Origin of the sequence: Duganella levis, assembly GCF_009857605.1 — a bacterium.
GTDB lineage: Bacteria > Pseudomonadota > Gammaproteobacteria > Burkholderiales > Burkholderiaceae_D > Rugamonas > Rugamonas levis.
The window spans coordinates 1-112,919 of record NZ_WWCT01000018.1; the positions used below are offsets into that span (position 1 = coordinate 1).

Genomic DNA, 112,919 nt, shown 5'->3' on the forward strand with positions numbered 1-112,919 from the left:
GCAACGGGCGCCGGTGCAGGCGCAGCAGCGGCGGCAGGCTTGGCAGGCGCGCTGGACTTGCCGGCGATGGCGTCGTTCAGCAGCTGTTCCAGATCGCCCGGCAGGGCCGGCAGGCTGCTCGGCTCGGCGCCGTCGTTCAGTTCGGCCAGTTGGTCGGCCACAAAGCCCGACGCTTGCAGCGCGGCTTCGATCGACAGCGGCGTCACCGGCGCGGCGCCGGTACGCAGGGCGTCAAACAGATTCTCGGTCAGGTGGCAGGCCGTCACCATGGCGGGCAGGCCCATGAAACCGGCGCCGCCCTTGATCGTATGGAACGAACGGAACACCGCGTTCAGCGTTTCCTTATTCTCGGGGTCACGTTCGAGGCGCAGCAGGTGCTCCTCCACGTTGACCGCCAGATCCATCGCCTCAACGACGAAATCCTTCAGCATATCGTCCATTAGAACCCCAGATCGGCAAGAAGATCGTCAACACTGTCCTGATTCAGCGCCACGGTCGGAGCGGACGGACCGGACATCAGGGACACTTCTTTCTGTGCAATCTTCTCCTTGACCGCCGGCGGCGCATTGTCGCGCAGCAGCGTGGCCAATTCACTCTCGACAGTTTTCGTGATAGTCACCACTTTCTTGATCAATTGACCGGTGATGTCCTGGAAGTCCTGGGCCATCATGATTTCCAGCAGGCGCGCCTTTTCAGCTTCGGTGGCGGCCGACACGGCAATCGCGAACTGCTGCGAATCGCCGGCCAGTTGCTTGAACTGTTCCAGGCTGAGCTTACCTGCGAACAGGTCGGCCCAGCGGGTTTCCATGTCTTTTGATTTTTTCGACAGCGTGTCCTGCTCCGGCATGCCCTCGTCCAGGGTGTTGAGCACCTTGTTGGCGGCTTGCTCGGTCAGCGTGGCGACGTATTCGAGGCGGTCCTGGGCATCGTTGATCTGGCTCGACGCTTCGGTCAGCGCCTTGTCGTAGCCCAGCTCGCGCAGCGAATCGTGCAGCAGACGCACGATGCCGCCCAGGCGTTCGAACATGGCCTTGTCTTCGACGGGTGCAGCCTCGGCTGCGGCTGCCGGGGCTGGCGCAGCAACGGCGGCGGGGGCTGCCTCGGCCGGACGGGCCGCTGCGACTTCTTCAAACAGGCTTTCCAGGTCGTCTTCTGCGCTGGCGGCCGGGGCTGGCGCAGGCGCTGGAGCGGGCGCTGCTGTCTTGCTCTGAGCGGACACTTCTTCAAATAAGGCGTCGAAATCGTCAGCGGCGTTAGTCATAATCCCTGCTTCTCCATATTGATAAATTTACTGCCTAAACTAGCTGTATTTGGAGATACTAACATTGGAAAGATCGCCGAGGTATGCCGCAGGACACAAAAGTAGTGCTTTAGTGCAAAAAAAACGTGTCAGACGCATAAAAGCCCACACCCTGCACCACAGGATAAAGCGATTTTATTTGATAAACATCAAGTCTTTCCATACTGTCAATAATGTAAATCGGGGCTACAATCATATTGTGAGTTGATGCATAAAAGGAGGTTTGTCATGTACCGCAAAATCCTGATCACCACCGACGGCTCGGCCGTATCCAGCAAGACCGCCTGCGCCGGCGTACAATTTGCCGAGCAGCTGGGCGCCGAAGTGCTGGCCTTGTTTGTCGCGCCGGAATACCAGTACCCGATCTACGTCGAAATCATTCCACCCAGCTACCCCAGCGAGGCCGAATACCGCGCCGCCATGGAGCGCGCCGGCGCCGACCACACCCAGGACGTGGCCGATTCCTGCGCCAGGCGCGGCGTCAACTGCGCAACGCTGACCGCCTTCCACGAGAGCGCCGCGCTGAAAATCGTCGACGTCGCGCAACAACATGGCTGCGACCTGATCTTCATGGGATCGCACGGCCGCAGCGGCTGGGGCCAGCTACTACTTGGAAGCGTTACCAACAAGGTGTTGCAGCATTCCAAAATTCCGGTGCTGGTGCACCGCCTCATCAAGGAACCCGGTACCAAATAAGCGCCCACCGGATGCTGTTTGTAGTAATATCATAAGCTTGATTCAAGAGTAACAACACTTACTATTAATCATTTTCTAGCGCCTTCCCATGATTCGTATAGTGATTGCCGACGACCACACCATCATGCGCGAGGGGCTGAAGCGCATTCTTGATGGCGCGCCGGATATCGACATCGTGGGCGAGGCCATCGACGGCTTCGAGGTGCTGGGCCATGTGCGCCAGGGCGGCTTCGACCTGCTGCTGCTGGACTTGTCGATGCCGGGCCGCAGCGGCGTCGACCTGATCCGTCAGGTCAAGGCCGAGGCGCCCAAGCTGGCCATCCTGATCCTGACCATGCACGAGGAAGAGCAGTACGCGGTGCGCGCCATCCGCGCCGGCGCCCAGGGTTATCTGACCAAGGAAAGCGCCGGCACCCAGCTGGTAGGCGCAATCCGCAAGGTGGCCTCCGGACGCCCGTACATCAGCACCGAAGTGGCCGAGCAACTGGCGCTCAACATCATGATGCCGCACGAGTCGCTGTTGCATAAACAACTGTCGGACCGCGAATTCGAGGTGTTCTCGCTGCTGGTGGCGGGCCGCTCCATCACCGAGATCGCCAACAGCCTGCACCTGAGCGTGAAGACCGTCAGCACCCACAAAACCCGCATCATGCAGAAAATGGGCATGAGCTCATTGGCGGAAATGGTGCAGTACGCCGTCGCGCACCGCCTGTTGTCCCCCTTCAAAACCTGACAGCCGAGCTCACCTGTAGGACGACTCCTACAAACTTTAGCCCGACTCCTACCAGTAGATTCAGCCATTGCTGATATCTATCCGACCTCTGTGTTGGCATACTGAAACCATACCGTTCAGATACCTGTCTACAGGAGACCACTATGCTGTCCACGCAAACGTCTGAAATTCGCCCGGCCACGACGGCGCTGCAATCGTCGTCGATGGAAGCCGGCCGCCAGCGGCAGGGGCGGCTCTGGTCGAACCTCAAAGAGGTCTGCGACTTGCTGCACATTCCCGCCGCCAATTCGATGGCCAACGAGGAATTGCTGTTCCAGCACGTGCAGTTTAAAACCGGCCAGCGCATCCACACCATCGGCCAACCGTTCGACACGCTGTACATCGTCAACTCGGGCTTCCTCAAAACCGTGCTCATCGACGAATACGGCAACGAGCAGGTGCTCAGCTTCCCGATGAAGGGCGACATGCTGGGGGTCGACGGCATCCACACCCGCCACTACTCGTCGGAAGCGGTGGCGCTGTCGGATTGCGACCTGATCCTGCTGCCATTCAAGAAACTGACCGCACTGGGCCGCATCCACCTGGAGCTGGAAAACATGATGTACGGCGTCATGAGCCGCGAACTGGTGCGCGAGCAGGCCATGATCGGCATGCTGGGCGCGCTCAGCGCCGAAGCCCGGGTGGCGCGCTTCCTAGTGGCGCTGGCGGAACGCTTTGCGCAGATGGGCTATTCCAGCAAGCTGTTCAACCTGCGCATGACGCGCCACGAAATCGGCAGCTACCTGGGCCTGACGCTGGAGACCGTCAGCCGCACCCTGTCCGCCTTCAACGAGATCGGCCTGATCAGCGTCGACCAGCGCACCATCGGCATCAAGGACCCTGAAGCCCTGAAAACCTTGCGCCGCCTGCCGCCCTCGCGCACGCGGGGCAAGCCCGCCACCAGCAAGGCAAAAGGTGGCGATACCGTACCGTCCGGCCAGTTGCTGGCGGCTTTGTAGTAACCCGCAGTGATTCATTGTAGTGATTCAAGTACTACCTCCCGCATTACCCAGCCTTGGGCCCGGTCGTTGACTGGGCCGTTTTTTTATCGTCTTGGTAACGAAAAGACTGGAAAAACGCTTGCATTCCGCCGCGTCTTCCTCAATAATGAATGCAAATACGAATCATTCTTATTAAGGAGAAGCGAAGATGATCACGACTACCCCTGCGATGGCCCCTGTTGTAGCCGCCCACCCTGTCGCCGTAGCTGCCGCCCAGGCGGTCAAGCCGGTCAAACGCGTCAGCAGCGCCGGCCTGATGGATGGCGGCCGCGAGATGGAAATCGAACACGGCGGCCGCGTCTACCGCCTGCGCATCACCCAGCTGAACAAGCTGATCCTGACCGCCTGATTTGTGCCGTACCGATTAACTGTGCGTTAAAGGGCGCCGCCGCGCCCAATCTCCCCCTTGAGTAGCCAGCCACCGCCAGCCACCCTCTCTTTCCACACCTGGAGCGTCTGATGGCCATCGAACATAGCAACCCGATTTTCCTCGCCTCATCGCATGGCGGCCACAATCCCGAACTGATGCTGTCCGCCGTGCTGCATCTGATGTCGCACTACACCGCCGGCAGCGACGACGCCGGTGGCTGCGTCAAGCTGGCCTCGGTGATCGAGCGCCATCTGAAAGCACTGGCCGGCCTGCCGGAACTGGCGCCGGTGCTGAGCGCGACCTGCGCCCAGTTGTCGGAACAGTGGGCAAGCGAGGTGGAGCGCAACATGCACGAACAGGAAAAGACCAACTTCCTGAGCCGCATCATGGCCCGCGCGCGCACTGCGCCGTCGGTCGCCTAAGCGGAGCCTCTGGTATATGTGCGAGAAACACGATCCACTGGCGGCCATCATCGCCGCCGCCATGCCACAGGTGGCCGGGCCGGTAGCCCAGCCGAGCCCGCGTCCGGCCGAGCAGAGCGCCCGGCAAGTCATCAAGCCGGTCATCAACAACGTCTTCAGCGTGCTGGGCAAGGAACCGGAAGCGCAGGCTTCGCGCCGCCGCCGGCTGTGGGAACTGGGCCATGCTTGCCACTGCCCGCTGGTCGGGGTCGGCTTCCCGCTGGGCGTGCTGCGCAAGCTGGTGGATAAAGTCACCAGCGGTAAAGTAGTGGCCGACGATTACGAAGTGCACGTCGGCGCGGTCACCGAATGCGCCAGCCGCAACCGCCTGTCGGAAGCGCTGCAAAAAGAGCTGGAACGTCGCTACGCCGCCGTGCTGCTGCGTTTCCGCAACGCCAAGACCACCGAACAGGTGGCCGAGCTGTGGCGCACCGCCGTCAACAACGGCGACGTCGCCGGCGCCTTCTGGGCCGGCCTGACGCATCCGCGCTGCAATTCCGAACTGGAAGAACAGATGTGCCGCGACCTGCACATGGTGCAGCACCAGGCCGGCGCGTGCGTGCGCGCCGACATCACCAAATTCAACGCCACGCTGGAAGAAAACAAGCGCCTGACGCACGACCTGGCCAAAGCCCAGCAACGCGCCACCGCGCTGATGGCCGAGAAAACCACCGACGCCGACAAGCACGCCTCGCAACTGATGCAGCTGCGCGCGCAGGTGGTGGGCAAGGACAGCATGATCGACTCGATCAGAGGCGAGCTGGAGCAATTGCGCGAATCGATTCCGGGCCTGGAATCGCGCGCCAAGCTGGCCGAACGGCTGGGCCAGGTGGAAGAACGCGAACGCGCCATGCGCAACCAGATCGCCGAACTGAAACTGGAACTGGCGCGCGCGAACGAAGCGTCAGTAGCCCCGGCGCCGGTACAGGAAGCGGCCCGCCAAGTGGTCGAACACGTCATGAAAATGCCGCTGAGCCTGCGTGAACGCGCGGTGTTGTGTGTAGGCGGCCGCAACGGCAACGTCGCCAGCTATCGCGAACTGATCGAGCGCGAAGGCGCGCAATTCAGCCATCACGACGGCGGCCTGGAAGACAACGCCAACCGCCTGGAAGCGAGCCTGGCGGCGGCCGACCTGGTGATTTGCCAGACCGGCTGCATCAGCCACAGCGCGTACTGGCGGGTGAAAGACTACTGCAAGCGCAACGGCAAGCGTTGCGTCTTCATCGACAACCCCTCCATCTCCAGCCTCGCCCGCGGCCTGGAACAAGCCAGCGCCGATTAAATCCGGGGTCAGGTCCGGCACTTGGACACGAACCCAACCGTAACGTTCGCTACGGTTGGGTTCGTGTCCAAGTGCCGGACCTGACCCCGGAGTTTTAGTAGACGTCGCGGCGGTAGCGGCCGGCGGCGGCTAGTGCATCCAGGCCGTCGCGGCCTAGCGCGGTTTCCAGTGCTGCGTCGACGCCGGCCGACATGCCATCCAGGCTGCCGCAGATGTAGATGGCGGCGCCTTCGGCGATCCAGTCACGCACCAATTCCGCCTGTTCTGCCAGACGGTCTTGCACATAGCGCCGTTCGGCCTGGTCGCGCGAAAACACCATGTCCAGTTTTTCCAGCATGCCGTCGCGCTGCCAGCCGTCCAGTTCGGCGCGGTAGTGGTAGTCGTAGGCGGCGTTGCGTTCGCCGAACAGCAGCCAGTTGCGTCCCTGCCCTGCCAGCGCGCGCGCTTTCAGGTGACCGCGCAGGCCGGCGATACCACTTCCGTTGCCGATCAAAATCAGTGGCCGCTCGGCGTTGCCTTCCAGGCGGAAGCGGCGATGCTGGCGCAGCCGCAATTGCACCGTCTCGCCCAGCGACGCCTGCTGCGTCAGCCAGCCGGACGCCACGCCATGGCTGCCGTCGTCATGCGCATGCAGACGCACCAGCAAATGGACGCGGCCATCGGCCGGAATCGAGGCAATTGAATATTCCCGCGCGCGCGATGGATCGGCCGGCGCGGCCACCTGCACCAGATCGCCCGATTGCCACGCCGGCAGCGCGCCATTCAGCGGTTCGAGCTCCAGGTGATACACGGGCGCGCCGGCGCTGCCGGCATTCAGCTGCACCCGCTCGCTCAGACGCCATTCGTCAAACGCCGGCGCACCCCAGTCCGGCGCGTCGCTGGTGCCGGCCAGATGGCTCAGTTGCTGCCGCCATTGCCCGATCGCCTCTTCCGAACTACGGTTCACTTCCACGCGCGGGAACAGGCTTTGCGCGCCCTGCGCCTGCAACCATTGATCCAGCGAACGGCCAAAGCCGCAAAACTGCGCATAAGCACTGTCGCCCAGCGCCAGCACCGCGTAATGCAGTTGCGGCAGCGGCAGCGAGGTGGTCATCAGACGGCCTGCAAAGCCAGCCGCCGCATCCGGCGCGTCGCCCTCGCCATAGGTGCTGACCAGGAACAGGATGCGCTCGGCATCCTGCAGGTCTTGCGCGTCCAGTTCGGACAATTCGCACAGCCGTGCCGGAATACCGGCCAGCTTCAGCGTCGCGGCAGTTTGCTGCGCCAGTTCATCGGCATTGCCGGTCTGGCTGGCGTAGGTGACGATCCAGCCGGGCGAGGCCGCCGCTTCCGCCTTGGCACGCGCGGCGGCCTGGCGCTTGCGGCGCGTGCGCAGGTACGGCGCCAGGCACACCAGCGCGTACCCCACGCTCATGCCTGCCACCATCATCAATCGGGAAGGGTCGTTGGTCCAAATCATTATTCGTCTAACATGCTGCGTAAATGGGTGCTCAGGTATTCGGCGAAACTGCCGTCCGGCTGACGCACGACAAAGCGCGCGGCCAGCCCTTGCAGTTCGGCCAGATGCAGGCCGTCGCGCCAGCCCAGCACGGTCAGCGCGGTGGACCAGGCATCGGCCGCCATGCACTGCGCGTGCACTACCGTGACGGAGGCCAGGTCGTTGGCGATCGGCATGCCACTGCGCGGATCGATGGTGTGGGAGTAGCGCTTGCCATCCAGTTCGAAATAACGGCGATAGTCGCCCGAGGTGGCGACCGCCAGCCCATGCAAGGCCAGCACCAGCTCGTCCGGCGCGGCTGCGCCCGGTGCAATGTCGGTGACCTGCTCCAGCATCACCCACCACGGCTGGCCGTCCGGCTTGACGCCGGCGCCGCGCAATTCGCCGCCCACCTCGACCAGGTGGTGCGCAAAGCCCTGTGTTTTCAGGTAGTAAGACAACCGGTCGACGCTGTAGCCCTTGGCCACAGCCGACAAGTCCAGTTGCACGCCGCCCGGCTGCCAAGCCTTGCGGCCATCGCGCTGCAAGCGCACCGGCCGCGCCGCCAACTGGCTGCGGGCGATGCTGATTTCATCGTTGGAAGGCGGCACAAAATCCGGCTGGTCGTAGCGTCCCCACGGGCCGAAGCCCCACAGGTTGACCAGCGTGCCGGCGGTCGGATCGTAGGCGCCGCCGGAAGCGCGCGCTACATCCATCGCGAAAGACAGTACGTCGAAAAAGGCCGGCGGCAACACGTGCCAGCTGTCGGCGGGGGCATGGTTGAAGCGGCCCAGGTCCGAATCGGTTTCCCAGTGGCTCATTTCAGCCACGATGGAATCGAGCTGCTGTTGCAGCCCGTCCTGCAAATTATCACAGGCAGCATCCGCCGCGGCCACCAGCCGCACCGACCAGCTGGTGCCCATGCTGCGGCCAGCGTAGTCGCGGATCACGCCGCCTGCTGGCGCCGGGTCATCGGAAACATCGTGTGGCAGAAGAACCCGGCGCATGCCTGCCTTATTCCGGCAGGATCTCGACCACGGCCGAGTAGCTGACGCGGCGCGGCGCCATCTGCGGCGGCTGGCCTTCGACGCGTTTGATTTCAGGCCAGCTGCTGCTGATCATGTATTGGCCGGCGGCCGGCAGCGTCAGCGTCAGTTCGCCCTTGTCGTTGGTGGTCTGGCGGATTTCGCCCAGCGTGCCGCGGAATTTGACGCCGCCCTGGAACAGGCTCACGCCCTGGTTGGCGGCCGGTTTGCCGTCCACCAGGAAGCGCCAGGTCACCTTGTCACCCGCGTGCAGCTCGGTTGGATTGGTGACTGGCACCATTTCCAGGCCCTTGCCGGTCGGCTTGAACACATTCATGTCCGGCTTGCCGGTGGAGACGAAGGTTTCCAAACGGGTTTCCTGACGCGAGATTTTCACCTCGGTGGCGTCGGCCGGCACTTCCTTCGACAGCGTTTCCTCGGTGGCGCGGAAGCGCTTCATATTGCCTTCCTTGTCCTTGTAGCTGCCCATCACGGCGGCGTTGACCAGCGCGACTTTGTAGGTACCCGGCTTCGGCAGATTCAGGTCGAACGTGCTGCGCAGCTTGCCATTGTTGACGTTCTGCGGCTGCAATGCGCTGCCGTCCGGCGCGGTAATGCTCAGGCCGTCCAGCTTCAGCGTGAAGTCGATGGTGAACAGGTTTTCGGCCACGGCGGCGTCAAACGTCACCCAGGCCGAACCATCACGCGCCGGTTCCACTTCCGTGGTCGAGGCCAGGATGTACGGCTTGTGCGCCTGCGCATTCAGCGAGACGACGGACAGGCCAGCCAGCGCCAGTGCGATCAACGACTTATTCATTTTCGACATATCCCCGTCCGTTCTTATGGTTTGACTTGCACAACTACCGCGCCGAGTTCTTCCTTGCCCTGGCCGTTCACGTTCTGTGCCGACTTCGGCGGCCACTGCAGCGGCACCTTGACCACTTCACGGCCACCGGCTTCGCGCGCCGCTTCCACCATCACGGTGTACTGGCCGGCTGGCAGCTTGTCCAGCGCGCCTTTCGGAGCATTCAGCGTGAATTCGCCTGGCGCCTTGGTCGCGCCCGACACGCCATCCAGCGGCATCGTCAGTTCACGGCCGGTCTTGCGCCACCACGAACGCATGTCCTTCAGCCACTTGGTGCCGGCGTTGTCCTTTTTCTTGGTGTCGTACAGCACGGCCAGGTTGGCCACCACTTGCTGGTCGGCGTTTTCCACCCACGCAGCGATGTAAGGACGATGGTATTCCGCCACGTTCAACTGCGGTACGTCGAGTTTGAGGGCCAGATCGGCGGCCATGGCCGAAGCACTGGCGAGTGGCAGACTAAGCGCGATGGAGTAGCGTAATTTCATGGAAGTCCTGTCGTGGATTAATGGATAAACAGCAGTGCAATTACTATGGGAATCAACACGCCCAGGCCTACCATCGGCCAGGTGAACGGACGATTCGCCGCATGGAACTTCAAAATCAATAAACCGGTGATGCAGAAAACCAGGCACAGCACGGCGAAGATGTCGATGAACCAGTTCCACGCCGGGCCGGTGTTGCGGCCCTTGTGGACATCGTTCAACCAGGAGATCCAGCCGCGGTCGGTGTTTTCGAATTCGGTCGCGCCGTCTTCCAGGCCGATGCGCACCCAAGCGTCGCCGCCGGCTTTCGGCATCGCCAGATAGACTTCGTCGGTGGCCCACTCGGCGTTGCGGCCGCCCGGCTGCACCTTGAAGGTATCCTTCAGCCATTGCTCAACCGGCGCCGGCAGCGGCTCCTTGGCGCCGTCGTGTTGCTCGGCATAGCTGCGCAGCTGGGTCGTCAGCGGCGCCGGCAGCTGCGCCTGCTGGCGGGTGATGGCCGGTTTGGCCTCGATCTGCGACGCGTGGTTCAGCGTGATGCCGGTGACCGAAAACAGGAACATGCAGAGCAGGCACATGGCCGAACTGATCCAATGCCACTGGTGCAACTGCTTCAGCCAGACGGCGCGGCTGGCATTGCGGGCGGAACTGGCGCCTTGTACGCTCACGTGAATTCCCTCGACGAAAAACATAAATGATAATGATTATCATTTGACTGGTCAAGCCGATTGTGTATCTGCTATGTAAAGTTGCGCACATTGTGCGGGCGGCAAGCGGGTTAAGGTGAAGGCAACGACACCTTTATCATGGAGGCGCATCATGCCGCTCTATTCGCAGGAACAAATCAACACCATCGCCGCCAAGATCAAGCATGTGAAGTTCGGCATGTTCACCACGGTGGATGGCGATAACGTGCTGAGCAGCCGTCCGCTGACCACGCAGCAGATCGATAACGAGGGCAATATGTGGTTCTTCACCTCGGACGAGGCGGCGTTCACGCACGATCTGGCGCAGCATCCGGAGGTGAATGTGAGTTTTTCCAATCCGGACGAGCAGTTATACCTGTCGGTGACCGGGCAGGCGTATCTGTTGAAGGACCGGGCCAAGGCGCGGGAATTGTGGAGCCCGCTGGTGCGGGCGTGGTTCCCCGGCGGTCTGGATGACCCGCATCTGGCCATGATACGGGTCCGCATCCAGACCGCCGAGTACTGGGACGCCAGCGCCAGCAAGATGAAGCAGCTGGTGCAGCTAGCCAAAGCGGCCGTCACCGGCCGCGCGGCGGTGGATATGGGCAAGCATTACACGATCTGTTTATAAGCACGCGCGGTTCGGCGGCACGCTATTTCGACCGGCTGCCGCCCCGCCCGCCCTTGCTGTTATCCTGTTCCACATCCTCCCCCTCCTCTTCCTCCTCATCGGGTTTGGCGCTGCCCTTGTTGCCCGGGTTCGCGCTCTGCTTGCTGCGTCCCGGATCATTTTTGTGACTCATCGCGCCGGCCTTGCGCGCCTCCTCCGATGTGAACTCATGCGCCGTGCCTTTTTCATGCGCGGCGCGACCGCCTTCGGCAGCGATTTCGCGCTGCTGTTCCGGGTCCATGGAAGCGAACCCGCGTTTGCTGGTGTTATCGCTCTGTTTGTTACCTTTGTCATTGGTTGCCATGATTATCTCCTGAGATAAAACTCCTGCATGCAGCACAGGAGCAGTCATCCTAGTTCACGGCCATATCACGCGATGTAGGACGCCGACAATTGCCGATGTAGGAGCGTTCCGCATCAAGGAATCGGCAACACCGCCTCGCCGCTGCTGACGTACATGCGCTCGTCCGGCTGCGCAATCACCGGATGGCCGCCGGTGAACGCGCCAAACGACGGCAACACCATGCGCTGCGGCCCCACCAGAAAACACGGCAGCAATAACGACTCCCAGCCCGAGCGCAGCCGGTACACCGGATGCACATGCCCCGCCAGCACATACGACGGCACCAGCACATCCGGGTGATGGCAAAACGCGAACGGCCCGATCACATGCGGTTCGTCCACCATCTCAATCTCCAGTTCCTCCGGCGGATCGCCCGCATGGGCATCGTGGTTGCCGCGTACCACCGTCAAGCGCAATTCGGGATGGCGCTGGCGCCAGGCCAGCATCGCCGCCAGCGTGGCCGGCGCGTGGGCCGCGCGCGCATGCAGGAAGTCGCCGAGGAACATGACGTGGCGCACGTCGTACTGCGCCAGCAGCGCATCCAGCCCCAGCAGATTGGCGCTGGTGGTGCCAGCCGGCACCGGCACGCCCAGCGCGCGGAACGAGGCCGCTTTGCCGAAGTGAATGTCGGCGATGATCAGCATGCCCTCGCGCGGCCAATAGGCGGCCTTTTGCGGTAACAGCAGCAGTCGTTCAGTGGCCAGGGTCAGCATCATGGTCCGGCAGCCTTTTCCAGTTCGCGCACCAGGCGGGCTACGCGGTCCGACAGTTTTTCTGTAGACAGTTTTTCACGGAAACGCTCGACCATCAAGGCGAACCCGAACGGTGTGGCGCGTTTGATCGCATGGAAACGCACTGCGCGCGCCTGCAATTCCAGCAGCGTGGCGCGCAGGCGGCCCAGTTCCAGTTCCTGCTCCAATACTTCGCGCTGGGCCTGTGTCAGCAACAGGTTGCCGGCGTCATGCTGGCTGAATACCGCAAAGAACAAGGACGACGACGCCTGCAACTGGCGCGCACTCTTGCCCTGCCCCGGATAGCCCTGGAACACCAGCCCGGCAATGCGGGCGATTTCGCGGAAGCGGCGTTGCGACATTTCGGTGGCGTTCAGGCTGGCCAGCACGTCTTCCAGCAGATGGTCGGTGCTAAATAGGCTGACATCGGCGCCGTGGACGGCGTCCAGCAGCGGCGCCCATTCCAGTTCCTGCGCAGACAGCAACTCGAAGCCGTAGTCGTTGACGGCAATCGAAAACGTCACCGGCGTCATGCGGCCGACGCGGTAAGCCAGCAACGACGCCAGCCCGACGTGCACCGAGCGCCCGGCAAACGGAAACATGAACAGATGACGGCCCTCGCGGCTGTGCATGGTTTCGATGACGGTGGCGTCCGGCGTCGGCAGCGACGACCAGCGCTGCTGGATCTCCAGCAAGGGCTTGAGCGCCTGCATTTCCGGCCCTTCGTAGCGGTCCAGCGTGGCGAGCCGCAATTGCTCCAGCGCCGCATGCGCCAGCTCGGACGACATCGGCATGCGGCCGCCCTGCCAGCGTGGCACCGCCCCCTTGGCGCCGGTGGCGCGGCGCACGTAGGCGGTCATTTCGTGCAGCCGGACAAATTCCAGGATGCGGCCGGCGAACAGGAAATGGTCGCCCTTGCGCAAGCGTGCAATGAACGATTCCTCCACGCTGCCCAACCGGCCGCCGCTGACGTATTTCACCTGCAACGACGAATCGGAAACGATGGTGCCGATGCTCATGCGATGCCGTCGGCCAATCGCGGCGTCGGGCACGCGGTAGACGCCCTGCTCATCCGGCAGCACGCGGCGGTATTCGGGGTACGCTATCAAGGTCTGGCCGCCGCGCGCGACGAAGTCCAGCGCCCATTGCCACTCGTCGTCGCTCAGGTGGCGAAATGACCAGGCGGTGCGTACTTCGGCCAGCAACTCGTCAGGGCGGAAGCCGCCGCCCAGCGCGATCGTCACCAGATGCTGCACCAGCACGTCCAGCGGCTTGTCCGGCACCGGCCGCGCTTCGATGTCGCGCGCGGCGACGGCGTGGATGGCGCCGGCCGCTTCCAGCAATTCCATGCTTTGCGTCGGCACCAGCGTCAGGCGCGAGATGCGGCCCGGCGCGTGGCCGCTGCGGCCGGCGCGCTGCAACAGCCGGGCGATACCTTTGGCGCTGCCGATTTGCAGCACGCGCTCCACCGGCAAAAAATCGACGCCGAGGTCAAGGCTGGAGGTGCACACCACGGCTTTCAGCTGGCCCTGTTTGAGCCCCTGCTCCACCCACTCGCGCACCTCCTTGTCCAGCGAACCGTGATGCAGCGCGATCAAGCCAGCCCAGTCGGGACGCGCGTCCAGCATGTGCTGATACCACAGCTCGGCATGCGAGCGGGTGTTGGTGAAAACCAGCGTGGTGGACGCCTGCTCGATTTCGCGTATCACAGGCCGCAACATCTGCACGCCCAGATGGCCACCCCAAGGGAAGCGCGACGGATTTTCAGGAATCAGCGTATCCACCAGCAGCTCTTTGCTGACATGGCCTTCGATGATGACGCCTTCCGGCATGAGCACATCGCGCGCGCGTTCCAGATTGCCCAGCGTGGCCGACAAGCCCCACACCAGCAGCGACGGATTCCACCGCCGCAAGCGCGCCAGTGCCAGCTGGGTCTGCACGCCACGCTTGTTGCCCATCAGCTCGTGCCATTCATCAATGATGATCATTTGCAGCTGCTTGAAGCGGTCGGCGGCGTCCGGGTGGCTGAGCAGCAGCGTCAGGCTTTCCGGCGTGGTGATCAGGGCGTCGGGCAGGCGCTTGTTCTGGCGCGCGCGTTGCGCGGAACTCGTGTCGCCGGTGCGGGCCTCCACTTGCCAGTCCGGCGCGGCCTCCTGCAACGCACGCAAGGTGTCGGCGGCCAGCGCCCGCATCGGCGTGATCCACAATACGCGCAAGCCGGTCTTTACCACGCTGCGCGCTGTGTCGCCGGCATCAGCAGGCATACGGCGCGTGCGGGAACGCAAGGCGTTGGAGCGGCCAAGCAAGCGCTCGCCATAACCGGCGCGCTGCAAGGCGGCGAACCAGACGGCATAGGTCTTGCCGGAGCCGGTGGTGGCGTGCAGCAGGCCAGAGCGGCCTTCGGCGGCTGCGTCCCACACGGCGCGCTGGAACGGGAACACCGTCCAGCCGCGCGCGGCGAACCAGGCCTCCGCCTTCATGACGCCACGAGCAGGCTTCTCAGCGAGTCCAGCGTGTCGGCCTCGTCCACCGTTTTATCCTGGCGCCGCCGCAGTATGCGTGGGAAGCGTACCGCAATGCCGGACTTGTGGCGCGGCGAACTAGCGATGCCTTCAAAGCCGATTTCAAACACCATGCTCGGCGTCACACTTCGCACTGGGCCGAATTTCTCGATGGTGGTCTTGCGGATCGCTTGATCTACCTGCGCGATCTCCACATCCGTCAAACCGGAATACGCTTTGGCAAACGGCACCAGGTTGCGCTCCTGATCCCACACGGCGAAGGTGTAGTCGGTGTATAGCGAGGCGCGGCGGCCGTGCCCTGCCTGCGCGTAGATCAGCACCGCATCCACGCTGTAGGGATCGATCTTCCACTTCCACCAAGTACCGACGCTCTTGGTGCGGCCGACGCCATAGCGCGCATCCACCGCCTTCAGCATCATGCCTTCCACGCCGCGCTCACGCGATTCGGTGCGGATGGCGGCCAGATGCGACCAGCTTTCCGCCATGATCAGCGGCGACAGGCGCAGTTGCGGCGCGCCTTGCAGACTGCCGATCAGTTGTTCCAGCAGCATGCGGCGCTCGGCTTGTGGCAGATCGCGCAGGTCGCGGCCGTCCAGCTCCAGCAGGTCGTAGGCCACCATCACCGCAGGCAACTCGCCGAGCAGGCGCGCCGAGACCTGTTTGCGGCCCATGCGTTTTTGCAGGTCGGCGAATGGCGCCGGCGCGGTGCCGCCGTGCCAGATCAGGATTTCGCCGTCCAGCACTACGCCGTCCGGCAGGCGCAGCGCCGCCAGTTCGGGGAAGCGCTCGGTGATCAGGTCTTCGCCGCGCGACCATAGCCAGTTCTTGCCTTCGCGCCGCACCAGTTGAGCACGCATGCCGTCGTATTTCCATTCGACTTGCCAGTCGGCCAGGTCGCCCAGCGTGGACGGTTCGCGTTCCAGCTGGTGCGCCAGAAAGAATGGGTATGGCTGGCCGCCGCGCTGCGCCAGTTCCTCCGGCGCATGGGCTGCCGTCAATTGTTTGAAGCCGACTGCGGTCGGGCTGACGCTGCCGTCGGTCCAGCCCATCAGGCGTTGCGCGATCAGTTTGCTGTCGAGGCCGGCGATGGCGCTGAGCGCGCGCGTGACCAGCAATCGCGAGACGCCGACGCGGAAGCCGCCGCCGATCAGCTTGGTCAGCAGGAAGCGTTCGCGGGTGTCGAGTTGGTCCCAGTAGGTGAACAGAGCTGCCCGCACGGTTTCCGGCGGTGCGCCGCGCAAGGGGGCGATGCCGAGTTCGATCCAGTCGGCCAGGCCGATTTCGCTTGGATGGGTGGGTGGCGGTAGCACCAGGGCGATGGTTTCGGCCAGGTCGCCGACCGAGTGGTAGCACTCGTCGAACAGCCATTCCTCAAGACCGGCGTATTCCATTGCGTACTGGCGCAGCAACTTCGTCGGCACGGCCTGACGCGGCTTGCCGCCGGCAAGGAAATACACGGCCCAGGCGGCGTCTTGCGGCGCGGCGGTGGTGAAATAGGTTTGCAGCGCCGCCAGCTTGCGGGTGGTGGACGTGGTCTCGTCCAGCTCGGCGTACAGGCGGGCGAAGTCACGCATGCTCGGCTCCTTCGACAGCCGGGAGCGCGGGAGCGCTTGCATCCTCGGCCTCATCGTCGCCGTATTCGGTATCGAAGCCGCTGGCTTGCAAGCCTTGCGCCTGTAGCCAACGCACCAGCACCGCAATCGAGCCGTGCGTCACGATCACGCGCTGCGCGCCGGTGGCGCTGATCGCTTCCAGCAAGCCAGGCCAGTCGGCGTGATCGGACAGCACAAAGCCACGATCGACGCCACGCCGGCGGCGCGCGCCGCGCAGCTGCATCCAGCCGCTGGCAAAGGCATCGCTGTAATCGCCAAAACGCTTGATCCACGGCGATCCCGCAGCCGATGGCGGCGCCAGCACGATCGACCTGCTGATCTCGCTCTTCGGCACATCGGCCACCATCACGGTGGACGGCAACCACACGCCCTCATCGCGATACACCTGATTCAAGGTCTGCACCGCGCCGTGGCAGATGATCGGACCATTGGCCGGATCCAGCCCGCTCAACAAACGCTGCGCCTTGCCGAAGCTATAGCCTAGCAGCACACTGGCGCGACCCTGCGCCGCATTGGCGGCCCACCATTCATTAACGTCATCAAAGATTTGTTGCTCCGGCTGCCAGCGGTAAATCGGCAGGCCGAACGTGGATTCGGTGATGAAGGTATCGCAGCGCACCGGCTCAAACGGCGTGCACGTGCGGTCCGCCTCCACCTTGTAGTCGCCCGACGCCACCCACACCTCGCCGCGGTACTCCATCCGCACCTGCGCCGATCCCAGCACATGGCCGGCCGGATGCAGCGACACGGTCACGCCGTTATGCACCACCTGCTCGCCATACGCCAGTCCGGTGATATTGATCGGTCCCAGCCGCGACTTCATCACATTCACGCCCGGCGCCGCCGTCAGGTAGTGCTGATGGCCGCCGCGTGCATGGTCGCCGTGCGCATGCGTGATGACGGCCCGCTCCACCGGCCGCCACGGGTCGATGTAAAACTGGCCGGGCACGCAATACAGCCCTTCCTTGCGGACGATCACCATATCTGCGGACATAAACGGCTTTCTTTACTGAGATAGCCGATTGTCACGCCCGGCGGCGCTCCCGTCTGTGAGAGAACGCACCGAGGCTAGAGGGTATCGATCACTTCCGTCATAAAGGCAATGTTATCGTCCTCTTCATACACGATATGCACGCGCTCCTCGCCGACCATCAGCAAGGCGTCGATATCGATAGTGGGAGGTGGTGGCGACTCAACTTGTTTTGGCTTGTTGTGACGCGGCGGCTCAGCGTTCTTTTTTCTGGTGGACATAATTTCCCCGCTTGGTGAGTAAAGCGCTGCCCACCAGAGTATCCTGCACACGGCCGTTCCGCTATCAGATACTGCCTACAAAAAGGGTAGGAAGTCTTCGTAATTTGGCCGGATCGGCTACCATAGAGGTCTCGGCGCGCCTGCGCTTATCTTCAGAACAACACATCATGACCTTCACCCTCAGCGACAACGCTTACGGCACCGACAGCGCCGACGCCAAAAATGCCATGTACAACGATCTGCGCCCGCAGCTGCAAGGCCTGCTGCACGGCGAGACCGATTTGATCGCCAACACCGCCAATTTCAGCTCGCTGGTGTTCAACACCATGCCGGGCCTGAACTGGGCCGGCTTCTACTTCCTCAAAGGCGATGAACTGGTCCTCGGCCCGTTCCAGGGCAAGCCAGCCTGCATCCGCATCAAGAAAGGCCGTGGCGTCTGCGGCACCACCGTGGTGGAAGGCAAAGCCATCGTCGTGCCGGACGTGCATGCCTTCCCAGGCCACATCGCCTGCGACGTCAATTCGCGTTCGGAACTGGTAGTGCCGGTGCGCGGCCCGGATGGCGCCATCGTCGGCGTGTTCGACCTCGATAGCCCGCTGCCGAACCGCTTCGACCAGGCCGACGCCGACGGCATCGAAGCGCTGGTCAAGCTGCTGGAAGCCACGCTGGCTTAATGCGCCTGGGCGCGCGCCAGCAGCAGCTGGCGTTCGCGCTCGTTCTGTGTCAGCGACGCCGCGCGGCTGAATTCCAGGCGCGCTTCGTCGTGACGTCCCAGCTTGGCCAGCAAGTCGCCACGCACGCTGGGCAACAAATGGTAGTGCTTCAACGCAGGCGCTTCCAGCAAACCATCCACCACCTCCAGTCCCGCCTGCGGACCGTACGCCATCGACAGCGCCACGGCGCGATTCAGTTCGACGATCGGTGATGGCGACAGCTGCGCCAAGGCGTCATACAGCGCGGCGATGCGCGGCCAGTCCGTGTCCTGCGCCTGCCGGGCGCGCGCATGACAGGCGGCGATGGCGGCTTGCAGGCCATACGGGCCGAGGCCACGGCCATTCTGCTCAGCGCGTGCCAGCGCCGCCAGTCCGCGCCGGATCAGCAGTTGATCCCAACGCGCGCGGTCCTGTTCCAGCAACAGGATCGGCTCCCCTGCCGGCCCCACACGGGCGCGGGCACGCGACGACTGGATTTCCATCAGCGCCACCAGCCCGTGCACTTCCGGCTCGTCCGGCTGCAAGCCGGCCAGCACGCGTCCCAGCCGCAGCGCTTCTTCGCACAGCGCGGGCCGCATCCAGTCGGCGCCGGCGCTGGCGGAATAGCCTTCGTTGTAGATCAGGTAGATCACTTGCAGCACCGACGCCAGCCGCTCCCGCAGCTCATGCGCGCGCGGCGCCTCGAACGGCACCTTGGCCTCGGCCAGCGTGCGTTTGGCGCGCACGATGCGCTGCGCCACAGTCTTCTCCGGCACCAGGAAGGCGCGGGCGATTTCCTCGGTGCTCAAGCCGCCCAGCATGCGCAAGGTCAGCGCGACGCGGCCATCGGTCGGCAGCACCGGATGGCAGGCCACAAACACCAGCCGCAGCACATCGTCGCCGATGTCGTTTTCCAGCGCATCGGCCACCGCGTGGTCCAGATTGGGGGCGGCGTCCTGCAGTTGCAAGTCGATTTCGTAACTCAGTTGCGGTTCTTTTTCCTGATGCAGCTGGCGGCGGCGCAGCGCATCCAGTGCGCGGTTCTTGGCGACGGTGGTCAGCCAGGCGGCCGGCTGTTCCGGCACGCCGCTGTCCGGCCAGCGCTCCAGCGCCAGCACCAGCGCGTCCTGCGCCAGCTCCTCGGCCTGGCCGACGTCGCGCAGCATGCGCGCCAGCACGGCGATGATTTTGGCGGACTCCATCCGCCAGACCGCTTCAACGATTTTGTGGACGTCAGCCGCCACGGGCCGCTTTACTGAATGCGTTGCGCAGCCCCGCTTCCAGCAGTTCGGCGCGCAGGCGTTCTTCGGCCTTGACCATCTCCGGCGTGAACTCCTGGCGGTCGATGCGTTCGCAGGCTTCGCGGATTTCCAGCGTGATCTCGCCCGGCTGCGGATAAGGATAAGTCTTGGCCCAGGCAATCGCTTCCTCGCGCGAGGCGGCCTGGATCATCCAGTAGCCGGCGATCAGCTCCTTCACTTCGGTGAACGGGCCGTCCACCACCGAGGTGCGCGAGTTGGCATAGTGGACGCGGGCGGCGGTGTCGGTGCCCTTCAGCCCCTCGCCGGCCAGCAGCACGCCTTGCTGCACGCCGCTTTCGTTAAAGGCGTTCATCACGTCGATGACTTCCGGCGGCGGTTCGGCGTTAGCTTCCGCATACACGTCCGAACGCAGGAAGATCACATAACGCTTCAACGCCTCATTGCGCTTTGGGATGGTGCCGGCCGCCGTGCCGCGTTCATCGAAGCCGATGCAGTTGCCGGGGCAGCCGGCGTCGCGAATTTCATACACTGCGCCGCTGTCGAACAGGGGCCACCAGCGCACCTGCTCGACGATATCCTCGCGCGAAGCCGCCTCCAGCAGCACGAAGCCGGCGATCAGCTCCTTCGGCGGAAACGGGCCTTTCAGCTCGGCCCATTCGCCGTCACGGCGCTGCAAGCGCACCGCCTCCACGCTGGGGCGCAGGAAAATTCCCGGCTCCAGCGCTGGCGGCTGTATCCCTCGTTCCGTGCTTTGATTGGCGCGGCGCAGTACCATGAATTCCATTACATCGAGCTCCAGATTGACTTAGGCATTAAGGTATCACAGGCGCGCCCGTAAAGCCTCCTCCTGGGCCACCACTTCCGGCGTGGCGGCTTCGCCAAAGTCGCTCATTTCATACACTTGACGGATTTCGATGTCCGACGGCACGTCGAATGGATTCGGGCAGCGCTTCATCCACTCAATCGCCTCTTCCTTCGATTTCACCTGGATCAGCCAGAAACCGGCGATCAGCTCCTTGGTTTCGGAGAACGGGCCGTCGGTCACGGTGCGGCTGGCGCCGTCGAAGTGGATGCGCGCGCCCTTGGCGGTCGGATGCAAGCCTTCGCCCGCCAGCAGCACGCCGGCGTTGACCAGCTCCTCGTTGAACTTGCCCATCGCGGTCATCAGCTCGGTGCTGGGCAGCTTGCCCGCTTCGGAGTCGGCGGTGGCTTTTACAATGATCATGAATCGCATGCGGCGCTCCTTATTGGCATTCGGACTGCTGTTTCATCGCTTCCATCATCTCGGCCGGCGTCATGTCCTTGATGTGGGTGGCGATGGACCAGTGATGGCCGAACGGATCGGTGACCTGGCCGTAGCGGTCGCCCCAGAACATATCGGCCGGCGCCATGCGCACCGAGGCGCCGGCGTCCACCGCCTGCTGGAACGAGGCGTCCACGTCCGGCACATACATATGCAGCGTGACCGGGCTGCCTTTCAGCGCCTTCGGCCCGAGGCCGCCGTATTCGGGGAAGTCATCGGCCAGCATGATGGTGGAGTCGCCGATGGTGAGGGCGGCATGCATGATGCGGCCGTTATCGCCGGGCATGCGCATCTGCTCGACGGCGTTGAAGGCTTTTTTGTAGAACTCAATGGCGTCGGCTGCGCCCTCGCATACCAGGTGTGGAATCACGGTGGTGGTCATGATGGTCTCCTTGGGTTAAAAAACTCACTCTACCCCTACGACGCACCAGCACCACATAAATCGACACGATTTTTTAACTATTTTTGGCTTTTTTGAACAACAGGAAAAACGTGGTGCTGGCGCCCGGTTGGCTATCCACGGAAATCTTTCCGTCATGTAAATTCATGATGGCGCGGACGATGGACAGGCCCAGTCCGGCCGAATGGGCCTGGTCGGAACGCGCCTGGTCGGCCCGGTAGTAGCGGTCGAAGATAAGCGGCAGATGCTCGGGCGCGATGCCGGGGCCGGTGTTGCTGACCGCCAGCTGCACGCCCTCTTCCACCGCGCACGCCGACAGGTGCACTTCGCCGCCGGCCGGCGTGTAGCGGATCGCATTCGACACCAGGTTGTTGACGGCGCGCTGCAACAGCACCGGGTCGATCTCGGCGCGCAGCGGTTCGGCCTCGACCGTCAGGCGCACGCCGCCGTCATCCGCGAGGATTTCAAAATACTCGTGGATGCGCTGCAATTCCACCTGCAAGTCCAGCGACTCGCGCCGCAGCGCCAGCTGAGCGTTGTCGACCCGCGCCAGGAACAGCGTGTTTTCAATCATGCGCGCCAGCCGCTCATACTCCTCCGAGTTGGACGCCAGCAGCGCCTGGTATTCCTCCGGCGTGCGCGGACGCGACAGCGCCACCTGGGTCTCCACCATCAGCGTGTTGACCGGCGTGCGCATGTCGTGCGCCAAGTCGGCGGCAAAGCCGGACAAGCGCTGCACGCCGTCCTCCAGCCGGTCCAGCATGGCGTTGAAGGCCTCGCCCATCTGTCGCAGCTCGGCCGGCGCATCGTCCACGGACAGGCGCGTATTCAGGCGGCTGGCGTTGATGTCGCCGGCTTTGGCGATCACCGAACGAAACTGCCGCATGCTGTAACGCACCACCGCATAGCCCAGCGCGGTCGCCAGCAAGGCGCCGCCGCACAGCGCCACCAGCAAGTCGGCGACATAGGCGCGCAGCAGCTGCAAGCGGTCCGACCGTTCCCGTGCCAGCGTGATCTGCACCGGTTCACCGGCATCGCCGGCGGCCGGATTGACGCCCACCAGCCCGGTGGCGCGCACCATGCGGCCGCGTCCCATAGCCGGCTGCCAGTCGTGCACGTCGTCCATGGTCAGCGCGCGCTGCGCCGGCACGCTGTCCACTGTCGGCAGCGGCCGCGAGGTGATCGAGGTCTGCACCAGCTGCTTGCCGTCGGCGCCGTTCACCTTCAGCATGAAGTCGTTGTGGCCATACAGCGTGTCGGTCAGCGGCCGGGCGTTCTGCACCATGGCCGACACCGACGGCAACTCGGCCAGCACGCGGCGGATCTGGCTGACTTTGGCGATCAGCTCGACGTCGTCGCGATAAGCCATCTGCCGCTGCAGGGTGTGATACAGGTAAGCACCCACTGCCAGAAAGGTGGCCACCGCCACCGCCGACAGCAGCAAGGCCACGCGCAGCGTCAGCGACAGCGGACGGCGCTTCACGAACGCGGTTCCAGCAGATAACCCATGCCGCGCACCGTCTGCACCAGCTTGAGCGGATACGGGTCGTCGATCTTGACGCGCAGGCGGCGGATCGCCACGTCCACCACATTGGTGTCGGAGTCGAAATTCATGTCCCACACCATGGAGGCGATCTGCGTGCGCGACAGCACCTCGCCCTGGCGCTTGGCCAGCAGGTGCAGCAGGCCGAATTCCTTGGCGGTCAGTTCGATGCGCTGGCCGCCGCGCGACACGCGCCGTCGCAGCACGTCGATTTCCAGGTCCGCCACGCGTATCACTTCCGCCTCGCGCACCGGGCCGCGCCGCATCAGCGTCTTGACGCGCGCCAAGAACTCGGCAAACGCAAACGGCTTGACCAGGTAATCGTCAGCGCCCAGCTCCAGCCCTTTGACGCGATCGGCCACGTCGTCGCGGGCGGTCAGGAACAGTACCGGCGTTTCCTTCCGCTCACGCAGCTTGGCCAGCACCTGCCAACCGTCCATCTGCGGCAGCATCACGTCCAGCACGATCAGGTCGTAATCGATCTCCAGCGCCAATGACAGGCCATCGACGCCGTTGCGCGCCAGGTCGGCCACGTAGCCGGATTCCTGCAGGCCCTTGACCAGATAGTCGCCCGCTTTGGGCTCGTCTTCAACAATAAGTATTTTCATGATGGCTGAATTGTCGGCTGTTTGCGCCGCCGTGGGGATTACAAATCTGTCATTTGAGCGTCATCTTCCTGTCAGTGCCCATTGCCTAGACTGGCTACATCTTCACTCCACCCCGAAAGGAAATATCATGTTTAACGCTCTGCGCACCACCATCATCGCCGCCGCCTTCCTCACCGGCGCCGCCCACGCTTCGGTCAATCCGCATCCACAATTCGGCATGGCCACCAGCAATGACAACGCCGACCGCCAGGTGACCATCAACGCCAATACCAAGTCGGTCAACGTCAACAACGGCGACACCGTGGCCTTCAACGTCAACGGCAAGACCTTCACCTGGCATTTTGACACGCTGCACGCCGAAGAAGCTTTCAGCCTGGCCAAAATCGCCCCGGCCGGTATCGATCTCGGCAACGTGACGGTCTACGTCGGCAGCAACCCGCTGTACCGAGGCTAAGCTGGTGCGCGCCGCCCTCATCGCCGGCCTGGCCGCCCTGTCGCTCACAGCGGCAGCGGCCAGCGCGCAGGAGCACCACCATCATGGCGAGGCCGCATCGACGCCCCCGGCGTCGGCAGCGCCGCCCGTCTTCGTCGCCAGCAGCGCCAAGCCGTTCAGCGCGCTGATGGACGATGCCATGGCCGTCATGGACGCCGGCATGCGCCAGGCGCCGATGAACGGCAATCCCGACCACGACTTCGTCACCATGATGATGCCCCATCACCAGGGCGCTGTCGACATGGCAAAAGCAGTGCTGCTGTCTACACAAGATCCAGAAATCCGCAACCTGGCGCTGGGCATCATCGCCGAGCAGCAAGTCGAAATCCAAGTCATGCAGGCCTGGCTACAACACCATCTCACCAAGGAGACCACCAAATGAAGCAACTCGCATTCGCCGCCGCCATCGGCATGGCCCTCAGCGTTCACGCCGAAGCCGCCATCTCGCCGCTGGACCGGGTCTATACGGCCGACCAGAATACCAATACTGTCTCCGTCTTCAGCCCGGCGAGCAACACCCTGCTCGGCCAGATCAAACTGGGCAACCAGCGGCCGGACGTGCTGTCGCCGCTGTACAAGGGCGAGATCAACGTGCACGGCCTGGGCTTCTCCCCCGACCATAAGACGCTGATTGCGATTTCCAACGGCTCCAACTCGGTCACCTTTATTGATACCGCCACCAACAAGGTCAAAGGCAAGACCTACGTCGGCCGCTCGCCGCATGAAGGTTTCTTCAGCGCCGATGGCAAGGAAGTCTGGGTAGTGGTGCGCGGTGAAGACTATATTTCGGTAATCGATCCGGTGACCTTCAAGGAAACCCACCGCATCCAGACCGAACTGGGACCGGGCATGGTGCAGTTCCATCCGGATGGCAAGCTGGCGTTCGCCGTTTCCAGCTTTACGCCAACCGTCGACATCATCGACGTGGCGACGCACACCATCATCAAGCGCGTCAGCGTAGTCAGCCCGTTCTCGCCGTTCCTGCAATTTACCCCGGACTACAGCGAAATCTGGATGACGCACAAGGATGTCGGCAAGGTCACGCGCATCAGCACCAAGACGCTGGAAGTGACTGGCGTGATCGACACTGGCTTCATTACCAACCACCTGGCGTTTGCCAAGGTCGGCGGCGAAGTGCGCGCCTATGTGACGATCGGCGGCGAAAATGTGGTCAAGGTGTACAGCACCGGCCCGCAAGCCAAGCTGCTGGCGACCATTCCGACCGGCGCGTTGCCGCACGGCGCCTGGACCTCGGACGACAACAGCCGCGTCTACATCGGCCTGGAAAACGGCGACGGCGTGCAGGTAATCGACACCGCCACCAATAAAGTGATCGCCACCATGGGCGGCGGACAAGCGCCGCAAGCGCTGGTCTATCTGTCGAATGTGGCGCCGTCGGCCACAGATGCTTCCAACCTGGTGCCGCGCGTGAACCAGGATTCGGTGAATATCCAGCTGAAGCCGGTCGGCGGCGAGGCCAAGGGCTTTGTGGTGGTGCGCAGCCTGGGCGTGGTGGAGTCGATCGAGGCCTTTCTGTACAAGCTGAAGCCGGATACGCAATATGACGTCTATGCCGGCACCGGCGCAGCGCCGGTCGGCAGCTTCCGCACCAACGCCATGGGCATGGCCAACGGCACCATGATCGGTCCCGGCCACGCCGATGGCGCCATCACGGTCAAGCAGACCGGTGGCGCCACCGTTCTGACCTCCCTATCCCATAAGTAAGAGGATTGTTGAGCCAGACTCAAATCTCTTTTTACCGTGCGGTGCTTGCCGCTTCCTACCGTGCCACTGAGACTGGGGCTCTACCCCATCTCAGGAGACACAATGCAAAACAAGCCAAGCTGGTATCCGTCGCGCTTTGGCGCGGAAGATGAAATCGGCGCCGCCAACCTTATCACGCCGGAACGGGTGCTGAAGGCGGCGGCGCTGATCAAGACCGGCCGCACCTATCCGCTGGCGGTGCCGGTCAGCAAAGACCTGCCGGCCTTCCGCCACCGCAGCTTCAAACTGTACAACATCCAGCCAGGCGAACAGGCCGGCAAAACCACGGGGCCGAACCAGTTCACCTTCAACGACGAACTGGCGGTGGCGTGGACCGGCGTCGGCACGCAGCTCAACGGCATAGGCCATATCGGCATCAATCATGTGTATTACAACGGTAATGACGCCAAGGACTTCGTCACTGTTGAGGGCGTGAAAAAGCTAGGTGTGGAGAAAGTGCCGCCGCTGGTGGCGCGCGGCGTGGTGCTGGATATGACGGTGCATTTCGGCGTTGATATCGTGCCGGGCGGCACTACGATCACGGTGGCGGACATTGAGGCCACGCTGGCGCGCCAAGGCATAACGATCGAAGCTGGCGATGTGGTGCTGTTCAATACCGGCTGGCTGGAACTGATCGGCAAGGACGACAAGCAATTCCTGGAAGTCGAGCCGGGCATCGACATTGAAGCCGCCAAGTGGCTGGCTGAGCGCGATATCGTCGCTTTCGGCGGCGACACCTGGGCCTCGGAGGTCTATCCGAACCCGACCGGCGAGGAATTCCCCGTCAACCAGTTCATGCTGGCCCAACGCGGCATCTACAACCTGGAACTGATCGACACCCGGGCGCTGCTGCGCGACGGCGTCTTTGAATTCCTGTTTGTGCTGGGCCAGCCGTTGTATGTCGGCTCGACCCAGGTCAACATCAATCCGGTCGCGATCGCCTGATTCTTACTTCGCTGCTTCCAGGATCAGATTAGCGATCTCGTCCGCATGCGAGATCATCGACAGGTGGCTCGACGCCAGCTCGATGGTCTTGGCGCCCATGCGCTTGGCCAGGAAACGTTCCAGGTCCGGCGAGGTGGTGCGGTCGTTGGTCGATACCGCATAATAGGTCGGCTTGACCTTCCAGGCCGCCTGCGTGGTGCGGGCGCTGAACAAGGTCTGCGAGATGCGGCCCTGGCCAGCGTACAGCACGCGGGCGCGCGCCGGGTCCAGGTCGCCGCCGAAGTCGCGCACAAACGCTTCCTCGCTCAGTTGCGCAAAACCGTCCGCCGACTTGACCAGACCGGCACTGGCCGGCGGCGCCGGGAACTTGGCCGCCAGCGCGCCGTAATCCTCACCGGCATCCGGCGCCCGCGCCGCCACATATACCAGCGCCTTGACCTTCGGATCGACGCCCGTCTCGCTGATCACCGTGCCGGCCCACGAATGGCCGACCAGCACCACCGGCCCATCCTGCAGCGCCAGCACGCGGCGGGTGGCGTCGGCGTCGTCCGTCAGCGAGGTCAGCGGGTTCTGTACGGAGGTGACATGCTTGCCGGCTTTCTGCAATTTGGCGATCACGTCATTCCAGCACGAGCCGTCGGCGTACGCGCCATGCACTAACACGATATTATTAACTTCTGCCGAAGCGGCGCCGGAGAACAGTGCGGCGAAGGCGCCGGCCAGTAACAGCTTTTTCATGATGGTTTCCTTCAGTGGTGAGAATGAAACCAGTATAAAAATCTCTCCCTGACGGCAAGGTGACAGCGAGATTACAAACAGATTACATTCCGGCGTGGAATACAGCTTATGTACCGATTGATACATGCCAGAAACAATTCTTAAGTCAACTATAACGATTAAGACGATAAAATTATTCACTAATGTAGCAATTGTTAGCATCCCTGCTGCATAAGCGCAGCATCATCAGCTTCACCTTGGCATTGATTAGCCTGGCTCATAAGGTCATGCGATTCCGCCGCATTATTCAAAATGCTGCACCGCGCTATATTGTCCGGTCAGTCTGTCCCTGGGGGTAATTTGTGTGTTAATTGAAATCGTCCGCGTGGCGCTCCGGCGTCCCTATACATTTGTGGTCATGGCCTTGCTGCTGCTGATCATCGGTCCGCTGGCAGCAATGCGCACGCCGACCGACATCTTCCCCGATATCCGGATTCCGGTGATCGCGGTGGCATGGCAGTACACCGGCCAGCCGCCCGACCAGATGGCAGGCCGCGTCTCGACCCTGTTCCAGCGCGCGCTGACCACCACGGTCAACGACATTGAACACATCGAGGCCAACACCTTCACCGGCGTTTCCATCGTCAAGATCTTCTTCCAGCCGGGCGTCAACGTGGCGGTGGCCAATGCCCAGGTGACGGCGATCTCGCAGGCGCTGCTGAAGCAGATGCCGGCCGGTATCACCCCGCCGCTGATCATTAACTACAATGCGGCCACTGTGCCGATTCTGCAAGTGGCGCTATCGGGCAAAGGCCTGACGGAACAGCAGCTGTCCGACCTGGGCACCAACACCGTCCGCACGCCGCTGGTCAGCGTGCCGGGCGCGGCGATTCCGCTGCCATACGGCGGCAAGCAGCGCCAGGTGCAGATTGACGTCGATCCGGCGCTGTTGCAAGCGCGCGGCCTGTCGGCGCAGGACATCGCCAATGCGCTGGCTGCACAAAACGTGCTGACCCCGGTCGGTACGCAGAAAATCGATTCGCTCGAATACACCATCCAGCTCAACAGCGCGCCAACGGCCATCGCCGACCTGGCCCGCCTGCCGGTGAAAGTGGTCAACGGCACCACCATCTACCTGGGCGACATCGCCAACGTCCACGACGGCAATGCGCCGCAGACCAACGTGGTGCACGTCGACGGCAGCCGCTCGGTGCTGATGTCGGTGCTGAAAAATGGCTCGACCTCGACGCTGGCAATTGTCGACGGCATCCGCAACAAGATCGACACGCTGAAATCCGGCTGGCCGGAAGCGCTGAAAGTCACGCCGATCAATGACCAGTCCGTGTTCGTGCGCGCTGCAATCAAAGGCGTGGCGTCGGAAGGCGTGATCGCCGCCGCGCTGACCAGCCTGATGATCCTGCTGTTCCTCGGCAGCTGGCGCTCGACCATTATTATTGCCGTGTCGATTCCGCTGTCGATTCTCGGCTCCATCATCGCCCTGTCGGCGATCGGCGAGTCGCTCAACCTGATGACCCTGGGCGGCCTGGCGCTGGCCGTGGGTATCCTGGTCGATGATGCGACCGTGACCATCGAAAACATCAACTGGCACCTGGAACAAGGCAAGCCGGTGGAAACCTCGATCATGGACGGCGCGGCGCAGATCGCCACGCCAGCCTTCGTCTCGCTGCTGTGTATCTGTATCGTGTTCGTGCCGATGTTCTTCCTGGACGGCGTGTCGCGCTTCCTGTTCGTGCCGATGGCCGAGGCAGTGATCTTCGCGATGATCTTCTCGTTCCTGCTGTCGCGTACCCTGGTACCGACCATGGCCAACTACCTGCTGAAACCGCACGACACCGGCGAAGGTCATGCCCACGGTCACCACGGCGCGGCCACGCTGCCGCCATCGCGCAATCCGCTGGTCAACTTCCAGCGCGCCTTCGAAGCCCGCTTCGAGCGCCTGCGCGCCGGTTACTACGGCATCCTGGAATCGGCGATCGGCAGCCGTCCGAAGTTCATCATCGGCTTCATGGTGGTGGTTCTGGCCTCGTTCGCGCTGGTGCCTTTCCTGGGCAGTAACTTCTTCCCATCGGTCGACTCCGGCCAGGTGCTGCTGCACGTGCGCGTGCCGGTCGGCACCCGGATCGAAGAAACTGCGGCCCGCTTCGCCCACATCGAGCAAGCCATCCGCCGCGTGATCCCGTCCAAGGAAATCGTCACCATGACCGATAACATCGGCATGCCGGCCAGCTCGATCAATATGGTGTACAACAACACCGGCATGATGGGCACCCAGGACGGCGACTTCCAGATCGCACTGGGCGAAGACCATGCGCCGACCGCCGAGTACGTGCGCAAGCTGCGCAAGGTACTGCCGGAAGAGTTCCCGGACACCACCTTCTCGTTCCCGCCAGCCGACATCGTCGGCCAGATTCTGAACTTCGGTTCGCCGGCGCCGATCGATATCCAGATCCGCGGCGCCAAGCTGGATGACAACTACGTCTACGCCGACAAGCTGCTGAAACGTATCCGCGCCATCAAAGGCGTGGCCGATGCCCGCATCCAGCAGTCGAACAAGGCGCCGGTGTTCAACGTCGACCTCGACCGTACCCAGGCGCAGCAACTGGGCCTGAACACGCGCGACATCACCAACAGCATGGTGGTCAACCTGGCCGGTTCGTCGCAGGTGGCGCCGACTTTCTGGCTGAATCCGGCCAACGGCGTCAGCTATCCGATCGTCATGCAGACCCCGCAACCGCAGCTCGATTCGCTGACGGCGCTGGCCAACCTGCCGGTTGGTAACGGCAGCACCACCGGCACCGCCACCCTGGGCGGCGTCGCCAAGTTCCAGCGCGGCACCGCGTCGGCGCTGGTCAGCCAGTACGACATCGCGCCAATGGTGCAGATCTACGCCACCACCCAGGACCGTGACCTCGGCGCCGTCGCCAAGGACATCAACAAGGTGCTGGAAGAAACCAAGGCCGAACTGCCTAAGGGTTCGTCGGCGCAAATGCTGGGCCAGGTGAAAACCATGGACCGCGCCTTCTCCGGCCTGCTGTTCGGCCTGCTGGGCGCCGTGGTGCTGATTTACTTCCTGATCGTGGTCAACTTCCAGTCGTGGCTGGACCCGGCCGTGATCGTCTCGGCGCTGCCGGCCGCCTTGGCCGGTATCGTCTGGATGCTGTTCGCCACCAATACCACGCTGTCGGTGCCGGCACTGACCGGCGCCATCATGTGTATGGGTGTGGCCACCGCCAACTCGGTGCTGGTGATCTCGTTTGCGCGTGAACGCCTGGAAGAACTGGGCGACGCCACCGCCGCTGCACTGGAAGCCGGCTCGGTCCGCTTCCGTCCGGTGCTGATGACGGCGCTGTCGATGATCATCGGCATGCTGCCGATGGCCCTCGGCCTGGGCGATGGCGGCGAGCAGAATGCGCCGCTGGGCCGCGCCGTGATCGGTGGCCTGATCTTCGCGACCACCGCAACGCTGCTGTTCGTGCCTGTGGTGTTCAGCCTGGTGCACAAAAAGCATGCGCCGAAATCCCAATCTAACGACCAACCTATTTCCGGAGCACCTGTCCATGCAAACTAAAACTACTCGTATGGGTCACAAGCCGCTGGCCCTGGGTCTGATCGTGCTAGCCGCCGCCCTGGTGGCAGCCGGCGTGATGAGCCGCCGCTCGGTCGCCGAGCAAGTCAACGAAGCCAGCGCGCCGCTGGTGCCGATGGTCAGCGTGCTGGCCGTCAAACCGATCACCGGCGCGCCGCTGGAACTGCCGGCTCGCATCGAAGCGTGGCAACGCGCGCCGATCTACGCCCGCGTCAGCGGCTACCTGAAAAGCTGGAGCGTCGACATCGGCGCGCCGGTCAAATCGGGCCAGCAGCTGGCCGATATCGAAACGCCTGACCTCGACCAGCAACTGCTGCAAGCCAAGGCCGAACTGGCCAGCGCGCGCAGCAACCTGACGCTGGCGGCCAGCACCGCCAAGCGCTGGCAGGGTCTGCTGACGGCGGACGCCGTCTCGCACCAGGAAGCCGATGAGAAAGCCGGCGACCTGGCCGCCAAACAGGCCGCCGTCAGCGCCATGCAGGCGAATGTCGACCGCGTGCAATCGCTGCAGCGCTACACCCGCCTGGTGGCGCCGTTCGACGGCGTGGTCACCACCCGCAACACCGATGTCGGCGCGCTGATCAGCGTCGGCGGTGCGCCGGGCACGGAACTGTTCGTGGTGTCCGACATCAGCCGCCTGCGCGTCTACGTCAACGTGCCGCAACGCCAGATCGCCGCCATCAAGGTCGGCGACAAGGCCGAGTTGAGCGTGCCGGAACGTCCGGGCAAGACCTTCATAGCCACCGTGCAGTCGCTGTCGCAGTCGATCAATGTCAGCTCCGGCGCCATGCTGGTCCAGCTGACCGTGCAGAACGACAGCCATGACCTGCTGCCGGGCGGTTACGCCTCGCTGCACTTCGACGCGCCGCTGACCAGCAACGCGCTGAGCATCCCGCCAAGCGCGCTGATCTTCAACAAGGCCGGCACCCAAGTGGCGACGCTGGGCAAGGATAACCACGTGGTAGTGAAAACCATCACCGTCGGCCGCGACCTCGGCAACGTGCTGGAAATCGCCTCCGGCCTGGATAGCAACGACCAGGTGATCGCCAATCCGCCGGACGGCGTCGCCACCGGCGATGTGGTCCGCGTTGCCGCTGCTGCCACCAACGCCAAGGCCAAGCTGTGAAGATCTTCAATCCCGCTCCCCTCACCCTGGCCGTGACGCTGGCGCTGGCCTTGAGTGCCTGCGCCGACGCCCCGGTCCAGGCGCCGCCGGCGGTGCCGCTGGCCGACGCCTTCCGCGACCTGCCGCCCGGCTGGGCCGACGCCAACGCCAAGGCGCCGCAACTGCCCGCGGACTGGTGGAAAATGTACGGCGACCAGCAACTCGACCAGCTGCAACAACAGCTTCTGGATAACAGCCCAGATCTGGCCAGCGCACTGGCGCGCTACCTGCAGGCGCAGGCCGCCACCAATACGCTGCGGGCAGCGCAATCGCCGACCCTGGGCGCTTCGCTCAACGGCCAGCGCGACCGCCAGTCCGACCTCAAGCCGCTGCGCGGCGCCACCTCGCCGGCGGAATACAACAGCGGCACGCTGCAGTTCGACCTCGGCTACGAAGTCGACCTGTGGGGCCGCATCAGCAAGCAGGTCAGCGCTGGCGTGGCGCAGGAACGCGCCGCCAACGCCGATCTGGCGGCGGCCCGCCTGTCGCTGCAAATCCAGCTGGCCGACACGCTGCTGGCCTTGCGCGGCGCCGATGCCGACCTCAAGCTGCTGCGCGAAACCGAAGTCGCCTACAAGCGTCAGGCCGACCTGATCAACCGCCGGCATGAAGGCGGCAGCGCCTCCGGCCTGGACCTGGCCCGTGCCGAGACCCAGCTGGAATCGACCCGCTCGCTGCTGCGCCAGCGCCAGGCCCAGCGCAATGTGCAGGAACACGCGATTGCCGCGCTGGTCGGCGCCAACGCCGCCAGCTTCACGCTGGCGCCGAATGACGTCAGCTTCGTGACGCCGGCGCTGCCGGTCGGCCTGCCGTCGCAATTGCTGCAACGCCGTCCGGACATCGCCGCCGCCGCGCTGCGCGTGGCTGCCGCCAGCGACCAGGTCGGCGTGGCGCGCACCGCGCTGTTCCCGTCGCTGACGCTGAACGCGTCGGGTGGTTTCCAGTCGAGCGACTTCGGCCGCTTTGCTCAGGCTTCCAACTTGTTCTGGGCAGTCGGTCCGTCGCTGGCCGTCAGCCTGCTGGATGGCGGCCGCCGCAAAGCGCAGATCGCCAACGCGGAAGCGCAGCTGGATGAAGCCGGCGCGCGCTACCGTTCGGTGGTGCTGACCGCCTTCCAGCAAGTCGAAGACCAGCTGTCGCTGCTGACCAACTACGACGAAGCGTCCAAGTCCGACCATCTGGCCGCGACCGCCGCCCAGCGCGCGCTGGACCTGGCGCAAAAACGCTACGACGAAGGCGCGGCCAGCTATCTGGAAGTAGTGACGGCGCAGACCGCCTACCTGCAATCGCGTCGCAGCGAGCTGGACCTGTCGACCCGCTACCGCCAGGCCGGCGTGCAGCTGGTCAAGGCCATCGGCGGCGGCTGGACGGCGGGCTAAGCTGGATCTAACAAGCTGGACAGGCAAAATCGGCGTCATGGCGCTACAATGGCAGAGTCAACCGACTCACCAAGGAGCAAAATGATGGGTGTTAAAGCGATCAAGATCGATATCGGTCTTACCGAAAAAAGCCGCGCGAAAATCGCGGCTGGCCTGTCCGGCCTGCTGGCCGACAGCTACACGCTGTACCTGATGACCCACAACTTCCACTGGAACGTCAAGGGTCCGATGTTCAACTCGCTGCACCAGATGTTCATGACGCAGTACAGCGAGCAATGGACCGCGCTGGACCAGATCGCCGAACGCATCCGCGCGCTGGGCTACCCGGCGCCGGGCACCTACGCCCAGTTCGCCAAGCTGGCCACCATCAAGGAAGTCGACGGCGTGCCAGTCGCGCTGGACATGGTGCGTCACCTGGTCGCCGCGCAGGAAGCCACTGCCCGCACCGCGCGCAAGCTGCTGCCGGTGGTCAACGAGTGCGACGACCAACCGACCGCCGACCTGCTGACCCAGCGTCTGGACGTGCACGAGAAAACCGCGTGGATGCTGCGCAGCCTGCTGGAAGAATAAATCTTCAGTACCTTAGCAAAAGGGGCCGCATGCGGCCCCTTTTTTTTCGTTTAGAACTCTTCCCACTCCTGGCTGTTATCAGCCGGCGCCTTGCGCGGCGCCGATGACGCCGCAGCGGCCGGCTTGGCCGCTGCCTTGGCTGCCGGCCTGGTCGCCAGCTTCAGCGCCGGCTTGCGTGGCGCCGCAGCGGCGGCTGTAGCGCGCGCCGCCGGCCGCGCAGTCGAGATCTTGCGGGCCGCGATATTGCCGCCTTCCACCTGGAACACCGCCACCATTTCGGCCAGCTTGACGGCCTGCTCCTGCATCGCCTGCGATGCCGCCGCCGCTTCTTCCACCAGCGCCGCATTCTGCTGCGTCACCGTATCCATCTCGGCCACCGCCGTGTTGATCTGCTCGATGCCGATTTCCTGCTCGCGGCCTGCCGAGCTGATCTCGCTGATGATGTCGGTCACGCGCTTGACGCTGGTGACGATCTCTTCCATCGTGGTGCCGGCCTCGTTGACCAGCGCGCTGCCGCTGCCGACCTTCTCCACCGAATCGGTAATCAGCGCCTTGATGTCCTTGGCGGCAGCGGCCGAGCGTTGCGCCAGATTGCGCACCTCGGTGGCGACCACTGCAAAGCCACGGCCCTGCTCGCCGGCACGGGCCGCTTCCACGGCCGCGTTCAGCGCCAGGATGTTGGTCTGGAAGGCGATGCCGTCGATCACGCCGATGATGTCGGCGATCTTGTCGGACGATTCGGTAATCGAACCCATGGTACCGATCACGCGGCTGACCAGCTCGCCGCCCTTGATGGCGATGTCCGACGCCGACGACGCCAGCGTATTGGCCTGGCGGGCGTTGTCGGAATTCTGGCGCACGGTCGAGGTCAGTTCTTCCAGCGACGAGGCCGTCTCTTCCAGGCTGGCGGCCTGCTGCTCGGTGCGGCGCGACAGGTCGAGATTACCGGCGGCGATTTCGCTGGACGCGGTGGCGATCGCATCGCTGCCCTCGCGCACGCTGCGCACGGTGTCGGCCAGCCGCTCCTGCATCGCGCCCAGGCCTTCCATCATCGCCCCCATCTCATCCTTGCGGCCATGCTCGATGCGGTTCGACAGATTGCCGTCGGCCATGGCGTGGAACAGCGTCAGCGCCTGGTTCAGCGGGCCCATCACAGCGCGCAGCAGCAGCGTGCCCGACACAGCGGCCAGCACGATGCCGATCACGACGGCGGCAATCGCCAGCGTCAGGTCGCGCTGGTAGGCGGACTGGCTGGCGTCATACTGGTCGGCGGTGGCTTTCAGCTGATAGTTGGACAGCTTTTCCGAACTGTCGGTGTACAGGCGGAACAGGCGGGTGACTTCGCTCAGCATCATGCGGTCGATCTCGGGCTTGTTCTTGTCATTGATGGCCTTGATCGCCACCAGCAAGCCGTCCTTGATCAGCGCGTCACGCTGCGCCGCCACCTGGTCGGCCAGCGCCTTTTCGCCTTCGCCGAACGGCAGCGAGTAGTAGCTCTTCCACAGCTTGTCGCTGTTCTCCATGAAGCCCTGGGTGCGCTTCAGTGTCTCCGGCACGTTGGCCGCGTCCGGCGCCATGGCGACGCGGTCGAGCGACAGACGCGCGCGGTCAATCTGGATTTGCGCCTCGTAAATGGCTTTCATCGACACCATGGAATTGCTGTACACATCCTTCAACACGTTGTTGGATGTATGCAACGACATGATGCCGCGCACGCCGATGAAAATGATGAGGAGCCCGAGCAAGGCCATGGTGCCGATCAGCCGGGTACGAATGGTCAGGTTAGCAAACATAATATTTTTCCAATCGAAAGAAAATCGATAGCTGCCCTATGAGGACATTGAGATCGCTAAAAGAGTTCGGACACGGCGGGGATGGGGCCGTAGTAATAATGACGCACGCCCGGCGGGAGTGGCATGGCGGCGGAGAATTGGGTGCAATCAGCTTAGCGGAATACTTTCCATATAACAAGTGATATCCATGACTATCCCCTAGGGCCGAGCCGGCGTGCCGCCTTGGCCTGGTACATGGCCTGGTCGGCCGCTTCCAGCAGCAGCGCCAGACTGTCGCCAGCGGCCGGATACAGCGCCACGCCGATGCTGGCGGCGGCGGTCAGCGCCAGGCCGTCGATCTGGTACGGTTGCGCCATGAGCCCACTCAGCTTGTCGACCACATGGGCGGTCTCGGCCGCGCCAACGTCGGCCAGCATCACCGCAAACTCATCGCCACCGAGGCGCGCCGCCATGTCGGCCTTGCGTAACTGCGAGCGCAGCCGCACCGAGGCCTCGATCAGCAACTGGTCGCCCGCTGCATGGCCGTGGGTGTCGTTGATGGCCTTGAAGTGATCAAGATCGAGGTATAGCACCGCCAGCGTGCCGTGGCTGCGCTGGCAGATCGCCAGCTGCTGGGCCAGCACCTCGTGGAACATGGCGCGGTTGGCGATGCCGGTCAGCACGTCGTGGTTGGCCTGGTGCTGGGCCCGCAACAACATGGCCGAGGCCTTGACCAGCGCATCGCCGACCTCGTCCGCTTCGCGCACGCCGTAGGAGACCGGCGCCACCGCCTCGCCGGCGCCCAGCGCCAGCGCCGGCGCGATCAGGCCATGCATGGCGCGGCGGATGCGGGTGCCGATGCGCCACGCGATCAGCAGCCCGGCGCCCAGCAAGCCGATGGTGGCCAGCACCAGCGACCACAGCTTGCGGCGCATCTCGCTCTTGAGGTTTTCCAGCGGAATGCCGATCGCCACCGTCCAGCCGGAATTGACGGCGCGCGACATCACCGCCAGGATCGGCGTGCCATCCAGCGTCCGGGTTTCAAATGCCCCCTCGGCCTGCTGCTGCATGCGTTCGCGCACCTGCGGCAGCGCCTGCGTGCCGACGAAGCGCTGCATGTCCGCCGTACGCGCCACGATACGGCCGCCACGGTCGATGATGCTGGTGATCCAATGGTCCGGATAATGTTGCTGGCGCAGGATGCCGCCGAAGCGTTCGACCGCAATGCTGGCCGTCAGCGCGCACCAGGCGCCTTCGCGCGAGTGCAGCGGAATGCCCACCGCCACCATCTGCCGCTGCGCCACCGGGCCGATGAACAGGCTGGAGATAAACGTGGCGTCGCGCTCGCGCATGAACTTCAGCGAGGCTGAGTCTGGCTCGCGCGGCAGCGGCACGCCGTACGGACGGAAGGTATTCATCAACTGCTGGCCGGAAGCGTCTTCCAGCACCACATTGAAAATATTCTGGCGCGCACCGAGCTGGCGCGCCTGCGCGTCGAAGGCTTGCAGATCGCGCAGCCGCAAATCGGGTGAAGTGGACAGGCCGACCAGCGCCGACTCCACGATCGCCAGTTCCTTGTCCACTTCCATGGCGTTGGCGCGCGCGGTGGCCATGGCGCTGCGGGTGAAGTTGTCGTAGGTGAGCTGGTAGTCGTAGTCAATCAGCAGCGCCGCCAGCAAGGCTGCGGGCAGGATACAGGCCAGTACCAGCAGCATGAGTTTGAAGCGTATCGATGCTGCGAATTCCAGTGTCAAGCGCGTCATGCCAAACCACCCTGTTCAGATAAATGCATTTTCAGTTGCAATTTTACAATATAACTTGGCGGCGATCTATGGTTGGCTGACACCATACGTGACTGAGAGCAATGAAATATACTGGGTGTCTAGTGTTGGCTGATCAAGGTACAGGGCATGGAAACAAAACGCGCGGCGCTGGAGCGGCCATGGCTGATCGTGGTGCTGCTGGCGCTGGGGCAGATGATTTCCTTTGTCGACCGCACCAGCCTGTCGTCGGCGCTGGCCGACCACGGCTTCATCAGCGAATTCGGACTGACCAGCGTTGAGCGCGGCTGGCTCAGTTCGGCCTTCTTCTGGTCGTATGGACTGGTGCAACTGCCGATGGGCTGGATCGTCGACCGCTACGGCGTCAAGTGGCCATACGCCATCTGCCTAGCCGTGTGGTGCATGACGGCGGCGGCCACCGGCCTGGTCGGCACGCTGTGGGCGCTGATCCTGATGCGGCTGCTGATCGGCGCGGCCGAAGGTGTGGTGGTGCCGGCCACCTACCGCTACCTCGCCAACCACTTTGCCGAACGCCAGCGCGGCACGGCGCTGGGCATCTTCTCGGTCGGCGGCAAGATGGGGCCGGCGCTGGGTGCACCAATCGCCGCCTGGCTGATTGTGAATCACTCGTGGCAGCTGATGTTCATCGCCACCGGCCTGACTGGACTGCTGTGGCTGTGGCCGTGGCTGACGCAGGTGAAGAATGATTTTCCGTCGCCGCAAGAGCTGGCGGTGCGGGTGGAGCAAGCGGCCTCGGTGCCGCTGCGCAATCTGCTGGTCAGCCCGGTGGTCTGGGGCGGCATGCTGAACAATTTCTGCTACGCCTACTTCTACATCTACTGCATGACGTGGATGCCGGCCTACCTGGTCGAGCAGCGCGGATTGACACTGCAAAAATCCGGGCTCTACACCTTCTTCAGCTTTGCCGGCATCGCCGTGGTGGCGGCGCTGGCCGGCTGGAGCGCCGACCGCCTGATCGCCCGTGGCCACGACGCCGTGCGGGTGCGCAAATGCTTCATCGTCGCCGGCTTCATCGGCGCCACCACCGTGCTGCTGGGGGCGTATGCGGACACGCTGCGCATGGCGCTGTTCTGGAATGTGGTGTCGCTGTCGTTGCTGGGACTGGTCACGGCCAACCACCTGGCGCTGAGCAAGCTGACGCTGATCCCGCTGCCGGCGGTCGGCCTCAACACCGGCCTGCTGCAAGTGGCGACCAGCCTGGCGGGCGGCGTCTCGGCCAGCCTGTCCGGCTGGCTGCTGCACACCAGCGGCAGCTACACGCTATCGATGAAAGCCATCTTCCTGTTCCTGCTGTTGGGCGCCACCAGCACGCTGGTGCTATTCCGCCGCCAGTGGGCGCCCAAGATCCGCTGATTAGTGACCTTCAGCCGCGTTGAACATGGTTTTGGCGTAGATCAGGCCCAGGCCGTAGCCGCCGCCGTGGGCGATCGAGGTCGCTACGGTCTCGTTGTAGGTCTCGCCGCGGGCCCAGTCGCGTTGCAGTTCCAGCAGATATTGCAGCGAGGTCATCGGACGGGCGCCGGCCTGGATCATGCGGGCCACGGCGCGTTCATGCGCTTCGTCGGAAACGTCGCCGCTGGCGTCGGTGATGACGTAGACTTCAAATCCCTGGTCAATTGCCGACAGCGCCGGGCCGACGATACAGACCGAGGTCCACAGACCGGCCAGCACGATTTTGTCCTTACCGATGGCATTCACGCGCTCGGCGATGCGCGGATCTTCCCAGGTATTCATGGTGGTGCGGTCGATCGCCACTTCGTCCGGGAACACGTCCTTGATTTCGTTGAAGATCGGGCCGGAGAACGATTTTTCCGCCACCGTGGTCAAGATGGTCGGCACCTTGAATTCCTTGGCCGCTTTCGACACCAGCGCCACGTTGTTACGCAGCAGGACCGGGTCGATCGACTTGGTAGCAAACGACATCTGCGACTGGTGATCGATCAGGATCAGGGCGTGGTTAGTTGGGCTCAGCAGGGTTTGACCTGGTTTGGCGATGGCGGTTGGCATAATGTATTCTCCTAAGATTCAAAAATTTCGATGTGGTGTTTAGCGCCGCGTCTTGCTGTGTGCCGCGCTGATGGAATGAATTATGCGGCAACCATCCACAATCAAAAAGCGGAAAAGTTACCACCCTATTATCGAAATTTTCGAAAGCCTTGCGAGCGCGGCCTTCCGGGCGACGGCGCTATACTGGCCTCCCTATTGCGCGGTGCAGGTCAGGAGCCACGATGCGGCCGCTTTCCAGCTTCTTCCTCAGCTTTAAGTTCAAGATCAGCGCGCTGATCATTGCACTGCTGCTGTTCGCCGGCATCGGCGCCGGCGGCATTTCGCTGTTGATTGCGGAATCCGAACTGCGCCAGGTCATCGCCCGCCAGGAACTGTCGCTGCTGACCGGCGCCGCCGCCTTCATTGACAACGACCTGCAAAACAAGCGCCAGCTGCTGAAAGCGCTGGGCGAAGAAATCAACGACCGCAGCCTACCGCTCGCCGATCTCCAGACCCTGCTGGAAGCGCACGAAACGCTGCGCGACACCTTCTTCAACGTCAACGCCTTCGACCTGTCCGGCAACCTGGTCGCCAGCCTGCGTGACCGCAACGCCAAGCGCATCAATATCGCCGAACGCAAATATTTCCAGGACACGCTGCGGCTGCAGGAGGGCGTGATCTCGACGCCGATCAAGAGCGCGCTGTCCGGCCAGCCGGTGGTGGTGATTACGCAGCCACTGCGCGACGCCGATGGCAAGCTGATCGGCATCGTACTGGGCGCCATCGACCTACTGCGGCCGTCGTTCTCAGCCCAGCTGGATGCGCTACGCTCGGGTGCCGACGGCTACCTGTTCATCGTCGCCGGCAACGGCGTCACGGTGCATCATCCGGACAAGGCGCGCATTCTGGAAAAAGGCGACGACGCTCCCGGCACGCTGCTGGACGCCGCACTGCGCACGCCGGAAGGCTGGGAAGACGGCCTGCTCGACGACGGCGTGCCGGTGCTGCTGGTGCACAAGCACTTGCGCGAAGTGGACTGGACCATCGCCCTGTCCTACCCGCTGCGCAGCGCGTTTGCCTCGATGCAAAGCGTGCGGCTACGGGCGCTGCTGGGCGCGGCCGTGCTGACCGCTTGCGCCGGCCTGTTCGGCTGGGCCATCACCAAGAAGTTGCTGCGTCCGCTGGCGAAGCTGCATGAACATGTGGAAAACATCAGCGCCGGCCGCGCCGATATCGTCGTGTTCGATGTTGCGCGGCGCGACGAGTTCGGCGACCTGAGCCGCGCCTTCTACGGCCTGTCGCAGCGCCGCGAGCAGGCGGAGCAGGAACTGCACCACCTCGCTACCACCGACGTCCTGACCGGTCTCAACAACCGCCGCATGTTCGACGCCTTCCTGCCGCAAGCACTGGCGCGCGCGGCCCGCTCCGGCCAGCCGGTGGCCTTGGCCATTCTGGACGTCGACCACTTCAAGGACATCAACGACACGCTGGGCCACGCCGCCGGCGATCAGGTATTGGTGGAATTTGCGCGCCGGCTGTCGGCAGCCGTGCGCGCCAGCGACACCGTGGCGCGACTGGCCGGCGATGAGTTCGTCATTGTCTTCGAGCAGCTGTCGTGCCCTGCCGAGATGCACGTGCTGGGCAAGCGCATACTGGAAGCCATGCACGCGCCGTTTGCGCTGGGCAGCGTGCAGCGCGTGGTACAGGCAAGCATCGGCATCGCCGTCACCCACAGCGCCGGCGTTGACGTCGAGGAACTGATGCGCGCCGCCGACCAGGCCTTGTACGGCGTCAAGACCGCCGGCCGCAACAGCTTCGCCATCAACACCGTCGGCGCCGAGCGGATGGTGCGGGTGCGCTAAGCAAGGGGATACCCATGCCCAACAAGCTTCCGTCAGCCACGCGACTGCTGCTCATCGCCGGTACCGGCCTGCACCTGGCAACGGCACTATTCCTCGGCAGCGGCGGCGCCGGCTTCCGCGCAGGGTTGTGCGTCTGGTCGCTGACGCCTTATGCAGTGCTGGCGGTGGCGATGCGGCGAGGTGCCGGCATCGGCTTGTTCACCGGTGCTCTACTCATCTTGCTGCTGGACGCAGCGACTTTCTGGTCGGTGTTTGTGGTGCCGAGCAATTCCACCGCTGCGCTGAACATGCTGGTGGCGCCGCTGTGGAATCTGCTGCTGGTAGCACCACTGGCCATAGCAGTTGACGCCTGGTACAGACGCCGCTAGTCGATGCAGAAGGCTTCCATCGCCTTGGTTGGTCGGCCGTCGGCGCCCCAAGCGCTCAGCTCGTAGTGGCTCCAGCTGCGCGCACCTTGTGGTTCCCAGTAGATCACGCCCAGCCCCTTGTGGTCCGGCACCGCTTTCACCTTGCGCTGCACCGCCACCAGCATGTCGTAGGTATTTTGCGGCTGCGTATCTTCGCCGCCGACTTCCACCACCATCACTTCCTTGCCGTAGCGCGCCGCCATGTCGTTCATATTGGCGGCCAGGTCGTTAATCGAGGCGGTGTAGTCGGGCCGGCCATCCAGCCAGTACGGGTAGTAGGACATGCCGATCACATCGTACTTCGCGCCGTTGGCCTTGGCGTTGTCGAACCAGGTGCGGAAGCGCTGGCTGTCGTTGCCGCGATCCAGATGCAGCACCACCTTGGACGTTGGACTGACCGCCTTGATGGCGTCGTAGCCCTGGTTGATCAGCTGCGCCAGTTGCGGCCAGTTGTCGGTGTGACCTTCGGGATAGATCATGCCGGTCGGCGTTTCATTGCCGACTTGTACCCACTCGGGCGTGACGCCGGCCTGCTTCAGCGCGCTCATCACCTCATGCGTGTAGCCGTAGACATCCTGCAGCAGTTGCGGGAAATCGTGACCGATCCACGCGGCCGGCTTGCGCTGCTGCTGCGGATCAGCCCAGCTGTCGCTGTAGTGGAAGTTGATCATCACGCGCATGCCCATCTTCTGCGCGCGCACCGCCATGGCGACGGTTTCGTCCTTGCTGTTGTGGCCGCTGGCGCGGTCGCTGGACGGGTTGACCCAGGTCCGCAGGCGGATGGTGTTGACGCCGTCCTCCTTCAAAATCTGCAACAGGTCTTCCTGCTTGCCCTGGCGGTTATAGAATTTGTAGCCGGTGGCTTCCATCTGCGGCAGCCAGCCGACATCGGCGCCTTTGACGAATGGTTCGGCGTGGGCGGCAAAGGTAGCCGCCATCAGGAGTGCGATCAGGATGTTTTTCATGCGCGTATGCTAGCCCAAAGGCAGAGCGCGCAGGCATGCGGAAAATGGCAGAATCCATGCCCTTTCGATATGGACGCTCCGCCGTGGCGTTTGCCGGTAAGATAGAAACACCATGACCACCCAAGACTCCGCCACCGTCCTCACCTCCGATCCCCACCAGCGCCTCGGCAAGCCCGCCGGCGGCTGGCGCGCCGCTTTGTACGCCATCATCTTCGAATCCGACACGCCGAAAGGCCGCGCTTTCGACCTGGCGCTGATCGGCGCCATCCTGCTCAGCGTGCTGGTGGTGGTACTCACCAGCGTCAAGCCGATCGCCGACCAGTATGGCGAATGGCTGCATGCCGGCGAATGGTTCTTCACCGTGCTGTTCACCATCGAGTATGTGGCGCGCTGCCTGTGCGTGCAGCGGCCGGTGCTGTACGCGCGCAGCTTCTTCGGCGTAATCGATGTGATGTCCATCCTGCCAGCCTACATCTCGCTGTTTGTGCCGGCCGCGCACGTGGTGTCGGGCGTGCGTATTTTGCGGCTGCTGCGCATCTTCCGCATCCTCAAGCTGACCTTGTACATCCAGGAATACAGCATGCTGGGCGATGCCCTGCTGGCCAGCCGCCGCAAGATCTTCGTGTTTTTGTCGGTGGTGTTCCTGATCGTGTTTTTGCTGGGCAGCGTGATGTACGTGGTGGAAGGTCCGGAAAACGGCTATACCAGCATTCCCACCGCCGTCTACTGGGCCATCTCGACCATGACCACGGTCGGATTCGGCGATTTGGTGCCGAAGACCGACATCGGCCGCACCATCGCCTCGTTCATGATGCTGCTGGGCTGGGGCATCCTGGCCGTGCCGACCGGTATCATCAGTTCCGAGATCACCCACCAGCGCGGCCAGCGGCTGCTGTCGCTGCGCGTCTGCCCCGGCTGCCACAGCACCGGCCATGAACCGGAAGCCCGTTACTGCAAGAACTGCGGCACGGCGCTGCCCTCCTAAGCCGTCAGGATCGCCTTGCGGCCGTCGGACGAGGTGTAGGCCATGGCCGCGTCGATCTGCTCGTAGCTGAACTCCTGCCCCTGCCAGGTGGCGAACATGGGATCGGCAATCAGCGCTTGCAGAGCCGTCAGCGCCGCCACCAGCCGCGCTGGCTGCTTGACCGTGGCGCTTTCGAAATTGCTGAAGCGGCGGATGGTGAGGTTTTTCATCATGAACAGCGTGGTGTGGATGGCGGCAGGCGCCGCGCCGCCCAGGAAGCCGTAGCAATAGACGGTGCTATTCGCCGGCAGGGCCGGCGCGATCTGGCCCAGCAGCTCACCGCCGACGCCGTCGAACACCGCAGTCGCCCGCAGTTCCGCAGCCAGTACAGCCAGTTGCTCGACATAGTCCTCGCTGGTGACGATGACGTGCTCGACGCCCAGCGCGCGCAACGTCTCGGCAGCAGCCTCGCTGCGCACCAGAAGAATCGCCGGCATTTGCCGGGCCCGCGCCAGCGCCGCCATGGCGTGGCCGGTAGCCGAATTACCGGCAGTGACGATCACGCCCTGGAGCCCGGCCTCGGCAACCTCCTCAAGAAAAGCATAAGCGGTGATGACGTTGACCAGCGAGCCGCAGTAATCCCTGGCCTTCACATGCTCCGGCAGGATCAGGCAGCTGGTGTAAGGGATAACTGCCGTCTCGCACCACAAGCCCACGCTGCCCGGGCTGCGCGTCAGCGAACGATAGATCGCCACCTGCTTGCCGGCGTATTCGGCTGGCACGCCATCGCCGAGCGCGACCACCCTGCCCGCGCCCGACGCGCCCCACACATCGTGGCGCGACGCCGGAATCTGCGGGCCGGCCGCCGCCGGCATTTTCAGGAAGGTCTTGTCGCCATGATTGATGGCCGAGGCTTCCATCGCCACCAGCACGTGGCCGGCCGCCGGTTGCTGCGGGGCCGGAAGATCGCGCACTTCAAGTTCGCGGTTGACAGTGACACAAATCGCTTTCATTGCTGCACTCCGTTTAATGATCCAGACCGCATCATAGGAAACCTGATCGATTGACGAAACGCCGGTCGACGACATACCATCGATTCCACTTTGGAATTGATTGGAGCAAAAAAGATGGATCGTCTGGATGCCATGCGCCTGTTTGTGCGGCTGGTGGAATGCGGCAGTTTTTCCGCCGTCGGCCGCGAGGAAGGCATCGGCCAGCCGGCGGTCAGCAAGCAGATCGCCGCGCTGGAAAGGCACCTCGGCGCGCAGCTGGTGTTACGCAACTCGCGCAATGTCGTCATCACCGATGCCGGCCAGGCCTTCTATGAATCGGCCAAGCAGCTGATCGATGACTTTGACGCAGTGGAATCGTCCGTAGGCGACCGCCAGCAATCGCCGCGCGGCCTGGTCAGGGTCAGCACCGCGCCGGGCCACGGGCGGCTGTGCGTGACGCCGCTGCTGGCCGAATTCTTCCGGCGCTATCCGCAGGTATCGGTGGAAATCTCCGTGTCCGAACGGCCGGTCGATCTGGTGGCGGAAGGCATCGACATCGCCATCCGCCATGGCCGCCTGCTGGACTCGTCGCTCACCGCGCAGCAATGGTCGGAGACCGATTTTGTGCTAGCGGCCAGCCCGGCCTATCTGGCGGCGCATGGCACGCCGTCGAATCTGTCCGACCTCGACCGTCACACCTGCATCGTCTTCGCGCGCGGCCGCGAGCGTTACCCATGGCGCTTCCACAGCGGCCAGCAAGCCGTGTCCTACGTGCCGCGCGGTTCGCTATTGACCGGCGACGCCGAACACGTGCGCGCCGCCGTGCTGTGCGGCCTGGGCGTGGCGCAGGCGCCGCGCTGGCTGCTGGAAGACGAGATTCGCAGCGGCCAGGTCAGCGTGCTGTTGCCGGCCTTGCAGCCGGAGCGCCTGCCGCTCAACATCGTCTATGCAGCCGGCCGCCGCGTGCCGATGCGGGTGCGCGTGCTGATCGACTATCTGCTGGCCCAATAAAAAAAGCCCCCAGCATTGCTGCCGAGGGCTTCTGATACGACAGACTGCTACAGCTTAGAACTTGTAGCTAGCCGACACGTAGCCAGTGGCGCCGTGTGCATCGTAGTAGGTTGGATCGTAGCCAGCCTGGAAGTAGTTACCCAGGCCGATGATCTCAGGTGGCTGACGGTTGAACAGGTTCTTCACGCCAACACGTACGGTCAGGTTTTTCACGCCGGTGTACGACACTTGCGAATCCCAGGTCGAGAACGCGCCAACACGTACTGGCGTCACCGATTTTTCCAGGTCTTCATCCGCGCGGGTTGCGTCGTGGTAGCCCGACTGGAAGTTCTGGGTCAGGTTGACGCCCCAGTTCTGGTATTTCCAGTCAAACGCCAGCTGATGCTTCCAGCGCAGGATGATGCCGCCGTTGGCGACCGCGTTCAGCGGCGAGCCGGTTTCATCAACGGTGCGCGCCACGCTCTGCTGCACGGTACCGTCCGGCAGGGTCATGTCGTACTTGGTGACGTAGGTGCCGTTCAGGCGGGTCGCGAAGGTGCCGTAGTTGGCGGTCTTGGCGATGGTCCAGCGTGCATCCAAATCGATACCGGCGGTTTTCAGGCCACCAGCGTTCAGGTTGGTGCTGGTGATCTGGGTGATGTTGCCAGCCGCGTCACGTTGCACCAGCGAACCGTAGGCTGGGATGCCTTCGTGGTCGACGATGAACTCAGGGCTCAGCGAGGTCACCAGGTTGTTGACGTTGATTTTCCAGTAGTCGATCGCGATCGAAGCGCCTGGAACCGGATCAATCACGAAGCCGACCGAAGTCTGTTCCGATTTCTCTGGTTTCAGGTTTGGATTGCCACCGGCCAGCACGTTGAACTGACCAAAGGTGTTGGTCTTCGGATCGGTGAAGCTGGCGCTGGTGCCCAAGGTTTGCGGGTTGTTCAGCTCAGGCAGCGCTGCTTCGCGGAAGCCACGGCCGTAGGAAGCGCGCACCAGTACTTGTTGCAGCGGCTGGTAGCGGAAGCTGACCTTCGGATTGGTCGCGGTCGCGTTTGGATAGCGGTCGGTACGCACGGCCAGATCGGCTTCCAGGTTTTTCAGGATCGGTGCGTTCAGCTCGGCGAAGATCGCCGACGAGTTACGCGACGCCGACAGCGGCAGCGTTTGGCCGCCGTAGCCCGAGATGTCGCCCGACTGGTAAGCAGCCGATGGGTTCAGGTCCAGCTTCTCGTCGGTCATCGACGCGCCCACTGCGAACTTGGCCATACCGGCTGGCAGCTGGTACAGGTCGCCCGAGATGCGCGCGTTCAGCGAGTCATTGCTCAGGGTCGAGTTGATCATATTGCCAACGTAGTTGGTGGCGTAGATCTGCTGGGCCAGTGCTGGCGACTGGGTCGCAGCGAACGGGTTGAAGGCGTTGTTGTTGCTCAGCAGTTTGACCAGCGCCAGCTGCGACTGGTAGCCGGAGATGGTGTCTTCGCTGACGTTGCTGGAGTTATGGGTGTAGGCCACATCGTAGTCGTAACCTTTGACGGTGCCGCGGAAGCCCATCACCAGATGGCTCATCTTGGCGTGGTCGTCGTGCGAGCGACCGCCGCCGTCAAACGCGCGGTAGCTGACGGTCACCGGCTGGCCATTGACGGTTGGGTAGTTGGCGGCCAGGTAGGACGCTGGATAGTACGGGCTGCTTGGCGACAGGATGATGGCCGGGTACACATTGGCGGTAGCGAATGCGTTGTCGGTCGACAGGAACGAGGCGCTGTACGGCGACGACTGTTCGCTGGTGGTGGTCTTCTGTTCCGAGTGGAAGCCTTCGATGAAGAATTCGTTCTGCTCGTTCAGCTTGAAGCGGAAGTTGGCCGAGACGTTGGCGCGGGTCACGTCCGGGAACAGCGGCACGGCGCCGGCCGAGTTGAAGCGGCACGAACCGGTGTTGGCGTCGAACTGGCTGCCGTTGGTGGTGCAATCGCCGCCATTCAGCGGGTTGCCCAGGCCGGAGCCCAGCGAGGCCAGCGAATTCGGGATCACGCCGTTGGCGTTTGGCTTGGTGGTCGGGTTGAAGGTGCTCAGGTTGCCGCTTGGGGTCGCCGAGGCGTCACGCAGACCGTTGTTGTTCCACGATTCGCGGGCGTAGCCGCGCTGGCTGCCGTAGATCGCTTGTTCCTTGGCGACGTCAGCCGACACGGTGAAGTTGTAGCGGTCTTCGTCGTAGTCGCCGAAGCCGGCCAGGATCGAGGCCTTGGTGTTGCGGCCGCCGCCGTCCTTGGTGCCGCTGCCGTAGCCGGTCACTTCCACGCCGTTGTAGTTGTTGCGCAGGATGAAGTTGATCACGCCGCCGATGGCGTCGGAACCGTACACGCCGGACGCGCCGTCTTTCAGGATTTCCACGTGGTCCACAGCGGCCAGCGGGATCGAGTTGATGTCGACCGAGGTACCGTCGGTGGCGAAGTTGGCCAGGCGGCGGCCGTTGACCAGCACCAGGGTTTTGTTCGAGCCGAGGCCACGCAGCGAGGCGGCAGCCAGACCGTAGGTCGAGGCGCCGGCGCCCTGGGCGCTCACGGTGCCGCCGACGGCGGTATTGGCGGTGATGCTGGCCAGCAGCGCTTCGGTGCTGGTGGCGCCGGTCTTGGCGATGTCTTCACGGGAGACGGTCTGTACCGGCAGCGCGCCTTCAACTTGCGCGCGTTTGATGGACGAACCGGTGATTTCCACGCGGGCGATAGGCGCTTCCGGCGCGGTTTGGGCATGTGCACCGGCGATCGCGCCAAAGGCCACGGTGCCGGAGAACATCAGGCGCAGCGAGCGCGAGATAACAGTTTCTTTGGTCATATTAATTCCCGATTTGTTGTGTGAGTCTTTGAGACTTCATGGGCGGGACCTTGAGGGGTAATCAAAGTCGGGTCACATGACAACACGCGGGAAAGATTTCACCAATGTCAGCGTGGACAAAATGCGTCACTTATCAGGCGCAAATGTAAAAACACCGCAGCATTAAGGCAATCTTAAGAATCGTGGGGAAGTAAAGTTTCTTAACGGCGATTTACCAGTTTTTTCACTAGTAAACTATTGAAAGACCAAATAAAGTCTGTTCATGCGGCAACGTGCCGGGCGGTGTACAGCGGCAGACTGTTGTCAGTCCGATAGTTTTGGGAACATCTTGTTACACTTGATACGAAACTCTCTTGGGAAGTTAGCATACTTTTCCTGCAACGAGCATGAAACTTGAATAAAGTTGGTTAGATACAACAGATTAATTGGGCAGCAGCCAGTGCACCGCATTGACCACGTAGCGGTGGATATCGGCCAGCGCGGCCGGATGGGTGTGCATGCCGTCGCCCGGCGCTTCGCTGACGAAGCCCGGACAGCCCTGTTGCGCGTCCCAGTTGTAATCGGCGAAATGGTGGAAGGTGCTGGCGGCAATCGCGCGGCCACGGCCGCCCTCGCCCTCGAAGGCCACGGCCAGGTTGAACATCTCGCCACTGACGATGCTGCGGCCCTGGGCGATGACGCGCGCGTCCTGCCCCGGCGGCGCGCTGACCGCGCCTTCATGCGGATGCGCCGGGAACCAGCGGATCGCGCCGGTTGGCGAGGCCGGATCGGCCATTACCGGATGTAGTGGCGCGCAAATGGTCACCGGCTGGTAGTCACCGTTGCGGCCGGAATGGTAATTCGGCCACAGGATAGCCGGCGTGCCGGTGTCGTCGTTGACGCGGCGGCGCGCATCCTGCTCCGGATTGTGCGTGTGGAAATGATGCGCGGCGCCGATATCGGCCAGGCCGCACACCGACGATCCCAGGTCCATGTGATCGCGCGCCACCAGCACGCCGCCGCCGCGCTGGCGGAAGCGTTCGATGGCCCGGCATTCCTCGGGGTGGAGGCCGTTGCCGACATCCACCGCCAGCAGCCACAGCACGTCGATATCGCTGCGATCCAGACCGGCCAGCACCGGATCGGGCTGGCCGCTGACTGCGCGGTCGCGCGCCAGCACCTCGAACAGCGGCGCACCGTCGGCGTCGCGCTGGTCGCGCAGCAGTTGCACTAGCAGCGAGAAGCGCTGGATCGACCAGTCTTCAACGGCCGTTTCAATAGTGGTCTGGATCAGGATTTTGCGCATGGGAGGTCAGGTAAATAATCAGGTTTCCACAAAAGTGGCAAGGTCACCAGATGCAAAGTCGGCAACAGGTTATGGAGAGCGTACCAGTTCTCCATTGGGAGCGCGATATCCTGATACGCCCCCAAATGGAGGATGGGAATCGTGGCGGTTTTGAGCGCCGGCCCGGAGCCTACAGCTAGATCCGCGCCTGCAGCACCTCGACCTTGCGCTCGGCCAGCAAAGCCAGCACGCGGCCCACCACCAGCGCCTGATAATGCGACGACTGCTTGTGGTCCTCCAGCGCCTGCGCATCGCGGTAATGCTCCAGCAACAGGAAGCTGCGTGGCTGCGCGGCGCTTTCGAACACTTCGTAGCCGAGACAGCCCGGTTCCGCCAGCGATAGTGGACGAAGCTCGTCTATGACAGCCCGCACCTGGTCATACGCGCCTTCGGCCGGCAGCCAACGGGCCACGATGGTGATTGGGGTAGTTGCGCTCATGCTCATTCTCCTTTCATTGCTTCAACGATGGCTTCTGCCAACGGGCCGGCCGAAGCCGGGTTCTGGCCGGTGAACAGGCGGCCGTCGATCACCACTTTCGGCTGCCAGACCGCAGTTTCCACATAGTCGGCGCCTTCGGCACGCAGCGCGTCTTCCAGCAGGAACGGCACGTCGGCCTGGGCGTAGCCGGCCTCCTCCGCGTTGGAGAACGAGGTCAGCTTGCGGTTTTCAATCAGGCGCGTGCCGTCGGACAGCGTCACGCCCAGGAATGCCGCCGGGCCGTGGCAGACGGCGGCGACGATCTTGCCGGCCTCCCAGGCACGCGCCACCACGCGCTTGACCTCGGGGTCGACGGCGATGTCCACCATCGGTCCCAGTCCGCCTGGGAAGAACACGGCGTCGTAGTCGAGCACATCGACTTCGGACAGTTTGCGGCTGCGGCCCATGCGGCGGATCGCCGCGCTATCGCGGAAGGCCGCCTGGACCGGATCGGCGCCGTCGTAGCCATCTTCCGGTGGCGTGCCGCCCAGCGGCGACGCGTATTCGATGGCGATGCCGGCCTGGTCAAATACGTCGTAAGGATGCGCCACCTCGGCGAAGAAGTACCCGGTAGGACGATGCTGGGGGCCGATTTCAGGGGTGTTGGTCAGGACAAACAAGACATGTTTAACGCTCATGATATTCTCCAAAAAGTGTGGTCAGGCGAAGCGCCCGGTTCAGAACTGCTCTGACGTCACTTTAGAGCGGCAAGCAACACTGAAGAAGGCGTGTTGTTATCCTATGACTACCAGTCACTGGCATGGCCTTTGGCCGGCGTGGCGCGCGGTTGAGCTACCTAAAGGGTGATACCATGTCACCTCATGACCTCCCGCTTACAGACAGATATCGCCTCCATTCAGAGCATAGGCTCAGTGCCGACCATTCTGAAAGCGGTCGCCGAACTCACCGGGCTAGGCTTCGTCTGCGTGGCCCGCGTCACGCAGGACAGCTGGCACTCATGCGCCGTGCTGGACCAGCTTGAATTCGGTCTCAACGTCGGCGACAGCCTCGACGTCACCACCACGATTTGCGAGGAAGTCCGCGACACCAACTCCGCAGTCATCATCGACCACGTGCGGGAGAGCGATAAATACCGCGACCACCACACGCCGCGGATATATGGCTTCCAAAGCTATTTCTCGATTCCTTTGTATCGGCCCGATGGCGAATATTTCGGCACCTTGTGCGGCCTCGATCCCAAGCCGGCGGCGCTGACCACGCCGTCGATTCAGAACACCCTGATGCTGTTTGCCGAACTCATTTCGCGTCAATTGGTCAACGAGGTCCGATTCAACGCCTCCGAGCTGGCGCTGAGCGACGCGCTGGAAACCTCGCAGCTGCGCGAACAATTCATCGCAGTTCTGGGGCATGACCTGCGCACGCCGCTCGGCGCGCTGCTGAACGGCACCGAATTGTTGCGCCACCACGCGACACCCGCCGCCGTTCCGGTGCTGAACCGCATGCGCCGCAGTATTGAACGCATCGCCGGCCTGATCGACGATGTGCTGGACTTCACCCGTGGCCGCATGGGCGGCGGCATCTCGCTCAATATGCGGCACGAGAAAGCCCTGCATCTGACTTTGGCACAGGTAGTGGAAGAACTGCGGGCCGCGCATGCGGATCGGCAAATCGTCGCCGTGCTGCCCGAGGATCTTTCGCTGCTATGCGATGCGGCGCGCATGGGACAGCTGCTGTCCAACTTGCTGAAAAATGCCCTGGTCCACGGCAGCCAGTCGGAACCGGTGCACGTCCGGGCCAGCCAGGTCAACGGCATCTTTGAACTCGCGGTATCGAACCAGGGCAGCCCGATCAGCAGGGAAGTCGTGGCGAAATTGTTCAAGCCGTTTTGGCGGGCACAGGGCCAAAGCCCGAGCGAAGGCCTGGGTCTGGGGCTGTTCATCGTCTCCGAAATCGCCAAGTCCCACGGCGGCACGCTAGATGTCGTTTCGTCCGACACCACCACATCGTTCATCTATCGCTACCGGACTGCATCGTTTGTCGAGCGACGCATCCTCGCGCGGGAGTGATGCACCCCATGGAGAATGAAGTGGCTCAAACTTTACATGCAGCGGTTGACCTTCCCTGGAGCGCCGACCAGGTGATTCACACCCACTTGCTTCAGCAGCGGCCGTCGAAAGCCCCCAACCATCAGGCGGAAAACGCTGCCATGATGGAGTTGATGGGCGAACTGGCCAACGATCCCGAGTCAGTGGCGCAGCGCCTGGTAGAAGTCGCACTGCGATTGACGGCTGCCGGGTCGGCCGGACTGAGTCTTGCCGAGACGGAAGACGGCAAGGAAATCTTCCGGTGGATCGCCACCGCTGGCGAATATGCTCGTTATCTCCACGGCACCATGCCGCGCGACTTCAGCCCTTGCGGCGAGGTCCTGCGCAGAGGCGAGCCGCTGCTGATGCGCGACGTGGTCCGCGCCTATCCCTACACCGCCAGCTTGCACGCGCCACCGACAGAGGTATTGCTGGTGCCATTTGCCAACAATGGCAAGCTGGTCGGCACCGTCTGGATCGTCGCGCACAGTCAGGATCACACCTTCGACAAGGAAGACTTGCGGGTGGTCGCCAGCCTGGCGGTGTTCGCGTCGGCCGTGTCCGCCACCGTGAGCGTAGTCCGTAATCTTGCTGCCCGTGAGTCGGAGCGGGACCAGAATGCCCAGGCCATTTCGCGCGAACTGCAGGACACCCGTTTATTGCGGGACGTCGCCTCGCGTCTGATCGGCACGGAAGGCAGCGACGCGTTGTTCGGCGAGATTCTTGATGCTGCGATCAATATTACGCAGGCCGATGCCGGCACGATTCAATTGCTCAACAAGGATAGCAATACCCTGACCTTTCTCGCCGCGCGCGGTTTCGCTGCGGACATGTTGACGCATTTTGCGCGCGTGGATGCATCATCCGGCTCACCCTGCGGGATTGCCCTGTCCACAGGCAAGCGCGCCATGGTCGAATTCCGGCGCGACGCCCCCGATCCGGACGGTTCGATCAAATTACATGCAGACGCGGGTTTCAGTTCCGCCCAGTCCACGCCGCTGATCAGCCGCACCGGCCAACCGATGGGCATGTTTTCCACGCACTGGCACGCACCTCGCGAACTGAGCGAGCGCGAACTCCGTTTCCTCGACCTGCTGGGCCGCCAGGCGGCCGATCTGATCGAACGGATCGAGGTGCAGGAAGCGCTGCGCAGTAGCGAAAAAGCGCTGCGCGAAGGCGCGCGCCGCAAGGATGAGTTTCTGGCGGTGCTGGCCCATGAGTTGCGCAATCCGCTGGCGCCGATCCGGACCGGCACCGACCTGCTCAAGCGGGCCATGCATGAGCCCATCGTCGCCAAAGTGCAGCCCATGATGGAGCGCCAGACGACCCATATGGTGCGTCTCATCGACGACCTGCTGGACGTCTCGCGCATTACCTCCGGCAAGGTCGTGCTGCAACACGAGACCGTCACCTTGGGCAGCCTGGTGGAAACCGCCGTGGAAGCCAACCGCAGCGCACTGGCCGCAGCGGGTCTCGAATTGACGGTGCAGATCGATGATCCCCAACGACGGCTGTGCGTGGATGCCACCCGGATGTCGCAGGTGCTCTCGAATATTTTGCATAACGCGGTGAAATTCACGCCTGCCGACGGCAAGATCATCCTCAGCACGCGCCTGGAGCCTGGTCCAAGTCCATCCCAGGTTGAGCAAGTGATCGCGATCACGGACACCGGCGTCGGCATCGCTGCGGACACATTGCCCACTATCTTTGAACTGTTCACCCAAGTCCGCCCAGACAGCGCCCTGCGTCATGGCGGCATGGGCATCGGCCTGGCCCTGGCGCGAAGCCTGGTCAGCCTGCACGGCGGAACGCTCAGTGCCGAAAGTCAAGGCCCCGGAACCGGCAGCACCTTTGTCATTCGTATTCCAGCACCCGCATTGGCGAGCCTGGAAGCGCCTCAATCCGCGCCATCCGCAGCAGCAAAACTGGCAGGCTTGCGGGTGCTGGTTGTCGACGACAACAAGGACGCTGCGGACGCGTTGGGACACTTGTTGTCACACCATGGCAGTGACGTGCGCATCAGCTATCTTGCTGAACCTGCGATCGACTTGCTCGACGAGTTCAACCCCGCAATCGTTTTGCTGGACATCGGCTTGCCCTTTATGGACGGGTATGAAGCGTGCAAACGCATGCGCGCGATGAAGGGGACCGGGGTTCGCATCGTCGCCCTGACTGGCTGGGGGCAGGACAGCGATCGTCATCGGGCAGCCGAGGCGGGTTTCGATGCCCACTTGACCAAGCCGGTGGAGTTCGAGCGGCTAGCGGCTGTCGCGTTCCCCGGTGACTAAGTCGGTTAATGTGTCGTAGCCAGCTTTTGCGCCTCGCCCAGCACGCGCAGGAAATTTCCGCCCCATAGTTTTGCGATGTCGCGCTCGGAGTATCCGCGCCGCAGCAGTTCGATGGTGACGTTTTGCGCTTCACCCTCATTGTCCCAGCCTTGCACGCCTCCGCCGTGATTGAAGTCCGACGCGATGCCGACGTGATCGACACCGATTCTCTTGACGGCATAATCAATCGCATCCACCAGTTGCGCCACGGTCGCCGGACCTGCTTTCACGCCTTCCGGCGCCTTGCGCAGATAGTTGCTGAACGCGACTACCTGTACCACGCCGCCATTCTGCTTGATCAGGTCCAGTTCCTCGTCGCTTAGATTGCGCGGCGCATCCACGATGGCTTTGAGGCCGGAGTGCGTCGCCACCACCGGAGCCCTGGTCAGCGCCAGCACCTGCTTGAGCGCCGGCGTTGTCAGCTGAGAGACATCGATCAGGACGCCGAGCTGATTCAGGCGAGCCACGCCCTGCTTGCCCAGCTCCGTCAGACCGCCGCTCTGGTCCGGCGTATCGTTAAGAGCCTTGCTCGGACGGGATGAGTCGGACCACTGATTATTTCCCGCATGGGTGTAGCCCAACACGCGCACGCCGCGCTGGTACCAAGCGTCGAGTTGATTCACATCGGTGCCCAGCGGATAGGCATTCAACACGCTGATCAAGACCGCAAACTTGCCCTGCCCTGCAATCCGCCGCACGTCTTCCGGCGTGTACGCCAGCGCCGCCTTGTCCGGGTTGTCCTCGGCGAAGGACTTGATCAGCTGGTATTTCTTCTCTGCCTCTTCGCTCGCTTTGGCGTATCCGTCGGCAGTTCGTGGACCTTGGGGGACGAATACCGCCAGCGCCGCCCCCTTCAACTGACCGCGCAAGACTTTGGGAAGGTCGATCTGCGTGGGGCCGTCCGCCGCCGCGCCTGGGTAATCGAACGGCAGGTCGACGTGGCTGTCGATGGCAATAATCCGCTGGTGGATTTGCCGCGCTTGCTCGACCAGCGTGGCGTCTGCCGCGCCGGCATTGCCGGCACCAAGGATCAAGCCGGCTATCAGGCAGTACAGTGTTCTGTTCATTGAATGCATCCCTTAAAGTAAACCAATCAAGCGGCCCGCAATAATTGTTGCCAGCCACGTCAGCGCGATCAGCGCGGCAACCGGCCGTGCCGGCGCGGCATCCTGTTTGGCGCTGCGCAGCAGCCATATCTGCGCCACCGTAATCACGATGAGCAGCACCAGTTTTGTTTTGAATACCGGGTTCGCCCAGAATTTCAATACATCGGCGACAAACAACCAGAAGCCGCTGAGCAAGGCGACGCTCAATCCGGCCAGTAAATAGGGCTGCACGTTTTGGGCGATACTCGCCGCCGAACTGGCCCGCAGGCCAATACCAACCAGGCGCAAATCGAGTATCAGGGAGGTGCCGAATGCCAGCGCGATGCCAAGCAAATGGATGCTCATGACGGCGGCGAAAATCCAGGGATCGGCTTCATTGAAAGTATGGGCGACCGAAGTTTGCGCCAGCCATTCGATGACCGCTGGATGCGTGTGGACAGACATCGTAGTTCCTCAGATATAAAAAGCGATCAGGCGGCCGGCGATCAGCGTGCCTGTCCATAACAGCAGCGAGGAAGCCCCGGCGAACCTGGCTTGCCACGGCAGCACCGGCGCGCTGCTCCATTGCGCATGGCGCGAAAAGTTATAGTGCCAATAGCCGATGTTCAGCGCGGCCAGTATCAGCAGCAACAGCTTGGCTTGCAGCAGCGGGTTGACCCATATCCTGGCCGCCTGCGGCAAGAACAGGCCGATGCCGCTGGGGAAAACGAGCACGGCGCCGAGTATGGTGATCGGCAGGACTTGCTTTTGCAGCGTCGCCAGCCCGACCTCCGGAAACGCAAAGCCGAGCAAACGCAAATCCACGACCGCAATGCTGCCCGCAAGCAGCAAGACGCCAACCACATGGATCACATCGAGCGCGGTGAACAGATTCAGTGATTCACCGATGAGTTGGCTGACAGGCAGCGCCGCCAACTCGTCAAAAAAAACGCCAACAGGCATTGCATCGCTCCTTAGAACTTGTAATTCAATGTGGCGGCATACTGCGTGCCGATGTCGGCGCCCAGCGGTCCGCTGGTGTCGAAGGCATACAGATACTGGCCCTTGGACGCGTTGGTGCGCGAGATGTCCGGCACGCGTCGCGCACGTTCGTTGAACAGGTTGAAGGCGGATACCTTGGCGTCAAACCCATGCCCCAGATTCCAGCCCAGCGTCAGGTCGGTGGTCCAGAGTTTGCCGGCGTTCCATTCTCCGGTGGTCGGCAGACCGGCAGCGGCGTTGTCGGCGTTGGTCCAGAAGCGGCGCACTTTACCAATCCGGGTTTCAATTACATTGACGGAGAAGGCGCCGCTTTTGTAATTGACGTTGAGGATTTGCTTGTCACGCGGTGCGAGGTATAGCGTGTTCTGCTGGTTAGTCAGCGACAAGGTAGTGATGTTGGGCAGTACCTGCAGTTTCGCCGGGATGCCGGAAATCCGCGTGAACGCGCTGGTGTTGATATTCGCGGCGAAGTTCCACTTCAACACACCATCGCCCAGCCGGTGTTTGCCATCGACGGTCAAGTCCAGGCCGCGACTGCGGACGTCGCCGACATCGGTGAAGTAATGCGCCGTCAGCCCATTGCCTTGCTGCGGAATGGCCAGCCCGGCCGTTGTAAAGTAGTTTTGCAGGATCGCCAGCTGCGCAGGTGTCAGCAGCGCGCCGGTGGCGTCGCGGAATTGCCCGTCCGCATTGGTGCGATCCAGACCGACGGAGGCGGAGGTGCCGAGCGTGTGCTGCACTTCCGTCTGATAAAAGTCCACCGCGTAGTTGAACTGCGATGCGACGTCGCCGGTAATGCCGAGGGTGTAGCCCTTGGCTTTTTCCGGCGCCAGCGGAACCGCGCCCAGCGCCAGGCCAGCCGCCGAGTCCGGCCTCACCAGCGAGGAAATCAGGCCATTCGGACGGCCGGACGTATTGCTGAATGAGACGGTTTGCAGCGCCGGCGCGTGGAAGCCATTGCTGGCGGTACCGCGTAGTGCAAACGCCGGACTGAAGTCATAGCGCGTCGACAGCTTGCCGATCGCCCCGCTGCTGCCGAAATCCGAGTAATGCTCGCCGCGCAGGCCGCCGTCAAGGAACCATTCCTTGGTGATGTTGGCGCCCGCGCCGAGATAGCCGGAATAACTATGGCGTTTGGTATCGGACGCATCGCGTGGCAGATAACCGGGCAGCGATTGCGCACCGCCGCTGCCACTACCACCGTCGCCGGGAATCACACCCAGATAGGCGTTGGGCTCGCCCGGCTTGAGCTGGCTATGTTCCTGGGAATATTCGAGACCGGCAGACAGGTTCAGCGGCTTGGCAGTCCAACCGGTTTCCACACTGCGGGTCAGGTCCAGCGTGTTCGACCACAGGGAATAAGCGTTCTGGCCGATATAGAAATCGGTTTGCCCGGCAGAAGCCGGCAGCGCGTAGTTGGCGGAATCCACAGTATAGACATCGACCTTGTCCTTGCCGTAGTTGGTACTCAAGTCCCAATTCCAGCCGCCAAGCACGCCACGGATACCGGCCACCAGTTGCGCTTCACGGTCGGAGGTGGATTCCTGCGGCGTAAAGCCGTCTGGATAAAACCCGTACCAGCCGTTGGTCCGCGCCAGGGTACTGCTGTAGATGGAGAACGGGCTGCGGAAGTTTTGCGCCGAATACGCGCGGCGGTCGGCATACGTGCCGAAGCTGTAGACGGTGAGGTCGCGGCCCAGGTCGTACTCGCCATTGAAGCCGACGCTGGCGTTCCTGACGTCCAGCTTTTGCCCGCTGTTTTTCCACGGCGCATTGTCGCGCGTGGCTTCCTTGGGATTCGGCTTGGCTCCGGCAGGTAGTGTGTTGTTGGCGCCGAGCGTGGTGGACAGCGTGCCGTCGGCTTTGATCGCAGGGTAATACAAATAGTTCGGATTCAGGGGCGAACTGCGGATTGCCGGTTTCTGCTTGCTCAACTGTCCGAACAGACTGACGAAACCACCCTCGCCCAGTGCCAGGCCCTTGTCCACGGCGACGCCGCCGTTCTCGCCGCCCCCTTTGAACGTGGAGCCGCCTTTGACGACGACGCTGCCGCTTTGCGCGTTGTGTTTCAGTATCACGTTGACGGTGCCGGCAATCGCCGACGAACCGTACAAGGCTGATGCGCCGTCGCGTAGTACCTCGACGTGGTCAATCGCGCTGGTCGGTATCAAACCCAGGTCCACCGCAGCCGAGCCGGCGAAGCCGCCTTCATTGACCACTGCCGTGGTGTTGCGGCGCTTACCGTTGATCAGTACCAGCGTGTACGCCGGCGACAGATTGCGCTGTTGTACGCCGAGCACAATACTGCCCAAATCTGGTTGCGGCGATTGTCCAGGCAGATTGAAGGACGGCACCAGCGCAACCAGCGCGCCGAGCAGATTGTCCGAACCGCTGTTGGCCAAATCTTCCTGCGTGAGGACGTCGATCGGCGAGGCGCTATTCTCGACAGTGCGTCCACTCACGCGCGAACCGGTGACCACCACCACACTCCCGTCCGCGCCCGGATCGGCCGCCTGCGCGGGCGTGATCAGGGCCAGGGAAACCGCCAGAGCCAGGGCAGTTAAAGGAACGTTGTGGTGATCTTTTTGATTTGAACTCATCTCGGCGCTTTCATCATGTAGTGAACGAAAGCCCGATTTTCCACGCGGCACACACTGCTGTCGAAGAATAAAACCTCACACCGATATGCGGCCCGGCAGCGTAAGCTAATTACAATCTTAATCAGGCACCAGCCGGCTTCGGCGCATCGGCAGGCTTGCTGTCGCCGGGGCCGCCATCGCCATCGGTGCCGCCATTGATCACGCGGCCGTCGGGCAAGGTCACGACGCGGCCATCAATCAATCGCACGCCGGCCTTCTTGACCAGGTAGCCGTCCACGATCAGCGTATCGCCAACTTTCACGTCGCCCTTTTTGAAACCGCGACGCGACAACGCGCCCGGCCCCGCACCTTCCACTGCCCAGCTGTTGGTGACGCCCTTGCTGTCGACCACGTCGACGTGGAAATAACTGTGGGGGTTGGTCCATTCAATTTTGGTGAGCGTGCCTTTCAGGCGTATCGGTTTATTAGCATCGAACAGCGCTGCAAACGAGTGGTGGGCAGAGGCCAGCGGGCCAACTGCCAAAGCCGCCAGAACCAGCACGGCGCGGGGGAAAATTTTCTTCAAGGTGGATCTCCAATAGCTGACGAGGTGCGTGCAGCTTACCTGCAAATATCCCCCCGACCAAACGCGTACTTAAGATATGGATATGCAATAAGCTTATTGGACGGGGTGCGTGCTTGCTGGCAAATTACGCTTTCCTTAAATCACCTCCCCAAGAGAATCCAATGCCTCTTCGAATCAATCCGCTGCATATGGCGGTTGGCTTGGCTCTATCCGCGGCAGCCTTGTCGGCCTCTGCGCAATACCGCGATGAAGCCAAGCCCGATAGCATCACCACCAAGTCCGAAGCCATCTGGCTCGGCACTGATTATGCAGGCAAGCCCGTCAGCACGCCGCGTGATGCCAAAGGCAAACCGCTTCTGAATGGCTATTGGAAGCTGCTGCACGAAGCCAACAAGCCCGACGGAAATCTTGGGAAGGATTTGCCGAATTTCCAGTTGCCCTACACGGCAGCCGGCAAGGCTGCGCTGGCCGCCAACGCCAAGATTGTCGATCCGGAAGCGCGCTGCATCGTCACCGGCATCCCGCGCGCGTTGACGGCCGTGCTGCCATTTGAGATTCAGCATAACGGCGTGCGCTTCGCCAGCTTTCATCAACTGGGGTGGCATCGCCTGGCCTGGCTGGACGACCGCAAGCCAGCAGCAGATCCCGATCCACGTTACAGCGGCAACGGCATCGGCAAGTGGGACGGCGATACGCTGGTGATTCGTTCGCATGCATTCAAGGATAGCGCCGAAGGCCGGGTCTGGGCCGATGACAATGCCAATCCCATCAGCACTGACGCCGTGCTGGTTGAGCGTTGGACGCGTCCAGACTATCACCACCTGAATCTGGAATTCACCCTGACCGATGCCAAGTATTACAGCAAGCCGATCAAGTATTCGCGCAAGTTCGTACTGGCGCCGGAAGGCGAAGCGCTGAAGGAGTTTTCCTGCGAGTGGAACACCCACTGGGTCACCACGCAACTTGAGCCGGGACCGGGAAAAATCGGCGCCGACGGCAATCGCTATTTCGGACCGGACAAGCAAATCGTGCCGGACTGGCCCTTGGGCGCGGTGGACGACGACGGTCGCGGAACAGGCTACTGGCTGTATCGCAAAAACAAACCGAAACCATCGGATTTGCCACCCAAGCCGGAGGCCAAGTGAACAGAATCAATACGGAGATCAAGTGCATGAGCTTGGCGAAGAGTGTCTTGTTGTTGAGTGTGCTGGCGGCCTTGAGCGGCAGCGCGCTGGCGCAAAAAAAACCGGCAGCAACGCGTCCAGCGCAGGCCGAGAGCGGCGATGCGGAAACCGAAATGTTCCGGCCATTCATCTACAACGGCCCGCCGATCGCGACGCCGCGCCTGGCGGATGGCAAGCCGGATTTGAGCGGATTCTGGCAAGGTGCGCGTGAAAAAGGCGTGCCTGGCGGGAATCACGGAAAAGACCAGCCCGGCTTTATTTTGCCGCTGAGCGAAAAGGGCAAGCGCGCAATGATCTACTCGCAAAATCATACGCCGGACCCGGAAGCCGTCTGCATCAACGGCGGCATTCCGCGCCACAACAGCAGCGGCCTGCCGTTTGAAATCTTGCAGACCACCGACCGCTTCAGCACGCTCTATCACTACACCACGCACCGTTCGGCGACTGTCGGCCCCAAACGCGACTTGCCACCGAAAGACCATGTCACCAAGACGTATTTCGGCACCAACGTGGCTTACTGGGATGGCGATACGCTGGTGATTGAAACCACCGGCCTGCGCGATTCTTCATTTGAAAAAATCTGGCTGGATGAAAACGGCAATCCCACCAGCGATCAAACCACCGTGGTAGAACGCTGGTCGCGTCCGGACTACCACCACCTGCAACTGGAAGAGACTGTGACGGACCTGAAGTATTACCGCGAGCCGTTCAAATTCACCCGCAAGTGGAATTACGGCGGCGACGGACGCGGCGTAGGTGAATACTCCTGCAACGAGAACAATGTCGAACGCGAGCATATCGGACCGGGAGCCGGCGTGATCGGTCCGGACGGCGGTCGCGGCTTTGGCTATAACGCACCCTTGCCTAAAACCCCACCTGGTCCGGACGCCTACGATTTATGATCATGCACACACCCCATCTTCGACGCCTGATCGGGCTGGCAGCGTTGGCGCTGCTGGCGGCATGCAAACCGCAACCGGAAACGCCCGCGCCCACGAAAGCGGCATTTGTCAACGTGCCGCCCTATGCGGCGCAGATCACCTTGCAGGACCTGATGAATCAAATCGTCGATCCGGAAGCCGACGTAATCTGGAACGCCACCGGTTCCATCGCCACCAAGAAAGGCATCGTCGAGAATTACCCGAGAACGGATGCAGATTGGGAAGCGCAGCGCCGGGCCGTATTGCGTCTGCTGGAAGCCAGCAACTTGCTGTTGATACCTGATCGCAAAGTGGCCGATACACCGTTTGAATCGGCCGGCCCCGGTGTCTACAGTTCGGCTGAAGTCCAGCATCAAATCGACACGCGCCGCGCCGTCTTCAACAGCATGGCCCTGAACCTGCGCGGCGCGGCGCAAGAACTGCTCAAAGCCACGGACACGCGCAATGTGAAGACCTTATTGGAATTGGGCGATGCCCTGGACAAGGCATGTGAAAGTTGCCACAAAACGTTTTGGTACCCAGATGAAAAAGTCCCGTACCCGCCGTTGAAGCCACCTTCGCCGTAAGGCCTTTACGCATTGGTTCTGTGAAGTCTTCCATCTTCGCTTTGCATCAACTCGGTCTACATTACAGCGTAGGACGCTCCGCAGAATTCTCTTTGAACGCCAACGTTCCGGATATAATCCTCTTCGCTGGGGAGACCGACGTTATGGTTGCTGATGAGCAGATCCAAAGAGTGGTGAGCGACTACATCTTCGATCACGATGCGGCACTTTACAGCATCGATCTGGGCATTGATCGAAGCGTTGCAATATCGCCGTAGCTTTGGGTGGCCTGTGCAAGGCGAGCATAAATTTCGGCCTTGGTTTTTCCGGCGAAATCACCTTCATTTCGGGCTTGGGGTATCTCATTTTCCAGCTGCCGCTGGCACAACGCGTCAAATACTTTAGGCGTCATGCAGCCACTTAATCTTATCCTACATTGTTAGCGGCGGCCCTCGCAGCATTCGACTCTACCCCTCGCGCTTCGTCCGTTCTAGCCCGTCCAAGCTGCTGCAAAGCTAGCTCCCCGACGTTAGACTTCACTTTGTTTTCTTTACTACGACGAATGGCACTTGCTCGGTGCGCTAGAAGTCGGTTCCGAAGCCACGATAGCTCTCTGGCCGCCGGATGGCGCGACCGGCATGTGAAATTGGAGTGAGCCAAACAACGGCAGGTCTCGGAATTATTTCCACCGACGAATGATGGTTGCAAACGTCCCGCATCATGTTGAGGATGCAGACAGCAAGGCTCGTCATTCCTAGTTGCAAGATATAATATAGAGCTTATAATGCGATTTTACTAATTTCATGTACTGCCGCGTCAGAAGTTCGCAGGCATACGAGGGCTCATCGTGACAATAACTCTGACCAATATCCAACGCATTGCCGAATTATTGAGATTTTCTACAAGTAAGCAGGTCGTGGAAAACTTTCTCCGTTCGAAGGACTTACCGACCTCATCCACTAGCTGGGACGATTTCATTGAAAGGCGCATCGTCGCACCGGTAGAAAACGAAGAAATTGGCGTTGAGGAGTTTGCGGAGCTACTCGCTTCAGTCGAGGAGTGCGGGAAGCAACACGTTTATCTGTATCAATGCGACGCCACCATAGCGCAACAATTGCTTGATGAGTCGAGGATAAAACGCGACGTACAACGCGCAGGACTGGATAACTTGCTCGGTGCCCCGCTCGCACTTGACACGCCCCCCACGCCTACGATAGTCGACGTCCGCTGGGAAATGGCGAAGGTGCCATTGAACCTGACTCTGAAGGAGGTCTACACGCATGAGGCCTACCGCCTGTTAGGGGCTCCAGTGATAGCGAACGACCAAATAACTAAGACTTGGCGTATCATTAGAACGCGAGCAGTGAACGTTGCAAAGCTGCATCGAGACGGTCTGCTAGAGATTAGAATTGACTCAGTTAGCGACGCGTCCTACCAAGTTCAGCGGGAGCGTTTTATACAAGCGCTTGGCGAAGTCATTCCCGTGCATAAATTTGGCCCAATTAATTTTGCAAAGGCGAAGGCCAAGCTCAGTACCGATAAGCAGGCACTTACCAAGATAATCCGGTTCGCCGATACTATTTTAAAAAATGAAAACGGCACTATATTTAAAGTATCAAGTGGATCAAGTGAGGATGACCTTGCAGAGGACGATGGCGCACTCGCAGGTGAGGACAGCTTCCTCAAACACAATGGTGCTTACGCAGAAGGGCAAAATTTTTCTTTCCGCGCGGTGCAGGGCTTACTTAGCAAAGAGATCAAGATACTTATGTCGGGCGATCCGAACGAGTATGGAGTGATTGCCCACTGTAGCGAAGACGATTACAACTATGTCCTCAGTGAACTTAGAAAACTTAATGTCTGAGTTCCCCGCTCAAAAGGGGGCGATAGCTGAACTAGTTTCCTATTTTGAAACAGCAGCTAAGGGTAGTGCTCGCCCCAAGCTTTATGACTTCAACCGAATCTCAGCGATTGCAAACTTGCCGCCAGACCGACATCTGGTGTTGTTACTGCATCGCCTTGTACAAAGCGGGCTTCTAGAGCAATTTATTCGTGTCGAATATAACTTCGCGGGAATTGGCGATTTCCCGACTATTGAAGACGTGCCGGATGAGATCTATGATGCGAGGTCGAATGCGACTGTAGTCATCACACCCGACAAACTGCGCTTGTACTACAGGCTGTACCCACGAGTAGCTCATGCAAGCTAAGCAGGTTGCTGAATCGCTCATTGCTGATTTGCGCGAAGTCAAAGAAGCACACCGCATGGATTACACGCGGCGAAAAATTGCGACCATTGAGGACGCTGATGAAAGAGCTCTTGCTACAGCAATTTTTTTAGCCACCCAACTCGCAGTAGGAATACCTGAAAAGCCACTACACTTAGTTATATTAATCCATGGAATCCGTACACGCGGTACCTGGCAAGATCGTGTTGCCTCATGGTTGAAAAAAAATGAGGGAGTGAAGCCTGTGATTGTTGGCTTCGATTATTTCGACATTTTCAGCTTTTGGTTCCCGCGCTTATTCCGTGAAGGCGCAATCGAGGAAGTTGAACGCAAAATTCGCGCCGCGCAGATGGATAATAAGGGCGCAATTATATCGGTGATTGCTCATAGTTTCGGTACCTATGTTTTATCCCAAATACTTTCCCGTCGTCCGGACCTTCAGCTTCACAGGGTGCTGCTATGCGGCGCCATCGTCTCAACGAAGTTCCCATGGGATAACTTAAGAAGCTACCCTACCGAAGGTGTATTGAATGATGTTGGCACTCGAGATGTCCTGCCTGCAGTAGCGCGTACCGTTAGCTGGGGCTATGGCAACAGCGGTACGTTCGGATTCCGCAGTCCAAAAGTAGAAGATCGCTATTTTAATTTTACGCATAGTGATTTCTTCACCGACGATCATATTCAGACCTATTGGGTTCCATATATCGTAGATGGCAAAATTGTAGAGTCTGCTTGGACAGTCGACCGACCAACACCGCCTTGGTGGCTTTCTGTTTTACATATTTTGCCGATGAAGTCCGTAATCATGCCCTCTATCATTTTAGGTATTGGATATGCAGCAATGAGCCTTTGGAAAATTTGCTCGTAGGCGATTAGTTCAGACTGCTGACAGCACTAAATCGTTTAGCGGGCGAGCGACTCGAGTCACTCTCTTAAGAGCTTGAGCTAAAGCCCTCCGCTCTTGTCATATGTGTGTAAAAAGTACATGCCAACCACGACGCTCTTCAGGTGCCCCCAAGATCGCTTCGGCGATTTCCTCAATGCAGCCGAACGAAGCTGGCAACGTGCGCAAAATTCGGTGCAGGTCGTGAGGCGACCAATGACTCACAGGCAACCGAGGGCGGATCTCCTGGTCCCTTGATTCGCTATACGGCTGAGATTTCCAGACCGTGGTTTGAATGACGTTCTGATCGATGCTGTCCGTCTTCTTCTGGATTAGGGAAAAGTGCCCCCGCCCGAAGGGCTCTTGCCGCTTGCGAATAAATTGCTTGGGGCCGCCGATTAAACGCACACGTTCATCAATCCCGTTTTCATTACGCGTATTTTCGTCTTGGACCTCGGTATCGGCCATCACCGGCCATCCATTCAGCAGTTACCTCGTCGCCCGTATGGCTACAATCTCAGCCCGCCCAAAAAAACTGGACATTCATAATTCCCACGTTGGCAGAGAATAGCTCTCATGAGCCTCATCGGTATTCTGGATCTCCTACTGTAACTACTCTTCGATACTCATTTAGATTGCCCCTGTTTACTTCAATGAGGAGGCAGCGCGATTTCACCAGTAGCGCGGCCGAAAGCGGTAGAATGACGGGTTACGCACGGGGGCGTTTGTGCTCCCGCAAAACCAGCCTTACCGCACTGCCGAAAAGAACCAATGACCACCGTCCCGAACGAAATCAACGCCGCCGCCGTCAAGAACAGTCCTACCGAAAAGCTCACGCCGATGATGCAGCAGTACATGGGCATCAAGAACCAGCATCCCGACATGCTGGTGTTTTATCGCATGGGCGATTTCTATGAACTGTTCCATGAAGACGCGGAAAAGGCGTCGCGCATTCTCGGCATTACGCTGACTGCGCGCGGTTCGTCGGGCGGCCAGCCGATCAAGATGTGCGGCGTGCCGTTCCACTCGCTGGAAGGCTATCTGGCCAAGCTGGTCAAGATCGGCGAATCGTGCGCCATCTGCGAACAGATCGGCGATCCGGCCACCAGCAAAGGCCCGGTCGAGCGCAAGGTGATGCGCGTGGTTACCCCAGGCACGCTGACCGATGCCGATCTGCTGCCGGAAAAATCGGAACGCCCGCTGCTGGCACTGTGCATCATCAGCCAGCGCAAGGTGGCAACCGCCGGCCTGGCGTGGCTGTCGCTGGCCAGCGGCGCGCTGCGCCTGATGGAGTTCTCGGGCGACGCGCATACGGTCAACACCCGCATCCAGCAGGAGCTGGAACGCATCGCCCCGGCCGAGCTGCTGCGCGGCGATAACGGCGAGCTGTTTGAAGAGTACACCGCCTGCCACGTCAACCGCGTACCCGAGTGGCACTTCGACGTCGTCAGCGGCCACAAGGCGCTGCTGGATCAACTGGCTGTCGCCACGCTGACCGGCTTCGGCGCCGATGGCCTGGGCGCAGCATTCGGCGCCGCCGGCGCGCTGCTGCGTTACGCGCAGTCGACGCAAGGCCGCGGCCTGCAACACGTGCGCACGCTGACCACCGAAACGGAAAATGAATTCATCGGCCTCGATGCCGCCACCCGCCGCAACCTGGAGCTGACCGAAACCATCCGTGGTCAGGAATCGCCGACACTGTTCTCGCTGCTGGACCACTGCCGCACGACCATGGGTTCGCGCCTGCTGCGCCACTGGCTGCACCACGCGCGCCGCGATCAGAACATGGCGCGCTCGCGTCACCAGGCCATCGCCGCGCTGGCGCAGGCCGACGCCACAGGTTCGCTGTCGCACACGCTGGCGCAGGTGCCGGATATCGAACGCATCACTACCCGCATCGCCCTGCTGTCGGCGCGTCCGCGCGACCTGGCCAGTTTGCGTGACGGCCTGATTCAGCTGCCGGCGCTGCGCCACGGCATGCAGCGCACGCTGACCGATACGCAAGGCCTGCTGGCCGCCATCCACGCCGACCTGGCCACGCCGGAGTCCTGCCTCGATCTGCTGCAACGCGCCGTGATGCCGGAACCGGCGGTGATGGTGCGCGACGGCGGCGTCATCGCGCGCGGCTTCGATGCGGAGCTGGACGAGCTGCGCGGCCTGTCGGAAAACGCCGGCCAGTACCTGGTCGACCTGGAGACGCGCGAACGCGCCCGCACCGGCATCACCAACCTGCGCGTGGAGTACAACAAGGTGCACGGCTTCTACATCGAAGTCACCAACGGCCAGGCCACCAAGGTGCCGGACGATTACCGCCGCCGCCAGACGCTGAAGAACTGTGAGCGTTACATCACGCCGGAGCTGAAGGCGTTTGAAGACAAGGCGCTGTCGGCGCAGGACCGCGCACTGGCGCGCGAGAAGATGCTGTACGACCAGCTGCTGGGCGACCTGGCGCCCTTCATCGGCGTGCTGCAAACCATCGCCCGAGCGCTGGCGCAGCTGGACACGCTGACCGCCCTCACCGACCACGCGCTGCGCCACAACTGGTGCGCACCGGAGCTGGTGGCCACGCCGTGCATCAACATCAAGGAAGGCCGCCATCCGGTGGTGGAGAACCAGATCGAACGCTTCATCGCCAACGATTGCCGCTTCGTCGACGAACGCCGCCTGCTGCTGATTACCGGTCCTAACATGGGCGGTAAATCGACCTTCATGCGCCAGGTGGCGCTGATTACGCTGCTGGCCTACATGGGCAGCTACGTGCCGGCGCAAAGTGCCGTGATCGGCCCGATCGACCGCATCTTCACCCGCATCGGCGCCACCGACGATCTGGCCGGCGGCCGTTCGACCTTCATGGTGGAGATGACCGAAGCCGCCGCGATTCTGAACGGCGCCACCGAGAACTCGCTGGTGCTGATGGATGAAATCGGCCGCGGCACCTCGACCTTCGACGGCCTGGCGCTGGCGTGGGCGATTGCGCGCCACCTGATCGAGACCAGCCGCAGTTTCTCGCTGTTCGCCACCCACTACTTCGAACTGACGCAGCTGCCGGACAGCCATCCAACCGCCAGCAACGTGCACCTGTCGGCGGTGGAGCACAAGGACACCATCGTGTTCCTGCACGCGGTGCAGGATGGCCCAGCCTCGCAGAGCTATGGTTTGCAAGTAGCGCAACTGGCCGGCGTGCCGCAGCCGGTGATCAAGGCCGCGCGCAAGCATCTGGCGCGACTGGAAGCACAGGCGCTGGACGCCACGCCGCAGCTGGACCTGTTTGCCGCGCCGTCGGTCGACGCCAATGACGAAGAAGTCGATGCGCCGGTCACGGCTGCCGCCAGCCCGGCGATGCGCGAACTGCTCGACGCGCTGGACGATCTGGACCCGGATGCGCTGACGCCGCGCGAAGCGCTGGATCGTCTGTACCAGCTGAAGCGCCTGACGGAGTCGGCGCAAGCATGACGCCGCGCATGCGCCGCCGCACGCTGCCAACCGCCTTGATGGCGCTGGCGGTGATGGCGGCGCATGTAACCTACGCCGCGCCGACATCGGCGCCGGCAGCGCCGCGCAACTTCGAATTCGGCGTCATCGGCCATCCCTTGCAGCACGGCCGCGACGAAGCGGCGCTCAAGCGCGCGATTGCCGAAGCGGCGCAAGCCAATCCGGCCTTCGTGGTCGCCACCGGCATCAAATCCATCACCGAGCCATGCAGCGACAAGCTGTACGCCCAGCGCCGCGACCTGCTGAACGAATCGTCGGCGCCGATGATCGTCTCGCTGGCCGGCAGCGACTGGAGCGCATGCCTCAATTCGGCCGGCCGCTCCAACGCCATCGAACGCCTGAACCGCCTGCGCGAAGTGTTTTATGTCGATGCCGAATCGCTCGGTGCGCGCCGCCTGCAGGTAACGCGCTTGTCGGCCACCGCCAAGTTCCGCAGCTATGCCGAGAACTCGCACTGGGAATACGGCAAGGTGCTATTCGCTACCATCAACCTGCCGGCCAATAACAACCACTATCGTCCAGAAGCGGGCCGCAACAGCGAGTTCGAAGACCGCCTGGTGGCCAACCGCGCGTGGCTGCATCGGCTGTTCACGCTGGCCGAACGCGAGAAGATGCATGGCCTGGTGCTGTTCTCGGATGGCGATGCCGGCGTCACGGCGGAAGAAGGTTTTTCGCTGCTGTCCAGTTTCCGGACCAAGCAGGATGGCTTTGCCGAAGCGCGCAAACAGATTCGCAGCATGGCGGAAAAATACAAGGGAACGGTATTGCTGATTGATGCCCAGCCGGTAGCTCCGGGGGCGCATCCTGAACCGGCCATTCAATGGCGCGGCAATGTGGGGCATGTGACCATGATTTTGGACTGGGCCGAAGTGCATGTAACGCCGGGCGCCGCCGCCCTGTTCTCCATCAAGGGCGGCGGCGCCGCGGCAAGCGACTAAGCTCTACAACCGATTAGTGAATCGGGTGGATGGCGACGTGGTCGCCGTCTTCGCCTTCGTCGTCCTCGTCACCGTGGTGGTGGCCGTGAGCGCCGTGCACGTGACCGTGGGCGATTTCTTCGTCGGTGGCTTCGCGCACGTCAGCGACGTTCAGCGAGAAGCGCAGCGCCATACCGGCCAGCGGGTGATTGCCGTCCAGGACCACTTTGTCGTCAGCGATATCGGTCACGGTGAAGATCATGGCCTCATCGTCGCTGTCGCCGTCTGGCATGCCTTCAAACTGCATACCCACTTCCAGCGGCTCCGGCAGGCGGTTACGCGCCTCGACCTTTACCAGCGCTGCGTCGTAATCGCCGAACGCATCTTCCGGTTCGATCTGGATAATCGACGAGTAGCCGACTTCCTTGCCATCCAGTTCTTCTTCGATTTTCGGCAGGGTGTTCTCGTAGCCACCGTGCAGGTAAACCATAGGCTGACGGCCGTCTTCGATCAGATTGTCCTGGGCATCGGACAGTTTATAGTTCACAGTCACGACTGTATTCTTGGCAATCTTCATGTTATGCATCCTTTCTGTAATTAGCCCCGGATTATACCTTGGATCGGCGCGGGGCCGCTTTGCCACGCTGGCCGCATAAGGATATGCCGAATCCGTTCTGGCCGCAGCACGCCACACGTTTTACAATCATGGCCATGCAAGCCGCCACCTCCGACAAACTCGCCCAATGGCTGTTGAACAGCATCGAGCTGGACGCCGCCGCGCTGCACGTGGGCCGCTATTGCGGGCCATGGCGCGCCTCCACGGCCGGCAAGGCGCTGGCCAGCTTCCATCTGGTGCTGGAGGGCGACTGCTATCTGCACATCGACGGCCAGCCGCTGCTGCACCTGCACGCGCGCGATGGCGTGTTCCTGATGAGCGACGTGCCGCACTTCCTCAGCCCTTCGGCCGATCCGGCCATCCCGCTAAAGCGCCCCGCCATGCGGCCGCTGGGCGGAGCGGCGGAACCGGATAGCGCCGGCCTGGCGTGCGGTTTCTTCCGCTTCAGCGGCGCTTTGAGCCCGCTGGTGGTGGCGTCCTTCCCCGATTACCTGGTCTGCCGCAGCGGCGACGCCGCGCTAGGCCACAACGCAGCGCTGTTCGACATGATCCTGGCCGAAACCGGCGGCGATCCTGACAAGCCCTCGCCGCTGATTGCGCGGCTGGTGGAGCTGCTGTTCTTCTATCTGATCCGTCACGCCAGCCAGCGCGAGGCCCTGGGCGCCGGTCTGCTGGCGTTGGCGCAGCGCGGCGAGTTCATGGCGCTGCTGGACCAGATGCTGCAAAGCCCCGGCGAAGAGTGGTCGATTGCGCGTATGGCGGCGGCCGCGCATATGTCGCGGGCGGCCTTCTGCAAGCACTTCACCGGCGCTGGCGGCGTGACGCCGGCGCAGTTCCTGCTGCACTTGCGCATGCGGCTGGCCACGCAGCGGCTGAACGCCGGCGACTCGGTCGAGCAGGCGGCCAGCCATGTGGGCTACCAGTCGCATGCCGCATTCACGCGCGCCTTCAAACGCATCGTCGGCGAACAACCCGGCGCTTACCGCCGCCAACTGCGCGCCGCCGCATAAAAAGACGTTTGAACACAAAAGCGCGACTTTCGGGCATGGTGGAAAATCGCAGCCACGCTGATAATATACCGTCACCGTCTATGAAAGCCCACCATGTCCCGTCTAACCCTGCACACCCTCGACACCGCGCCTGAAGACAGCCGTCCCTTCGTCGAAAAGGCCATCGCCAACAACGGCTACCTGCCTAACCTGATCGGCGTGCTGGCCAACGCGCCGGTGGCGCTAGAGACCTACCTGACCGTCTCCGGCATCAACGCGCGCGCCAGCCTGTCGCTGGCCGAACGCGAAGTGGTGCAGATCACCGCCGCCCGTATTCACGGCTGCGACTTCTGCGTCGCCGGCCATACCGCGATCTGGCTCAAGAAAGCCGGCCAATCCGCCGAAGCAGTGCGCGCGCTGCATGAAGGCGCGCCGACCGGCGACGCCAAGCTGGATGCCGTCGCTGCGTTTGCGACCGCCGTCATCGCGCGCCGTGGCGCCGTTGACGACGCAGACCTGCAAGCCTTCCTGGCCGCCGGCTACAACCAGCAGCAGGCGCTGGAAGTGGTACTGGGCATCAGTCTCGCGACGCTGTGCAACTTCGCCAACAGCCTGGCCGGCACGCCGGTCAATCCGCAGTTGCAGCCTTACCTGCCAGGCGCGGTCTAAGCATGGCGACCCTGCACGATTGGCTGGCGCAGAACGCCGACACGCTCGATCAATCGGAATCGCTCAGCGATGAAGTGATGCCGGCGCTGGCCGCGCATGGCAGCTTCCGTGCCGGCGTGCCGCTAGCGCTTGGCGGTGAGCCCGGTGAATATGGCGATGTGCGCGACGCCATCCTCGGCATCGCCGATGTGGCGCGCTATTCGGTGACGGCGGCCTTCGTGTACTGGGGCCAGCGCAGCTTTATCGAGTATCTGCTGCAAAGCTCCAACACGGCGCTGCGCGACCGCTTGCTGCCGTCATTGCTGGACGGTTCGCTGGCCGGCGCCACCGGCTTGTCCAATGCGATGAAATTCTTGTCTGGCATGGAGCCTTTGTCGGTACAGGGAACGGCCGATGGCGATGGCTGGCGGTTAAATGGCAAGCTGGCATGGATTACCAATCTGCGGCCGCAGCGTTTTGTTGCGGCGGCTGCCGTGGCACCGGTGGATGGTTCAACGCCGCTGGTGGCGATGTTCGCCAGCGGCGACGATGGCGTGCAGCGCAGCGACAACCTACAACTGATCGCCATGCGCGGCAGTCACACGGCTGCGGTACGGCTGGAGAATGTGGCGGCACCGGCCGACTACGTCATCGCAGAGCAGGCGCCGGAGTGGCTGGCGCGCGTGCGGCCGGCGTTCCTCGGCATGCAGTGCGGGATGTCGATCGGCCTCGCCGCAGCGTCGCTGGACAAGGCGTCGCAGGTGGCGGCAGCCGCGCGCGGTCAGCTTGGTGAGCAGATCGCTGCCGCGCAGCAGGCATTAAAAGCGCTGACGGCGCAACTGCTGGACGGCGTGGCCGATGGCCGCTTCGTCACAGCTGCGCCGTCGATGTTCAAGCTGCGCATCGCGCTGGCGGAGCTGGTGCAGCAGGCGGTCACGCTGGAGCTGCAAGCCAAAGGCGGTCACGCTTATCTGGTGCAGGAGGAAGACGGCTTTGCACGCCGTTGGCGCGAATCGGCGTTCATCCCGGTGATCACGCCGAGCATCACGCAACTGCAAGCAGCGCTGGCCAAGCACGCGGCGGCGACGCAATGAGCAGCGACGGCGGGCAAGTGACGAGCGACGCGGCACCGAGCGGCGAGGCAAGCGACGGCGGGCATGCGACACGCGACGCGGCAACAACCGGCTGGGCGCTGCGCGCTGACGGTCTGACGTTTGCCTACGCTGGTGGCAAGCCTACGTTTAAAGACATCTCGCTCGGCGTACGGCCGCGCGAAATTGTCGCACTACTGGGCGGCAGCGGCTGCGGCAAGTCCACGCTGCTGCGCGTGCTGGCCGGTTTGCAGCCGCCCAGCACCGGCAGCGTGCAGTTCCTAGGCGACGCTCTAACCGAACCAAGTCCGCGCAGCGCGCTGGTATTCCAGCAAGCCAGCCTGCTGCCCTGGCTGAACGTCACGTCCAACGTCGGCTTCGGCCTGGACTTCTCGCGCCAGCCAAAGATCGCCCGCACGGAGCACACAAAGCGCGTGCAGGATGCAATTGACGCCGTCGGCCTGTCCGGCAGCGAGAAACGCTATCCAGCCGCCCTCTCCGGCGGCATGGCGCAACGCGTTGCCCTCGCCCGCGCACTGGCGCGTCAGCCGGAACTGCTGTTCGCCGACGAACCCTTCTCCGCGCTGGACGCCATCACCCGCGCCGAAATGCAAACCCTGCTGGTGGACGTGGTCCACCGCTGGCATACCGCCGTGCTGCTGGTCACCCACGACATCGACGAAGCCATCCTGGTCGCCGACCGCATCGTGCTGATGGGCGGCCGTCCCGGCGCCATCGTCCGCGAATGGCAGGTCGACCTGCCCCGCCCGCGCTTTGCCGACGGCGCCGCCGTCGCCGCGCTGCGACTCGACATCCTGGCCGCGCTGCAAGGCCAACGCACCACCGCATCCACTACGACAGAAAGCACACTATGACCCAGTCCCCTCACATCTGCGTATCCTCCGACTGCGACTGCGGCATGACCCGCCGCGACTTCCTGCGCGTGTCCGCACTGGGCACCGCCAGCGTCGCCGCGCCGCTGCTGTTCGCCGGCGACGCCATGGCCCAGCAAGGCCCGAAAGGCGACGACCAGCCGGTCAAGATCGGCTACCTGCCGATCACTGACGCCACGCCGCTGCTGGTAGCGCATGGCCGCAAGCTGTTTGAAGCCGAAGGCCTGCAAGCTGAAACGCCACGCCTGTTCCGCAGCTGGGCACAGATTATCGAGGCCTTCGTCTCCGGCCAGGTCAACGTGATTCACCTGCTGTCGCCGGCCACCATGTCGGTGCGCTACGGCGCCAAGTTCCCGGCCAAGGTGGTGGCCTGGAACCACATCAACGGCTCGGCGCTGACGGTGGCCAAGGACATCAACAAAGTCACCGACCTCGGTGGCAAGACGGTGGCGATTCCATTCTGGTACTCGATCCACAACGTGCTGCTGCAGGAGATCCTGGCCAAGAACGGCCTGTCGGTGGTGAGCAAGGGCCGCGACGGTAGCATCGGACCGAAGGAAGTCAACCTGATCGTGCTGGCGCCGGCCGAGATGGTGTCGGCGCTGGCCAGCAAAGCGATCGCCGGCTTCATTGTCGCCGAGCCGTTCAACGCGCTGGCCGAAACCACCGGCGGCGGCAAAGTGCTGCGCTTCTCCGGCGACGTGTGGAAGAACCACGCCTGCTGCGTCACCTTCCTGTCGGAGCGCGACATCACTACCCGTCCGGAATGGGCGCAGCGCGTCACCAACGCCATCGTCAAGGCGCAGCTGTGGACCCGTTCCAACCAGCTCGATACCGCGCGCCTGCTGTCCAACAGCGACAGCCACAAATACACGCCGCACGCGCTGCAAGTGTTGTCCAAGGTGCTGACCGTGACCGATTACGCCGACTACGAAAAGAGCGGCATCATCGTGCACAAGGACTGGAACCAGCGTCGCATCGACTTCCAGCCGTTCCCATTCGCCTCTTACACCGAGCAGATGGTGCGCGCCTTGCAGAAGGTCCGTCTGGAAGGCGACACCGGCTTCCTGCAAAAACTCGATCCCGCCTTTGTCGCCAAGGATCTGGTGGACGACCGCTTCGTGCGCAAGGCGATTACCGCCGTCGGCGGCCCGCAAGCCTTTGGCCTGCCGGCCAACCTGATGCGCACTGAAACGCTGGCCATCTGATGTTGCTGAAACGATTGGGCCTGCCGCTGCTGGGCTTTGCGGTGGCGCTGGTGCTGTGGCAGGCCGGCGTGACGGCGCTGGAGAAGGACACGCCGATCGCCGCCGCCTTCGCGCCGCAGCAGGCCGCACTGGCATTGGCGCAGATGCTGCAAGGGCCGGATATCTGGCACGACATCGGTTTGAGTCTGCGCCGCGTCGGGTATGGCTTGCTGGCGGCGGTGCTGATCGGCGTGCCGCTGGGTGTCCTGGTGGGTAGTTCGAAGCGCTTCGCAGCGGCCACCATGCCGCTGTTTCAGCTGCTGCGCATGGTGTCGCCGCTGTCGTGGATGCCGCTGGCGGTGATGACCTTGGGCGTGGGCGACGCGCCGGTGTACTTCCTGCTGGCGTTTGCGGCGGTGTGGCCGATTTTGCTGAACACCGCCAGCGGCGTGGCGCGGCTCGATCCCAACTGGCTGCTGCTGGCGCGCAGTTTGTCGGCCACGCGCAGCGAAACGGTGTTCAAGGTGGTGCTGCCGGGGATTACGGCCGACATCCTGACCGGCGTGCGGCTGGCGATCGGCATCATCTGGATTGTGCTGGTGCCGGCGGAGATGCTGGGCGTGTCGGCGGGACTGGGCTACTTCATCCTGGATGCGCGCGACCGGCTGGCGTATAACGAATTGATGGCGGCGATTGTATTGATCGGCATCTTGGGGTACAGCTTGGACTTTTTGGCCCGCGCCGCTCACGCAAGGTGGTTACACACGCGCTAGCAGTACCCCGCACAACGCTCAGTGGCGGGGTCTGACCCCATGCGGGGTCAGCCCCTCTGTCGGTTGGGGGTTTATAATCGCGGTATGAAAAAATTACCTCTCCTCGGCGACATCACGCCAGCCCAATTCCTGCGCGACTACTGGCATAAAAAGCCACTGCTGATCCGCAACGCTATCCCTGGCTTCAAGCCGCTGCTGAGCTTTGACGCCCTGACCAAACTGGCGTCCACCAACCACGCCGAATCGCGCCTGGTCACCGGCTTCGACGGCGAATGGGCCATGCAGCACGGCCCGCTGGAAACCCTGCCTGCGCGCGACAAGCGCGAATGGACCATGCTGGTCCAGGGCGTCAACCTGTTCGACGCCAAAGCAGACGAACTGCTGCGCCAGTTCCGCTTCCTGCCGGACGCCCGCCTCGATGACCTGATGGTCAGCTTTGCCACCGACGGCGGCGGCGTCGGCCCGCACTTCGACTCCTACGACGTCTTCCTGCTGCAAGCGCAGGGCCAGCGCCGCTGGAGTATCGGTCCGCAGAAAGACCTGTCGCTGATCGACGGCCTGCCGCTGAAAATCCTCGCCAACTTCACGCCGAACGAAGAATTCGTCCTGAATCCGGGCGACATGCTGTACCTGCCGCCGCACTACGCGCACGACGGTATCGCCATCGGCGACTGCCAGACCTATTCGATCGGCTTCCGTTCGCCGTCGTACCAGGAGCTGGGCGAGAACTTCCTGCAATTCATGGCCGATTCGATCGACCTGCCGGGCCGCTACGCCGACCCGGAGCTGGAAGCCACCAGCAAGCCGGCCGAGATCCCGCGCCACATGCTGACCGCGCTGACCGAAGAACTGAACAAGGTCCGCTTCACCGAGGAAGACATCACCATCTTCTTCGGCGAGTATATGTCCGAGCCGAAGCACAATGTGTTCTTCACCGGCCCGGCCAAGCCGCTCACGGTCGGCAAGTTCGGCGACGCGGTGGCCAAGAAAGGCCTGGTCCTGTCGCGCAAGACGCAGATGCTGTATCGCGGCAAGAACGTCTTCATCAACGGCGAATCGTTCGGCGTGGGCAAGCAGGACAAGGCCACGCTGGAACTGCTGGCCAACAACCGCCGGCTGGAAGGCGCGGAATTCGCCGCCGCCTCGGACGACGTGCTGGAAGCGCTGTACACCTGGTACCAGGACGGCTGGGTCGAGTTAGGCTAATTGCGGAGACGGCAAGATGGACAGACAAGTCATTCCCTTCACCACGCGGGCGGAATTTCAGCAGCACCTGGCCACTTGCCTGTCTGGCGCCCAGCACACGCTGCAGATGTTCGATCCGGATTACAGCATCTGGCAACTGGGCAGCAGCGCCACCGAGACCGAGCTGCGCCGCTTCCTGCACGCCGGCGGCAAATTGCAGCTGGTGGCGCACGACGGCCGCCTGATCGAACGCGAAGCGCCGCGTTTCCTGCGCCTGCTGAAGGATTATGGTCACCTGATCGAATTGCGCCGTACCAGCCAACAATTACGCCAATTAACCGACTCGTTCTGCATTGCCGATCAGCGTGATATGGTGCGGCGTTTTCATGCCGATCATTTCCGCGGGGAAGCCGTATTTAACGGGCCGCAAGACCTGCAAAACAGCCTGGAACGTTTCCTTACAATTTGGATAGAATCTAGCCCCGGTTTGGTCGCAAACTTCACTGGATTATGAGCGACTTAGGAGTAAAATACCGCCAACACGGTAGTTAGCAGGACTTGGCAGCAATCAGGTCCAAAACGAAATGTTGCGATATCGCAAAATAGTTATGCGTTAGGTCTATAGAACTATTGCGATGCACTAAAAATCGCTATAATATTCGGCTAGGAAGTTTCCGTTGTCTAGTAGGCACCTTTTAGGTACGAAAGCCTTCGAAGACGACCTAATTGAGCGATAATTACCGGTAATTATTAATCGCAACACTGTGTTTAATTTTTGAATTAACTAAGGAAAATCCATGAAAAAATCCCTGCTGATCGCCTCCCTGCTGGCTGTTGCTCTGGCTGCTTGCTCGAAAAAAGAAGAACCAGCTCCAGCTGCACCAGCTCCAGTAGCTGCTCCAGAAGCTGCTGCTCCAGCACCAGCTCCAGCACCAGCTCCAGCTGACGCTGCTGCTCCAGCCGCTGCTGCTCCTGCAGCTTCGGACGCTGCTGCTGCTCCAGCCGCTGCTGCTCCAGCTGCTTCGAAGTAATATCAGCTTGAGAAAAAAACCGGCTTCGGCCGGTTTTTTTTTCGTCCCGAGTTTTATAAATAAAACCCGGGTATAAAAAAAGCCGGCTTGCGCCGGCTGTTTTTATTACTTCAACTGTTCGTGCAGCAGCGTCACGATCTTTTCGCCGACCGCACTGGTTTCCGGCTGGCCCGAATTGTTCAGCACCTTAACGATGCTGGTATTGCCTTCGTTAGCCTTGACCGAAATACGGTAGCGTTGCGCTTCTTTATCCGCCTCATCCGACGAACCCCAGCTAAACAGCTTGCTGAAGAAACCTTTGGTTTCGGTCGCGTCGTTGATATAACGCACGAAGTAAACACCTTGGGTACGGTCGCGGTCTTCCACGGTGAAGCCAGCGCGGTCCAGCGCCAGGCCTACGCGGCGCCAGGCGCGGTCGAAGCCCTCGTCCACCTGCACGGCACGGTCGGCGCCTGCGCCCACCAGGGAGGCGTGCTGAGGCTGCACAATCGCGCCCTCCACTGCCGTCTTGGCCGACGCCAGCTGTTCGCCGCCGTTGCCCAGTTTGTTCATCATGCGCGCCAGGAATTCGGCTTCCAGGCCAGGATCGTTCGGACGCGGCATCCACTTGGTGGTTTCCTTGTCGGAACCGGTGGCGACTTCCTGCACGCCGCGATGGCTGATGTAGATCTCGCTGGAACCGTCGGCGCGGCGCTCGATGCGGGTGCGGAACTTGTCGCGCTCGCCGCTCGAATACACCGAGTCAAACACCTTGCCGATGGTATTGCGGATGAAATCTTGCGGGATCTTGGCGCGGTTTTCGTTCCATTCGGTTTCCATGATGCCGGAAGCTGGCAGCTCTTCCGACAGGGTGAAGCCCGAATCTTCCCAGAACTGTTTCAGTTGCGGCCACAGTTGCTCCGGCGTCTGCTTGATGATCAGCCAACGCTGGTTGCCGTCGCGCTCAACCTTGATGTCGCTCAGGCTGGTCTGCGCCACGGTGCCGGCGGCCGGCTGGCCTGGCACGATGATGGCGGTCTGGTTCAGGGCGCCCGATTGCGCCGCTTTCGAGGCGTTGTAGCCGGAAGCGGTGGCCACGCCATTGCTCGAATCCGGCAGCGAATAGCGGTTATCTTTTTGCAACTGGGTCAGATCCGGCGGCACGTCCAGCGTACTGGCTTTCTTGGCGGACTTGTAGTCCACCTTGTCGTTGCCCACCACCGAGCTGATCATGCCGCAGCCGCTCAGGCTGGTCACGGTGGCTACCACGGCGCCCACTACCAGCGCGCGCTGCGAGGAAATAAAAGCTGTCTTGCGAATAGTCATGTCGTTACTGTTTTAAGAAGCTGAAGTGCAGCAAAATATGATCCGACCAGGTCGGGGCTCGTTGCTCGTTGCTACGGGTTTTACAGGATGCCGGCTTCGCGCAGGGCGTCGCGAACGGACTCATGATAACCGTCCGCCAGCGGTACCAGCGGCAGGCGGATACCGGCAGGCATCTTGCCCATTTCGGCCAGCGCCCATTTCACTGGCACCGGATTCGGCTCAATGAACAGTTTCTGGTGCAGCGGGAAGACTTTATTGTTCAGCTCCAGCGCCTTGGCGACGTCGCCGGCGATGGCGGCGCGGCACATATCGGCCATCGCGCGCGGCGCCACGTTGGCGGTCACCGAGATATTGCCGGCGCCACCGGCAAGCATCAGGGCCATGGCGGTCGGATCGTCGCCCGAGTAGACAGCGAACGATTTCGGCGCCAGGCGCAGCAGGTCGTAGCCGCGGCCGATATTGCCGGTCGCGTCTTTCACGCCGACGATGTTCGGGATGGCGGCCAGGCGCAGGATGGTTTCGTTGCTCATGTCGGCCACGGTGCGGCCTGGCACGTTGTACAGGATCACCGGCAGGTCCACCGCTTCGGCGATGGCCTTGAAGTGCTGGTACATGCCTTCCTGGGTAGGACGGTTGTAGTACGGCACCACTTGCAGCGTGGCGTCGGCACCGGCTTCCTTGGCGTAACGGGTCAGCTTAATCGCCTCGGCGGTCGAGTTGGCGCCGGCGCCGGCGATGATCGGGATGCGGCCCTTGGCGTGGGCAACCGTCGCCTTGATCAGCGCGCAATGCTCTTCCACGCTGACGGTAGCCGATTCACCGGTGGTGCCGGCGATGACGATGCTGTCCGTACCTTCGGCGATGTGCCAGTCGATCAGCTTGTTCAAACCCTCAAAGTCCAGACTGCCGTCTGCGTGCATCGGGGTGACGATTGCTACGATGCTGCCCTTAATCATAGGAAACCACTGCTAAAAGTATTAAAACAACGATTGTAGTCGATAGGTCGGGCCTGTGGTGCATTCGGCGGGACAAATCAACGCTCAAAATGGCGGTAATAGCGCCGCCTCTCGGGGAAATTCAGGCTTCACGGCGCATAGTCGTTGCACCATGGCAGCTTTTGGGCTGTCGATGACGCCGTCTTCGAACGCCACCACCCGCAAACCGTGCTCGGCAGCCAGCGCCAGCAGTTCGCCCGGCTGCAATAAAAACGCCGGATTCGACGGTTTGCCGAACTGCGCATTGCCGTCGGCGAAGGTTTCATAGATCAGCACGCCATTTTGCGCCAGACTGCTCAGCATGTCGGCAATTAGCGGCCGATGCAGGTAGTTTGTAACCACGATGCCGGCAAAACGTTGCGGACCGAAAGGCCAGACGGCGCCCTCTTCCTCCAGGTCGATGGCGCTGGTAGTAATGCCGGGGCCACAGGCAGCAGCCAGCGCCGCCGGGTCGCGGTCAACCGCCACCACTTCGTGGCCCAGCGCCGCCATATGCCGCGAGTGGCGGCCGCTGCCGCATGCCAGGTCCAGCACGGCGCCGCCGGGGACCAGGGGCGCATAACGCTGCACCCAGGGAGAGATATGATCGCTCATTTGATTTACCTGCTTTTACGTATAGACCAGGCCCATGGCCTCGCGCACATCGCGCATGGTTTCCTGCGCCATTTTGCGGGCCACGTCATTGCCGTCGGCAACGATGGCGCGCACCAGCGACGGGTCGTCCAGATAGGGCTGGGCGCGCTCGTGCATCGGCTCCTGTTCCTTGATGATGGCGTCGATTACCGGCTGTTTGCACTCAATACAGCCGATGCCGGCCGACTTGCAGCCCTTGACCACCCACTCCTTGGTGGCGCTGTCGGAATACACCTGGTGGAACTGCCACACCGGGCAACGCTCGGGATCGCCGGCGTCGGTGCGGCGCACGCGCGCCGGGTCGGTTGGCATGGTCTTGATTTTCTTGCTGACCGATTCCTTGTCCTCGCGCAGCGCGATGGCGTTGCCGTAGCTCTTGGACATCTTGCGCCCATCCAGCCCCGGCAACCGGGCCGCTTCGGTCAGGCGGGCCTGCGGCTCGACCAGGATCAGCTTGCGGCTGCCTTCCAGGTAGCCGAACAGGCGTTCGCGGTCGCCCATCGACAGGCTCTGGGCGTCGTCCAGCATGGCCTTGGCCTGTTCCAGCGCCTCGTCCTTGCCGTCCTGCTGGTATTCGGTGCGCAGCTCGTTATACAGCTTGGCGCGTTTGCTGCCCAGCTTTTTGACGGCATCCTGCGCCTTCTCCTCGAAACCTTTTTCTTTGCCGTACAAGTGATTAAAACGGCGCGCAATCTCGCGCATCATTTCAATGTGCGGCACCTGGTCTTCATCGACCGGCACCTGGCTGGCGCGGTAGATCAGCACGTCTGCTGCCTGTAGCAGCGGATAGCCGAGGAAGCCGTAGGTTGCGAGGTCTTTGGTGGCCAGATTCTCGATCTGATCCTTGTAGGTCGGCACCCGCTCCAGCCAGCCCAGCGGCGTGGCCATCGACAGCAGCAGATGCAGTTCGGCGTGCTCGGGCACGCGCGACTGGATGAACAGCGTCGATTGCGACGGATCGACGCCGGCCGCCAGCCAGTCGACCAGCATGTCCCAGGTGCTGCGCTCGATGACGGTGGGGTCGTCATAGTGCGTGGTCAGCGCGTGCCAGTCGGCCACGAAGAACAGGCACGGCAGCTCGGTCTGCATCCTGATCCAGTTCTTCAGGGCGCCGTGGTAGTGACCCAGATGCATGGCGCCGGTAGGACGCATGCCGGAGACAACGCGATCGGGATACATAGTCAACTCAACAGGATAAGGAGGGGTTTGACCAGAATACCGTAGATATATTGCATGATCGAGATGCCGCCGTTCATGTAGCCGCTCAGCATGCCGTAGTAGACCATCGCAATCAGGCCGATGAACACGATCAGGCTGTAGCGCTCAATCTTCGCGTACTGGCGCGCAATCGCCATCGGCAGCAGCCCGGTGACGATGCGGCCACCATCCAGCGGCGGCAGCGGAATCAGATTGAATACGCACATCGAGCAATTCACCAGCACGCCCATGCGCGCCATCTGCACGAAGAAATCGTGCATGTCGAAACTCAGTCCCTGCACCAGCACCACCCACAGCACCATCCAGCCGAAGCCCATGGCGAAGTTGGCGGCGGGGCCGGCGGCGGCGACGAACGCCATCTGTTTCTTCGGATTGCGCAGGCGGCCGTAATCCACCGGCACCGGCTTGGCATAGCCCAGCGGCGGCAGCGTTGCCAGCGCCAGCATCAGCGGCAGCAGCACGGTGCCGAACGGGTCGATGTGCTTGAGCGGGTTGGCGGTCAGCCGGCCCTCGTTGGCGGCGGTCGGATCGCCGAAATAGCGGGCGACGAAGCCGTGAGCGGCTTCATGCAGCGAGATGGCAAAAAGGATGGGGATCAAGGCCACCGCGATGGCCTGGACAATACTATCGATGTCGTTCATGGAGCGGGATTCTACCAGAGGCTGGATTGCCTACTTGCGGCGCCGTCAAAGGCCGGCGCCCTCGCCTAATATGGAATCAGAGTCCGAATGCGCTGGCGTCGCCCCGGCCCTGGCGCACCAGCACGGCTTCGGGTCCGGTCAGGTCGATAACGGTGGTCGGCTCCATGCAGCAGGCGCCGCCGTCGATGATCAGCTCCAGCTGCTTGCCGAGCCGGTCGCAGATGACGTCGGCGTCGTTCAGCGCCTCGGTCTCGCCCGGCATGATCAGGGTGCTGCCCAGCAGCGGCTGGTCGAGCTCGGCCAGCAGCGCGTTGACGATGTTATCTTCCGGCACCCGCAGGCCGATGGTCTTGCGCGAAGGATGGCTAAGACGGCGCGGCACCACCTTGGTGGCCTCAAGAATGAAGGTGAACGGCCCCGGCGTCGCCGCCTTCAGCAGGCGGAACTGGCGGTTGTCGACGCGGGCGTAGACGCCCAGCTCGCTCAAATCGCGGCACAGCAGGGTCAGATGGTGCTTTTCGTCAATGCCACGGATGCGGCGCAGGCGCTCGACGGCGCCCTTGTCGTCCAGATGGCAGACCAGCGCATAGCTGGAGTCCGTCGGCACGGCGACGATGCCGCCGTCATGGATGATCTGCGCCGCCTGCTTGATCAGGCGGGCTTGCGGATTGACGGGATGGACCTGGAAAAATTGGCTCATGCCTTATTGTACTGCACGCAGCGCGGCGATACGCTGCTCGAAAGGTGGATGGGTCGAGAACAGCGCGCCCCAGCCACCGCCACCGGTGATGCCCGAGGCCGCGAACGACTGCGGCAGCGCGCCCGGCTCGATGCCGTTCAGGCGCGCCAGCGCGTGCTGCATCGGCACGGTGCTACCCAGCAGCTTGGCCGAACCGGCATCGGCGCGGAATTCGCGTTGGCGCGAGAACCAGGCCACGATCAGCGAAGCCAGCAGGCCGAACACGATTTCGCAGACGAACACGGTGATCATGTAGCCAATGCCCGGGCCACGGCGCTCTTCGTTCTTGTTCAGCATGTTGTCGACAAAGAAACCGACGATACGGGCCAGGAACACGACGAAGGTATTGGTCACGCCCTGGATCAGGGTCATGGTCACCATGTCGCCGTTGGCGATGTGCGCCACCTCGTGGCCCAGCACGGCTTCGACTTCGTCGCGGTTCATGCTTTCCAGCAGGCCGGTGGAGACGGCGACCAGCGCCGAATTCTTGAAGGCGCCGGTGGCGAAAGCGTTCGGCTCGCCCTGGTACACGGCGACTTGCGGCATGCCGATGCCGGCGCGCTCGGACAGCGCCTTGACGGTATTCACCAGCCACAGTTCGGTGGAGTTGGACGGATTCTCGATCACGCGCGCACCGGTCGACCATTTGGCCATCGGCTTGGAGATCAGCAGCGAAAAGATGGCGCCGGTAAAGCCGACCACCAGCGAAAACGCCAGCAGGCTGCCCAGTTGCAGCGTGCTGCCCGAGCCCGGACGGCCAATGCCCAGCAGCGACAGGACGATGGACAACACCACCATCACAGCGAGGTTGGTAGCGATAAACAGGACAATGCGTTTCATATCAAGAATCTCCGGTACGGACAGTTTGCCGAAATAATAAGGTAAGACCGGGCGGGCGCAAAATCAAGAGCCCGGCGGCCAGATGCCACCGGTAATCTTGCAGCGATTTCACCGCGCGGGTTAGAACCAGTCGTGCCAGACCGGCGTGACGTTGGCGGGCAGCGGCGGCAAGGCGGCAAAATCGACGCGGGATTCGCCCGGCGCGTGGAAATCGGTGCCGCGCGAGGCCAGGAAGCCGTAATAGTTTGCTAATTGCGCATATTCCGGATACTGGTCCGGCGTATGGCTGCCGGTCACCACCTCGATGGCGGCGCCGCCCAATTGCTTGAATTCCTCGAACAACTGGTCCTGCGCCAGCTGCGTGAAGCGGTAGCGGCCCGGATGGGCGATCACGGCGATGCCGCCGGCGCCGCGAATCCAGTCGACCGACTGCTTCAGCGACGCCCAGCAATGCGGCACGTAGCCCGGCTTGCCTTCGGACAGATACTTTTTGAATACCTCGCCCGTGTTGGCGCAGGCGCCGATCTCGACCAGATAGCGCGCAAAGTGGGTGCGCGACATCAGGTCCGGATTGCCGACGTATTTCAGCGCGCCTTCGTAAGCGCCTTCGATGCCGATCAGTTCCAGTTGCTTGGCGATCTCGCGGCCACGGTTGTCGCGGCCGGAACGGGTGCAGGCCAGACCATCCACCAGCGCCTGGTTCTTTTCATCGATTTGCAGGCCGACGATGTGCACCGTCTCGTTGGCCCAGGTAATGGAGATTTCCACGCCGGTGACAAAGCGCATGCCCTGCGCGGTCGCAGCGGCGCGCGCAGCTGGAATGCCGCTCACCTCATCGTGGTCGGTCAGCGCCCAGACGTCGACGCCGGCCTTGCGCGCGGTTTCCGCCACGGCAGCCGGAGCCAGAACGCCATCGGAGACGTTGGAATGACAATGCAGATCAACTTTCATAACAGGCATTGTACAACGTTAGCCGGCGAGGAATTCCTCTATCATTTCCGCTAGCGCTTGAGGCTGATCATGGTGCAGCATATGACCCGCATCGTAGACCATCTTGCTGGTAACGTCGCGCAGATAGGCCAGGCGGCGTTCCAGTTCCACGCGTCCGGCCGGCTTGGCGCCCATCCAGTCCCACATATTGGTCTGGTCGGCTTCCACCCACAGCACCGGCGCGCTGATTGCCTGCCAGCACGCCATGACGTCATCCACATGATATGGCAGCGGACCGGCCTGCTTGTGCACCGGGTCGCCGAGAATTTCCCATTCGCCGGCATCGTTCTGCGCTGACCAGTGCTGCGCCAGGAAGGAGGCGCGCTCGTCGCTCAGGCGCGGGTTGGTCTTTTGCAGGCGCGCGGCGACGGCGGCCTGATTGGGATAGGTGCGCATCTCCGGCTGCTCTAGCAGGCTGTCCATCCACTTGGCGTAGCGGCCCGGTGTTTGCTCCGGCTTGGCGCTGCGCAGGCCCGCGCCTTCCAGGTTGATCAGCTTGCGGATGCGCTCCGGCCGCGCGCCCGCATACAGGCCGACGATATTGCCGCCCATGCTGTGGCCCAGCAGGTAAACCGCCTGGTCCGGCGAATAGTGGCGCAGGATGGCGTCCAGGTCGGCCAGGTAGTCGGGGAACCAGTAGGTGTCCAGGCCGTTGCGCTGCGACAGGCCGAAGCCGCGCCAGTCCGGCGCGATCACGTGCCAGTCGCCCTTCAGCTCGTCCACGACGAACTGGAACGAGGCGCCCACATCCATCCAGCCATGCATCATGAACAGCTTGGGTGCGCCTTCCCTGCCCCAGTGGCGCACGTGGCAGCGCAGGCCGCGGATGGTCAGGAATTCGGAACGGGATGGAGTGTGCATGCTCATTGCGTGGACCTTGAAATTAGGGACGGCAGCGCCATATCGGATGCTTACTGCCGCAAAGCAAAATAATAGCACGACCGTTCGCTACCTGCGCAAGCGTAAAATAGCGCCATCCCACCGCACTCAACCAGGTTCCAATGTCTATATATCAACTGGGCGATCACACGCCCGAGATAGCTGCATCGTCATTTGTTGCCGATTCTGCCACTGTGATTGGCAAGGTCAGCCTGCACGACAACACTTCGGTGTGGTTCGGTGCGACGCTGCGTGGCGACAACGAGCGTATCACCATCGGTGAAAACAGCAACGTCCAGGAAGGCACGGTGATGCACACCGACATGGGCTACCCGCTGAGTGTGGGCCGCAACGTGACCATCGGCCACCAGGCCATGCTGCACGGCTGCACCATTGGCGACGGTTCGCTGGTCGGCATCCAGGCCGTGATCCTGAATGGCGCGGTAATCGGCAAGGGCTGCCTGGTGGGCGCCGGCGCATTGGTCACGGAAGGCAAGACCTTCCCCGACTATTCGCTGATCATCGGCGCGCCGGCCAAGGTGGCGCGCCAGCTATCGCCGGAAGAAGTCGCCGCCCTGCAAGGCAGCGCCGACAGCTATGTAAAACGCGGTCAACTGTTCAAGACGCAACTCAAAAAGATCGGATAAATAATGAGCATTACCATCACTGGCCAGGACACCCTGCAAAAATTCATCTTCGATAACGCTGCCGTACGCGGCGAGCTGATCGACATTTCCGCCACATGGCGCGAAGTGCTGTCGCGTCACGAATACCCGGTCGCGGTCAAGAAGCTGCTGGGCCAGATGACGGCGGCGGCGGCGCTGCTGTCGGCCAACCTGAAGTTCAACGGTTCGATCATCATGCAGATTCATGGTGACGGTCCGGTGCGCCTGCTGGTGGTCGAATGCGATGCCGAGCTGCGCCTGCGCGCCACTGCCAAGCTGAACCCGGACCTGGCGATCGCCGACGACGCCAACCTGACCACGCTGCTGAACCCGCATGGCAACGGCCGCTTCATCATCACGCTCGATCCGCTCGACAAGATGCCGGGCCAGCAGCCTTACCAGGGCGTGGTGCCGCTGGATGGCGACGACGTGGCGACCGTGATTGAAAACTATATGCTGCGTTCCGAACAGCTGGATACCAAGCTGTGGCTGGCGGCGGACGATAATGTCTCGCGCGGCCTGCTGCTGCAAAAGCTGCCGCATCACGGCGGCAAGGCGGAAGCCACGCCGGTCAGCGAAGAAGATGCGCTGGAAACCTGGAACCGCGCGGTCATGCTGGGTTCCACGCTGAAAGAGCAAGAGCTGCTGGACACCGGCATCGAGGTGCTGATGCAGCGCCTGTTCTGGGAAGAGACCATCCGCGTGTTCGATCCGCAGCATCCGCAGTTCCATTGCAGCTGCACCCGTGAAAAGGTCGGCAATATGCTGAAGATGCTGGGCCGCGAGGAAGTGGAAAGCGTGATCGCCGAGCTGGGCCATGTCGGCGTCAACTGCGATTTCTGCGGCCAGCACTACGAGTACGACAAGGTCGATTGCGCGCAGCTGTTTGTCAGCAACGACCCGGTCGAAGCCTTGTTACCGGCCGGCGAAGTCAAGCACTAATCGACTTCCTTGGCGTAGCGCTGTGCCAGCACAGCGCACACCATCAGCTGCAACTGGTGGAACAGCATCAGCGGCAACACCACGGCGCCCAGCGCGCCGCCTGCGAACAGAACCTTGGCCATCGGCACGCCGCTGGCCAAGCTCTTTTTAGAACCGCAGAACACAATCGCAATCCGGTCCTCGCGATTGAAACCCAGCCGCCGCGCTGCCTGCGCGCTGATGAACATCACCAATCCCAGCAGCAACGCATTCACCACCATCAGCCCGGCCAGCGTGGCCCACGACACGTCGTGCCACAAGCCCTGCCCGACCGCTTCGCTGAACGCCGTGTACACCACCAGCAGAATCGAACCCTGATCCACCAGCCGCGTCAGCGCCTTGTTGCGCTCAACCCAGCCGCCGATCCAGCGCCGCGCGATTTGGCCGGCAATGAATGGCAGCAACAGCTGCAAGGCGATCTGCAAGGCCGAGTCCAGCGGCGAACCGCCCGCCATCTGCGCCGAGGTCAGCAAGCCGACCAGCACCGGCGTCAGGAAAATCCCGAACAGGTTCGACGCCGACGCGCTGCAAATCGCCGCCGGCACATTGCCGCGCGCCGCCGCCGTGAAGGCGATCGACGATTGCACCGTCGATGGCAGCATGCACAGGAACAGGATGCCGAGGTACAGGTCCGGCGTCACCAGCGGCGTCAGCACCGGTTTCAGCAGCAGCCCCAGCAAGGGGAACAGCGCGAAGGTGCACAGCATCACCAGCAGATGCAAGCGCCAGTGCGTAATGCCGGCCACCACCGCCTCGCGCGACAGCTTGGCGCCGTGCAGGAAGAACAGCAGCGACACCGCGATGTGAGTGATGTTATTGAAGATGACTTCACCCTGTCCATGGCAGGGGAAGAAACTGGCGGCGATCACGGTCGCGATCATGGCCAGCGTGAAGTTGTCTGGCAAAAAACGGGGACGCTTGATCATTTAGGGCACTTCACTTCCAGCACATCGATGGCGCCCACGGTTTTGGCGGACGAGGCGCTGCGCACCAGGTCGACGCGTTCCAGGCAATTTTTCTGCACCAGCCGCTCGTAGGTGCGGGTGCAGCTGATCACGGCGTCGGCGCCGCTGCCGGCGTTACAGTAGAAGCCTTCGGCCTGCATGCGCACCAGCGCCTGCTCCATCGGCATGCCGGGCTGCACGGTTTGGGTAACGAAATGACCGAGCCGCGACTGGTCGATTGAACAGGCTGCCAACACCAGTGGCACGGCCGCCAACAAAATTCTGCGCATGCGCATTGCTTCTCCTCAATCTCCTTATTTCCAGCCAGCAGTGTAACGCAATGTCAGCGTCATGATCCGGTCACACTTGCCACCTATGATGCGCTGCGTTATTCATCCCTTAATCTGGACAATTCATGAACAAGAAATTCTCCGTAGTTTGCTTCGCCGTGCTGAGCTTGCCTATGCTGGCGATGGCAGCCAACGTTGCTGCCGCCGTTGCCGATATGGCTGACACCCCTGCCGCCGTCGAAGCTGCTTCGGAGGCCGAGGCCGCCGCCGCTGGCCCGATCGCCACCGTGGAAGTGGCTACCCGCAAGACCCGTTCGTCGGTCGAGCTGGGCAAGAACGATATGCAGAAAATGCTGCCGGGCATTAACCCGCTGAAGGCGCTGCAAACCCTGCCGGGCGTCAGCTTCCAGACCGCCGACCCATGGGGCAATAACGAGCAGAATCTGTCGCTGTTCATCCACGGCTTCAGCGGCTCGCAGCTGGGCTACACGCTGGACGGCGTGCCGCTCGGCGACCAGCAATACGGCAACTACAACGGCCTGTCGCCACAGCGCGCCATCACCAGCGAAAACGTCGGCAGCGTGATCCTGTCGTCGGGCGCCGGCGACCTGTCGACCGCTTCCACCAGCAACCTGGGCGGCACCATCGAGACCTTCTCCAGCAACCCGCTGGCCAACCAGAACGTCGCCGTGCAGCAGACTGTCGGCAGCTACAAGACCTCGCGCACCTTCGTGCGCTACGATACCGGCAACTTCGGCGACGGCAACAGCGCCTACATCTCGGCCGTGCACCACGAGCAGAAAGCCTGGGACTTCAACGGCCGCCAGGGCGGCGACCAGGTCAACGCCAAGTTCATCAACAACGGCAACAACGGCAAGCTGACCCTGTACTTCGCGTACTCGGACAAGATCGAGCCGAACGAAGACAGCACCGTGCGCTCGGCTACCGAGAAGTACCAGCCGTACACCCGTCCGTTCATGTACCCGAACTTCCAGCAAGCGGTGAACTACCTGTCGGCCACCGGCGGCACCCCTGCGGCGGACGGCAACAACTACCGCAACTACTACAGCGATGCGCAGCGTACCGATTACCTGACCTACGCCAAGTACGACTGGAACATCAACGACACCACCACCTGGTCGAACCAGATCTACTACCATAACGACGACGGCGTCGGCGTGGTTGCCGGTCCTATCGGCGTGGCAGGCTTGCCGGCGCTGTTCGCGGTCTACTTCCCGGGCCAGAACCTGAAGCAGGTGTTCGGCAACTCCGGCTACGCCACCCGCACCACCGAATACACGATCAACCGCAACGGCTGGCTGTCGAATTTCAAGACCGAACTGGGCAACCACACCCTGCAAGCCGGCCTGTGGTTCGAGCACAATCGCTCGTCGGCTTACCGCCGCTGGTATGCGCTGGATGTGAACAATCCTAGCTCGCCATACGACCGTCCAAGCAATCCGCTGATCACCCAGTACGGCAGCGAAATCGACAACAAGGTCGCCCAGTTGAGCCTGCAAGACGAATGGCGCGTGCGTCCAGACATGACCTTGCTGGCCGGCTTCAAATCCAGCCTGCAATTTGCCGATGGTCAGTTCCCGGTGCAGCCGAAGAACGGCGCGATTGCCGGCTCGACCGCGCTGCCGGTGGGTAATATCGACACCAAGAAATGGTTCCTGCCGCAGATCGGCGGCCGCTGGGATATCACCGCGCAAGACCAGGCTTTCTTCAACGTGCAGAAAAACATGCGCCAGTTCGTCACCTACGGCGGCGGCGGCGCGTCGCCATGGAGCTTGTCGAGCCAGGCCGCGTTTGACCTGTTCAAACAGACCGCCAAGCCGGAAACCTCGATCACCTACGAAGCCGGCCTGCGCAGCAGCCACCAGCTGAACTGGGGCTCGCTGAGCGCGATCGATGGCCAGATCAACGTCTACCACGTCGACTTCAAGGACCGCCTGCTGCAGATCAGCCCGACCTCGGTGATCTCATCGATTATCGGCGGCAACCTGGCGGTGCTGACCAACGTCGGTAGTGTCAAGACCAACGGCATTGACCTGTCGGCCACCGCCCACTTCGGCCGCACCTTCTCGCTGTACAACGCGCTGTCGTACAACGACTCCAAGTACAGCGACAACTACCTGAACGGCACCGCCACCGTGCAAACCGCCGGCAAAAAAGTGCCAGGCAGCCCGGAGTGGATGAACAAGACCGTCGCCACCTTGACCGTGGCCGACACCGAGTTCCAGCTGATCGGCGACTACGTCGGCAAGCGTTACGCCACCTACACCAACGACCTGTCGGTGAACAGCTACTTCCTGATGAGCCTGGGCGTATCGGGCAAGCTGCCATTCCTGAACGGCGGCTGGCTCAAGAACGCGCGCTATCGCCTGAACATCACCAACCTGGCCAATCGCGAGGGTGACCTCAACGTGGTGGTCGGCGCGGCCAGCGGCACGTACAATACCTTCCCAATTGCACCTCGTCAGGGCTTCCTGACTTTGATGGCGGACTTCTGATGACCACACTTTATTTGCCTAAGCGCCTGTCCCGTCGCGGCTTCATCCAGACTGCGGCAGTGGCGACCGGCGCGGCCGGCGCCGCCCTGCTGCTGCCGGGCTTGGCCCACGCCGCCAGCATGCTGACGCCAGGCCCGTTCGCCACGCCGGACCTGTCCGGCATGCCGGGCGTCGGTCCGGTCGGCGTGGCGCAGCCGCGTCCGCTGATCTTCGGCCACCGCGGCGCCAGCGCGCTGCGTCCCGAACATACGCTGGCCTCGTACGCCAAGGCGATTGCCGACGGCGCCGACTATGTCGAGCCGGACCTGGTCAGCACCAAGGACGGTGTGCTGGTGGCGCGCCACGAAGCCTTCCTGAGCGAGACCACCGATGTCGGTAGCCGTTCGGAATTTGCCAGCCGCAAGACCCGCAAAACCATCGACGGCGAAACCCACGAAGGCTGGTTCGTCGACGACTTCACGTTGGCCGAACTGAAAACGCTGCGCGCGGTGGAGCGGATTCCGCAATACCGTCCGGGCAGCGCGCAGTACAACGGCATGTTCCAGGTGGCGACGTTTGAAGAAATCATCGACTTCGTCGCAGCCGAATCGGCGGCACGCGGCCGCATCGTCGGCATCGTGCCGGAGCTGAAGCACTCGACCTACTTCGCCAGCGTCGGCCTGCCGCTGGAAGACCGTTTCCTGGCGATCATTGCAGCGCACGACTACACGCGCCGCAATCCCATCGAGATCCAGTCGTTTGAAGTGGCCAACCTGAAATACCTGCGCGGCAAGCTGGGCCGCCGCGCCAACCTGCGCCTGATGCAGCTGGTGATCGGCGAGAATGTGCGTCCGATGGACGTGGCAGCCGCCGGCGGCACGCTGACCTTCGCACAGATGTGCACGCCAGCCGGCCTGCGCGACATCGCCCAGTACGCCGACGTGGTGGCGCCGCCAACGCGCAGCATTATCCCGTTGAAAAAAGACGGTTCGCTGGATGCGCCATCGTCGCTGGTGGAAGATGCGCACAAAGCCGGCCTGCGGGTGGAGCCATGGACCTTCCGTCCGGAGAACCACTTCCTGGCCGTCGACTTCCGCAACAGCGCCGGCGACGCCGTCCGCAACGAAGCCGGCTCCATCGCCGAAATCAAACGCTACATCGCCACCGGCATCGACGGCTTCTTCACCGACGACCCAGCCCTGGGCCGCGCCGCCCTCGCCTAAGCAACCCGGGGTCAGTTCTGACCCCGGTTTACCTCCCTCATCCGAAATGATTTGACAGATTCACAAATAACAAATTAACATTAAAATACATAAGCCCTTATGGATTATTCTTTTTTACGGAGACAATCTCGATAATGCGTAAACTTCTTCCCATCGCAGTCATGGTCCTCTGCGCCACCGCCTTCGCCAGCGCGCGAGCACAGGCGCCCGGGCCGGCTGCGGCGGCGCAACTGGCCCAGCCGTTGAGCGCCGCCGACAAGGCCGCAACCGTCGACCTGCTGGCCCAACGCCTCTCCGCCAAATACATTTACGCTGAGGCCGGCGACAAGATGGCTGCCGCCGTTCGCGACCACTTGCGCAAGGGTGACTACGAGAAGATTAAGACGGATGAGGAATTCGCAAAATTGCTGACGACCGATATCCAGGCTGCGAACCCGGACAAACACCTGAGCATCCGCTACGTCCCCAATGCACGACCTGATATGCCTCGCCCCACTGCCAAGCAAGGCATGCCGGATGACATGCGACAGCGTATGACCGAAGTGGGCAAACACATCAATTTCGGATTTGAAAAGGTGGAGCGTCTGCCGGGCAATATTATCTACCTCAAGTTCGACGCGTTCTTTGAAGCGAATCTCGGCAAGGCAGCCGCGACGGCCGCAATGAACCTGGCAGCCAATGGCGACGCGATGATCATCGACCTGCGCGAGAATGGTGGCGGCGACCCGAACATGGTGGCCCATGTGGCAAGCTACCTGCTGGGCGATCAGAAGATCCATCTGTCGGACATCTACTACCGCGCGGACAATGAAACCAATTCCTTCTGGAGCGATCCCGCCGTGCCGGGCGCGCGCTTCGGTGCGGACAAGCCGGTCTACGTGCTCACCAGCGGCAACACCTTCTCCGCAGCGGAAGATTTTACCTACAACCTGCAGGCCATCAAGCGCATCACGGTGGTGGGTGAAACCAGCGGCGGCGGTGCGCATCCGATCCAGCCGTTCCGTATCGATCCTAATCTGGTCGCCGTCATCCCGATCGGACGCTCCATCAACCCGATCACCAAAGCCGATTGGGAAGGCGCCGGCGTTAAACCCGACGTTGCCATCGCCGCCGATAAGGCGCTTGCCAAGGCAAACGCACTGGCGCTGCGTAAGATATTGCCAGCGATTAAAAATCCCCAGGAGCGGTCTACCCTGGAGAAAAAACTCGCCGAGTTGGAAGCAACTTTGTAGATGAAAAAGGCCGGAGTTTTTCCTCCGGCCTTCTACTTTAACGGTTGGCCTGACGAGTAGCATCCGCCTTTGGCAGGGCGGCGGTCATGTCGACCCAGCTTTGCGGCTGCGGTTTGTTGCGCTCACGGACGCCGAAGAAGCTGACTACCAGGTCGCCATTCTTGTCGAAGAATTCCACTGACGTCACGCCGGCACGCTTGATCACGTAGCCGCTGTGGAAGGCGCTGTCGCGCAGGTGCAGATTAAACTCCGGATCGAGCACGTTGAAGAAGCCGCCGGCTTCCTGCACCTTGACGATCTTGCCGCTGTAGATCTGGATCGTGGCGTCATTGCCGAGGAAGGCCATGATGTCCAGCTTCTGCTTGGCCGACTCTTCCAGCAGTTGACGCACTGCCTGCGGCGTGATCGGCTGCACCTTGTCCACTGGTCCCAGGCGCAGCGCCTGTTCGCGCGACATGCCGAACTCGGTCACCAGGCGGTTGAACTGGTGCACATCGTTCAGTTCATTCCACGCCAGTTGATATTCCTTGACGTCGATCGCGCTGTCCGGCTTGACGGCCGGCTTGAGCGGTGCTGCCGCCACTTTCAGGTCGGCGCTTTGCACCGGATTGCGGAAGTCGGCCACGATCTTGTCGAACACCGCCACGCCGGCATCGCTCTTGACGTACAGCTTGTGCGCGGCGTTGCCGCTCTGGTCGAAGAATTGCAGGCTGCGCGTGACGGCGCCGTCCTTGCCCGGCTGTACCACGGCAAACGCGTACTTCCAGTTTTTAAAGGTGAAGCGCAGATCGATCTCGCCGCCCAGATAGCCGCCGGCGATGTTGCGCAGGCGTGCTTCGCGTTCCTTTTCCTTGTCGGCGTCGAGGCCGGCGATTTCTTCCTGCGGCTTCAGGCGCGTGGCGACGCCGGTGCGTTCGATGACGCCGTTTTCATTGCGCGTCAGCGCCATCACGGTGCCGAGGTCGAGCGCGCGGCGCATGATTTCGCGCGGCACGTTGTCGCCTTCCTGCAAGCGCGTGACGGTCTTGCCGAGGCCGGTGGTGGCCAGCAGTTCGGCTTCCGAGACGTTCAGTCTGGCGGCGGCGTCGCGCAGCGCCAGCTTCGGCTGTTCGGCGCGCAGCGTGTCGTAGCGTTCGGCCAGACTGGCTGCAACCGCCGGCACGGACGAGATCAGCAAGGCGCCGGTCAGCGCCAGGGCAAATCGATGGTGGGGTTTCATGGCTAGCTCCTTAGTAAATCACTTTGAGGTCGAATGCATAGTTGCGACCTGGACGGGTCTGGCGTTCGATGTCGGCCAGCGTGGCGGCCGTGGTGCCGGCCGGCAGGCTGCGCGACGAGGCGTAGTCCCAGTATTTCTTGTCGCCCAGGTTGTAGACGCCACCGCTGAGGGTGACGTGCTTGTTGATGTTCCAGTACGCCGTCAGGTCCAGCACGCTGTAGCCGGGCACATCGAACAAGGTGGTGGTGCTGCCGGTCAGCACGTCGCCGACGGCACGCTTGCCGCGCGCGGTGCTGGCGGTCAGTGCCGCACCGCCGCGCAGGGCCGGATCGTCATAGGCGAAGGTGGCGTTGGCTTTGTATGGCTGCACCGATGGCAGGTCGGCTTTCTTGCCGGTGGCGGTGTTTTCCGAGGTGCCTTTGGAGGCGCCGGCCGCGACATTGACGCTATAGCCTTTCATCGCCGGCAGCCACTGGGCCAGCTGGAAGTTCGAGCTGAATTCCACGCCGTAGATGTTGGCCTTGCCGATGTTTTCCGGACGGTACAGGCCGAAGGTGATGGTCGGATAGTTGACCGGGTCCGGCGCCTGCGTGGCGTACTCGATGAAGTTGCTGTAGCGGGTATCGAATACGGAGGCGCTGAATTCCACGCCCGGCGTCGGCGCGCCTTTCAGGCCCACTTCAAAGGCGTTGCTGGTTTCCTTTTGCAGGTTGGGATTGCCCAGCACGGCGTAACCGTTGCCGGCGGCGGTGTAGCTGAACGAGTCGTAGGTGCCGGTGCGCTCGGCCGCCGACGGCAGGCGCGTGCCGCGCGAATATTGCGCAAAGGCGTTGAAGTTGGGCGCCACTTCCACCGACAGGTTCAGCGATGGCGTCAGGAAGGAGTCGGTTTCTTCCTTGATTTCCTTGGCCGCGCTCGGTACCGCGACGATGTAGCTTTGCAGGTTCTTTGGCGTCAGCTTGCGCTGCTCGCCGCGCAGGCCCGGCGTCAGCGTGGCTTGCTTGCCGCCCAGCGTGAAGCCGATCTCGTCGCGCACATAGGCGACGAATTTGTCGGTGTCCATGTCGACCATGCGGTTCTTCAGCGTGTACTGGTGCACGCCGGTCTTGACCACCACGCGGTCCTCGCTCCACGGACGGCGGGTTTCCTGCTGCTCGTAGCTGACGCCGTAGCTCAGCAGATTGCCGGGAGCCAGCTGCTTGGTGGCGTCGGCGGCGATGCCTTTGCTGTCGTTGAAGTAGCCGGTGTTGATGTCGCGCACGTACGGTTGCGCGCCGGTGATGTAGTCGGCGTGGGTCAGATCCACCACTTCGGCTTTTTGCGTGAACAGTTTGGTGTCCAGCGTATCGAACAGGGCGATGCCGACCGGCGTCCACTGATGCTCGACGCTGAAACGGTTGCGCTTGGTGTTGGAGTTCTGCGTCGCGCCATCCGGGTACGACGAGCCGACCTTGTTGTCGAATTCGCGGTTGTGCTCGTTCTTGTAGCTGTCGATGGTGAAGCCCAGTTTCTGACCTTTGGCGATGGTCCAGTTCAGCTTGGCCAACACGGCGGTCGAATCCCAGTCGTCCGGATTCGATGGCGCGGTGCTGTTGATCATCGATTGGTCGCCGGTGCGGTGCGCCACCACGAGCAGGGCTTTCAGGCTCGGGCTGATTTCAGCGGCGCCGGTGACCGCATGCAGGCGCATGCCATGGTCCGAGGTGTGGCCGAACTTGTATTCGCCGTAGACCTTGCGGGTGCCGTCCAGGTAGTCTTCCGGGTCCTTGGTAATGAAGGATACCGAACCGCCCAGGCCCGGCGTGCCGCCGGCGGTCGGACTGGCGCCGGAACCGACGCGCACTTCGCGGAAGGTTTCCGGATCGAAGTAATCACGGCCGATGCCGAACGAGCTGTTCGAGGTGCCGTCCGGACGCGAGGCGGCGTCCGGCAGCGAGATGCCGTCCACTTCCAGGCTGATGCGGTTGCCTTCGACGCCGCGGATGTTGATGCCGGTATTGCCGGCGCCATCCCAGATATTGCCGCCGCCGCTGGCTGCGGACGGCACCGCCACCAATGGCGAGTAGCGGGCGATGTTGGCCATGTCGATGGCGTTGTTCTGCTCCAGCTGGCGCGAGGTCAGCACGGTGGTGCTGCCGTTTTTGGTGGAATTAACGTCGTCGCGCTTGGCCTTGACCAGGATCTCCGACAATTCGGAAGCGGACTTGGCCGGCGCATCCTGCGCTACCGCCGGAAGGATGGCGGCGCCCAGCATCACCAGCAGGGCCGAGCGGACGTGAAGAGACAATGGCGCGGCCCGATGCCGAGCGCCCGTAGGGGTAGCAATCATAGTTTTCCAAGAGAGAAGTTGAACGGCTGGCTCTCGGAACGTGAACGATTGCTGGCAAAGGAGACATCCTAACAATAATGATTCTCATTTACAAGTGCTATTGCAATCAATCTTGGTAGATCCGCTACAATCCATGTATGGAACGTCTTTCTTTGACCACGCCCAATATGGCCGCCGCCAGCTACCCAGGCTGGGCGCCAGCTGCCTGCGCGGTGGCCGCGTTTGCCGGCGCGCTGATGGCCATGGCATTGACTGCCATCTGGCCGCTGGCCATCAGCCTGGGCGGCACGCTGGCGTGCGGCTGGCTGCTGCATACGCAGCCGCTGGAACGGGAAGTGGAATATTTTTCGGCCGATGAAGACGGCCTGCGCTACGTACACGTACCCGGCCAGGACGGCCGGGTGTCGCGCTACAAATGGACGGAGATCCTGGAAGTGCGCGCCGCCGAGGGTGGCCTCAGCATACAGACCGGCCGTGGCGCGCTGAAAGGCGCGGCGGTGTTTTTGCCGATGCACTCGGCTGCGGACAGCAAGGCCGCTAGCGCGGCAGCCAGCCAGTGGCTGGCGGAGTATCGGCTGTAATCAGCCGGCCAGATAGTTGTTCTTCACGCGCACATAGTGCTCGGCCGAATACTTCAGGTAGGCGATTTCTTCCGGCGTCAGCGCCCTCACCTTCACCGCCGGACGGCCGACGTACAAGTGGCCGCTCTCCAGCACCTTGCCCGGCGATACCAGGCTGCCGGCGCCAACCATCACCTGGTCCTGCACCACCACATCGTCCATGATGATGGCGGCCATGCCGATCAACACTTCATTGCCGATGGTACAGCCGTGCAACATGGCCTGGTGGCCGATGGTGACATAGTCGCCGATAATCAGCGGCGAGCCGTTCGGCTTCTTGTCATTCTTGTGCGACACGTGGCCCATGGCGAAATCCTGCACATTGGTGCAGTTGCCGATGACGATGCGGTTGACGTCGCCGCGCAGCACGGTGTTGCACCAGATCGAGCAATCCTTGCCGACGGTGACGTCGCCAATCACTTGCGCCGATGGATGCAGGTACAGGCCCTCGCCCAGCTGCGGCGTGGTGTTCAGGTAGGAAGTGACTGCCATGCGGTAAATCCTTATTTGCGGGAATATTTCGCCATCATACTGCTCAGCTCCTGCTGGTGGGTAGCCATCCAGGTCCAGACGGATTCCACCTGCTCGCGGTGCGCTGCATAGTAGGCTGGATTGGTGGCTAGCCAGATATTGCTGCTGAACAGCGGCACGCGCAGGCGCACCACTTCATTGCCGTAGCGTTCGGCGATCGACTGGTCCATATCGTTGACCGCCCCGACCGTCAGCGCCACGCCATCCACGCGCTTTAGCTTGAGTTTGCCGACATTGCTTTCCAGGTCGCGTCCGCCCTCGTCAACCTTGATGCCGGCGTCGCGCAGCGCGTCGGCATACGGTGCGCCGTAGGGCACGCCGATCACGCGGCCCTGAAAATAGCGCGGCGTAATGGTGTCGGCCGGCAGCTGGTCGGCGGCGCGCACCAGCACGATGATGCTGGTGTGGACCGCGCGGCTGCGGTCCAGCACGCCGTTTCGGTCACGCGGCAGCGTCACTTCGGTCGGCAGTTCGGCGCGTTCTTCGATCGGCAGATAGTCGATGGCGCCGGTTTGCAAGGCGATGCGCAGGCGGTTGGCCGGCAGGCGCACAAACTGCACCGGGCATGGAATCGCCGCAGCCGCAGCGGCGCGCAGGTAATCGACTGCCACACCGGCCGGCTCCGGCACCTCGGCGCCCTTGCCCAGCCAGTAAGGCGGCCGGTCCTGATCCATATAACCAATGCGTACCGGCGGACAGGCGGCTTGAACGCCGGTGGTGACCAGCAAGGCAAAGGCAAGCAAGAGGCGCGGCATAAACCAGGACAATTTTAGTGACGAAAACGTCATTATACGTGTGACAAGTCAGCCCTGGTAAGTGCTGTCGCCATGCGGCGCGGCGCGGAACTCCGGCAGCGCTTCGGCCTCACGCGAATACGCGGCCAAGGCCGGATAATCGGCGGCCGAGACCACGTCCGGCAGCATCTGCTGGACGAAGTGCCAGGTGATGGCTTGCATCACGCCGGGCGGCGGCATGGCGGCGCTGGTGGCGTCCAGCGGCTGCTGCTGCTGTTCCACTTCCAGCACGTCCAGCGCGGCGCGCAGTTGCAGGATGACGCGGTCGGCCCACGGCAGGTGCAGCTTCTCGGCCGGACGCAAATTGCGTTCGTAGACCAACTGCACCGCCTTGTCACAAGCCGCCAGCGCCAGGCCCAGCAGGCGCTGCGAGCGCATCAGCTCGGTCGGCATGGACGGCGTGCGGCGCGCCGATGGGCGGGCGATGGATTCGGCGTATTGCAGGATCAGCGTGGAGTCCATCAACGCGTTGCCTTCCTCATCCACCAGCGTCGGCGCCTTGACCACCGGATTAATCTGCCGAAACTGCTCGAACGTGCTGAACACCGACAGCGACTGGTGCTCGAACTTCAGCCCCAGCAACTGCAAAGACACCGCCACGCGGCGGACGTAAGGTGAATCCAGCATACCGATCAGTTTCATGTTGACTCCATAGTGGTGAGGCTTAAATGCAGAGTATAACGGCGACGGCCAGCCGCATGCGTTTCAAGCCTGATCGAGCGCCCACAAGGCGGCGCCATGGGCGTGGATCGCGGTGGTGTCAAACAGCGGCACGCTGGCGTCCTGCTGCGTCACCAGCAGCGAGATTTCCGTGCAGCCGAGAATGACCGCTTGCGCGCCCTGCGCCACCAGCGCGGCCATGATGCGGCGGTATTCATCGCGCGAGCCGTCGACGATGCGGCCGAGGCACAGTTCGTCGTAAATAATACGGTGGACGATCTCCCGGTCCGCCGGCGCGGGCACCACCACGTCAAGGCCGTGCAGTTGCTGCAAGCGCTCCTTGTAGAACGGCTGTTCCATGGTGAAGCGCGTGCCAAGCAGGCCAACCTTCTGCAGGCCGGCGTCCTTGATGGCCCGAGCAGTCGGGTCGGCGATGTGAAACAACGGTATGTCCACCGCTGCCTCAATGGCTGGTGCCACCTTGTGCATGGTGTTGGTGCACAACACGATGAAGTCCGCGCCTGCCGCCTGCACGCGACGCGCGGCATCGGCCATCATGGCGCCGGCCGCGTCCCAGTCGCCAGCATGCTGCAAGCGTTCGACCTCATGAAAGTCGACGCTGTACAGCACGACTTTGGCCGAATGCAGTCCACCCAGTTCGCGCTTGATGGTCTGGTTGACCTCGCGGTAGTACGGCACAGTGGATTCCCAGCTCATGCCGCCTATCAATCCTATGGTTTTCACATGCTCTCCTTTTACCAAGGAAAACAATATATCACCCGGCCTGCAGCAGCACGGCGGCGCCGCGCGCGACGGCGCGCACCACTTGCATCACGTCCCAGTTGGTGAGGCGGATGCAGCCGTGCGATTGGGTCTTGCCGATATTGCCCGGCTCGGGCGTGCCGTGGATGCCGTAGTGCTCTTTGCTGAGGTCGATCCAGGCCAGGCCGACCGGGTTGTTGGGGCCGGCCGCGATGCGGGCCTTGGTGTCGCCAGCCTTGGCGTCCCAGAACAGTTTGGGGTTGTAGCGGTATTCGGGATTGGTGGCCACGCCGCGCACCTGCCAGCGGCCTTCCGGCAGGGGATCGTGCTTGCTGCCGGTGCTGGCCGGGAATTGCGCGAACGGCATGCCGCCTGCGTCCAGCAAAGTCAGCGTGCCCTCTTTCGCATCGACCAGGATCGAGGCGGCTTTCGGCAGCGGCTTGATGATGGCGACGTTTGGCACCAGCAACTGCTCACCGGCCTTGTTCAGCTTCTTGCCGGGATTGAGGCGGCGCAGCAGTTCCGGGCTGCAATGGAAGCGCTCGCCCAGCGCTTCGGCCACGCTGGCGTAACCCAGCGCCGGCAGCTTGGCTTTGCCGGCCATGTCGGACGGCACCGGCACGTACGGACCGGCGACATCCTGCGCGGTCAGTGTGTAGACCTCCAGCACCGGCGCGTCATCGCGCTCCAGTTCCTGCCAGGTGGCGGCGTCGACGTTGCCGGTCAGCGGCAATTGATGCAGTTTCTGGAAACCGCGTATCGCCTGGTGCATATTGCTGCCGTAGGCCGCATCCATCTCGCCGGGAGAAAAATGCGCGCGGTCCAGCAACACCTGCGCGCGCAGCACATTCGGGCCGCTGGTATGGGGAACAACCGGCTTGGCGCGCTGCGCCAGGTTCAGGGTATCGGCGGCGGATAGCGCCGGCTCGGCGGCGTTTGCGCTGGACAGCGCCAGCATGGCGACAAAAAATAAGACTCTCAAACCAGACTCGGATCAAACCAGGGAGCTTATTCTATCCGACGGGATGAAGGATCAGCGTTCCAATTGCTGGCCGACTTCCCAGCTATGGCCGGCGGGGTCGGTAAAGTTGATAGTGCGCAGTCCCCATGGCCGATCCAGTGGGCCGTTGAGCGCAATACCACGCTGTTGCAGGCGCTCGCAGACCGCTTGCACATCCGCCACCCAGATGCTGAGCTGGAAGCGCGAACCGGCGTCGCGCGGGGCCACGGCGGCCGGCGCCACAATCTCCGGCGCATGGGCAATCTGCAACAGGTTGATCAGCACGTTGTCGAATTTGACGACGGTGCAGTTGTCGTCCTCGTACTCGACCGGCACGCCAAACACATCCAGATAAAACGCCTTGGCTGCCGGCAGGTCTTCCACAAACAAGCTGATCGCGCTGATGTGCTGCATGGCTTAGTCCTTCTTGTAGCGTTGCATGACGTAGCCGAGGCGGCCGCGGTTGGTGTCCAGCCAGGTCCACAGGGCTTCGGCCTGCTGCGGATGGGCGTGGTAGTAGCTGTCGTTGAAGGCCAGCCACAGGCGGATGTTGAGCAGCGGCTGCGGCAGTTGCACGATCTCGCCCTTGTACTTGGCCAGCGTCTGCTTCAGATGGGCCGGCGCCACGGCGGCCACCACCACGCCGTCCACCCGGCCCAGCCGCAGTTTTTCGATATTGCGGTCGAGGTCGCGGGCGCCGTCGTCCAGCGTCAGGCCGGATTCGCGCAGGCGGGGCGCGTAGCTGTTGCCCATCGGGATGCCGAGCGTCTTGCCCTTGAAGTATTGCATCGGGTTGGTGCTGGCCGGCAGCTTGTCGCTCTTACGCACCAGCACCAGCACCTGGTTGTGCAGGGCACGGTTCAAATCGATATTGCCAACCTTGTCGCGCGGGATGGCGATTTCGGCCGGATAGAAACTCATCTCGCCCAGCGGCGCCAGGTCGATATCGCCGGCGGCCAGCGCCACCTTGATGCGCGCCGCCGGCAGCCGCACCCACACCGGCGTGCAGCCGAAGCCGGCGCCCAGCACGGCGTCATGGATCAGGTCGACCGCCGCGCCGGGCGGATCGGGCACCTTGTCGCCATCGCCGAGCCAATAAGGCGGACGATTCTGGTCCATATAACCAACACGGATGGGAATGCAATCAGCCGCCCGCACCAAGGGCGCAGCGATGATAGCGGTAGCAGCCACAGCGGCAAGCAACATCAACGATATGCCAGCGCGCAGCGTCATAGGAGGTCAGGGAGTGGTGGGTTCAGCCGGCTTGGGGGCCAGCGGTGCAAGTGCCGCAGCCTGGCCCTTGCCGACGATCTGGATGAAGATCTCGTTCTGTTTGATCATGCTGAGCTCGTAGCGAGCTCGTTCTTCGACCGCGCCGGTGCCGTCCTTCAGGTCGCGCACTTCGGAGTCGAGCTTGGCGTTACGCGCCAGCAGTTCGGCATTCTTCTTGTGCGCCGCATCGACCTGCATCTCGAAATCCTTGACGCGCAGCCAGCCGCCCTTCCCCAGCCATAGCGGGTACTGGATCAACAACAGCAGGAAAGCCAGTCCGAGCGTAATCAGGCGCATGAGGTGAATGCGGCCGGATTTGCTCCGGCCGCGCTTGCTTAATTACTTCAGATTATAGAACGCATCGCGGCCTGGGTAGGAAGCGATATCGCCCAGATCTTCCTCAATGCGCAGCAGCTGGTTGTATTTCGCCATGCGGTCCGAACGCGACATCGAGCCGGTCTTGATTTGCAGGGCGTTCATGCCAACCGCGATATCGGCGATGGTCGAATCTTCGGTTTCGCCCGAACGGTGCGAGATCACGGCCGTGTAGCCGGCGCGCTTGGCCATTTCGATGGCGGCGAAGGTTTCGGTCAGGGTGCCGATCTGGTTGATCTTGATCAGGATCGAGTTGGCGATGCCTTTCGAGATGCCTTCTTTCAGGATCTTGGTGTTGGTGACGTACAGGTCGTCGCCCACCAGCTGGACTTTCTTGCCCAGTTCCTTGGTCAGGATCGCCCAGCCTTCCCAGTCGCCTTCGTGCATCGCGTCTTCGATCGAGATGATCGGGTACTTGTCGCACCAGGTCGCCAGCAGGTTGGTGAACTCGGTCGCGGTCAGCGACAGGCCTTCACCTTCCAGTTCGTATTTGCCGTCTTTGTAGAACTCCGACGCCGCGCAGTCCAGGCCGATGGCGATCTGGGTGCCTGGCTCGTAGCCGGCCTGCTCGATCGCTTCGATGATCAGCTTGATCGCTTCTTCGTGGTTGGCCAGCGAAGGAGCAAAGCCGCCTTCGTCGCCGACGTTGGTGTTCAGACCCTTCTTGTGCAGGATCTTTTTCAGCGTGTGGAACACTTCCGCGCCGTAACGCACGGCTTCCTTGAACGACGGGGCGCCGACTGGAATGATCATGAATTCCTGGATGTCCAGGTTGTTGTCGGCGTGTGCGCCGCCGTTGATCACGTTCATCATCGGCACTGGCAGTTGCATCGCGCCCGAACCGCCGAAATAGCGGTACAGCGGCAGGCCGGCTTCTTCAGCAGCAGCCTTGGCGACAGCCATCGACACCGCCAGCATCGCGTTGGCGCCCAGGCGTGCCTTGTTTTCCGTACCGTCCAGGTCGATCAGAGTGCGGTCCAGGAAGGCTTGTTCATTGGCGTCCAGGCCCATGATGGCTTCCGAGATTTCGGTGTTGATGTTTTCGCAGGCTTTCAGCACGCCCTTGCCGAAGTAACGCTTCGGATCGCCGTCACGCAGTTCGATCGCTTCGCGCGAACCGGTCGAGGCGCCGGACGGCACCGCTGCGCGGCCCATCACGCCCGATTCCAGCAGGACGTCGCATTCGACGGTTGGATTGCCGCGCGAATCGATTACTTCACGGCCGATAATATCAACGATAGCACTCATGTCATTCTCCAAAGTTAGGCGATACGAAGTCGCGCCGCGTCTTTACGCGCGTTGCGAGGTCAAGGATAACGGGAATTGTACCCGGTGCAGAGAACATTGTTAAAGTTTCCACACCGGGCAGGCTGCTTAGTTGAAGCTGTTCTCCAGGAAGCCAGCTTTTTTGGTAGCGCGGTCCAGTTCGATCAGAACGGACAGCAGGTCCTTCATGCGGCCCAGCGGTACGGCGTTGGGGCCGTCCGACAAGGCTTCTGCAGGGTTGGGATGGGTTTCCATGAACAGGCCATCGACGCCCACCGCCACGGCCGCGCGCGACAGCACCGGCACCATCTCGCGCATGCCGCCCGAGGAAGTGCCGTTGCCGCCTGGCAGTTGGACCGAGTGGGTCGCATCGAACACGATCGGCGCGCCGGTTTCGCGCATGATCGCCAGCGAGCGCATGTCGGACACCAGGTTGTTGTAGCCAAACGAGGCGCCGCGTTCGCAGGCCATGAAGTTGTCGTCAGGCAGACCGGCTTCCTTGGCGGCAGCGCGGGCCTTGTCGATCACGTTCTTCATGTCGTGCGGGGCCAGGAACTGGCCCTTCTTGATGTTGACCGGCAGGCCGGACTGCGCGCAGGCGACGATGAAGTCGGTCTGGCGGCACAGGAAGGCCGGGGTCTGCAACACGTCCACCACTTTCGAGGCCACTTCGATGTCTTCGATCGAGTGGACGTCGGTCAGCACCGGCACGCCCAGTTCGCGTTTGACGGCGGCCAGGATCTCCAGGCCCTGCTCGCGGCCTGGGCCGCGATAGGATTTGCCCGACGAGCGGTTGGCTTTGTCGAACGAGGCCTTGAAGATGAAAGGAATGCCCAGTTCGGTGGTGATGTCCTTCAGCGTGCCGGCGGTATCGAACGCCATCTGGCGCGATTCCACCACGCAGTTGCCGGAAATCAGGAAGAACGGCTTGTCCAGGCCGACGTCAAATCCGCACAGTTTCATGCTGCCTCTCCTGCTGCCTTGTGGGCCAGCGCTGCCTTGATGTAAGACGTGAACAGCGGATGGCCGTCACGCGGGGTCGATTTGAATTCAGGGTGGTACTGCACGCCCATATACCATGGGTGCGAATTGTCGCCGGTACGTGGCAGTTCCATGATTTCGCACAGGTCTTCGGTCGGCGTGCGGGCCGCCACCACCAGGCCGGCCGCTTCCACGCGCGGCAGGTAGTGGTTGTTGGCTTCGTAACGGTGACGGTGACGCTCAGTCACCACCGCGCCGTAGATTTCCGAGGCCAGCGTGCCTGGCTTGATGGCGCAGGTTTGCGCGCCGAGGCGCATGGTGCCGCCCAGATCGGAATTCTCGTCGCGTTTTTCAACCTTGCCGTCCTGGCCTTGCCATTCGTCGATCAGGGCGACGACAGGCTGGGCGGTGTCGAGGTCGAACTCGGTCGAGTTGGCTTCGGTCAGGCCGGCCTTGTGGCGCGCGTATTCGATCAGCGCCACTTGCATGCCGAGGCAGATGCCCAGGTACGGAATCTTGTTTTCACGGGCGAACTGGGCCGCCATGATCTTGCCTTCCACGCCGCGCTTGCCGAAGCCGCCCGGTACCAGGATGGCGTCGTACTTGGCCAGGTTGTCGCAACCGGTGGTTTCGATCTCTTCCGAGTCGATGTACTCGATGTTGACCTTGGACTCGTTGTGGATGCCGGCGTGACGCAGCGCTTCGGTCAGCGATTTGTACGACTCGGTCAGTTCCACGTACTTGCCGACCATGCCGATCGACACTTCGGTCTTCGGATGTTCCAGCGTGTAGATCAAACGGCTCCACACCGACAGGTCGGCCGGCGCCGGGTTGATGTCCAGCGCTTCGCAGATGATCGCGTCCAGGCCCTGGTCGTGCAGCATTTGCGGCACTTTGTAGATGGTGTCGACGTCCCATACCGAAATCACGGCCTGCTCTTCGATGTTGGAGAACAGCGAGATCTTGGCGCGTTCGTCGTCCGGGATCGGACGGTCGGCACGGCACAGCAGCGCGTTCGGCGAGATGCCGATTTCACGCAGTTTCTGTACCGAGTGCTGGGTCGGCTTGGTTTTCAGTTCGCCGGCGGAGGCGATGAACGGTACCAGCGTCAGGTGCACGAAAGCGGTGTTCTTGCGGCCAGCACGCAGGCTCAGCTGACGCGCGGCTTCCAGGAACGGCAGCGATTCGATATCGCCGACGGTGCCGCCGATTTCGCACAGCGCCACGTCGTAGCCTTCGGCGCCGCGACGGATGTAGTCCTGGATTTCATTGGTGATGTGCGGAATCACCTGCACGGTCTTGCCCAGGTACTCGCCGCGGCGTTCCTTGCGGATCACCGATTCGTAGATCTGGCCAGTGGTGAAGTTGTTCACCTTTTTCATGCGGGTGGAAATGAAACGCTCGTAGTGGCCCAGGTCCAGATCGGTTTCTGCGCCGTCATCGGTGACGAACACTTCGCCGTGTTGCATAGGCGACATGGTGCCCGGATCGACGTTGATGTACGGATCGAGCTTGAGCATGGTGACTTTGAGGCCGCGCGATTCGAGGATCGCGGCGAGGGAGGCGGCGGCAATCCCTTTACCAAGGGAGGACACAACGCCACCGGTGACGAAGACAAATTTGGTCATTGCGGATGGTGCCGAACGGCACATGCGGGAAATTGAAATTATACACCAAAACCCCCGATTCTTCATCTTCCATGTGCATCAGCGTACAGACTCGGCTTGTCAAAAAGAACAAAATGAATGCTCAATACTTAAAGGAGATTCATGATGAGCTACGAAGATCGTGATCAATATGGCATGTATGTGGACAACGGCCATAAGGGTCCTGGCCCGGAACTGATGGGCGCTGACACGCTGATCGGCGACCACGTCCACAACCTGCAAAACGAGCACCTGGGCGAGATCAAGGAAATCATGCTCGACATGCGCACCGGTAAAATCGCCTATGCGGTGATGTCGTCCGGCGGCGTCCTGACCATCGGCGAAAAACTGTTTGCCGTGCCATGGGAAGCGCTGACGCTGGACACCGTCAACAAACGCTTCACGCTCAACCTCGACAAGGAACGCATCGAGGCGGCGCCCGGCTTCGACAAGGACAGCTGGCCCGACATGGCCAACCAGACCTGGGCTAGCCAGGTGCACAACTACTACGGCATCGGCGGGGATACCCGTCCAGGGGTGCGTTAATGTTTGCCGCCATCCTGGTGCTGGCCGGCGTTGCCGGCGTGGCCGGTCATTGGCTGTATCGCAACTACCTGGGCCGCCCCAAGCGGCTGCGGGGCAGCAGTCCCGTCATGCTCAGCAGTTGGGATGACGGACAGGAATCCATGGTGGCGGTACATTTGCGGCGTAGAAACCGTTAATTAGCAAAAATCGCGGCTGGTGGTCGGCAGCCTGCCCAGCAGGTGGGACATGTCGACCAGCCGCTTGGCAACCAGGTGGCGCACCATGCCCTCCTGTTGCCACACTCCATACACTCCCAGCAGCGGCGCACTCAGCACTTCGCGCCGCTGCTGTTCCAACAGCGCCGGCCAGATGATGACGTTGACGCTGCCAGTTTCGTCTTCCAGAGTCATAAAAATCACGCCCTTGGCGGTGCCGGGACGTTGCCGCACCGTGACCATGCCGCAGGCGCGCGCCACCATGTTGTTGGTGTAGGTGTTCAGCGTTTCGGCCGGCATGAAGCGGTGCTTCAGCAGCGTTTCGCGCAGCAGCGCCACCGGATGGCGACGCAGCGTCAGGCCGTGCGAGCGGTAGTCACCGAGGATGTCTTCGCCTTCACTGGGCGCCGGCAGCGTCGGCGTTTCCTCGTCGGGCATGGTGGGACGCAGCAAGTCCTTGTCGGGCACCGCGCCGACCGCTTGCCACAAGGCCTGGCGCCGATGGCCGGATAGACGGCTCAGCGCATCGCCACCGGCCAGCACTTGCAGCGCATGACGGTCAAGGTCGGCACGCCGAGCCAAGTCGGCGACGCTGGCGAACGGTCCGGCGGCGCGCGCAGCTTCGATGCGCAGCGCGGTGTCTTCGCGCATGCCTTTCAGCATGTTGAGGCCGAGCCGCACCGCCGGCTGCCCACGCTGGCCGGCCGGCTCCTCCAACGATGTTTCCCAGCCGCTGATGGTCACATCGATTTCGCGCACCACCACGCCGTGGCGCTTGGCGTCCTGCACCAGTTGCGACGGGCTGTAGAAACCCATCGGCTGGCTGTTCAGCAGCGCGCACAGGAACGCCGCTGGCTCGTGGCATTTGATCCAGGAGCTGGCGTAGCTCAGCAGCGCAAAACTGGCCGAGTGCGATTCCGGGAAGCCGTATTCGCCGAAGCCCTGGATTTGCTTGCAGATGGCGTCCGCGAAATCATCGTCATAGCCGCGCTCGCGCATGCCGTCCTTGATGCGCTGCTCGTACTTGTCGACGCCGCCCTTGCGCTTCCAGGCCGCCATGGCGCGGCGCAGCTGGTCGGCCTCGCCTTCGGTGAAGCCGGCGGCAATCTGGGCGATCTGCATCACCTGTTCCTGGAAGATCGGCACGCCCAGCGTGCGGCCCAGTGCTTCTTCCAGCTTGGGCGGATACACCACCAGCTTCTTGTTCATGCGCCGCTGCAAATACGGATGCACCATGCCGCCCTGTATTGGCCCTGGCCGCACGATGGCCACCTCAATCACCAGATCGTAAAACGTCCTCGGCCGCAGGCGCGGCAGCATGCTCATCTGCGCGCGCGATTCGATCTGGAACACGCCGATGGTGTCGGCCTCGCAGATCATGTCGTAGGTGTCGCGGTCCTCGCTGGGAATATCCTGCATGCGGAACCGTTGGCCGCGCTGCACGCTCAGCAGATCCAGCGTGCGCCGCAGTGCCGACAACATGCCGAGCGCCAGCACATCCACCTTCATCAGGCCCAGTTCCTCCAGATCATCCTTGTCCCACTGGATGACGTAGCGGTTTTCCATGGTGGCTTTTTCGATCGGCACCAGCCGCGTCAGCTTCTCGTGCGAAATGACGAAGCCGCCAGGATGCTGCGACAGATGGCGCGGGAAACTCAGCAGCGTGAAGGCCAGCGCGGCCCACTGTTGCGCCAGTTGCGATTCCGGGTCCAGTCCGCACTCGGCCAGCCGTCCCACCAGATCGTGACGGCTGTCGAACCAGCGTTGCGACTTGCAGACCCTTTCGACAATCGCCAGGTCCACGCCCAGCGCCTTGCCGCTGTCACGCAACGCGCTCTTGGGACGATAGCTGATGACCACCGCCGCCAGCGCCGCCCGGTCGTGGCCGTATTTTTTGTAGATGTATTGAATGACTTCCTCGCGCCGTTGGTGCTCGAAATCGACATCGATGTCCGGTGGCTCATTGCGTTCGCGGGAAATAAAACGCCCTGTCAGCATCTTGCTGCGCTCGGGATCGACCTCGGTCACGCCGAGGCAATAGCACACCACCGAGTTGGCGGCCGAGCCCCGGCCCTGACACAGGATGTCCTGCGAACGGGCGAAGCGGACGATGTCAAAAACGGTCAGAAAATAAGGCTCGTATCGCAATTCCGCAATCAGCTCCAGCTCGTTCTCGATTTGCGCCTGCACCTTGACCGAAGCGCCGCCGGGCCAGCGCCGCAACGCGCCGGCCGCCACCTCCTGCCGCAGATAGCTGGCCGGCGTGTGGCCGGGAGGGATCAGTTCGTGCGGATATTCGTAGCGCAGTTCGTCGAGGCTGAAGGTGCACTGCTCGGCGATTTTCAGCGTTTCCGCCAAGGCCGATTGCGGATACAGATTGGCCAGCTGCACGCGGGCGCGCAGATGCTGCTCGGCGTTCTGCGCCAGCGCATAACCGCACTCGCCCACCGGCTTGCCGACGCGGATCGCCGTTAGCGTATCCTGCAACGGCTTGCGCGAACGCACGTGCATGCACACCTGCCCCACCGCCACCACCGCCATCTGATGCTGCGACGCCACCTCGGCAATGCTGAGCCGGTGCGCCTCATCAAACGAGCGCAGCAGCAGATTCAGCCCCATCCAGACGCGGCCGGGGAAAGTCGCTTCCATCCACGCCGCCTGCGCATGCAAACGGTCCACATCGCCGGGGCGGTGCGCCGGATATTCCGGCAGCAGGATCAGCAGGCAATCCGGCAACCCTTTCAGATGCGCAAACTCCGGCGGCGGCGCAGTCAGGTCCGACGGCGTCAGCAGATAACTACCCTTGGCCACGCGGTTGCGCGCTATCGTAATCAGCTCACACAGATTGCCATAGCCCTCCTTGTTTTTCGCCAACGCGATGAACGACAACGCCGGCGTGCCATCCGGATTCGTCAGCCGAAAATAGCTGCCAATAATCAGCGGAAATTTCGCCTCTTTGGCCTCGGCGTGAGCACGCACTACGCCCGCCAGCGAGCATTCATCAGTGATGGCCAGCGCCGCATAATCGAGCTGAACCGCGCGCGCAACCAGCTCTTCGGCATGCGAAGCGCCTTGCAGGAACGAAAAATTGGACAAACAGAACAACTCGGCATAGGCCGGCAGTCCCAAGGCGGGTAGCGTGCTCATAGTGAATACTGTGTTTTTATACAGTATTTTACACTACCCGCTATTGGGGAACTATTTCCGCTGCGCGGCCATCATTTGCTGGATGGCGTCGATGATGACCTGAGGCGAGGCGGTTTGCATCTGGTGGTCGGAATCCACCACCATGGTTTTGGCTTGCGGATACATGGCGCGGACGAAGGCGATGGTTTGCGGGTCGCTGTTGACGACGCCAAAATCGACCGGCACGGCGGTTGCGCCTTTGGGCTGGTTGACCAGGCGGATCATCGGCTTGCCGTCAATATTGCCTTGGGCTAGCACCTGCTCGCCCGTCTCGTAAATGCCGGCGATTTCCTTGCGTATGATGCTGGAGAAGAACAGCCATTCGCCGGCCCGCGTCACCAGCGGAAAATCTTCCGGCTTCTTGATCACGCGCGGATTGAGCGCATCGACCAGCACGATGCCGGCCACTTCGTCCGGATGGCGCTTGGCGAATAGCTGCATGTACAAGCCGCCCAGCGAGTGCCCGACCAGGATGTACGGCGGCGCCATGCCTTCGTGCTGGAGGTTGCGGCGCAGTTCTTCGACGATGGTCAGGCCGTCGCGCGGCATGTCGGTGGTCGCGCTGTCGCCGTAGCCGGGACGGTTGTAGGCAAACACCGAGGCCTGCGGTGCGATGCCGTCGATGACCTTATCCCATTTGTCGACCGTCGCGCGGGAGCCGTTTTCAAAGACCACCGTGGCCGAGGCTGCCGGATTTTTCACCGCCACCAGTTCCACTTTGCGGCCGTCGATCAGTTGAGTGGTGACGGTCGCCGCCAGCACTGGGCTAGTCAACAGCAAGCCCGCCAGGCACATCACGGCACGTTTTGTCATAATGCCCATCCCTAACGAAAATTGCATTTTTCCAGACTGCGCGCCCCCAAGCGCGG

Annotated in this window: 111 protein-coding genes; 48 read left to right on the forward strand and 63 right to left on the reverse strand. The window is 62.4% G+C overall.

Annotated features, from left to right (window positions below; all coding sequences use genetic code 11):
* On the reverse strand, positions 1-440 hold a 440-nt coding region (locus GTP69_RS20170), incomplete at its 3' end, for an Hpt domain-containing protein (protein WP_202424503.1).
* Positions 440-1,261 (reverse strand): protein phosphatase CheZ, encoded by an 822-nt coding sequence (locus tag GTP69_RS20175; RefSeq protein WP_161056530.1) that lies wholly within the window; start codon positions 1,259-1,261, stop codon positions 440-442. The genes GTP69_RS20175 and GTP69_RS20170, both read right to left, overlap by 1 nt.
* 267 nt (positions 1,262-1,528) lie before the next feature.
* Between GTP69_RS20175 and GTP69_RS20180 the strand changes: the two genes are divergently transcribed.
* From GTP69_RS20180 to GTP69_RS20205, 6 genes are all read left to right on the forward strand, one after another.
* Positions 1,529-1,996: a universal stress protein gene (locus GTP69_RS20180; protein WP_161056531.1), complete on the forward strand. Its 468-nt coding sequence runs from the start codon at positions 1,529-1,531 to the stop codon at positions 1,994-1,996.
* An 88-nt stretch (positions 1,997-2,084) separates the two neighbouring features.
* Positions 2,085-2,729 carry a response regulator gene (locus GTP69_RS20185; protein WP_110844552.1) on the forward strand — a complete coding sequence of 215 codons (645 nt, stop codon included), beginning with the start codon at positions 2,085-2,087 and terminating at the stop codon, positions 2,727-2,729.
* A gap of 203 nt (positions 2,730-2,932) precedes the next feature.
* A complete protein-coding gene (locus tag GTP69_RS20190; RefSeq protein ID WP_161056662.1) occupies positions 2,933-3,727 on the forward strand; it encodes a Crp/Fnr family transcriptional regulator in 795 nt (264 codons plus the stop codon).
* A gap of 190 nt (positions 3,728-3,917) precedes the next feature.
* The gene (gene hemP / locus GTP69_RS20195; protein ID WP_202424504.1) at positions 3,918-4,118 is read left to right on the forward strand and encodes a hemin uptake protein HemP; all 201 of its coding nucleotides are present in this window, start codon (positions 3,918-3,920) and stop codon (positions 4,116-4,118) included.
* A 110-nt stretch (positions 4,119-4,228) separates the two neighbouring features.
* Positions 4,229-4,561: a hypothetical protein gene (locus GTP69_RS20200; RefSeq protein ID WP_110844554.1), complete on the forward strand. Its 333-nt coding sequence runs from the start codon at positions 4,229-4,231 to the stop codon at positions 4,559-4,561.
* 16 nt (positions 4,562-4,577) lie between these two features.
* A complete protein-coding gene (locus GTP69_RS20205; RefSeq protein WP_161056532.1) occupies positions 4,578-5,882 on the forward strand; it encodes a DUF2325 domain-containing protein in 1,305 nt (434 codons plus the stop codon).
* A gap of 94 nt (positions 5,883-5,976) precedes the next feature.
* Here the strand turns inward: GTP69_RS20205 and GTP69_RS20210 are convergent, their stop codons facing one another.
* From GTP69_RS20210 to GTP69_RS20230, 5 genes are read right to left on the reverse strand one after another with little or no spacing between them, the layout of a single operon-like run.
* The gene (locus GTP69_RS20210; RefSeq protein WP_161056533.1) at positions 5,977-7,341 is read right to left on the reverse strand and encodes a sulfite reductase subunit alpha; all 1,365 of its coding nucleotides are present in this window, start codon (positions 7,339-7,341) and stop codon (positions 5,977-5,979) included.
* Positions 7,341-8,366 carry an FAD:protein FMN transferase gene (locus GTP69_RS20215; protein ID WP_161056534.1) on the reverse strand — a complete coding sequence of 342 codons (1,026 nt, stop codon included), beginning with the start codon at positions 8,364-8,366 and terminating at the stop codon, positions 7,341-7,343. Before GTP69_RS20215 ends, GTP69_RS20210 begins: the two co-directional genes overlap by 1 nt.
* Before the next feature lie 7 nt (positions 8,367-8,373).
* Positions 8,374-9,201: a DUF4198 domain-containing protein gene (locus tag GTP69_RS20220; RefSeq protein ID WP_308494444.1), complete on the reverse strand. Its 828-nt coding sequence runs from the start codon at positions 9,199-9,201 to the stop codon at positions 8,374-8,376.
* Positions 9,202-9,224: 23 nt separating this feature from the next.
* Positions 9,225-9,734, reverse strand: coding sequence for a DUF2271 domain-containing protein (locus GTP69_RS20225; protein ID WP_161056536.1), 510 nt, complete (start codon positions 9,732-9,734; stop codon positions 9,225-9,227).
* Positions 9,735-9,751: 17 nt separating this feature from the next.
* On the reverse strand, positions 9,752-10,399 hold the full coding sequence (locus tag GTP69_RS20230) for a PepSY-associated TM helix domain-containing protein (protein WP_161056537.1): 648 nt from the start codon (positions 10,397-10,399) through the stop codon (positions 9,752-9,754).
* Positions 10,400-10,550: 151 nt separating this feature from the next.
* Here GTP69_RS20230 and GTP69_RS20235 point away from each other — a divergent pair, with 151 nt between their 5' ends.
* Positions 10,551-11,048, forward strand: coding sequence for a pyridoxamine 5'-phosphate oxidase family protein (locus tag GTP69_RS20235; protein WP_161056538.1), 498 nt, complete (start codon positions 10,551-10,553; stop codon positions 11,046-11,048).
* A gap of 22 nt (positions 11,049-11,070) precedes the next feature.
* On the opposite strand, the gene GTP69_RS20240 is transcribed toward GTP69_RS20235, so the two are convergent.
* From GTP69_RS20240 to GTP69_RS20265, 6 genes are all read right to left on the reverse strand, one after another.
* Complete coding sequence (locus GTP69_RS20240; RefSeq protein ID WP_161056539.1) at positions 11,071-11,391, reverse strand: KGG domain-containing protein; 321 nt, start codon at positions 11,389-11,391, stop codon at positions 11,071-11,073.
* Between the two features lie 113 nt (positions 11,392-11,504).
* A complete protein-coding gene (gene pdeM, locus GTP69_RS20245) occupies positions 11,505-12,146 on the reverse strand; it encodes a ligase-associated DNA damage response endonuclease PdeM (RefSeq protein WP_161056540.1) in 642 nt (213 codons plus the stop codon).
* Complete coding sequence (locus GTP69_RS20250; protein ID WP_161056541.1) at positions 12,143-14,641, reverse strand: ligase-associated DNA damage response DEXH box helicase; 2,499 nt, start codon at positions 14,639-14,641, stop codon at positions 12,143-12,145. The genes pdeM and GTP69_RS20250 overlap by 4 nt, the downstream gene beginning before the upstream one ends.
* Positions 14,638-16,257, reverse strand: coding sequence for an ATP-dependent DNA ligase (locus tag GTP69_RS20255; protein ID WP_161056542.1), 1,620 nt, complete (start codon positions 16,255-16,257; stop codon positions 14,638-14,640). The genes GTP69_RS20250 and GTP69_RS20255 overlap by 4 nt, the downstream gene beginning before the upstream one ends.
* Positions 16,250-17,290: a ligase-associated DNA damage response exonuclease gene (locus GTP69_RS20260; protein WP_161056543.1), complete on the reverse strand. Its 1,041-nt coding sequence runs from the start codon at positions 17,288-17,290 to the stop codon at positions 16,250-16,252. The genes GTP69_RS20255 and GTP69_RS20260 overlap by 8 nt, the downstream gene beginning before the upstream one ends.
* Before the next feature lie 74 nt (positions 17,291-17,364).
* Entirely contained in the window at positions 17,365-17,547 is a 183-nt protein-coding gene (locus GTP69_RS20265) for a hypothetical protein (RefSeq protein WP_161056544.1), read from the reverse strand.
* Positions 17,548-17,714: 167 nt separating this feature from the next.
* Between GTP69_RS20265 and msrC the strand changes: the two genes are divergently transcribed.
* Positions 17,715-18,221: a free L-methionine (R)-S-oxide reductase MsrC gene (gene msrC / locus GTP69_RS20270; protein ID WP_161056545.1), complete on the forward strand. Its 507-nt coding sequence runs from the start codon at positions 17,715-17,717 to the stop codon at positions 18,219-18,221.
* Here msrC and GTP69_RS20275 read toward each other — a convergent pair.
* From GTP69_RS20275 to GTP69_RS20300, 6 genes are all read right to left on the reverse strand, one after another.
* Complete coding sequence (locus tag GTP69_RS20275) at positions 18,218-19,441, reverse strand: RNA polymerase sigma factor (protein WP_161056546.1); 1,224 nt, start codon at positions 19,439-19,441, stop codon at positions 18,218-18,220. The two genes, msrC and GTP69_RS20275, sit on opposite strands and share 4 nt — an antisense overlap.
* A 31-nt stretch (positions 19,442-19,472) precedes the next feature.
* Positions 19,473-20,285 (reverse strand): YciI family protein, encoded by an 813-nt coding sequence (locus tag GTP69_RS20280; RefSeq protein ID WP_161056547.1) that lies wholly within the window; start codon positions 20,283-20,285, stop codon positions 19,473-19,475.
* 36 nt (positions 20,286-20,321) lie between these two features.
* Complete coding sequence (locus GTP69_RS20285; protein ID WP_161056548.1) at positions 20,322-20,735, reverse strand: YciI family protein; 414 nt, start codon at positions 20,733-20,735, stop codon at positions 20,322-20,324.
* 10 nt (positions 20,736-20,745) lie between these two features.
* Positions 20,746-21,186 carry a VOC family protein gene (locus GTP69_RS20290; protein WP_161056549.1) on the reverse strand — a complete coding sequence of 147 codons (441 nt, stop codon included), beginning with the start codon at positions 21,184-21,186 and terminating at the stop codon, positions 20,746-20,748.
* Between the two features lie 73 nt (positions 21,187-21,259).
* Positions 21,260-22,687, reverse strand: coding sequence for a heavy metal sensor histidine kinase (locus GTP69_RS20295; RefSeq protein ID WP_161056550.1), 1,428 nt, complete (start codon positions 22,685-22,687; stop codon positions 21,260-21,262).
* A complete protein-coding gene (locus GTP69_RS20300; RefSeq protein ID WP_161056551.1) occupies positions 22,684-23,355 on the reverse strand; it encodes a heavy metal response regulator transcription factor in 672 nt (223 codons plus the stop codon). Before GTP69_RS20300 ends, GTP69_RS20295 begins: the two co-directional genes overlap by 4 nt.
* 127 nt (positions 23,356-23,482) lie before the next feature.
* On the opposite strand from GTP69_RS20300, the gene GTP69_RS20305 reads away from it, so the two are divergent.
* From GTP69_RS20305 to GTP69_RS20320, 4 genes are all read left to right on the forward strand, one after another.
* Complete coding sequence (locus tag GTP69_RS20305) at positions 23,483-23,809, forward strand: CzcE family metal-binding protein (protein WP_161056552.1); 327 nt, start codon at positions 23,483-23,485, stop codon at positions 23,807-23,809.
* 4 nt (positions 23,810-23,813) lie between these two features.
* Positions 23,814-24,230, forward strand: coding sequence for a DUF305 domain-containing protein (locus tag GTP69_RS20310; protein WP_371868036.1), 417 nt, complete (start codon positions 23,814-23,816; stop codon positions 24,228-24,230).
* The gene (locus GTP69_RS20315) at positions 24,227-25,573 is read left to right on the forward strand and encodes a YncE family protein (protein ID WP_161056553.1); all 1,347 of its coding nucleotides are present in this window, start codon (positions 24,227-24,229) and stop codon (positions 25,571-25,573) included. Before GTP69_RS20310 ends, GTP69_RS20315 begins: the two co-directional genes overlap by 4 nt.
* Before the next feature lie 102 nt (positions 25,574-25,675).
* On the forward strand, positions 25,676-26,557 hold the full coding sequence (locus tag GTP69_RS20320) for a cyclase family protein (RefSeq protein WP_161056554.1): 882 nt from the start codon (positions 25,676-25,678) through the stop codon (positions 26,555-26,557).
* Between the two features lie 3 nt (positions 26,558-26,560).
* Here GTP69_RS20320 and GTP69_RS20325 read toward each other — a convergent pair whose 3' ends face one another.
* On the reverse strand, positions 26,561-27,295 hold the full coding sequence (locus GTP69_RS20325) for an alpha/beta fold hydrolase (RefSeq protein ID WP_161056555.1): 735 nt from the start codon (positions 27,293-27,295) through the stop codon (positions 26,561-26,563).
* Positions 27,296-27,638: 343 nt separating this feature from the next.
* On the opposite strand from GTP69_RS20325, the gene GTP69_RS20330 reads away from it, so the two are divergent.
* The 4 genes from GTP69_RS20330 (at position 27,639) to GTP69_RS20345 (ending at position 33,995) form a co-directional block, all read left to right on the forward strand.
* Positions 27,639-30,863: an efflux RND transporter permease subunit gene (locus tag GTP69_RS20330; protein WP_161056556.1), complete on the forward strand. Its 3,225-nt coding sequence runs from the start codon at positions 27,639-27,641 to the stop codon at positions 30,861-30,863.
* Positions 30,853-32,007 (forward strand): efflux RND transporter periplasmic adaptor subunit, encoded by a 1,155-nt coding sequence (locus GTP69_RS20335; RefSeq protein WP_161056557.1) that lies wholly within the window; start codon positions 30,853-30,855, stop codon positions 32,005-32,007. Before GTP69_RS20330 ends, GTP69_RS20335 begins: the two co-directional genes overlap by 11 nt.
* Entirely contained in the window at positions 32,004-33,425 is a 1,422-nt protein-coding gene (locus tag GTP69_RS20340) for an efflux transporter outer membrane subunit (RefSeq protein ID WP_371868037.1), read from the forward strand. Before GTP69_RS20335 ends, GTP69_RS20340 begins: the two co-directional genes overlap by 4 nt.
* An 81-nt stretch (positions 33,426-33,506) precedes the next feature.
* Positions 33,507-33,995 (forward strand): Dps family protein, encoded by a 489-nt coding sequence (locus tag GTP69_RS20345; protein WP_371868038.1) that lies wholly within the window; start codon positions 33,507-33,509, stop codon positions 33,993-33,995.
* A 50-nt stretch (positions 33,996-34,045) separates the two neighbouring features.
* Here the strand turns inward: GTP69_RS20345 and GTP69_RS20350 are convergent, their stop codons facing one another.
* Complete coding sequence (locus GTP69_RS20350) at positions 34,046-35,788, reverse strand: methyl-accepting chemotaxis protein (RefSeq protein ID WP_161056558.1); 1,743 nt, start codon at positions 35,786-35,788, stop codon at positions 34,046-34,048.
* A gap of 191 nt (positions 35,789-35,979) precedes the next feature.
* Positions 35,980-37,530, reverse strand: coding sequence for a sensor domain-containing diguanylate cyclase (locus GTP69_RS20355; protein ID WP_161056559.1), 1,551 nt, complete (start codon positions 37,528-37,530; stop codon positions 35,980-35,982).
* 147 nt (positions 37,531-37,677) lie between these two features.
* Between GTP69_RS20355 and GTP69_RS20360 the strand changes: the two genes are divergently transcribed.
* Positions 37,678-38,922: an MFS transporter gene (locus tag GTP69_RS20360; RefSeq protein ID WP_161056560.1), complete on the forward strand. Its 1,245-nt coding sequence runs from the start codon at positions 37,678-37,680 to the stop codon at positions 38,920-38,922.
* Here the strand turns inward: GTP69_RS20360 and GTP69_RS20365 are convergent, their stop codons facing one another.
* Complete coding sequence (locus tag GTP69_RS20365; protein ID WP_161056561.1) at positions 38,923-39,576, reverse strand: hydrolase; 654 nt, start codon at positions 39,574-39,576, stop codon at positions 38,923-38,925.
* A 221-nt stretch (positions 39,577-39,797) separates the two neighbouring features.
* Here GTP69_RS20365 and GTP69_RS20370 point away from each other — a divergent pair, with 221 nt between their 5' ends.
* Positions 39,798-41,417: a diguanylate cyclase domain-containing protein gene (locus GTP69_RS20370; RefSeq protein ID WP_161056562.1), complete on the forward strand. Its 1,620-nt coding sequence runs from the start codon at positions 39,798-39,800 to the stop codon at positions 41,415-41,417.
* A gap of 14 nt (positions 41,418-41,431) precedes the next feature.
* Complete coding sequence (locus GTP69_RS20375) at positions 41,432-41,785, forward strand: hypothetical protein (protein ID WP_161056563.1); 354 nt, start codon at positions 41,432-41,434, stop codon at positions 41,783-41,785.
* Here GTP69_RS20375 and GTP69_RS20380 read toward each other — a convergent pair.
* Positions 41,782-42,789 carry a glycoside hydrolase family 53 protein gene (locus tag GTP69_RS20380; protein ID WP_161056564.1) on the reverse strand — a complete coding sequence of 336 codons (1,008 nt, stop codon included), beginning with the start codon at positions 42,787-42,789 and terminating at the stop codon, positions 41,782-41,784. The genes GTP69_RS20375 and GTP69_RS20380 overlap by 4 nt on opposite strands.
* Positions 42,790-42,901: 112 nt before the next feature.
* On the opposite strand from GTP69_RS20380, the gene GTP69_RS20385 reads away from it, so the two are divergent.
* A complete protein-coding gene (locus GTP69_RS20385; protein ID WP_161056565.1) occupies positions 42,902-43,774 on the forward strand; it encodes an ion transporter in 873 nt (290 codons plus the stop codon).
* Here the strand turns inward: GTP69_RS20385 and GTP69_RS20390 are convergent.
* Positions 43,771-44,766 (reverse strand): zinc-binding dehydrogenase, encoded by a 996-nt coding sequence (locus GTP69_RS20390; RefSeq protein ID WP_161056566.1) that lies wholly within the window; start codon positions 44,764-44,766, stop codon positions 43,771-43,773. The genes GTP69_RS20385 and GTP69_RS20390 overlap by 4 nt on opposite strands.
* A gap of 114 nt (positions 44,767-44,880) precedes the next feature.
* Between GTP69_RS20390 and GTP69_RS20395 the strand changes: the two genes are divergently transcribed.
* The gene (locus GTP69_RS20395) at positions 44,881-45,756 is read left to right on the forward strand and encodes a LysR family transcriptional regulator (protein WP_161056567.1); all 876 of its coding nucleotides are present in this window, start codon (positions 44,881-44,883) and stop codon (positions 45,754-45,756) included.
* Positions 45,757-45,810: 54 nt separating this feature from the next.
* Here the strand turns inward: GTP69_RS20395 and GTP69_RS20400 are convergent, their stop codons facing one another.
* The 4 genes from GTP69_RS20400 to GTP69_RS20415 form a co-directional block, all read right to left on the reverse strand.
* A complete protein-coding gene (locus GTP69_RS20400) occupies positions 45,811-48,570 on the reverse strand; it encodes a TonB-dependent receptor (protein ID WP_161056568.1) in 2,760 nt (919 codons plus the stop codon).
* 421 nt (positions 48,571-48,991) lie between these two features.
* Positions 48,992-49,855 (reverse strand): hypothetical protein, encoded by an 864-nt coding sequence (locus GTP69_RS20405; RefSeq protein WP_161056569.1) that lies wholly within the window; start codon positions 49,853-49,855, stop codon positions 48,992-48,994.
* A 175-nt stretch (positions 49,856-50,030) separates the two neighbouring features.
* Positions 50,031-50,333, reverse strand: coding sequence for a putative quinol monooxygenase (locus GTP69_RS20410; protein WP_161056570.1), 303 nt, complete (start codon positions 50,331-50,333; stop codon positions 50,031-50,033).
* A gap of 2 nt (positions 50,334-50,335) precedes the next feature.
* Entirely contained in the window at positions 50,336-51,010 is a 675-nt protein-coding gene (locus tag GTP69_RS20415) for a type 1 glutamine amidotransferase domain-containing protein (RefSeq protein WP_161056571.1), read from the reverse strand.
* A 234-nt stretch (positions 51,011-51,244) separates the two neighbouring features.
* On the opposite strand from GTP69_RS20415, the gene GTP69_RS20420 reads away from it, so the two are divergent.
* Both GTP69_RS20420 and GTP69_RS20425 read left to right on the forward strand, forming a co-directional pair.
* A complete protein-coding gene (locus tag GTP69_RS20420) occupies positions 51,245-52,399 on the forward strand; it encodes a GAF domain-containing sensor histidine kinase (RefSeq protein WP_371868040.1) in 1,155 nt (384 codons plus the stop codon).
* An 8-nt stretch (positions 52,400-52,407) separates the two neighbouring features.
* Positions 52,408-54,705 (forward strand): GAF domain-containing protein, encoded by a 2,298-nt coding sequence (locus GTP69_RS20425; RefSeq protein ID WP_161056573.1) that lies wholly within the window; start codon positions 52,408-52,410, stop codon positions 54,703-54,705.
* Between the two features lie 5 nt (positions 54,706-54,710).
* On the opposite strand, the gene GTP69_RS20430 is transcribed toward GTP69_RS20425, so the two are convergent.
* From GTP69_RS20430 to GTP69_RS20450, 5 genes are all read right to left on the reverse strand, one after another.
* Entirely contained in the window at positions 54,711-55,811 is a 1,101-nt protein-coding gene (locus GTP69_RS20430; RefSeq protein ID WP_161056574.1) for a dipeptidase, read from the reverse strand.
* 12 nt (positions 55,812-55,823) lie between these two features.
* Entirely contained in the window at positions 55,824-56,294 is a 471-nt protein-coding gene (locus GTP69_RS20435) for a DUF6644 family protein (RefSeq protein ID WP_161056575.1), read from the reverse strand.
* 9 nt (positions 56,295-56,303) lie between these two features.
* On the reverse strand, positions 56,304-56,765 hold the full coding sequence (locus GTP69_RS20440) for a DUF6644 family protein (protein ID WP_161056576.1): 462 nt from the start codon (positions 56,763-56,765) through the stop codon (positions 56,304-56,306).
* Between the two features lie 38 nt (positions 56,766-56,803).
* Positions 56,804-59,431 (reverse strand): TonB-dependent receptor plug domain-containing protein, encoded by a 2,628-nt coding sequence (locus GTP69_RS20445; RefSeq protein ID WP_161056577.1) that lies wholly within the window; start codon positions 59,429-59,431, stop codon positions 56,804-56,806.
* Between the two features lie 121 nt (positions 59,432-59,552).
* Positions 59,553-59,996 carry a DUF6152 family protein gene (locus GTP69_RS20450; RefSeq protein ID WP_161056578.1) on the reverse strand — a complete coding sequence of 148 codons (444 nt, stop codon included), beginning with the start codon at positions 59,994-59,996 and terminating at the stop codon, positions 59,553-59,555.
* Positions 59,997-60,196: 200 nt separating this feature from the next.
* Here GTP69_RS20450 and GTP69_RS20455 point away from each other — a divergent pair, with 200 nt between their 5' ends.
* Genes GTP69_RS20455 through GTP69_RS20465 form a run of 3 tightly spaced genes read left to right on the forward strand, consistent with a single transcriptional unit; the run spans position 60,197 to position 62,687 of the window.
* Positions 60,197-61,141 carry a hypothetical protein gene (locus GTP69_RS20455; RefSeq protein ID WP_161056579.1) on the forward strand — a complete coding sequence of 315 codons (945 nt, stop codon included), beginning with the start codon at positions 60,197-60,199 and terminating at the stop codon, positions 61,139-61,141.
* Positions 61,142-61,167: 26 nt separating this feature from the next.
* Positions 61,168-62,082, forward strand: a complete 915-nt coding sequence (locus tag GTP69_RS20460) for a hypothetical protein (RefSeq protein WP_161056580.1) — start codon at positions 61,168-61,170, stop codon at positions 62,080-62,082.
* 2 nt (positions 62,083-62,084) lie between these two features.
* Positions 62,085-62,687, forward strand: a complete 603-nt coding sequence (locus GTP69_RS20465; protein ID WP_161056581.1) for a cytochrome c — start codon at positions 62,085-62,087, stop codon at positions 62,685-62,687.
* A 208-nt stretch (positions 62,688-62,895) separates the two neighbouring features.
* Here the strand turns inward: GTP69_RS20465 and GTP69_RS20470 are convergent, their stop codons facing one another.
* The gene (locus GTP69_RS20470) at positions 62,896-63,078 is read right to left on the reverse strand and encodes a hypothetical protein (RefSeq protein ID WP_161056582.1); all 183 of its coding nucleotides are present in this window, start codon (positions 63,076-63,078) and stop codon (positions 62,896-62,898) included.
* A 435-nt stretch (positions 63,079-63,513) separates the two neighbouring features.
* Here GTP69_RS20470 and GTP69_RS20475 point away from each other — a divergent pair, with 435 nt between their 5' ends.
* From GTP69_RS20475 to GTP69_RS20485, 3 genes are read left to right on the forward strand one after another with little or no spacing between them, the layout of a single operon-like run.
* A complete protein-coding gene (locus GTP69_RS20475; protein ID WP_161056583.1) occupies positions 63,514-64,530 on the forward strand; it encodes a hypothetical protein in 1,017 nt (338 codons plus the stop codon).
* Entirely contained in the window at positions 64,523-64,876 is a 354-nt protein-coding gene (locus GTP69_RS20480; protein ID WP_161056584.1) for a hypothetical protein, read from the forward strand. Before GTP69_RS20475 ends, GTP69_RS20480 begins: the two co-directional genes overlap by 8 nt.
* A complete protein-coding gene (locus GTP69_RS20485) occupies positions 64,866-65,762 on the forward strand; it encodes an alpha/beta hydrolase family protein (protein ID WP_161056585.1) in 897 nt (298 codons plus the stop codon). The genes GTP69_RS20480 and GTP69_RS20485 overlap by 11 nt, the downstream gene beginning before the upstream one ends.
* Positions 65,763-65,858: 96 nt before the next feature.
* Here the strand turns inward: GTP69_RS20485 and GTP69_RS20490 are convergent, their stop codons facing one another.
* Entirely contained in the window at positions 65,859-66,245 is a 387-nt protein-coding gene (locus GTP69_RS20490; RefSeq protein WP_161056586.1) for a hypothetical protein, read from the reverse strand.
* Positions 66,246-66,548: 303 nt separating this feature from the next.
* Here GTP69_RS20490 and mutS point away from each other — a divergent pair, with 303 nt between their 5' ends.
* Together mutS and GTP69_RS20500 are read left to right on the forward strand one after the other, a co-directional pair.
* Positions 66,549-69,230 carry a DNA mismatch repair protein MutS gene (mutS, locus tag GTP69_RS20495; RefSeq protein WP_161056587.1) on the forward strand — a complete coding sequence of 894 codons (2,682 nt, stop codon included), beginning with the start codon at positions 66,549-66,551 and terminating at the stop codon, positions 69,228-69,230.
* On the forward strand, positions 69,227-70,207 hold the full coding sequence (locus GTP69_RS20500; RefSeq protein WP_229261064.1) for a hypothetical protein: 981 nt from the start codon (positions 69,227-69,229) through the stop codon (positions 70,205-70,207). The genes mutS and GTP69_RS20500 overlap by 4 nt, the downstream gene beginning before the upstream one ends.
* A gap of 13 nt (positions 70,208-70,220) precedes the next feature.
* Here the strand turns inward: GTP69_RS20500 and GTP69_RS20505 are convergent, their stop codons facing one another.
* Positions 70,221-70,763, reverse strand: coding sequence for an FKBP-type peptidyl-prolyl cis-trans isomerase (locus tag GTP69_RS20505; protein WP_161056588.1), 543 nt, complete (start codon positions 70,761-70,763; stop codon positions 70,221-70,223).
* Positions 70,764-70,846: 83 nt separating this feature from the next.
* On the opposite strand from GTP69_RS20505, the gene GTP69_RS20510 reads away from it, so the two are divergent.
* The 9 genes from GTP69_RS20510 to GTP69_RS31865 all read left to right on the forward strand — a co-directional run bounded on the left by GTP69_RS20510 (position 70,847) and on the right by GTP69_RS31865 (position 78,599).
* Positions 70,847-71,812 (forward strand): AraC family transcriptional regulator, encoded by a 966-nt coding sequence (locus tag GTP69_RS20510; RefSeq protein WP_229261065.1) that lies wholly within the window; start codon positions 70,847-70,849, stop codon positions 71,810-71,812.
* Positions 71,813-71,905: 93 nt separating this feature from the next.
* Positions 71,906-72,460, forward strand: coding sequence for a carboxymuconolactone decarboxylase family protein (locus GTP69_RS20515; protein ID WP_110844601.1), 555 nt, complete (start codon positions 71,906-71,908; stop codon positions 72,458-72,460).
* Positions 72,461-72,462: 2 nt separating this feature from the next.
* Positions 72,463-73,533, forward strand: coding sequence for an acyl-CoA dehydrogenase family protein (locus tag GTP69_RS20520; protein WP_161056589.1), 1,071 nt, complete (start codon positions 72,463-72,465; stop codon positions 73,531-73,533).
* Entirely contained in the window at positions 73,530-74,405 is an 876-nt protein-coding gene (locus tag GTP69_RS20525; RefSeq protein WP_161056590.1) for an ABC transporter ATP-binding protein, read from the forward strand. Before GTP69_RS20520 ends, GTP69_RS20525 begins: the two co-directional genes overlap by 4 nt.
* On the forward strand, positions 74,402-75,631 hold the full coding sequence (locus GTP69_RS20530) for an ABC transporter substrate-binding protein (RefSeq protein ID WP_161056591.1): 1,230 nt from the start codon (positions 74,402-74,404) through the stop codon (positions 75,629-75,631). Before GTP69_RS20525 ends, GTP69_RS20530 begins: the two co-directional genes overlap by 4 nt.
* Complete coding sequence (locus GTP69_RS20535) at positions 75,631-76,383, forward strand: ABC transporter permease (RefSeq protein WP_202424507.1); 753 nt, start codon at positions 75,631-75,633, stop codon at positions 76,381-76,383. The genes GTP69_RS20530 and GTP69_RS20535 overlap by 1 nt, the downstream gene beginning before the upstream one ends.
* An 84-nt stretch (positions 76,384-76,467) precedes the next feature.
* Positions 76,468-77,589: a cupin domain-containing protein gene (locus GTP69_RS20540; protein ID WP_110844605.1), complete on the forward strand. Its 1,122-nt coding sequence runs from the start codon at positions 76,468-76,470 to the stop codon at positions 77,587-77,589.
* A gap of 16 nt (positions 77,590-77,605) precedes the next feature.
* Entirely contained in the window at positions 77,606-78,082 is a 477-nt protein-coding gene (locus tag GTP69_RS20545; protein ID WP_161056592.1) for a DUF7931 domain-containing protein, read from the forward strand.
* A gap of 283 nt (positions 78,083-78,365) precedes the next feature.
* Positions 78,366-78,599, forward strand: coding sequence for a hypothetical protein (locus GTP69_RS31865; RefSeq protein ID WP_161056593.1), 234 nt, complete (start codon positions 78,366-78,368; stop codon positions 78,597-78,599).
* A gap of 105 nt (positions 78,600-78,704) precedes the next feature.
* On the opposite strand, the gene bamC is transcribed toward GTP69_RS31865, so the two are convergent.
* The 9 genes from bamC to GTP69_RS20595 all read right to left on the reverse strand — a co-directional run bounded on the left by bamC (position 78,705) and on the right by GTP69_RS20595 (position 86,821).
* Positions 78,705-79,904 (reverse strand): NlpB/DapX family lipoprotein, encoded by a 1,200-nt coding sequence (gene bamC, locus GTP69_RS20555; RefSeq protein WP_202424509.1) that lies wholly within the window; start codon positions 79,902-79,904, stop codon positions 78,705-78,707.
* A gap of 80 nt (positions 79,905-79,984) precedes the next feature.
* The gene (gene dapA, locus GTP69_RS20560; protein ID WP_161056594.1) at positions 79,985-80,860 is read right to left on the reverse strand and encodes a 4-hydroxy-tetrahydrodipicolinate synthase; all 876 of its coding nucleotides are present in this window, start codon (positions 80,858-80,860) and stop codon (positions 79,985-79,987) included.
* Positions 80,861-80,944: 84 nt separating this feature from the next.
* Entirely contained in the window at positions 80,945-81,493 is a 549-nt protein-coding gene (locus GTP69_RS20565) for a class I SAM-dependent methyltransferase (RefSeq protein WP_161056595.1), read from the reverse strand.
* Positions 81,494-81,508: 15 nt separating this feature from the next.
* The gene (locus tag GTP69_RS20570; protein WP_161056596.1) at positions 81,509-82,711 is read right to left on the reverse strand and encodes a tryptophan--tRNA ligase; all 1,203 of its coding nucleotides are present in this window, start codon (positions 82,709-82,711) and stop codon (positions 81,509-81,511) included.
* A gap of 2 nt (positions 82,712-82,713) precedes the next feature.
* Positions 82,714-83,391: a site-2 protease family protein gene (locus tag GTP69_RS20575; protein WP_161056597.1), complete on the reverse strand. Its 678-nt coding sequence runs from the start codon at positions 83,389-83,391 to the stop codon at positions 82,714-82,716.
* A 76-nt stretch (positions 83,392-83,467) separates the two neighbouring features.
* Positions 83,468-84,091, reverse strand: coding sequence for an L-threonylcarbamoyladenylate synthase (locus GTP69_RS20580; protein WP_110844612.1), 624 nt, complete (start codon positions 84,089-84,091; stop codon positions 83,468-83,470).
* A 3-nt stretch (positions 84,092-84,094) separates the two neighbouring features.
* Entirely contained in the window at positions 84,095-84,970 is an 876-nt protein-coding gene (gene htpX / locus GTP69_RS20585) for a protease HtpX (RefSeq protein WP_161056598.1), read from the reverse strand.
* A gap of 120 nt (positions 84,971-85,090) precedes the next feature.
* Positions 85,091-85,930, reverse strand: coding sequence for a 3',5'-nucleoside bisphosphate phosphatase (locus GTP69_RS20590; RefSeq protein ID WP_161056599.1), 840 nt, complete (start codon positions 85,928-85,930; stop codon positions 85,091-85,093).
* A gap of 9 nt (positions 85,931-85,939) precedes the next feature.
* Entirely contained in the window at positions 85,940-86,821 is an 882-nt protein-coding gene (locus GTP69_RS20595; RefSeq protein WP_371868044.1) for an alpha/beta fold hydrolase, read from the reverse strand.
* Positions 86,822-86,961: 140 nt separating this feature from the next.
* Here GTP69_RS20595 and GTP69_RS20600 point away from each other — a divergent pair, with 140 nt between their 5' ends.
* Both GTP69_RS20600 and hslO read left to right on the forward strand, forming a co-directional pair.
* On the forward strand, positions 86,962-87,486 hold the full coding sequence (locus tag GTP69_RS20600) for a gamma carbonic anhydrase family protein (protein WP_161056601.1): 525 nt from the start codon (positions 86,962-86,964) through the stop codon (positions 87,484-87,486).
* 3 nt (positions 87,487-87,489) lie between these two features.
* Positions 87,490-88,446, forward strand: coding sequence for an Hsp33 family molecular chaperone HslO (hslO, locus tag GTP69_RS20605; RefSeq protein WP_161056602.1), 957 nt, complete (start codon positions 87,490-87,492; stop codon positions 88,444-88,446).
* On the opposite strand, the gene GTP69_RS20610 is transcribed toward hslO, so the two are convergent.
* Positions 88,443-89,408, reverse strand: coding sequence for a bile acid:sodium symporter family protein (locus GTP69_RS20610; RefSeq protein WP_161056671.1), 966 nt, complete (start codon positions 89,406-89,408; stop codon positions 88,443-88,445). The genes hslO and GTP69_RS20610 overlap by 4 nt on opposite strands.
* Positions 89,408-89,719 carry a hypothetical protein gene (locus GTP69_RS20615; RefSeq protein WP_161056603.1) on the reverse strand — a complete coding sequence of 104 codons (312 nt, stop codon included), beginning with the start codon at positions 89,717-89,719 and terminating at the stop codon, positions 89,408-89,410. Before GTP69_RS20615 ends, GTP69_RS20610 begins: the two co-directional genes overlap by 1 nt.
* A gap of 125 nt (positions 89,720-89,844) precedes the next feature.
* Here GTP69_RS20615 and GTP69_RS20620 point away from each other — a divergent pair, with 125 nt between their 5' ends.
* The 3 genes from GTP69_RS20620 to GTP69_RS20630 all read left to right on the forward strand — a co-directional run bounded on the left by GTP69_RS20620 (position 89,845) and on the right by GTP69_RS20630 (position 94,669).
* Positions 89,845-92,235 (forward strand): TonB-dependent receptor, encoded by a 2,391-nt coding sequence (locus GTP69_RS20620; protein WP_161056604.1) that lies wholly within the window; start codon positions 89,845-89,847, stop codon positions 92,233-92,235.
* Positions 92,235-93,437, forward strand: coding sequence for a glycerophosphodiester phosphodiesterase (locus GTP69_RS20625; RefSeq protein ID WP_161056605.1), 1,203 nt, complete (start codon positions 92,235-92,237; stop codon positions 93,435-93,437). Before GTP69_RS20620 ends, GTP69_RS20625 begins: the two co-directional genes overlap by 1 nt.
* Before the next feature lie 134 nt (positions 93,438-93,571).
* Complete coding sequence (locus GTP69_RS20630) at positions 93,572-94,669, forward strand: S41 family peptidase (protein ID WP_161056606.1); 1,098 nt, start codon at positions 93,572-93,574, stop codon at positions 94,667-94,669.
* A 37-nt stretch (positions 94,670-94,706) separates the two neighbouring features.
* On the opposite strand, the gene GTP69_RS20635 is transcribed toward GTP69_RS20630, so the two are convergent.
* Positions 94,707-95,888, reverse strand: a complete 1,182-nt coding sequence (locus tag GTP69_RS20635; RefSeq protein WP_161056607.1) for a hemin-degrading factor — start codon at positions 95,886-95,888, stop codon at positions 94,707-94,709.
* A gap of 10 nt (positions 95,889-95,898) precedes the next feature.
* Positions 95,899-98,175: a TonB-dependent hemoglobin/transferrin/lactoferrin family receptor gene (locus GTP69_RS20640; RefSeq protein ID WP_229261066.1), complete on the reverse strand. Its 2,277-nt coding sequence runs from the start codon at positions 98,173-98,175 to the stop codon at positions 95,899-95,901.
* 179 nt (positions 98,176-98,354) lie between these two features.
* Here GTP69_RS20640 and GTP69_RS20645 point away from each other — a divergent pair, with 179 nt between their 5' ends.
* Positions 98,355-98,798 carry a hypothetical protein gene (locus tag GTP69_RS20645; protein WP_161056609.1) on the forward strand — a complete coding sequence of 148 codons (444 nt, stop codon included), beginning with the start codon at positions 98,355-98,357 and terminating at the stop codon, positions 98,796-98,798.
* Here GTP69_RS20645 and GTP69_RS20650 read toward each other — a convergent pair whose 3' ends face one another.
* From GTP69_RS20650 to pyrG, 11 genes are all read right to left on the reverse strand, one after another.
* Entirely contained in the window at positions 98,799-99,329 is a 531-nt protein-coding gene (locus GTP69_RS20650) for a gamma carbonic anhydrase family protein (RefSeq protein WP_161056610.1), read from the reverse strand.
* 11 nt (positions 99,330-99,340) lie between these two features.
* Positions 99,341-100,123 (reverse strand): transporter substrate-binding domain-containing protein, encoded by a 783-nt coding sequence (locus tag GTP69_RS20655; protein WP_161056611.1) that lies wholly within the window; start codon positions 100,121-100,123, stop codon positions 99,341-99,343.
* A 48-nt stretch (positions 100,124-100,171) separates the two neighbouring features.
* The gene (locus tag GTP69_RS20660; RefSeq protein ID WP_161056612.1) at positions 100,172-100,804 is read right to left on the reverse strand and encodes a glutathione S-transferase; all 633 of its coding nucleotides are present in this window, start codon (positions 100,802-100,804) and stop codon (positions 100,172-100,174) included.
* Between the two features lie 63 nt (positions 100,805-100,867).
* A complete protein-coding gene (locus tag GTP69_RS20665; protein ID WP_161056613.1) occupies positions 100,868-101,566 on the reverse strand; it encodes an aspartate/glutamate racemase family protein in 699 nt (232 codons plus the stop codon).
* Positions 101,567-101,597: 31 nt separating this feature from the next.
* Positions 101,598-102,566 carry a L,D-transpeptidase family protein gene (locus tag GTP69_RS20670; RefSeq protein WP_229261067.1) on the reverse strand — a complete coding sequence of 323 codons (969 nt, stop codon included), beginning with the start codon at positions 102,564-102,566 and terminating at the stop codon, positions 101,598-101,600.
* A 51-nt stretch (positions 102,567-102,617) separates the two neighbouring features.
* Positions 102,618-102,998 (reverse strand): VOC family protein, encoded by a 381-nt coding sequence (locus GTP69_RS20675; protein WP_161056614.1) that lies wholly within the window; start codon positions 102,996-102,998, stop codon positions 102,618-102,620.
* Between the two features lie 3 nt (positions 102,999-103,001).
* Complete coding sequence (locus GTP69_RS20680) at positions 103,002-103,703, reverse strand: transporter substrate-binding domain-containing protein (protein ID WP_161056615.1); 702 nt, start codon at positions 103,701-103,703, stop codon at positions 103,002-103,004.
* Between the two features lie 120 nt (positions 103,704-103,823).
* On the reverse strand, positions 103,824-104,153 hold the full coding sequence (ftsB, locus tag GTP69_RS20685) for a cell division protein FtsB (RefSeq protein ID WP_161056616.1): 330 nt from the start codon (positions 104,151-104,153) through the stop codon (positions 103,824-103,826).
* A 42-nt stretch (positions 104,154-104,195) separates the two neighbouring features.
* Positions 104,196-105,479, reverse strand: coding sequence for a phosphopyruvate hydratase (gene eno, locus GTP69_RS20690; RefSeq protein ID WP_161056617.1), 1,284 nt, complete (start codon positions 105,477-105,479; stop codon positions 104,196-104,198).
* A gap of 126 nt (positions 105,480-105,605) precedes the next feature.
* Positions 105,606-106,460 carry a 3-deoxy-8-phosphooctulonate synthase gene (kdsA, locus tag GTP69_RS20695; RefSeq protein WP_161056618.1) on the reverse strand — a complete coding sequence of 285 codons (855 nt, stop codon included), beginning with the start codon at positions 106,458-106,460 and terminating at the stop codon, positions 105,606-105,608.
* On the reverse strand, positions 106,457-108,106 hold the full coding sequence (pyrG, locus tag GTP69_RS20700; protein ID WP_110844634.1) for a CTP synthase: 1,650 nt from the start codon (positions 108,104-108,106) through the stop codon (positions 106,457-106,459). Before pyrG ends, kdsA begins: the two co-directional genes overlap by 4 nt.
* A 144-nt stretch (positions 108,107-108,250) precedes the next feature.
* On the opposite strand from pyrG, the gene GTP69_RS20705 reads away from it, so the two are divergent.
* Both GTP69_RS20705 and GTP69_RS20710 read left to right on the forward strand, forming a co-directional pair.
* A complete protein-coding gene (locus GTP69_RS20705; RefSeq protein WP_110844635.1) occupies positions 108,251-108,670 on the forward strand; it encodes a PRC-barrel domain-containing protein in 420 nt (139 codons plus the stop codon).
* On the forward strand, positions 108,670-108,846 hold the full coding sequence (locus tag GTP69_RS20710) for a hypothetical protein (RefSeq protein ID WP_161056619.1): 177 nt from the start codon (positions 108,670-108,672) through the stop codon (positions 108,844-108,846). The genes GTP69_RS20705 and GTP69_RS20710 overlap by 1 nt, the downstream gene beginning before the upstream one ends.
* Here the strand turns inward: GTP69_RS20710 and GTP69_RS20715 are convergent, their stop codons facing one another.
* Positions 108,847-112,011, reverse strand: coding sequence for an error-prone DNA polymerase (locus GTP69_RS20715; RefSeq protein ID WP_161056620.1), 3,165 nt, complete (start codon positions 112,009-112,011; stop codon positions 108,847-108,849). It abuts the gene before it with no gap.
* Between the two features lie 51 nt (positions 112,012-112,062).
* A complete protein-coding gene (locus GTP69_RS20720) occupies positions 112,063-112,863 on the reverse strand; it encodes an alpha/beta fold hydrolase (protein WP_161056621.1) in 801 nt (266 codons plus the stop codon).
* Between the last annotated feature and the right edge of the window lie 56 nt (positions 112,864-112,919).

What these genes read in the sequence shown, in the direction of transcription:
- GTP69_RS20175 (WP_161056530.1), bottom strand. Translation starts at nt 1,261, where the DNA reads ATGACTAACGCCGCTGACGATTTCGACGCCTTATTTGAAGAAGTGTCC.
- GTP69_RS20180 (WP_161056531.1), top strand. Translation starts at nt 1,529, where the DNA reads ATGTACCGCAAAATCCTGATCACCACCGACGGCTCGGCCGTATCCAGC.
- GTP69_RS20185 (WP_110844552.1), top strand. Translation starts at nt 2,085, where the DNA reads ATGATTCGTATAGTGATTGCCGACGACCACACCATCATGCGCGAGGGG.
- GTP69_RS20190 (WP_161056662.1), top strand. Translation starts at nt 2,933, where the DNA reads ATGGAAGCCGGCCGCCAGCGGCAGGGGCGGCTCTGGTCGAACCTCAAA.
- hemP (WP_202424504.1), top strand. Translation starts at nt 3,918, where the DNA reads ATGATCACGACTACCCCTGCGATGGCCCCTGTTGTAGCCGCCCACCCT.
- GTP69_RS20200 (WP_110844554.1), top strand. Translation starts at nt 4,229, where the DNA reads ATGGCCATCGAACATAGCAACCCGATTTTCCTCGCCTCATCGCATGGC.
- GTP69_RS20205 (WP_161056532.1), top strand. Translation starts at nt 4,578, where the DNA reads ATGTGCGAGAAACACGATCCACTGGCGGCCATCATCGCCGCCGCCATG.
- GTP69_RS20210 (WP_161056533.1), bottom strand. Translation starts at nt 7,341, where the DNA reads ATGATTTGGACCAACGACCCTTCCCGATTGATGATGGTGGCAGGCATG.
- GTP69_RS20215 (WP_161056534.1), bottom strand. Translation starts at nt 8,366, where the DNA reads ATGCGCCGGGTTCTTCTGCCACACGATGTTTCCGATGACCCGGCGCCA.
- GTP69_RS20220 (WP_308494444.1), bottom strand. Translation starts at nt 9,201, where the DNA reads ATGAATAAGTCGTTGATCGCACTGGCGCTGGCTGGCCTGTCCGTCGTC.
- GTP69_RS20225 (WP_161056536.1), bottom strand. Translation starts at nt 9,734, where the DNA reads ATGAAATTACGCTACTCCATCGCGCTTAGTCTGCCACTCGCCAGTGCT.
- GTP69_RS20235 (WP_161056538.1), top strand. Translation starts at nt 10,551, where the DNA reads ATGCCGCTCTATTCGCAGGAACAAATCAACACCATCGCCGCCAAGATC.
- GTP69_RS20240 (WP_161056539.1), bottom strand. Translation starts at nt 11,391, where the DNA reads ATGGCAACCAATGACAAAGGTAACAAACAGAGCGATAACACCAGCAAA.
- pdeM (WP_161056540.1), bottom strand. Translation starts at nt 12,146, where the DNA reads ATGATGCTGACCCTGGCCACTGAACGACTGCTGCTGTTACCGCAAAAG.
- GTP69_RS20250 (WP_161056541.1), bottom strand. Translation starts at nt 14,641, where the DNA reads ATGAAGGCGGAGGCCTGGTTCGCCGCGCGCGGCTGGACGGTGTTCCCG.
- GTP69_RS20255 (WP_161056542.1), bottom strand. Translation starts at nt 16,257, where the DNA reads ATGCGTGACTTCGCCCGCCTGTACGCCGAGCTGGACGAGACCACGTCC.
- GTP69_RS20260 (WP_161056543.1), bottom strand. Translation starts at nt 17,290, where the DNA reads ATGTCCGCAGATATGGTGATCGTCCGCAAGGAAGGGCTGTATTGCGTG.
- GTP69_RS20265 (WP_161056544.1), bottom strand. Translation starts at nt 17,547, where the DNA reads ATGTCCACCAGAAAAAAGAACGCTGAGCCGCCGCGTCACAACAAGCCA.
- msrC (WP_161056545.1), top strand. Translation starts at nt 17,715, where the DNA reads ATGACCTTCACCCTCAGCGACAACGCTTACGGCACCGACAGCGCCGAC.
- GTP69_RS20275 (WP_161056546.1), bottom strand. Translation starts at nt 19,441, where the DNA reads ATGGAGTCCGCCAAAATCATCGCCGTGCTGGCGCGCATGCTGCGCGAC.
- GTP69_RS20280 (WP_161056547.1), bottom strand. Translation starts at nt 20,285, where the DNA reads ATGGAATTCATGGTACTGCGCCGCGCCAATCAAAGCACGGAACGAGGG.
- GTP69_RS20285 (WP_161056548.1), bottom strand. Translation starts at nt 20,735, where the DNA reads ATGCGATTCATGATCATTGTAAAAGCCACCGCCGACTCCGAAGCGGGC.
- GTP69_RS20290 (WP_161056549.1), bottom strand. Translation starts at nt 21,186, where the DNA reads ATGACCACCACCGTGATTCCACACCTGGTATGCGAGGGCGCAGCCGAC.
- GTP69_RS20300 (WP_161056551.1), bottom strand. Translation starts at nt 23,355, where the DNA reads ATGAAAATACTTATTGTTGAAGACGAGCCCAAAGCGGGCGACTATCTG.
- GTP69_RS20305 (WP_161056552.1), top strand. Translation starts at nt 23,483, where the DNA reads ATGTTTAACGCTCTGCGCACCACCATCATCGCCGCCGCCTTCCTCACC.
- GTP69_RS20315 (WP_161056553.1), top strand. Translation starts at nt 24,227, where the DNA reads ATGAAGCAACTCGCATTCGCCGCCGCCATCGGCATGGCCCTCAGCGTT.
- GTP69_RS20320 (WP_161056554.1), top strand. Translation starts at nt 25,676, where the DNA reads ATGCAAAACAAGCCAAGCTGGTATCCGTCGCGCTTTGGCGCGGAAGAT.
- GTP69_RS20325 (WP_161056555.1), bottom strand. Translation starts at nt 27,295, where the DNA reads ATGAAAAAGCTGTTACTGGCCGGCGCCTTCGCCGCACTGTTCTCCGGC.
- GTP69_RS20335 (WP_161056557.1), top strand. Translation starts at nt 30,853, where the DNA reads ATGCAAACTAAAACTACTCGTATGGGTCACAAGCCGCTGGCCCTGGGT.
- GTP69_RS20345 (WP_371868038.1), top strand. Translation starts at nt 33,507, where the DNA reads ATGATGGGTGTTAAAGCGATCAAGATCGATATCGGTCTTACCGAAAAA.
- GTP69_RS20350 (WP_161056558.1), bottom strand. Translation starts at nt 35,788, where the DNA reads ATGTTTGCTAACCTGACCATTCGTACCCGGCTGATCGGCACCATGGCC.
- GTP69_RS20355 (WP_161056559.1), bottom strand. Translation starts at nt 37,530, where the DNA reads ATGACGCGCTTGACACTGGAATTCGCAGCATCGATACGCTTCAAACTC.
- GTP69_RS20360 (WP_161056560.1), top strand. Translation starts at nt 37,678, where the DNA reads ATGGAAACAAAACGCGCGGCGCTGGAGCGGCCATGGCTGATCGTGGTG.
- GTP69_RS20365 (WP_161056561.1), bottom strand. Translation starts at nt 39,576, where the DNA reads ATGCCAACCGCCATCGCCAAACCAGGTCAAACCCTGCTGAGCCCAACT.
- GTP69_RS20370 (WP_161056562.1), top strand. Translation starts at nt 39,798, where the DNA reads ATGCGGCCGCTTTCCAGCTTCTTCCTCAGCTTTAAGTTCAAGATCAGC.
- GTP69_RS20375 (WP_161056563.1), top strand. Translation starts at nt 41,432, where the DNA reads ATGCCCAACAAGCTTCCGTCAGCCACGCGACTGCTGCTCATCGCCGGT.
- GTP69_RS20380 (WP_161056564.1), bottom strand. Translation starts at nt 42,789, where the DNA reads ATGAAAAACATCCTGATCGCACTCCTGATGGCGGCTACCTTTGCCGCC.
- GTP69_RS20385 (WP_161056565.1), top strand. Translation starts at nt 42,902, where the DNA reads ATGACCACCCAAGACTCCGCCACCGTCCTCACCTCCGATCCCCACCAG.
- GTP69_RS20390 (WP_161056566.1), bottom strand. Translation starts at nt 44,766, where the DNA reads ATGAAAGCGATTTGTGTCACTGTCAACCGCGAACTTGAAGTGCGCGAT.
- GTP69_RS20395 (WP_161056567.1), top strand. Translation starts at nt 44,881, where the DNA reads ATGGATCGTCTGGATGCCATGCGCCTGTTTGTGCGGCTGGTGGAATGC.
- GTP69_RS20400 (WP_161056568.1), bottom strand. Translation starts at nt 48,570, where the DNA reads ATGACCAAAGAAACTGTTATCTCGCGCTCGCTGCGCCTGATGTTCTCC.
- GTP69_RS20405 (WP_161056569.1), bottom strand. Translation starts at nt 49,855, where the DNA reads ATGCGCAAAATCCTGATCCAGACCACTATTGAAACGGCCGTTGAAGAC.
- GTP69_RS20410 (WP_161056570.1), bottom strand. Translation starts at nt 50,333, where the DNA reads ATGAGCGCAACTACCCCAATCACCATCGTGGCCCGTTGGCTGCCGGCC.
- GTP69_RS20415 (WP_161056571.1), bottom strand. Translation starts at nt 51,010, where the DNA reads ATGAGCGTTAAACATGTCTTGTTTGTCCTGACCAACACCCCTGAAATC.
- GTP69_RS20425 (WP_161056573.1), top strand. Translation starts at nt 52,408, where the DNA reads ATGGAGAATGAAGTGGCTCAAACTTTACATGCAGCGGTTGACCTTCCC.
- GTP69_RS20430 (WP_161056574.1), bottom strand. Translation starts at nt 55,811, where the DNA reads ATGAACAGAACACTGTACTGCCTGATAGCCGGCTTGATCCTTGGTGCC.
- GTP69_RS20435 (WP_161056575.1), bottom strand. Translation starts at nt 56,294, where the DNA reads ATGTCTGTCCACACGCATCCAGCGGTCATCGAATGGCTGGCGCAAACT.
- GTP69_RS20445 (WP_161056577.1), bottom strand. Translation starts at nt 59,431, where the DNA reads ATGAGTTCAAATCAAAAAGATCACCACAACGTTCCTTTAACTGCCCTG.
- GTP69_RS20460 (WP_161056580.1), top strand. Translation starts at nt 61,168, where the DNA reads ATGAGCTTGGCGAAGAGTGTCTTGTTGTTGAGTGTGCTGGCGGCCTTG.
- GTP69_RS20465 (WP_161056581.1), top strand. Translation starts at nt 62,085, where the DNA reads ATGCACACACCCCATCTTCGACGCCTGATCGGGCTGGCAGCGTTGGCG.
- GTP69_RS20470 (WP_161056582.1), bottom strand. Translation starts at nt 63,078, where the DNA reads ATGACGCCTAAAGTATTTGACGCGTTGTGCCAGCGGCAGCTGGAAAAT.
- GTP69_RS20480 (WP_161056584.1), top strand. Translation starts at nt 64,523, where the DNA reads ATGTCTGAGTTCCCCGCTCAAAAGGGGGCGATAGCTGAACTAGTTTCC.
- GTP69_RS20485 (WP_161056585.1), top strand. Translation starts at nt 64,866, where the DNA reads ATGCAAGCTAAGCAGGTTGCTGAATCGCTCATTGCTGATTTGCGCGAA.
- GTP69_RS20490 (WP_161056586.1), bottom strand. Translation starts at nt 66,245, where the DNA reads ATGGCCGATACCGAGGTCCAAGACGAAAATACGCGTAATGAAAACGGG.
- mutS (WP_161056587.1), top strand. Translation starts at nt 66,549, where the DNA reads ATGACCACCGTCCCGAACGAAATCAACGCCGCCGCCGTCAAGAACAGT.
- GTP69_RS20500 (WP_229261064.1), top strand. Translation starts at nt 69,227, where the DNA reads ATGACGCCGCGCATGCGCCGCCGCACGCTGCCAACCGCCTTGATGGCG.
- GTP69_RS20505 (WP_161056588.1), bottom strand. Translation starts at nt 70,763, where the DNA reads ATGAAGATTGCCAAGAATACAGTCGTGACTGTGAACTATAAACTGTCC.
- GTP69_RS20510 (WP_229261065.1), top strand. Translation starts at nt 70,847, where the DNA reads ATGCCGAATCCGTTCTGGCCGCAGCACGCCACACGTTTTACAATCATG.
- GTP69_RS20515 (WP_110844601.1), top strand. Translation starts at nt 71,906, where the DNA reads ATGTCCCGTCTAACCCTGCACACCCTCGACACCGCGCCTGAAGACAGC.
- GTP69_RS20520 (WP_161056589.1), top strand. Translation starts at nt 72,463, where the DNA reads ATGGCGACCCTGCACGATTGGCTGGCGCAGAACGCCGACACGCTCGAT.
- GTP69_RS20525 (WP_161056590.1), top strand. Translation starts at nt 73,530, where the DNA reads ATGAGCAGCGACGGCGGGCAAGTGACGAGCGACGCGGCACCGAGCGGC.
- GTP69_RS20530 (WP_161056591.1), top strand. Translation starts at nt 74,402, where the DNA reads ATGACCCAGTCCCCTCACATCTGCGTATCCTCCGACTGCGACTGCGGC.
- GTP69_RS20535 (WP_202424507.1), top strand. Translation starts at nt 75,631, where the DNA reads ATGTTGCTGAAACGATTGGGCCTGCCGCTGCTGGGCTTTGCGGTGGCG.
- GTP69_RS20540 (WP_110844605.1), top strand. Translation starts at nt 76,468, where the DNA reads ATGAAAAAATTACCTCTCCTCGGCGACATCACGCCAGCCCAATTCCTG.
- GTP69_RS20545 (WP_161056592.1), top strand. Translation starts at nt 77,606, where the DNA reads ATGGACAGACAAGTCATTCCCTTCACCACGCGGGCGGAATTTCAGCAG.
- GTP69_RS31865 (WP_161056593.1), top strand. Translation starts at nt 78,366, where the DNA reads ATGAAAAAATCCCTGCTGATCGCCTCCCTGCTGGCTGTTGCTCTGGCT.
- bamC (WP_202424509.1), bottom strand. Translation starts at nt 79,904, where the DNA reads ATGACTATTCGCAAGACAGCTTTTATTTCCTCGCAGCGCGCGCTGGTA.
- dapA (WP_161056594.1), bottom strand. Translation starts at nt 80,860, where the DNA reads ATGATTAAGGGCAGCATCGTAGCAATCGTCACCCCGATGCACGCAGAC.
- GTP69_RS20565 (WP_161056595.1), bottom strand. Translation starts at nt 81,493, where the DNA reads ATGAGCGATCATATCTCTCCCTGGGTGCAGCGTTATGCGCCCCTGGTC.
- GTP69_RS20570 (WP_161056596.1), bottom strand. Translation starts at nt 82,711, where the DNA reads ATGTATCCCGATCGCGTTGTCTCCGGCATGCGTCCTACCGGCGCCATG.
- GTP69_RS20575 (WP_161056597.1), bottom strand. Translation starts at nt 83,391, where the DNA reads ATGAACGACATCGATAGTATTGTCCAGGCCATCGCGGTGGCCTTGATC.
- GTP69_RS20580 (WP_110844612.1), bottom strand. Translation starts at nt 84,091, where the DNA reads ATGAGCCAATTTTTCCAGGTCCATCCCGTCAATCCGCAAGCCCGCCTG.
- htpX (WP_161056598.1), bottom strand. Translation starts at nt 84,970, where the DNA reads ATGAAACGCATTGTCCTGTTTATCGCTACCAACCTCGCTGTGATGGTG.
- GTP69_RS20590 (WP_161056599.1), bottom strand. Translation starts at nt 85,930, where the DNA reads ATGCCTGTTATGAAAGTTGATCTGCATTGTCATTCCAACGTCTCCGAT.
- GTP69_RS20595 (WP_371868044.1), bottom strand. Translation starts at nt 86,821, where the DNA reads ATGCACACTCCATCCCGTTCCGAATTCCTGACCATCCGCGGCCTGCGC.
- GTP69_RS20600 (WP_161056601.1), top strand. Translation starts at nt 86,962, where the DNA reads ATGTCTATATATCAACTGGGCGATCACACGCCCGAGATAGCTGCATCG.
- hslO (WP_161056602.1), top strand. Translation starts at nt 87,490, where the DNA reads ATGAGCATTACCATCACTGGCCAGGACACCCTGCAAAAATTCATCTTC.
- GTP69_RS20615 (WP_161056603.1), bottom strand. Translation starts at nt 89,719, where the DNA reads ATGCGCAGAATTTTGTTGGCGGCCGTGCCACTGGTGTTGGCAGCCTGT.
- GTP69_RS20620 (WP_161056604.1), top strand. Translation starts at nt 89,845, where the DNA reads ATGAACAAGAAATTCTCCGTAGTTTGCTTCGCCGTGCTGAGCTTGCCT.
- GTP69_RS20625 (WP_161056605.1), top strand. Translation starts at nt 92,235, where the DNA reads ATGACCACACTTTATTTGCCTAAGCGCCTGTCCCGTCGCGGCTTCATC.
- GTP69_RS20630 (WP_161056606.1), top strand. Translation starts at nt 93,572, where the DNA reads ATGCGTAAACTTCTTCCCATCGCAGTCATGGTCCTCTGCGCCACCGCC.
- GTP69_RS20635 (WP_161056607.1), bottom strand. Translation starts at nt 95,888, where the DNA reads ATGAAACCCCACCATCGATTTGCCCTGGCGCTGACCGGCGCCTTGCTG.
- GTP69_RS20645 (WP_161056609.1), top strand. Translation starts at nt 98,355, where the DNA reads ATGGAACGTCTTTCTTTGACCACGCCCAATATGGCCGCCGCCAGCTAC.
- GTP69_RS20650 (WP_161056610.1), bottom strand. Translation starts at nt 99,329, where the DNA reads ATGGCAGTCACTTCCTACCTGAACACCACGCCGCAGCTGGGCGAGGGC.
- GTP69_RS20655 (WP_161056611.1), bottom strand. Translation starts at nt 100,123, where the DNA reads ATGCCGCGCCTCTTGCTTGCCTTTGCCTTGCTGGTCACCACCGGCGTT.
- GTP69_RS20660 (WP_161056612.1), bottom strand. Translation starts at nt 100,804, where the DNA reads ATGAAACTGATCGGTATGCTGGATTCACCTTACGTCCGCCGCGTGGCG.
- GTP69_RS20675 (WP_161056614.1), bottom strand. Translation starts at nt 102,998, where the DNA reads ATGCAGCACATCAGCGCGATCAGCTTGTTTGTGGAAGACCTGCCGGCA.
- GTP69_RS20680 (WP_161056615.1), bottom strand. Translation starts at nt 103,703, where the DNA reads ATGGACCAGAATCGTCCGCCTTATTGGCTCGGCGATGGCGACAAGGTG.
- ftsB (WP_161056616.1), bottom strand. Translation starts at nt 104,153, where the DNA reads ATGCGCCTGATTACGCTCGGACTGGCTTTCCTGCTGTTGTTGATCCAG.
- eno (WP_161056617.1), bottom strand. Translation starts at nt 105,479, where the DNA reads ATGAGTGCTATCGTTGATATTATCGGCCGTGAAGTAATCGATTCGCGC.
- kdsA (WP_161056618.1), bottom strand. Translation starts at nt 106,460, where the DNA reads ATGAAACTGTGCGGATTTGACGTCGGCCTGGACAAGCCGTTCTTCCTG.
- pyrG (WP_110844634.1), bottom strand. Translation starts at nt 108,106, where the DNA reads ATGACCAAATTTGTCTTCGTCACCGGTGGCGTTGTGTCCTCCCTTGGT.
- GTP69_RS20705 (WP_110844635.1), top strand. Translation starts at nt 108,251, where the DNA reads ATGAGCTACGAAGATCGTGATCAATATGGCATGTATGTGGACAACGGC.
- GTP69_RS20710 (WP_161056619.1), top strand. Translation starts at nt 108,670, where the DNA reads ATGTTTGCCGCCATCCTGGTGCTGGCCGGCGTTGCCGGCGTGGCCGGT.
- GTP69_RS20715 (WP_161056620.1), bottom strand. Translation starts at nt 112,011, where the DNA reads ATGAGCACGCTACCCGCCTTGGGACTGCCGGCCTATGCCGAGTTGTTC.
- GTP69_RS20720 (WP_161056621.1), bottom strand. Translation starts at nt 112,863, where the DNA reads ATGACAAAACGTGCCGTGATGTGCCTGGCGGGCTTGCTGTTGACTAGC.